We start from the raw sequence: 85919 nt of genomic DNA on the forward strand, positions 1-85919 counted from the left end.
CCCGTCCGGCAGCTGCCGGCGCCGGCGGTCCGCGCCCCGGTTCACCCCGTCCGGGCATGATGCCCAACAGGACCGAACGTCCCGCAGCCCCCGGCCGCGGAAACGACCGTCCCGGCGGAGCAGGCAGGGGCCGTCCGGGTGCCCCCGGCGCAACGCCGGGTGCCGCACCAGGCGGCGCTCCCGCCGGAGGAGGCTTTGGCAAGGGCGGCCGCGGCCGCGGCGGCACCCAGGGTGCCTTTGGCAAGGGCGGCGCAGGCCGTGGCAAGCAGCGCAAGTCGAAGCGTGCCAAGCGCCAGGAACTGGAGCAGATGAGCGCTCCATCGCTCGGCGGCGTCAGCGTACCCCGCGGCGACGGCAACACCGTTGTCCGGTTGCGCCGCGGCTCCTCCATCACGGACTTTGCCGACAAGATTGAGGCAAACCCGGCAGCACTGGTGACCGTGCTCTTCCACCTGGGCGAAATGGCCACAGCCACGCAGTCCCTGGATGAGGACACCTTTGCCCTGCTGGGAGCCGAACTTGGCTACAAGGTCCAGGTTGTCTCCCCCGAAGACGAAGAGCGCGAGCTGCTCAGCAGCTTCGACATCGACTTTGAGGCTGAGCTTGAGGCTGAAGGCGACGAGGACCTCGAGGTCCGCCCGCCCGTCGTCACTGTCATGGGCCACGTTGACCACGGTAAAACCCGCCTGCTGGACGCCATCCGCAAGTCGGATGTCGTGGCAGACGAGCACGGCGGCATCACGCAGCACATCGGTGCCTACCAGATCGTGCATGAGCACGAAGGCAACGAACGCCGCATCACCTTCATTGACACCCCCGGCCACGAGGCGTTCACCGCCATGCGTGCCCGTGGTGCCAAGGTCACCGACATCGCCATCCTGGTGGTTGCGGCCGACGACGGCGTCATGCCCCAGACTGTTGAGGCGCTCAACCACGCCCAGGCAGCCAACGTGCCGATCGTCGTCGCGGTCAACAAGATTGACAAGGACTCGGCAAACCCGGAGAAGATCCGCGGCCAGCTGACCGAATACGGCCTGGTGCCCGAAGAATACGGTGGCGACACCATGTTCGTGGACGTCTCTGCACGCAACGGCATCAACATCGAGGAACTTCTCGAAGCGGTGCTGCTGACGGCCGACGCCGCCCTGGACATGCGCGCCAACCCGAACAAGGACGCCCGCGGCATCGCCATCGAGGCGAACCTGGACAAGGGCCGCGGTTCCGTGGCCACCGTTCTGGTTCAGTCGGGCACCCTGCATGTCGGTGACACGATCGTTGCCGGTACCGCCCACGGCCGCGTCCGTGCCATGTTCGATGAGAATGGCGACATCATCAACGAGGCCGGCCCGTCGCGTCCGGTCCAGGTGCTGGGCTTGTCCAACGTGCCCCGCGCCGGTGACACCTTCTTTGTCACGGGAGATGAGCGCACGGCCCGCCAGATCGCTGAAAAGCGTGAAGCTGCGGACCGCAATGCCGCCCTGGCCAAGCGACGCAAGCGCATCAGCCTGGAAGACTTCGACCAGGCCGTTGCCGACGGGAAGGTTGACACCCTCAACCTCATCCTCAAGGGTGACGTGTCCGGTGCCGTCGAGGCCCTGGAAGACTCGCTGCTCAAGATCGACGTCGGCGAAGGCGTGCAGCTGCGCGTCATCCACCGCGGCGTCGGTGCCATCACGCAGAATGACGTCAACCTGGCCACGGTGGACAACGCCATCATCATCGGGTTCAACGTCAAGCCGGCCGAACGCGTTGCCGAACTGGCTGACCGCGAGGGTGTCGACATGCGCTTCTACTCGGTCATCTATGGCGCCATCGATGACATTGAGCTGGCCCTGAAGGGCATGCTCAAGCCCGAGTACGAGGAAGTCCAGCTGGGCACCGCTGAAATCCGCGAAGTGTTCCGCTCCTCGAAGTTCGGCAACATTGCCGGCTCGATCGTCCGCTCCGGCATCATCCGCCGCAACACGAAGGCCCGAGTCCTTCGCGGCGGCAAGGTGATTGGCGACAACCTCACGGTTGACTCGCTCAAGCGCTTCAAGGATGACGCCACCGAAGTCCGCACCGACTTCGAGTGTGGCATCGGCCTGGGCTCGTTCAACGACCTGCAGGTCGAGGACATCATCGAGACGTTCGAGATGCGCGAGAAGCCCCGCGTCTAACGCTCCACGGCCGGCCGGGCGCCCCTCACGGGCGCCCGGTCGGCTTTGCATTCCCATTAAGCTTCCCCAAAGGAGATCATCATGGCTGATTCAGCCCGCGCCGCCAAGCTGGCCCAGCGCATCAAGGTTGTGGTGGCCGAGGGCCTCCGCAGCCGGGTCAAGGACCCGCGCGTCGAAGGCATTACCGTCACCGACGCCCGTGTCACCAACGACCTTCAGCACGCCACCGTCTACTACACCGTCTTCGGCGACGAGACGGCCCAGTCGGAGGCCAAGACCGGCCTGGAACGCGCCAAGGGCGTGCTCCGCGCCGAGGTTGGCAGGAACATCACCGTCCGCCTGACCCCGACCCTGGAGTTCGTGGCGGATGAAGTTCCCGTCAATGCCTCCAACCTTGAGGCGCTGCTCCGCGTGGCCAAGGAACGCGACGCCAAGCTGGCCGAGCTGTCCGCCAATGCCGAGTTCGCCGGCGATGCCGACCCGTACAAGAAGGACGAAGAGGACGCGGACGGGGCGTAATCTCCGCTTGTCGAATCACCTCAGTTGAGGGACGACGTCGGCCGGTCACCTGTGGTTCACAGGTGACCGGCCGCTGTTGCTACTTCAGGCCCATCGTGACCAGGCTGCCCCCGTTCATCTCATCAAGGGCGTTCGTCAGCGCCACGAGGGAATTGCCGCTGACGGCAACGTGGGAGGCCATCATCGCGGGCAGCACCGTGGTGGTGGTGCCGTTCTTGACGGTGCTGACGCCGTCGCCCATGAGATGGGCAACGTAGACGGTGTTGTCCTGCCCCACGGCAACTCCCGTGGGGGCGCCCAGGCCCTCGGCCAGCAGCTGTGTCACGCCGCTTTGCAGCTGGGTCCGGTAGACCTTGCCAATGCCCAGGAGTTCACCCGGCACGCCCGGCAGCACGGTGTAGTACAGCCACTGCCCCTTGACCGCAATGTCGGTCGGAACTGCCTGGGCGTAGTAGGTGTGTCCGAGCATGCACTCCGGCACGTCCATATTCATTTCCTGGGCAACGGCCGCCACCACGGCGGCATCGATCAGGACCGGTTCCGGTGCCAGTGCCTTGACAAGGCTGACCATGCCGTCGTTGGCGACAAACAGGATGTCATTGGCTCCGGCATCACCCACATACACGCCCCCTGCCACGGGGGCTGAGGAATACGGGTGCGAAAACACCTCGCCTGGGGTGGGCCCCATCCAAGGGGCCTCGGCAAGGCATTCCGCCGTCGCGTCACGAACCCCGTAGACGGTGGCACTGTCAGGGTTGTTGGCGGCTTCGAAGTCGCCCAGATCGGCCTGCTGGCGGCTGGTCCCGCTGCCGTCCATGGCCATGAGCCGGGCCGGGAGCAGTTCGGCACCCGGCTCCGGCCCGGATCCCATGTCGTTGTTGAAGTAGTACGTGGTGCCATTTAGATGGGACACGCCGGCAATTTCCTGCCCCGGCTCATTGACCAGGGTGGTCCTTGCGCCGGTGCTGGAGATGCTGGTCAGCATGCCGGCAAAGGATTCGGCGACCAGGAAGCTGCCGTTCGGCCCGAAGGCGACCTTGAGCGGGCTGATCAAATGGGCGGCAACTTCAGTGGCCGGGGCGGGTTGGGGCTTGTTGCCGGGATTGGCGGCTTGGGCCGTTGGGGCGAGGGCGAGGGCCATGGCAAGTGCGCAGGCAGCGCCGATGGCCTTGGGAGCGATTCTCATAAGGGTTTCCTTGGAACGGTGCCCGGTGATGACGGGCTGCGATCAATGGAGGTGGCCCGAAATTGGATACCGCACCTTGTGCACCAGCGACGGACCAGACACCCAAAAGGGTGAACTGGAAATCGCCCCCAGTACATGATTTCCACAGTTAATCGCCGCAGACGCGGCAATTCCAGCCAGCCTATGAGAGATGCATCACACCGTCAAGGGTGAGGCCTGCCGCGGACGGCGGGAACGGGCGCCCATGGGGCGCCGCGGGGTGAGGATATACTTCAAGACGTGCTTTCCGGACTGGTAATCGTTGACAAACCGCAGGGATGGACCAGCCATGACGTGGTGGGCCGAATGCGAAGGCTTGCAGGGACCCGAAAAGTGGGCCATGCCGGCACGCTGGACCCCATGGCGACGGGGGTTTTGGTGGTGGGCGTCAACAAGGCCACCCGTTTGCTCACCTACATTGTGGGAACATCCAAAAGCTACGACGCGACCATCAGGCTCGGCGCCACGTCCATAACCGACGACGCCGAAGGTGAGATCACCCACACCGCCACCACGGCGGCTGTCACGGAAGAGGCCGTCCGGGCAGGGGTGGCCCTGCTCACCGGCCCCATCAGCCAGGTGCCCAGCAGCGTCAGCGCCATCAAGGTCAACGGTGAACGGGCCTACGCGCGTGTCCGTGCCGGCGAAGACGTCCAGCTTGCCGCCCGCCCTGTCACGATCCATTCCTTTGACATCCACGGCATGCGCCGCATCGAAGGGGCCGGGGTGGAGCAATTGGACGTTGACGTCACCGTGGTGTGCTCCTCCGGCACCTACATCCGTGCGCTGGCCCGCGACCTCGGGGCCGGGCTGGGCGTTGGCGGACACCTGACGGCCCTGCGCCGCACCAGCGTGGGGCCGTACACGCTGGCGCAGGCACGCACCCTGGAAGCGCTGGCCGAAAACCTGGAAATGCTTGACATCGCCGAGGCCGCCCGCGCCCTGATGCCCGTCCGTGAGCTGACGGCTGCTGAAGCCGTGGAGCTGTCCTTTGGCCGCCGCATCGCTGCCAGCGCGGACGGGGGCCACACGGCCGACAAGCCTGCCGCGGCCTTTGCGCCGGACGGCGCCCTGGTGGCCCTCCTCGCCGACGCCGGAAAGTACGCCAAGCCCGTGCTCGTGTTCCCGCCTGACCCGGCACCCAAGGGGAGCAACCCCGGTGCCACGGCCGCTGCCCCCGGGGAGGGCGGCCGATGACCATTGACGGATGGTTCATTGCAGGAGCCATCATCGGGCTCGCCTCAACCATCACCTGCGCCGTCGCTGCGGTGATGAAGAAGAAACCCAACGACATCACCCTGCTGGCGCTGGCCGCCGTCGAACTTTTCATTCTGGCCTACGCCGCGGCCTCCGTGGTGCGCCTCGCGAACGGCGGGCACATTGCCGGCCAGCCGTGGGAGTTTTGGGGGTACATCGCCACGGCGGCGGCCCTGCCCGTCGGCGGGTTTTACTGGGCCATGATGGAGCGGACGTTCTGGTCCAACTACGTCATGGGCGCCGTCGGCGTCACCGTGGTGGTCATGATGGCCCGCATGGCCCAGATTTGGTACGGCATCAGCACGCCCGCCTAGCACTTTCAACACAAACTACCCGGAATTGGACCATGAAGAACACCCCCTCCACGCCCGCCGATGACGTGGTGCCCTCCCGCACCACGGGCGCCGGCCGGCTCCTGATCACCGTTTACGGCGTTTTCGCCATCTCCGCCAGCGCCCGCGCCGGTTACCAGATCGCCACGCAATTTGGCGACGCCCCCGTTGCCTACCTGCTCTCCGCCTTTGCCGCCGTCGTGTACATCGCCGCCACCATTTCCCTGGCCAAGCCGGGCCACAAATGGGCCGTGGCCGCGACCGCCGCCATCTGCATTGAACTGCTCGGCGTGCTGGTGGTTGGCGTCCTGAGCCTTCTTGACGCCAAGGCCTTCCCGCACGCCACGGTCTGGAGCATGTTCGGGCAGGGCTACGGCTATGTGCCCCTGGTCCTGCCGCTGATCGGGCTGTGGTGGCTGTACCGGCACCGCGCCGCGGCGTCCCGCTGATGGCCGCCCCAGCCATGGAAGCTGCCCGCCCTGAAATCACGACGCCGGGTCCCCGGCTCAGCGACGGCGCCACCGTGCTGCGCCGGTTCAGTGCGGCCGACGCCGCCGCCTACGCGGCGATTCACCGGGATCCGCTGAACGTACAGTGGGCTGGTTCAGACCCGTCCATGACCGCCGAATCGGCGGCCGTTGCCATTCGGGACCACATCGACACGGGGTGGGACGACGGGCGCTCCCTGCGGTTTGCCGTGGAGGAACTGGTGGACGGAAATGCGGCCGTGGTTGGCACGGTCAGTGTCCACGATGTGCTCCGCACGGCCAGCGGTGGCTCGGCTTCCGTGGGGATCAAGATGCTGCCCGCCGGGCGAGGGCAGGGGAGTGCGGCCCGGGCCATCCGCCTGCTGTGCGGATATGCCTTTGGCACCCTGGGGCTGGACGCCCTGCATTGGCGCGCCACGGTGGGAAACCTCCCCAGCCGGCGGCTTGCAGAACGGTGCGGTTTTGTGCTGGCCGCTGAGATCCCGGGCTACGGCCACGTGGACGGCGGCATCGCCGCAGGCTGGGTGTTCGTGCTGACGGCGGCGCAGTGGCTCGGGGGCCCCTCTGGTGCGGGCCGGTCTGACGCTGGCCGGTCTCATGCGGACCCGGGCGAGGCGGGGCTGCCGGTTCGGGGGCTGGAGCTTGAGCCCGTGGTGCCGCGCCTTTCGGACGGTTCCGTGGTGCTGCGCGCGCTGGCCGACCGCGACGCCCCGCAACTGGTGGAGAACTGCACCGACCCTGACGCCGTCCGCTGGACCACCGTGCCGCTGGGTTACACCAGCGCGCACGCCGCGCACTTCATCGGAACCATCACCCCGGACGGCTGGCGCAGCGGCAAGGTGCTCACCTTCGCCGTTGCCAGCGCGGAAAGCGATGAGTTTTACGGCACCGTGGACCTGCAGTGCAACGATCCGGGCACGGCTTCCATCGGCATTCTGATGGGCACACACGCCCGCGGCACCGGCGCGGCGGAGCAAGCTGTCCGGCTGCTGGCCGGCTATGCCTTCGACCAGCTGAACCTGGGCTACCTGCACTGGCACGCCCTGGTGCCGAACTGGGGAAGTCGGAAGCTCGCGTGGAAACTTGGCTTCCGCCTCGAAGCGGAAGTTCGCGGCGGCTACAACGACCGTGGCACGCCGGGGGACCGGTGGACGCTGTCCCTGGCGGCAGGGGACCCGCGCACGCCGCAGGAACCGTGGACGGGCCCGGACCCGCTGACGCGATAACCTAGGAAGTGCTTCCGCCGGGAAGCAGGTCATGTACGGAATGGGCGAAGGAACAGCAGTGCACATTTGGAACTCCCTGGAGCAGGTTCCGCGCGGTTTTGGGCCCTGCGTGGTCACCCTGGGCAACTTCGACGGGCTGCACCGGGGGCACCAGGAGGTGCTGGAGCAGGTCAAGGCAGTGGCGCGTGAGCGCGGTGCCCTGGCCGTGGCCCTGACCTTTGACCCGCACCCCGCCAGGGTGCACCGGCCGGAGACGGCCCCCGCCCAGATCATGGGGCTGGCGGACAAGCTGGCCGCCATGGAGCAGCTGGGCCTGGACGGCGTCCTGGTGGTGCCCTACACGCTGGAATTCGCCCAGCAGACGCCGGAGGAATTTGTCCGCAGCGTCTTCGTCGACACCCTCGGTGCCTGCACGGTGGTGGTGGGCCATGACGTCCGCTTCGGCAAGGGCAACACCGGGGACCTGGCAACCATGGTGGGGCTGGGCGCCCAACTGGGGTTCGACGTCGTCGTGGTGGACGATGAAGGCCACGACAGGCGCTGGTCCTCGACCTGGGTGCGCGAGGTCCTGGAAAAGGGGGACGTTGACACGGCCGCGCAGGTTTTGGGGCGCTGGCACAGCATGAGCGGGGAAGTGGTGCACGGGGCGGCCCGCGGCAGGGTCCTGGGATTCCCCACGGCCAACCTTTCCCCCGACGCCTGCGGGATCATCCCGGCCGACGGCATTTATGCCGGCTGGCTCACGGATGAACACGGCAAATTGTGGCCGGCCGCCGTGTCGGTGGGCTCCAACCCCACCTTTGCCGGCGTCAGCAGGCAGGTGGAGGCATTTGTCATCGACCGCCCCGAGGAGCCCGTTGAGGCGTTCGACCTCTACGGGCAGCATGTGGTGGTGGCGTTCGTGAAGCGGCTGCGCGGCATGGTGGCCTACACCGGGCCGGAGGCGCTCATCGAACAGATGCACCACGACGTCGCGGAGGCGCGGGACATCCTGGCCCCGGCGCCGCGCTGAGGCGCACCCCACATGCGCCGCTTCGACTTAACGCGCCCTCCTGCCGTAAACTGGGGGACGGGTCCGGCTGCAGTCCGTGGTGGCTGGATTCAACTGTGTTTGGGGACTGCCGGCGTGCCGGCGGGTCCAGATGTGGTTCCACCACGTTCACGGCACCTATGAGGAGTTACCTGTGGCACTTGAAGCCGCTGTAAAGCAAGAAATCATGCAGGCATATGCAACCAGCGAAGGTGACACTGGTTCGCCTGAGGTTCAGATCGCGATGCTCTCACGACGCATCTCGGACCTGACTGAGCACTTGAAGATGCACAAGCACGACCACCACACCCGCCGCGGCCTGATGGCCCTGGTTGGTCGCCGTCGTCGCCTGCTCAGCTACCTGAAGGACACCGACATCACGCGCTACCGTACGCTCATCGAGCGTCTCGGCCTGCGCCGCTAGCATGACCGTGAGGCGGTCTCTCCCAGCCGGGGGAGGCCGCCTTTCACAGCAATGACCCAAGGCAGCAGTGCCTTGTGCCGGTGCGCGTCCGCGCCCGGCGCACCACTTGAGCCAAGCGACTTGCCGCCATCGCGCATTCGCGGTCCTCGGTAGTGGTCTCCGGGAACGGCCTCGCAGCCGGAGCCCGTGGGCCTCGATCGAAGACCGGGTGCTGTACAGGCCCACCAGCAATTTCGGTGGGAGCCTGGGCTGATGGTCCGCCAAGTTCCTTGGAGCAGGGGTATTTGAACACCTACAAGGAAATGGAGGTGACTCTCTATGGAGGGTCCCGAGATTCAGTACGCAGAGGCCGTCATTGACAACGGCCGCTTTGGCAAGCGCGTGGTCCGCTTTGAGACCGGCCGCCTTGCCCAGCAGGCAGCGGGCTCCGCGATGGTCTACATCGACGAAGACACCGTCATGCTGTCCGCCACCACGGCCGGCAAGCACCCGCGTGAAGGCTTTGACTTCTTCCCGCTGACAGTCGATGTGGAAGAGCGCATGTACGCCGCCGGCCGCATCCCCGGCAGCTTCTTCCGCCGCGAAGGCCGCCCGTCCACGGACGCCATCCTGGCCTGCCGCCTCATGGACCGCCCCCTGCGCCCCGCCTTCAAGAAGGGCCTGCGCAACGAGGTCCAGATTGTGGTCACCATCCTGGCGATCAACCCGGACGTGCTTTACGACGTGGTTGCGATCAACGCCTCCTCGATGTCCACCCAGCTGTCCGGCCTGCCGTTCTCCGGCCCGATCGGCGGCGTGCGCGTGGCCCTGGTTGAAGACGGAAACGGCCCCCAGTGGGTTGCCTTCCCGAAGCACTCCGAATTGCAGAATGCAGTGTTCAACATGGTGGTGGCCGGCCGCATTGCCGGCGACGACGTTGCCATCATGATGGTGGAAGCCGAAGCCACGGACAACTCCTGGAACCTCATCAAGGAAGAGGGCCACCAGGCCCCCACCGAGGAGGTCGTGGCCGAGGGCCTCGAGGCTGCAAAGCCCTTCATCAAGGCCCTATGCGACGCCCAGGCCGACCTGGCCGCCCGCGCTGCCAAGCCCACGGTTGAATTCCCCGTCTTCCTGGACTACGAGGACGACGCATACGACGCCGTCAGCGCAGCGTCCGCCGAGAAGCTCGCCGCAGTGTTCTCCATCGCCGACAAGCAGGAGCGCGACGCCGCCTCCGACGCCTTGAAGGACGAGACGGTTGCCGCCCTGGCCGGGGCCTTCGAAGGCCGCGAGAAGGAACTCTCCGCAGCCTTCCGCGCCGTCACCAAGCACGTCATCCGCCAGCGCATCCTCACCGAGCAGATCCGCATCGACGGCCGCGGCCTGACGGACATCCGCCAGCTCACGGCCGAGGTTGAGGTACTGCCCCGCGTGCATGGCTCCGCCATCTTCGAACGCGGCGAAACCCAGATCATGGGTGTCACCACCTTGAACATGCTCAAGATGGAGCAGCAGATTGACTCGCTCTCGCCTGTGACGCGCAAGCGCTACATGCACAACTACAACTTCCCGCCGTACTCCACCGGTGAAACCGGCCGCGTGGGCTCACCCAAGCGCCGCGAAATCGGTCACGGTGCCTTGGCTGAGCGCGCCCTGGTGCCCGTGCTGCCGTCCCGCGAGGAGTTCCCCTACGCCATCCGCCAGGTCTCCGAGGCGCTGGGCTCCAACGGCTCAACGTCCATGGGCTCCGTTTGTGCATCGACCCTGTCGCTGCTCAATGCCGGTGTGCCCCTGAAGGCCCCCGTTGCCGGCATCGCCATGGGCCTGGTCTCCGACCAGGTTGACGGCCAGACCCGCTACGCCGCACTGACGGACATCCTGGGCGCCGAAGATGCTTTCGGCGACATGGACTTCAAGGTTGCCGGTACGTCCGAGTTCGTCACGGCCATCCAGCTGGACACGAAGCTCGACGGCATTCCGGCGTCGGTCCTGGCCGCCGCCCTGAAGCAGGCCCGCGAAGCCCGCCTCCACATCCTCAGCGTGCTCAACGCCGCCATTGACGTCCCGGACGAGCTCTCCGAGTTCGCGCCCCGCGTCATCGCGGTCAAGATCCCCGTTGACAAGATCGGCGAGGTCATTGGGCCCAAGGGCAAGATGATCAACCAGATCCAGGAAGACACCGGCGCCGACATCTCCATCGAAGATGACGGCACGGTCTACATCGGTGCAACGAACGGACCCTCTGCCGAGGCCGCACGTTCAGCGATCAACGCCATCGCGAACCCGCAGGTTCCCGAAATTGGCGAACGCTACCTGGGCACCGTCGTCAAGACCACCACGTTTGGCGCGTTCATCTCGCTCACGCCCGGCAAGGACGGACTGCTGCACATCTCGGAACTGCGCAAGCTCTCCGGCGGCAAGCGCGTTGACAATGTCGAGGACGTGGTATCCGTCGGCCAGAAGATCCAGGTGGAAATCACCAAGATCGACGACCGCGGCAAGCTGTCCCTCTCCCCGGTGGTTGCCGAGGAAGAAACCGCTGACGAGGCTGTTTCCGAAGGCGCTGCTGAGTAATTCATGGCAATCACCCTTTTGCCGCTGACTTCCGCCGCGGACGGTTCGGCACAGCCCGACTCCACACTGATCTCGGGGAAGGCCGGAGGCGCCGCCGTGCGCCGCTCCGTCCTCCCCGGGGGTGTCCGGGTCCTGACCGAGTCCATGCCGGGGCAGCGAAGCGCGACAATTGGGTTTTGGGTCGGTGTTGGCTCCCGGGATGAAACCGAGGGCCAACACGGCTCGACCCATTTCCTTGAACACCTGCTGTTCAAGGGCACCCTGCGCCGGACCGCGTTGGAGATCGCCTCCGCCTTTGACGAGGTGGGCGGGGAATCCAACGCGGCCACGGCCAAGGAAAGCACCTGCTACTACGCACGGGTACTGGACACCGACCTGCCCATGGCCATCGATGTCATCGCCGACATGGTCACCTCCGCCGTGCTTGACCCGGCCGAGCTGGAGCAGGAACGCGACGTCATCCTGGAAGAAATTGCCATGGACAGCGATGACCCCACGGATGTCGCCCACGAAAAGTTTGTGGCCGCCGTCATGGGCAGCCACCCCCTGGGGCGCCCCATTGGCGGCACCCCGGATGCCATCAAGGCCGTGCCGCGGGACTCCGTCTGGGCCCACTACCAAAAGCACTACCGCCCTGACACGCTGGTCATCACGGCAGCCGGTGGCCTGGACCACGACGATGTCTGCGCCCACGTGCTTTCCGCACTGCGCACGGCCGGCTGGTCCCTCGACGACGGCGTCGCCCCTGCACCGCGGCGCAGTTCCGCCCGGGCATCAATCACCGGCACCGCTGGGTTGCACGTCCACAACCGGCAGGTGGAACAGGCCAACATCATCCTGGGCTGCCCCTCGCTGAGCGCAACCGATTCCCGCCGCTACGTCATGAGCGTGCTCAACTCCATCCTCGGCGGCGGAATGTCCTCCCGCCTGTTCCAGGAGATCCGCGAAAAGCGGGGTCTAGTCTACTCCACCTACTCCTTCGCTTCCTCCTACGCCGACGCCGGCTACTTCGGCATGTACGCCGGCTGCTCCCCCCAAAAGGTGGGCCAGGTCATCGGCCTGCTCACGGCTGAGCTCGAAAAGCTGGCGTCCGACGGCGTCACCGAGGCCGAGCTGGCCAAGGCATTGGGCCAAATGTCGGGCGGCATCGTGCTGGCCCTTGAAGACACCGGTTCCCGCATGTCCCGCCTGGGCCGCGCCGAACTGGTCTCCGGCGAGTTTGTCGACATCGATGAAACCCTGGACCGCATCCGCGCGGTCACCACCGACCAGGTCCAGGAGCTGGCCCGCGAGCTCGCCGAAGCACCCCGGACGATCACCGTCGTCGGCCCCTTCAAGGAAACCGAAACCTTCGGCCTGTAGCCGCTCCGCTGGTCGAGCCTGCGGGGTGCCCGGCAACGCGGACTCCCTCGCGGGCAGTAAGATTTCCTCGGCCGCGGGCGGCCTCCGAAATCCATGCCCGCTCCGGAAGCCCGTGTTGCCGCGCCTGCCACGGCCGCCGGAGCCGGCATTTTTTGTAGGCGACGTAAAGGAGACCCGCAGGCCGCCCGCGGCCGAGGAGTCGGATAGTCGCCGGAAAAATGCCGGGCCGGCGGCTAGCCACCCGCGAACGGGGGGAGGACGTCCACTATGTCGCCGGGCGCAAGTTCTGTGGCCAGGTCCCTCTGGGAGACCTCGTTGACCAGGAAGCTGCATCGGGTGAGCAGCTCGGACAACGGCGGCGTGCTGGCGGAGGCGGACGCCGGGAACGTGGTTATCAGCAGTTTTGACAGCTCTGCGAGCGTGAATGGACCGGGCTCCAAACCCAGATCCACCTGCTGCTCCTCGACGCCGGTGGCGGCTGCTGCGGCGGCAAAAAATCGTACGTCCATTCTCATCCTCCGATGGCACTCATGCTGCGGTCGGGCTGGACAAAGTCGGCATCGCCCAACCCGGGGTGGCCCATGCCGTGGGCGCGGGGCTTCGCCCACATGGCGTCCTGCCAGCGCTCGGCAACGGCGTCGTCGTCGGCCGGCGAGGAACCGGCACGGAGCAGGGCCAGCAGGTCGACTTCCGTCCTGGAAAAGAGGCAGCTCATCACCTTCCCCTCGGCCGTGATGCGGGTGCGCCGGCAGTCGGCGCAAAAAGGCTCCGTCACGGAGGCGATGATGCCCACCGTGCCCAACAGCGTGGGCGAGCCGTGACGACGGACCTCAAAGCGTTCTGCCGGGGCGCCGTCGCGGGCGCGCGGATCCGGGACCAGCTCGAAGCTGGCGGCGAGGAGCTCCCTGATTTCTGCGGCGGTGATCATGCCGTCCCGGGTCCAGCCGTGATCGGCATCCAGTGGCATTTGCTCAATGAAGCGCAGCTCGTAGCCCCGCTCAAGGCACCAGCCCAGCAGTTCCGCGGCATGGCCCTCATTGACGCCGCGCAACAGCACCGCATTGACCTTGATGGGGCGCAGCCCCGCGGCATCGGCAGCCTCGATCCCGGCCAGGACCTGGTCCAGGAACGGCCGGCGCGTCAGCTGCAGGAAGGCGTCGTGGTGCAGGGTGTCCATGGAAACATTCAGGCGCGACAGCCCGGCGTCGGCCAGGGCCTGTGCCTTTCCGGCCAGCCCCACGCCGTTGGTGGTCAGCGAAATGGGCAGGGACGGGTGGTTGCGCCGCAGGGCTGCGATGATCTCCACCAGGTCCGCCCGGACCAGCGGCTCCCCGCCTGTCAGCCGGAGCTCGCGCACGCCCAACCGGTCCACGCCCAGGCCCACCAGGCGTACGATTTCCGCCGCCGTCAGCAGTTTGGCCTTGGCCAGCCAGGCCAGGCCCTCGGCGGGCATGCAGTAGCTGCAGCGCAGGTTGCATTTGTCCGTCAGCGACAGGCGCATGTCCGTGGCCACGCGGCCAAATTGGTCCACGAGCCCGGATCCAGGGGCGCCGGGCCGTGGTGCAGCGCCGGGCCGCGGCGCAGCGTCGTCCGCCGGGCCTCCAACCATGCCCGGCGCGCCGGGTGGGGCGGCCGGCATGCCGAGTGAAACGCGTTCCGTGTTCATGCCACCACGCTAGCCCATTGCCGCGGTTTGGGCGCCTGGGGCGCTTTGTGGTCCACGCAAAACTAGAATTGTGACACGGGCTGCCGGACAGGGGCCCGAATGGAGAGGTTGCCATGGAATTGCGTCGTTACTGGGGATTGGCCGGGGTGGTCTGCGTGGGCGTGGGCGTAGCGGCCGGCGAATTGCTGGCTGCGCTGCTCAGCCCGTCGGACTCGCCCGTCACCGCCGTGGGCCAGGTGGTCATTGGAATGCTGCCCGGCGGCACGAAGGAATGGGCCATCCACCTGTTCGGCACCTGGGACAAGACGGTTTTCCTGACCACCATGGTGGTGCTCATGGCGCTGCTGGCAGCCGCCGCAGGGCTGCTGGAGCGCCGGTTCAGGGGCGCCGGCCTGGTCCTTGTGGGTTTGTTTGGTGTGGCGGGCATCGCCGCCGTGGCGAGCCGGCCCGACACCACGCCGCCTGCCTACTTCGCACCGGTGCTTGCCGCCGGGGCGGCGATGGGACTGCTGGCCTGGGTGCGTGGACGTTTTCTCAACAATGGCCCAGCGGGCGCCCGGCCGCCGCGGCGTGGTGGCCTGCCGGCCGCCCAGGCCCGGCCAACAAGCCGCCGCACCTTCCTGGCGTATATGGGTGGCGGTGCCGTGATCGCTGTCCTGGCCGGCGGCGCTTCGACCCTGTTCCGCCAGGCCGCCGTGGCCGTCGCGGATGTTCGCGCCAAGGTCCGCCTGCCCCTGCCGGCCAAGGCCGCCCCGCCCATCCCTGCCGGTGCCCGGCTTGACGTTCCCGGCATTTCGGCACTGGTCACCGATCCCAACAACTTTTACCGGATCGACACGGCCCTGGTGGTTCCCGCGGTGAACTCGGACAGCTGGACCCTGAAGGTGACGGGCATGGTGGAGCGTGAAGTCACGATGACTTTCGCCGAGCTGCTGGCCAAGCCCATGGTTGAGATGTACGTGACCATCGGCTGCGTGTCCAACGATGTCGGCGGGGGGTTGGTGGGCAATGCCCGCTGGCTGGGCTGGCCCGTCCGCGAACTCCTGGCCGAGGCAGGCGTCAAGCCGGGGGCCGACATGGTCCTGTCGACCAGCACCGACGGGTTCACCGCCGGCACGCCGCTGGAGGCCATGACGGACGGGCGCAGCGCCATGATCGCCGTGGGCATGGACGGTGCGCCGCTCCCGCTGGTCCACGGCTACCCCGCCAGGCTGGTGGTCCCCGGGCTCTATGGCTATGTGTCCGCCACGAAATGGCTGGCGGAGCTGAAGGTGACCACCTTTGCGGCCGACCAGGGCTACTGGACGCCCCTGGGCTGGAGCGCGCTGGGGCCCATGAAGACGGCGTCGCGCATTGACACGCCCCGCAACCAGGGCCGGCCGGCAGCCGGTCCACTCACGGCAGCCGGGGTGGCGTGGTCCCCAACGCGCGGCATCTCCGCCGTGCAGGTCCAGCTCGACGGCGGCCCGTGGCAGACGGCCACCCTCGCCGAGGCGCTCAACAAGGACACGTGGGTGCAGTGGAAGGCGCCGCTGGTGGCCGGTGCGGGGCACCATGAGCTCAAGGTCCGCGCCGTTGACGGCTCCGGAACCGTGCAGACGGCGGACATTGCCCCGCCCGCCCCCAACGGGGCCACCGGCTACCACACGGTGCAGTTCACGGCCGCGTAAACCGGTCCGCCGCACTTTCCCGCAGCCGCTCACCTAGGATGGGAAGAGGACCACATCCACGCGCAGGGCCGGGAGGAAACGCTGATGAGAAGGACTGTCGCCGAACACCACAAGGCCGTCCGGGAGCTGCTTGCCGGAGCCTGGCTGGACCCGGATTCCACGCTGAAGAACGACGCCGGCACCCGGGTGCCGCTGATGGAGTCGCTGGGGCGGGTGCTGGCAGCGGAGCTGGTTGCCCCGGTTGACCTGCCGCCCTTTGCCAACTCGCAAATGGACGGCTTTGCCATTTGGGCCGACCCTGCCGACGATCAACCTGGAAACGTTGTTTCCGGGAAATCAACCACTTACCTAACGGCCGCCACCATCCCGGCAGGCTTTGTGCCGGACAGCCTCGCGCCCGGCCGGGCCGCCCCCATCATGACGGGAGCCATGATGCCCCAGGGGGCCAACGCCGTCGTGCCCGTGGAACAGGCGGTGCCCGCCCGCTTCCCGGGACCGGGGGAAAAGGTTGGGCTGCCGGCCACGGTGCCCGGCGCCTTTGTCCGGCAGCAGGGCAGCGACCTGCCCGCCGGCAGCGTGGCCATCCCGGCGGGGACGTTGCTGAACGCCGCCCACCTGGGGCTTGCGTCGGCGCTGGGCTGCACGGGGCTGGTGGTGCGCCGGCGGATGCGCGTGCTGCTGGTGACCACGGGGGATGAGGTGCTGCTGCCCGGTGACCCCCGTGCCGCCGGCGGGCTGCCGGCAGGCAAAATCTTTGACGCCAACATGGCGCTGCTGCGGGCCAAGCTGCTCGAGGCGGGCGTGGAGGTGGTCCTGGCCCCCGTGGTGGAGGACAAGCCGCACGCGCTGCTGGAGGCCCTGGACCAGTTCGTGGAACCGGGCGGCGAGTCACGGCGCGACCGGGTCGACCTGATCCTGTCGACCGGCGGCATCAGCGCGGGCGCCTTCGAAGTGGTGAAACAAGCCCTGGACGGATTCGACGTCGAATTTGTCCAGCTGGCGCTCCAGCCCGGTGGACCGCAGGCCATCGGCAGCTACAAGGGCGTGCCGTTCCTTGGTTTTCCCGGCAATCCGGTCAGTGGCGTGGTGTCCTTTGAACTGTTCCTGCGCCCCGTGCTCAGCGAACTGCTGGGAGCGCCCGTGCTGCGCCGCCGCGTGCTGGCCACCCTGGCCCACCCGATGTCCTCGCCCGCGGGAAAGCACCAGGTGCGGCGCGGCATTTACGAGGGACCGGAATTCGAGTCCGCCGCGTCCGTCCGCGAGGTTGGCGGGCCGTCCTCCCACCTGCTGGGTGCCCTCGCCCAGGCAAACGCGCTCATCCAGGTGCCTGCCGGTGTCACGGAACTACACGCCGGTGCAAAAGTGGAAGTATGGCTGTTGTGAATGAATCCCAGACCCCGGAATTGACCCACCTGCGAAGCGACGGCACGGCCCAGATGGTGGACGTGTCCGCCAAGCCGGTCACCGTGCGCGAGGCCACGGCAACCGGCACCGTCCACACCACCACGCAGGTCATGGAACTGCTGGGCGCCGGCCGTCTGCCCAAGGGCGACGCCCTGGCCGTGGCGCGGGTGGCCGGCATCATGGGCGCCAAAAAGACTTCTGAACTTATTCCCCTGTGCCACCCGCTGCCCATCTCCAAGGTCACAGTGGATTTTGTCCTTGGAGCCTCCGCCGTGACTGTGTCGGCAACGGTCAAGACGCGCGGCGTCACCGGCGTCGAAATGGAAGCCCTGACCGCCGTGTCCGTTGCCGCCCTGAGCGTGTACGACATGGTCAAGGCCGTGGACAAGCACGCCGTCATTTCCGGCATCCAGGTCCTGGCCAAGAGCGGCGGCAAAAGCGGGGACTGGTCCGTGGCCGGTGCCGCGGGCGAAACCGGCCCCTTGGCCGGAAGCCACCCGGGGCCCCTGGCCGGTCCGGACGTGCGGGCATGACTGCCTGCGAACCCGGCACCGGGCCAGGCACGGCGGGCGTGGTGATTGCCTCCACCCGGGCAGCCTTGGGCGTGTATGGGGACAAGACCGGCCCCGTCATCGTTGACTGGCTCCGAGAGCACGGCTTCGAGGTCTCGGAACCGATTGTGGTACCGGACGGCCCTCCCGTGGGCGCGGCGCTGCGGGCACTGCTCACGCAGGGCCCCGCCGTCGTACTGACCAGCGGCGGCACCGGACTCAGTCCCACCGACCAGACGCCGGAGATGACCCTGCCGCTGCTGGAGCGGGAGGTGCCCGGCATCATGGAGGCCATCCGGGCGGCCGGACTGGCCAAGACCCCGATGGCCGCCCTGAGCCGCGGGCATGCCGGCACGGCCGGGCGCACGCTGATCGTCAACCTGCCCGGCTCGCCCAAGGGCGTCATGGACGGGCTGGCAGTGCTGTCCCCGATCATTGGGCACATTTGCGAACAAATAGGCGGCGGCCATGGGCATTAATGCGCAGGTTGTTTACGCCGGATTGAGCGCCGAACCCATTTCCGTGGACAGGGCGATTGCGGCTGTGGAATCAGACACAGCCGGGGCCGTGGTCAGCTTCAGCGGCGTGGTCCGCAACCACGACGGCGGCAAGGACGTGCTGCGGCTGGCTTACAGCGCCCACCCCCTCGCCAAAAGCGTGCTGCGCGAACTGGTGGCGTCCCTCGTGGAAGGGGCGGCCGATCCTGACGGCCATCCCGTGCGGATCTGGGTGGCCCACCGCGTGGGGCCGCTGGGGATTGGCGAACCCGCACTGGTGTGCGCCGTGGCCTCCTCGCACCGGGCCGAGGCCTTTGAGCTGTGCTCGGCCCTGGTGGAGCGGGTCAAGGCCGAGGTGCCGATCTGGAAGGAACAGTTCTACGCCGACGGCACCGTTGAGTGGGTGGGCGCCGGCGCCCTGCCCGGCGCTGCGCCTGACGCGCCTGCCACGTCTGCCGCACCGGCCGGGCAGCCGGAGAAACACGCACCCGAAAGCCAGTAAAGTTGAACGCATGAGTGAATTGCTGAAAGTGGCCGTGCTGGGCGCCAAGGGACGAATGGGAACGGCGGCCGTGGAGGCGCTCGGTGCCGCCGCGGACATGGAGCTGGTGGCAGCCCTGGGCCGGACCGACCCCCTGGACACGCTGGTTGACGCCGGGGCCGAGGTGGTCGTTGACCTGACAGTCCCCGGCTCGACGGAAGCCAACGTCCGCTTTGCCGTGGAACACGGCATCCACGCCGTGGTGGGCACCACCGGCTGGGACGCCGGCCGCCTGGCCGCACTGAAGGCGCTGTTGGCCAAGCACCCCGCAACGGGCGTGCTCATCGCCCCGAACTTTGCCCTGGGCTCCGTGCTGGCAACCCACTTTGCCGCCCAGGCAGCAAAGTACTTTGACTCCGTGGAGATCATCGAGCTGCACCATCCGCGCAAGGTGGATGCGCCGTCGGGCACGGCCTTGCGCACGGCGCAGCTGATATCCGCAGCCCGGGCCGGCCTCCCGGCTGCCCCGGATGCCACGGAAACCGCGCTCGACGGCGCGCGCGGCGCCTCCGTCCACGGCGTCCCCGTCCACAGCGTCCGGCTCGCAGGCCTGGTGGCACACCAGGAGGTGCTCCTGGGCAGCCCCGGCGAACAGCTGACCATCCGGCACGATTCGTTCAACCATGCCTCGTTCATGCCCGGCGTGCTGCTGGGCGTGCGCACCGTGGGCACACGCCCCGGCCTGACCGTGGGCCTGGACGGCTACCTTGACCTCGAAGGCTGAACCCATGCCAAAGCTGCGCATCTCCAAGACCAAAATCTGGGTCACCCTGATCTGCCTGCTGCTGGTTTTCTACCTCGTGGTCATGGTCCAGCGTTCCTTTACCCTGATGTTTGTTTCGCCCGAATGGCAGGCCAAGCTGATGGGCGCCGCCTACTTCCTCATCCCGTTCGTGGCTGCCTGGGCGCTCATCAGCGAGGTGCTGTTCGGTGCCCGCACCGAGAAGTTGGCCCGGATCCTGGAGTCCGAGGGCGGGCTGCCCGAAGACAATCTGCCCCGCACGCCGGGCGGGCGGATCGTCCGGGCCGCGGCGGATGCCGAATTTGAAAAGTACAAGGACGAAGCCGAAATGGCGCCGGGGGACTGGCGCTCCTGGTTCCGGCTCTCCTGCGCCTATGATGCCTCTGGGGACCGCAAGAGGGCCCGGAAGGCCATGCGCGACGCCGTCGCCATGTACCGCGCGGGCTGACACCCCAAATCTGTGTCTCACTAATTGCATCCAGAAACCGTTTTCTGGCCGAAAATACTGCAACAACTGGAACACAGATTCCAGGGACGGGGACCCCATGGCGAGCAGCACCTTCAACCCGCGCGACGGCGTCGAACTTTCCTACGATGAAACCGGGGAGGGCGAACCCATCCTGCTGGTCCACGGCAGCGCCCTCAGCCGGGCCATCTGGAGGGGGTTCGGGTACACCCGCGCCTTGAGCCAGCGCCACCGCGTCATAACGATGGACCTGCGCGGACACGGGCGCAGCGGCAAACCGTACACGCAGGGCTCCTACGCCATGGACGTGCTGGTGGCTGACGCGCTGGCCGTCCTCGACGCCGCCGGCGCGCCCCGGGCACACTTTGGCGGCTACTCCGTGGGCGCCCGCGTCGGATTCTCGCTCGCCGTGGCCTCCCCTGAGCGGCTGCTGTCGCTGACCACCCTGGGCGGCACGTTCCGGATCCAGCCCGGCAGCGTCGGCCAGCTGTTCTTCCCCGAGTACGACGACGCCCTCGGCTCGGGCGGGATGCCCGGCTTTGTGGCCGGCTGGGAAGGGCGGATGGGCCGCCCCCTGGACCCCCAGACCAGGGCAGCCTTCCTGGCCAACGACGCCGCAGCCCTGCGGGCCTATTTCCGCCAGACCGAGGCCGAACCGGCCATTGCGGAGGATCGTGTTGCCGCGATCAGTGTGCCGGCGCTGCTGCTTGCAGGGACGCGGGACACGGCCAGGCTGGAGGATTCCCGCCGCGCCGCGGAACTCATGCCGGATGCCCGCGTGGTGGAACTGCCGGGCCGCGACCACGGCACCACGCTGTTCCCCGCCCAGCCCGTCCTCGACGAATGGCTGCCTTTCCTGGGGCGTTAGTCGGCGGGGTCCTGCGGGGCTGGCCCGGGGAGCCGCCCCGACTGGACTTCGCGGGCCTCGAACTCGCCGTACGCAGCCACAACGGCCGGGACCAGCGCCCCCGCCGCCCTGCGGTAGCCCAGGCTGGAGGGGTGGAAGCCGTCAATGGCAAACATGTCGTGGGGCTCCACCAGGAAGATTTGCCGCACCGCCCTGCCCAGCAGCACAGGGTGGGCGCCGGCCGCCTTGGCCGCCTTGAACTGCGCCCCGGCCAGCCGCCGTGACAGCTGGCCGCCCACCTCGCGCAGCGGCGACGGAAGCGAGGGCAGGGTGTCAAAGTCGGGGCAGGTGCCCACCACCACCTCACCGCCCATGGCACGCAGCCGGGCCACGACGTCCTTCAGCGCCTTGATGGAATCGGCCAGGGGGACGTGGTTGGTCAGGTCGTTGCCACCCACAATTATCACCGTGATGTCCGGTCTGAAAGTGCCGGCCAGCGTGTCCAGCTGACTGTCCAGGGTTGCAGTCTGGGCGCCGACCGTGGCAACCGTGCGCAGTTCCACCGCCCGGTGTGCATGGTCTGACAGCGCCACGGCCAGGTTGGCACCCAGGGTTGCGGCCGCCGTCGTCGCCCCCAGGCTGTCCGCCACCGAGTCCCCGGCCATCACCAGGCGCACCGGACGGCCCCAATCGCCGCGATACACGCCGTCGGCGTCCGGGCCGTGGTCCCCAAGCCGGTGGCCAACAGCTTCCTGGGCCATGCGGCCCTCCGTGCGGAACACCACGGCCAGAGCACCCACGGTTGCCGCCACGCTGGCCGCAACAATGGCACCGGCCAGGGACGCCTTGCGAAGCTGCGGCAGGTCCATGCTGGAAGTATAGGCGCAGGCCGGAGCGGGGGGTGTCCGGAGTGCGGCACGCGTTGAACGAAATGGTGCCGGAGCAGGTAACGTTTTATGCATGCCCGTCATTGATACAGCCCTGCGCCCCTTCGGAACCCTCATGCCCGCCATGGTCACCCCCTTCACCGCAGACGGGGCAGTGGACTACAAGCAGGCAGCGGCGCTGGCCAACAAACTGGTCGACGACGGCTGCGACGGCATCCTGGTCACCGGCACCACCGGCGAAACCTCCACCCTGACGGACGAAGAGAACCTCGGCATGTTCCAGGCAGTCCTTGAGGCTGTTGGGGGGCGTGCCCGGGTCATTGCCGGCACCGGCACCAACGACACCCGGCATTCCATCAGCCTGTCACAGCGGGCGGCGGCCCTGGGCGTCCACGGCCTGCTGATCGTCACCCCGTACTACAACAAGCCCAGCCAGGCCGGCATCCAGGCCCACTTCGAGGCCATCGCCGACTCCACCGAACTGCCCGTCATGCTCTACGACATCCCTGGCCGCGCCGGTGTTCCCATCGAAACTGAAACCATTATCAAGCTGGCCGGGCACCCGCGCATCACGGCCCTCAAGGACGCCAAGGCCGACTTCACGGCCACTTCCCGCGTGCTGGCCAACACGGACCTTGACGTGTACTCGGGCGACGACGGCCTGACTCTGCCGCTGATGGCAGCCGGCGCCGTCGGGCTGGTGTCCGTCAGCGCCCACGTGGCCCCGCAGCAGTTCCGCGCGCTCATTGACGCGGCTGCGGCCGGGGACTTCGCCACGGCCCGGAAGATCCACTTTGCGCTGGACCCGGTGATCCGCGCCACCATGGGCCACGTGCAGGGTGCGGTGGCCGTGAAGCAAATTCTTAAGTGGCAGGGAATCCTGTCCAACTCGGTGGTCCGGCTTCCCCTCGTGGAACCGGGCGAGGCCGAGATCGCCATGATCAAGGCTGACCTTGCGGAAGCTGGAATGGATTTGTAAACATGACCCAAATGACTGAGCCCGGACTGCGCACCCCGCCGGCCCTGGCCGACGGAACGCTGCGCATTGTTCCCCTGGGCGGCATTGGTGAGATTGGCCGCAACATGACGGTCTTTGAGATCGGCGGCAAGCTGCTCATTGTGGACTGCGGCGTCCTGTTCCCGGAAGAAGACCAGCCCGGCGTGGACGTGATCCTTCCCGATTTCTCCTACATCAAGGACCGCCTCGAGGACGTGGTTGGCGTGGTCCTCACGCACGGCCACGAGGACCACATTGGCGCCGTTCCGTACCTGCTGCGCCTGCGCGATGACATCCCCCTCATTGGCTCGCAGCTGACGCTGGCCTTCGTCGAGGCCAAACTTGCCGAACACCGCATCAAGCCGTGGACGCTGACGGTGAAAGAGGGCCAGGTGGAGCAGCTGGGCCCGTTCCAGTGCGAATTCGTGGCCGTCAACCACTCCATCCCGGACGCCCTGGCGGTGTTCATCCGCACAGCGGGCGGCACCGTGCTGCACACGGGCGACTTCAAGATGGACCAGCTGCCCCTGGACGGGCGCCGCACGGACTTGCGCCACTTTGCCCGCCTGGGCGAGGAAGGGGTGGACCTGTTCCTGGTGGACTCCACCAACGCCGACGTCCCGGGCTTCACCACCAGCGAGGCTGAAATCGGCCCCACGCTGGAGGCGCTGTTTGGCAAGGCCGACAAGCGCATCATCGTGGCCAGCTTTTCCTCCCACGTGCACCGCGTCCAGCAGGTCCTCAATGCCGCCGTGCTGCATGGCCGCAAGGTGGCGTTTGTGGGCCGTTCCATGGTCCGCAACATGGCCATCGCCGCCAAGCTGGGCTACCTGAACGTTCCCGCCGACGTGCTGGTGGAACTGAAAAACGTGGACAGCCTGCCGGACAACAAGGTGGTCCTCATGTCCACCGGGTCCCAGGGCGAACCCATGGCTGCGCTGTCGCGGATGGCCAACGGCGACCACAAGATTTCCGTGGGCGTCGGCGACACCGTAATCCTGGCCTCCTCGCTGATCCCCGGCAATGAGAATGCCGTCTACCGGATCATCAACGGCCTGCTCAAGCTCGGCGCCGACGTGATCCACAAGGGAACGGCCAAGGTCCACGTGTCAGGCCATGCCGCCGCGGGGGAGTTGCTCTACTGCTACAACATCCTCCAGCCCAAAAACGTGATGCCGGTGCACGGGGAAACCCGGCACCTGATCGCCAATGGCAAGATCGCACAGCAGTCCGGCGTGCCGGCGTCGAACGTGCTGTTGACCAGCGACGGCGCAGTCATTGACCTGGCCGGCGGCACGGCGCGAATCGTGGGCCAGGTTGAGTGCGGCTTTGTCTACGTGGACGGCCACAGCGTCGGTGAAATCACCGACGAGGACCTGAAGGACCGCCGCATCCTGGGCGACGAGGGCTTCATCTCCATCATCACGGTGGTGAACCGTTCCACCGGCAAGATTGTCTCCGGACCGGACATCCATGCCCGCGGCGTGGCCGAGGACGACTCCGTCTTCGACGACATCAAGCCCAAGATCGCCGCGGCCCTGGAAGAAGCGGTCACGGCCAGCACCGACCACACCACCCACCAGCTCCAGCAGGTGGTGCGGCGGGTCATCGGCACCTGGGTCAACAGGAAGCTGCGCCGGCGCCCCATGATCATCCCGGTGGTTCTGGAGGCCTGAGCCACCGAACCCCCGCGCCAGCGGGCAGTTAACGTGGATGTTGGGCGAAAACATCCACGTTAAGTGCCCGTTCGGCGTTCCGGCGACGGGCCGGAGGCAGGCAAATTCGCCGGAATTCAGGCCGCTGCGGGTACCTTTAGAAGCATGGCGACTCGTTCTTCCCCCGCTCGCGCGTCCGCCGGCAAGCAAGGCGGCGCTTCCGCGCGCCCTGCGAAGACCGCGAAAATGCCGAGCACCCGCAGCAGGCAACCCGCACCCGAACCCGAGCAGCAGCTGATCTGGCCGCTTCGCCTGGTCATTGGCACGTGGCAGGGCCTGGGACACCTCATTGGCGGCGCTGTCCGCCGCATGGGCACCGATGTCAGTGCGCTGCCGGCCGAGGAACGGCGCGACGGCAGCGGGCTGTTTTTCATCCTGCTGGCGGCGTTCATCGCGACCTTTGAATGGTGGGGCCTTGCGGGCGGTTTCGCGGACGCCGTCCACGGCGTCTTTCAGGGCACCTTTGGCTGGTTTGCCGCCATGCTCCCGCCCATGCTCTTGATTTTCTCCATCCTCGTGTTCCGCCAGCCGGCGAACATCCGCAGCAACAACCGCGTGGCCATCGGCTTTTCCGTCATGATCATTTCCGGCTGTGCCCTGGCCCATGTGGCCGGCGGACAGCCGAGTGCGGCCGCGGGCTTTGCCTCCGTCAGCGCCGCCGGCGGCATGGTCGGCATGATCGCCGGCGGCCTGGTCGCGGCAGCCAGCCCCATACTGGCCATTGCCCTGTATTCCGTCCTGGCGTTCTTCAGCATCCTGGTCCTCACTGCCACCCCGGTGCGCCACATTCCCTCACGCCTGCGCGGCCTCTACGAGCAACTGGTCGGAGCTGCCCCCCAGCGCGAACTGGATCCCAACGGGCACGACCAAAGCTACCTCTACGACCGTGACGCGCTCCCCGCCCCCGCGAAGCGGCAGCGCGGCCTGCGCGGGCGCAAGAAGGCTGCCGCGGACGCCGCCGCCCTTGACTACGACGGTGAGGGCGCCTTCGAGACCGCGCTGGTGGACGCGGACGACGACGCAGCCCGCCCGGCGCCGTCGGCCGCGCCTTCCCTGCCGCCCGGGGTCCGCCGCCCCACCCGCGACGAGCTGGCCGCGGACAGGATCAAGGCCAGCCAGGGGCTGCCCACCAGCTCGCCGCAGCCCCACTTTCCGGGTTCCGCCGAGAATGTGGACACCGAGGCCATCGCCATTGTGGGGGCGGGATCACCCGCGGCTGCGGCTGCCTACGACCCGGCCACCCGGGCCATCCCCAAACCGCCGGCCAGCCTCCCCACGCCCATCCCCGCCCGCTCGGAACAGCTCCAGCTCTCCGGCGACGTCACCTACACCCTGCCGGAATCGGACTTCCTGCCGTCCGGGCCGCCCGCCAAGGAAGCCACGGAGGCCAATGACTCCGTTGTGGCTGCGCTGACGGACACGCTGAACCAGTTCAACGTCGATGCAGCCGTCACCGGCTTCAGCCGCGGGCCCACCGTCACCCGCTATGAGATCGAGCTGGCACCGGGCACCAAGGTGGAGCGTGTCACGGCACTGAGCAAGAACATCTCCTACGCCGTGGCGTCCTCCGATGTGCGCATCCTCAGCCCCATCCCCGGCAAGAGCGCCATCGGCATTGAAATTCCCAACGCCGACAAGGAAATCGTGGTTTTGGGCGACGTGCTGCGCTCAGCCAACGCCCGGCGCACCGACCACCCCATGGTCATGGGGGTGGGCAAGGACGTGGAGGGCGGCTTTGTGGTTGCCAACCTGGCCAAGATGCCCCACCTGCTGGTGGCCGGTGCCACGGGTGCGGGCAAGTCGTCCTTTGTGAACTCCATGATCGTCTCCATCCTGATGCGTTCCACGCCCGACGAGGTGCGCATGGTCATGGTGGACCCCAAGCGCGTTGAACTGACGGCCTATGAAGGCGTGCCGCACCTGATCACCCCCATCATCACCAACCCGAAGAAGGCAGCCGAGGCACTGCAGTGGGTGGTCCGGGAAATGGACCAGCGCTACGACGACCTCGCCAACTACGGCTTCAAGCACATTGATGAATTCAACAAGGCGGTCAAGGCCGGCAAGGTCCACCCTCCCGTGGACTCCAAGCGCGTGATCCGGCCCTACCCGTACCTGCTGGTGATCGTGGACGAGCTCGCGGACCTGATGATGGTGGCCCCCCGCGACGTGGAAGATTCCATCGTCCGCATCACGCAGCTGGCCCGCGCAGCAGGCATCCACCTGGTCCTGGCCACCCAGCGCCCGTCCGTGGACGTGGTCACGGGCCTGATCAAGGCCAACGTGCCCTCGCGCATGGCGTTCGCCACCTCCTCCGTAACCGACTCCCGCGTGGTCCTGGACCAGCCGGGCGCCGAGAAACTCCTGGGCCAAGGTGACGCGCTCTTCCTGCCCATGGGCAAGTCCAAGCCGATCCGCGTGCAGGGCGCCTGGGTCACCGAGGCCGAAATCAAGCGCGTGGTGGAGCACGTCAAGGGCCAGCTGAAGGTGCACTACCGCGACGACGTGGCCGTGGAGGCGCCCAAGAAGCAGATCGAGGACGACATTGGCGACGACCTGGACCTGCTGCTGCAGGCCACCGAACTGGTCGTCACCACGCAGTTCGGCTCCACCTCCATGCTCCAGCGCAAGCTGCGCGTCGGCTTCGCCAAGGCGGGCCGGCTCATGGACCTGCTGGAATCCCGCGGCGTGGTGGGCCCGTCCGAAGGCTCGAAGGCCCGCGACGTCCTCGTCAAGCCGGACGACCTGGCCGCCACCCTGGCCGCGATCCGCAGCGGCGGCTCCGGGGACGGCCACGGGGACGGCCACGGGGACGGGCAGCCCGGGGGCGCCGGCGTCGAACCCGGCACAGACCCCCAGCCGCCCGCGGATCCCATGGCAGCCGCCCTCGCCGACAACGCCAACGCGAACCACGGCTGGGGCACCGACCTGGTGGCCGAGGACCTGGCCAACCGCACGGAAGCCGTGGAGTACTACGACGGCGACGACGAAGACGGCGGGGAGGACGCCTGGTCCCTGACCGGGCGCTGACCGGCGTTATCCCGCTGGCGGCCGAATGACGATAGCCTTGAAGCGTGACTGAAGCCGCCGCACCAACTCCGTCCCAGCCGGTTCCCTCCAACTGGAACCTGCCCAACGCCCTGACCATGCTTCGCATCGTCCTGGTGCCGTTCTTCATCTGGTTCTTCCTGGCCGACGGCGGCGCCTACAGCTGGTGGCGCTGGGCGGCAGTGCTCCTCTTTCTCGTGGCGATCTACACTGACAAGCTCGACGGCGACATTGCCCGGTCCCGCGGCCTTATCACCAGCTTTGGAAAGATTGCCGACCCCATCGCGGACAAGCTGCTGATTGGCTCCGCGCTCATCATGCTCTCCGCAGTGGGGGAGCTGTGGTGGTGGGTCACGATTGTGATGCTGGTGCGTGAATTTGGCATCACCCTGCTGCGCTTTGTGGTGATCCGCTACGGTGTCATGGCCGCCTCCAAAGGCGGAAAGCTGAAGACAGTCCTGCAAACCATTGCCATCTTCCTCTACCTCCTGCCAGTGACGCCCGCCGTGCCGTGGCTGTCCGTGGTGGCCCTGGTAATCATGCTGGCCGCCCTGGCCGTCACCGTGGTTACGGGCGTGGACTATGTGGTCAAGGCCGTGCAGCTGCGAAACAGCGGCCGAAGCAGCCGGACCAACGGGGCGGGATAAGGCTGCAATGTCACTGACCCGGGATGAATTGGCGGAGCTGGTTGCGGCCGCAACGGCTGCCGGGCTGACCGTTGCCACGGCGGAATCACTGACCGGCGGCATGCTCGCCGCGACGATCGTTGACATTCCGGGTGCCTCCGGGATGCTCCAGGGGGGCGTCATTGCCTACCAAAACGAGGTCAAGGTCCGTGCCTTGGGAGTTCCGGCCGCGCTGCTGGCCGAAAACGGGGCCGTTGACCCTGGCGTGGCGCAGGCCATGGCGCTCGGGGCATGCAGCGTGACCGGGGCCAGGGTGGGGTTGTCCACAACCGGCGTGGCGGGACCCGAGCCGCACCAAGGCAAGGACGTGGGACACGTGTACATTGGTATTTCGGTGGACGGGCGTGCCAGCGCGCACGAATTCCACTTTGCCGGCGGGCGTGCGGCCATCAGGGCCCAAGCCACTGGCGAAGCACTGTTGCTGCTGCGGGAACTGGTCCGCGGGCATGTCAAGGGCACCGGGGAACAAAAGTTGTAACCAGATAGTTAGTCATAGTGAACGCACTGGGCAGGGTTCCCCTTTAGTATGGGAACACCAAGTGGGCGTAGCCTTTTTGGAACAGCCAAAAAGGTGTACCAACGAACAAGGAGCAAGGCGATACCGATGGTGAAACAACCCGTATCCGTAAACGGCGTGGTGCGCTGGCGGGATGTGGGTTTGGCAGAGGCGACAAAGCATCCGGCAAAGGAGCGCAAAATGGTGGTACTACGCCATGAAATTGGAGACGTTCTGCGGGATGTCCGTCAGCGTCAAGGCCGCACACTCCGTGAAGTCTCACACAATGCACGCGTCTCACTCGGTTACCTGAGTGAAGTGGAGCGAGGTCAGAAGGAAGCTTCCTCCGAGCTGCTTGCCTCGATCTGCTCCGCACTCGACGTGCCGCTCTCACTCATGCTTCGAGAAGTGAGTGATCGTTTGGCCATTGCCGAAGGCGTGGCTGTCCCGGATACTGTTCCCCAGGAATTTGCGGTGCGTTATGGCCGTGACCTGAACCAGGAACTCTCCGACGAACTCAACAAGGGCTTGATCTCCAGCGCCTACTAGGCCTTTCGTTGACCACATCCGCCGGAACTGTTGGCACGGTACCGGCCCAATTTCATCCATGGCTGGCCCTGCATCCAATGCGGGGCCAGCTTTTTGTTGTGCCTGCCGTGACCGATCCAGCGGATGTGGCTAGCTGCGGGATCCGGGGCTGTTCGGTGAGTCGCCGTCCGTGGCCGCGTCGTCAAGGGTGCCGCCGTCGAGCCCGGCCGCGTTTAGCTTGCCGATCAATGCGGCCAGCGTAGCCAGGTCCCCGGTGTCCCAGTGGGACAGCATCCGGTGGAAGGCCGCCTGCCGGCCCGCGTTGACGGCCTGCATCTTGGCCAGGCCCTCCGGCGTCAGATTGATCAGCTGCGCCCGTCCGTCCAGGGGGTCGTGGACCTTTTGCACCAGCCCCAGCCCTTCCAGGAAGCTGATCTGGCGGCTCACCGACGGCTTGCCAACCCCAATGCTGCGGGCCAGTTCAGTGAGGCGCATTCCGCCCTGGTGCACCAGCACGGAGAGCAGTCCGTAGGCGGACGGCTCCAGGTCCGGGTGCACGCTGCGCGCCAAGGTGAGGCCCATGGCCCGCCCGCGGCGCCACAGCAGGCTCAATTCAATCTCCAGTGATTCAATGGCAGCTGTGGCCAGGGCGGAGTCCGCAGTGGTCGGGGGCGTTCCGGTGTGGCTCATGGCTCCAGTCTATGGCTGATGGGGCAGGCCGCGGCGTGCGACAATGAGGGGGTGCGAGTAAGCGAATTTTGGCGATTGATGGACGACGAATTCACCCCCGGCTATTCCCGTGTTCTGGCCAGGGAGCTGGTCCTGGCCGGCGTGGGCGGCAACACCGCCGAAGAAGCCCTGCGCGCCGGCTTTGACCCGCGCGAGGTGTGGCTTGAAGTGTGTGAGGTCCAGGACGTCCCCGCCTCCCGCCGCCTGGGCCGCGACATCCCCGTAAAGAAGTAACCGCGTCCGCGACACGCCAGCAATGGTATCGAATACCTGTTCTAACAGGGCTAGAATTAAGCATGCGCGGCTTGGGGCTGGATGCCCGCGTGAACGGACACTCTGGAGGGACGTCGAAAGTTTTCCACAATTTTCGGGCTTTGGCGCCACTGGCACAGACAATGTCGGAGCCTTGAACTAGCGTCTTAAGCATGGAGGAAGATCCTTCGGGCGCTTCATCCTGAATCCACAGCACGAACCACAGACCGCAACAGACCACATCAATTCGCAGCACTCGCCGTGCTGTTGGACTGGCCGGCAATACGGCACATAGGAAAGACCGAGGTGAATCATGGCCGCTCCCGCAGACCGTGAAAAGGCGCTGGCCGCAGCATTGGCCCAGATTGACAAACAATTTGGCAAGGGCTCGGTGATGCGCCTGGGTGACGATGTCCGTGCACCCATTGAAGTAATCCCCACCGGCTCCATCGCCCTGGACGTGGCCCTGGGCATTGGCGGCCTGCCACGCGGGCGCGTGGTGGAGATCTATGGACCGGAGTCTTCCGGTAAGACCACACTTGCCCTCCACGCCGTTGCGAGTGCGCAGAAGCTCGGCGGCATAGCCGCATTCATTGATGCCGAACACGCGCTGGACCCTGACTATGCAGGGAAGCTTGGTGTCGACGTCGACGCCCTCCTGGTCTCCCAGCCCGACACGGGCGAGCAGGCGCTGGAGATCATGGACATGTTGATCGGATCGGGCTCCCTGGATGTCATTGTCATTGACTCCGTGGCCGCCTTGGTGCCGCGTGCGGAAATTGAAGGCGACATGGGTGACAGCCATGTCGGTTTGCAGGCCCGCTTGATGAGCCAGGCGCTGCGCAAGATCACAGGGCGGCTGAGCCAGACTAAGACCACCGCCATCTTCATCAACCAGCTGCGTGAAAAGATCGGTGTGTTCTTCGGCAGCCCGGAAACCACCACGGGTGGCAAGGCGCTGAAGTTCTATGCGTCCGTCCGCATCGACGTGCGCCGCATCCAGACCCTGAAGGAAGGCGCCGACGCGGTCGGAAACCGCACCAAGGCCAAAGTCGTGAAAAACAAGATGGCCCCGCCGTTCAAGATTGCCGAGTTCGACATCATCTATGGCGTCGGAATTTCGCGCGAAGGCGGCATCATTGACATGGGTGTGGAACACGGCATCATCAAGAAGTCCGGATCCTGGTACACCTACGACGGCGACCAGCTGGGCCAGGGCATGGAAAACTCCCGCCGCTTCCTCAAGGACAACCCCGAACTCGCCGACGAGCTGGAGCGCCTGATCAAGGCCAAGCTCGGCGTGGGCGTCCTGCCCGAAGGCGAACAGGAGCAGGCGCCCAAGCTCAAGGCCGTCGACGGGTTCTAAGCCGCCGCCATGACTGCGAAGAGACCTGCTCCGGAACTGGACCCCGACGCCAATCCGGCGTCGGTGGCCCGGGCCATCATTCTCCGGCAACTGACCAATTCGCCCAAGAGCCGGCACCAGCTGGCCCAAAAGCTGGCCGAACGCAACGTCCCCGATGATGTGGCGGAGGCCGTTCTGGACCGCTTCGAGGACGTCAAGCTCATTGACGACGCCGAGTTTGCCCAGCTCTGGGTGCGCAGCCGGGCACAGAATCGATCCCTGGCCCGGGGGGCGCTCAAGCGTGAACTTGCAGAGAAGGGCATAGCCCCTGATTTGGCCGAAGCGGCGCTGGCCCAGGTCACCGATGAGGACGAGGCAGCAGGCGCCGAATCCCTGGTGCGGCGGAAGCTGCGGGGGTCAATCAACTTCAGCGACCGTGCCGAACGCGACAAATACACGAGGCGGTGGGTGGCGATGCTGGCCCGCAAGGGGTACAACCCGTCGGCGGCATTTGCCGTCGTGGCGCGGGTCATTGAGGAAACTCTTGAGGGCGAAACCCCGCACTATGGGCCTCCGGGCGATTATGCTAACGACATATGAGTAGCTTTTCCCGCCGATTCCTGCGCACCCTGGCCGCCACAACCGTCGCCGGGGTGCTCGCTCTGTCCGGCGTTGCAGCAAACCCCGTGGTGGCTGACGACGGCCCGCCCACCGGCTTTCCCACATGGGCCGATGTGCAGGCGGCCAAGGGCAACGTTGCTGCAACGCAGGCCGAGGCCACCAAGATTTCGGGACTGCTGGACAACTTGCAAACCCAGGCCGGCGTCCTGGGCCTGGCAGCGGTCAAGGCCGGGGCCGACGCCGCCGTGGCCAGGCAAAACCTGGACAGGGTGACCCAGCAGGTCCAGGTGCTCGACGCGGAATCGCAGAAAGCGGCCGCAACGGGTGCCAAGTACCGCCAGGAGGCGGTTGCCGTGGCCGTCCAGAGCTACAAGACCGGCGGCACCTCGCTCGGCCTGATTGCCACCCTTTCGTCATTAAGCTCGCAAGGCTCCTTGGAAGGGCTAGACACGCTGCACCGGGTCGGCGAAGAGGCTGCCGCCAAACAGACGCTTGCCCAGAATTCCGCCCAAGTGGCCACCTCTCTCTCCGACAGCAAGAAGGCCGCGGAGGCTGAACGTGCCAGGCTGGCAGGGCTGGCCAAGACCGCCCTGGATGCGGCCGTTGCCGCCCAGGCAGCGGTGGAAGCGCAGGTGGCGTCCACAAAGACGCAAAGCCAAACACTTGTGGCACAGCTGGCGTCCCTGAAAAACACCACGGCCGCAGTTGAACAAAAGTACCGGGCGGGCCAGGAGGCCCTAGCGGCCTACAACGCGGCCCAGGAGGCCAAGCGCAAGGCCGCAGCCGAACAGGCTGCCAGGGAACAGGCCGCCCGGGACCAGGCCGCAGCCAACCAGGCTGCGGCGAACCGAGCTGCAGCGAACCAGGCCGCGGCCAACCAGCCGGCCCCCGATCCAGGCAACGGCTGGATTCCCCCGGAAGTCCTGCTGCCCAACATTCCCGGCGGCGCTGTCAATGATCCCGGCGGGGCGCAGGCTTACGCCTCCTCGCAATTGGCATCCTTTGGCTGGGGCCAGGGACAGTTCCAGTACCTGCTGCTGCTCTGGAACCAGGAATCAAGCTGGTTGACCAACGCCACGAATCCCTCCAGCGGCGCCTACGGCATTGCCCAGTCGCTGCCGCCGGACAAGTACTCGTCCGCCGGAAGCGACTGGCTGACCAACTACCGGACCCAGATCAACTGGGGCCTGGGCTACATACGCGCCACCTACGGTTCCCCGCAGGGGGCCTGGGCCCACGAAGTCGCGTTCAACTGGTACTGAGCCGCGGTTTAGCGTCAATCCGCCGCAGGTCTTAAGCTTGGTGGGTGAGCCTGACCCTGAACGGCGTTGACCCTTCCGCCATTGCAACCCCCGCGCGCCCCCGCACCTACCAGGTGCGCACGTACGGCTGCCAAATGAACGTCCACGATTCCGAGCGCATGGCCGGCCTGCTCGAAGCTGCCGGGATGGTTGCCTTCGACGACGGCGGCGCCACGGCAGAGCTGGACACGCACGGCCAGCCTGTCGGCCCCTGCGCCGACGTGGTCGTCTTCAACACCTGCGCCGTGCGTGAAAACGCCGACAACAAGCTCTACGGCAACCTCGGCATGCTTGCGCACGTCAAGGAGTCCAACCCCGGCATGCAGATCGCCGTGGGCGGCTGCCTGGCCCAGAAGGACCGCGACACGATCCAAAAGCGCGCCCCGTGGGTCGACGTCGTCTTTGGCACGCACAACGTCGGTGCCCTGCCCGTCCTGCTGGAACGCGCCCGCCACAACGCCGACGCCCAAATGGAAATCCTCGAATCCCTCGACGTCTTCCCCTCCACGCTGCCCACCAAGCGCGATTCGGTCTACTCGGGGTGGGTCTCCATCTCCGTGGGCTGCAACAACACCTGCACGTTCTGCATCGTGCCCTCCCTGCGCGGCAAGGAACGCGACCGCCGCCCCGGCGAGATCCTCGCCGAAATACAGGCACTGGTCGACGACGGCGCCATCGAGGTCACGCTGCTGGGCCAGAACGTCAATTCCTACGGCGTGGAGTTCGGCGACCGGCTGGCCTTTGGCAAATTGCTGCGTGCCTGCGGCGAGATCCAGGGCCTGGAACGCGTGCGCTTCACCAGCCCGCACCCTGCCGCCTTCACCGATGACGTCATCGCCGCCATGGCCGAAACCCCCAACGTCATGCCGCAACTGCACATGCCGCTGCAGTCCGGCTCCGACAAGGTCCTCAAGGACATGCGCCGCTCCTACCGCTCCGCCAAGTTCCTCGGCATCCTGGACAAGGTCCGCGAGCAGATGCCGCACGCCGCCATCTCCACCGACATCATCGTCGGCTTCCCCGGGGAAACCGAGGAGGACTTCCAGGCCACGCTCGACGTCGTCGAAAAGTCCCGCTTTGCCACCGCCTTCACCTTCCAGTACTCAAAGCGGCCCGGAACGCCCGCGACGGACCTGCCGGACCAGCTGCCCAAGGAAGTGGTCCAGGAACGCTTCCTGCGCCTGACCGCATTGCAGGACCGCATCGCTGCGGAAGAAAATGCCAAGCAGGTGGGACGCCGCTTGGAGGTCATGGTCACGGCCCAGTCCGGCCGCAAGGCAGCGCAGACCCACCGCCTCTCCGGCCGGTCCCAGGACCAGCGGCTGGTGCATTTCAGCGTCCCCGATGGCGCTGAAACCCCGCGACCCGGCGACCTGGTCACCGTGACGATTACCGAAGCTGCCGCATTCCACCTGGTGGCCGACCCGTCAGTGGCCGACTACGCCCTGCGCCGTTCCCGTGCGGGCGACGCCTGGGACCGGGCCCAGGCCGAATCCTGCGGGGTGCCGGCAGCCGGCGCAGCAGCCGGCGGGAAAAAGGCCGTGTCCCTGGGCATGCCCACGCTGCCCGTCCGCACCGCGTGAGCACAGCCGGCCACGCCGCCGTCCGCCGGTTCCCGGGCGGCACGGAGCGGGCAGCGCTGCCGGTTGTCGCCGTCGTCGGGCCCACGGGGTCCGGCAAGTCCGAGCTGGCGCTGGAACTGGCCGAACGTTTCAACGGCGAGGCCGTCAACGCCGACTCCATGCAGTTTTACCGGGGGATGGACATCGGCACCGCCAAGCTGCCACTGGAACAGCGGCGCGGCATTCCACACCATCTCATGGACTTCTTGACCGTCCGTGAGGACACCACGGTGGCCGCCTTCCAGTCGATGGCGCGCGCCGCCATTGCCGGCATCCAGTCCCGCGGCAGGCTCCCCATCCTGGTGGGCGGCTCCGGGCTTTATGTCCGGGCGGCACTAGACGTCCTCGAGTTTCCCGGCACCGACGCCGCCATCCGCGCCCGCCTCGAAGCCGAGCTCGACGCCGGCGGGCTGGCCCCGCTGGCTGCCCGGCTGGCACTGGTGGACCCCGTGTCCGCGGCCCGCGTCGGCGACGGCAAACGTGTGGTCAGGGCCTTGGAGGTCCACGAGCTGACAGGGCGCCCCTTTAGTTCCTTCATGCCCGAGCGCAGCTACGTCCAGCCGACGGTCCAGATCGGCCTCAACGGCGACCGCGCCCAGCTTCACGCCCGTCTGGAGGCCCGCGTCCACGGCATGGTGGAGGCAGGGCTGCAGGCTGAAGTGGCAGCGCTACTCCCGCAGGGCCTGCGCGAGGGGCGCACGGCACGAAAGGCGCTGGGCTACCAGCAGTTTCTGCGTGTCATTGACGGGGAATCCACAGTGCCGGCCGCTGCGGCGGAAACCATCACGGCCACCCGGCAGTTCGCCCGCCGCCAAATCACGTGGTTCCGGGCCGACCCCAGGGTCCACTGGCTGGACTGGGCGCAGCCCGACCTTGGGAGTGCCGCTGCGGCCTTGGTCCGCCGTGCCCAAGGCGGGGCTCAAGCGTAAGCCGCAGTCCGGCGTCGGCCGTGGCGTGCCTTAGTCTTAATTCATGACTTTTGACCTCGCACCCCTGTCCGGCCTGCGATTTTCCAAGGGACACGGCACGGGCAATGATTTTGTGCTGGTGGCCGATCCGGACGGGGACCACGACATCGCCCCCGCAGCCGTGGCGCTGCTGTGCGACCGGCACCGCGGCATTGGCGGCGACGGGCTGATCCGCGCCGTCCGCTCCCGCCAATTGCCCGAGGGCGCGGCGCTGCTGGAGACCAACTCCGAAGCTGAGTGGTTCATGGACTACCGCAACGGCGACGGTTCACTGTCTGAGATGTGCGGCAACGGCGTGCGTGTTTTCGTGCATTTCCTCATCGAGCAGGGCCTGGTGGTGCTGGAACCCGGTGGGGAACTGACCATTGGCACCCGTGGCGGCGTCAAGGTGGTGGCCCGAACCGCTGACGGCTATCGCGTTGACATGGGCCCGTGGGAGTTCATCTTCCCGTCCCAGGCGAAGGACCGGGGCATGGACTCGCTGGTGAAGGCCGCCGGACTGGACGTGGACCGGCCCGCCCTGTCCGTGAGCATGGGCAACCCGCACTCCGTGGTGGCACTGGCGGATGAAGCAGAGCTGGCAGGCACCAACCTTACGGCGGCCCCTGTCGTGTCCCCCCAGCCGCCGCATGGGACGAATGTGGAATTTGCCGTTCCGGCGGAGCCCCTCGTGACGGACGGCGTCGGGCATATCAGCATGCGGGTGCACGAACGCGGCGTGGGGGAGACGCTTTCCTGCGGAACCGGCGCCTGCGCGGCGGCCGTGGCCACCCGCTTTTGGGCCGGGGACGACGCCCCGGACACCTGGCAGGTCAAGGTGCCCGGCGGCGTCGTCGGCGTGCGCTTCTTTCCCGGCACGGACGGGCTGGAACACGTGGAACTAAGCGGCCCCGCCGTGATTGTGGCCACGGGGGTCCTGGACTGATGCCGGCCTGATGCCTGTCAGGTGCCTGTTAGTCGGCGGTGCGGGTCACCCGCAGCACGCGGAAGGTCTTGGCCGTGGTCTCCCGGGACACTGTGAAGCCCGCCGCGGGGAAGCGCTGCAGCAGTTCGGCGGCAAGCCAACGTTGCAGCGAGTCGGCACCCAGGTTTTTTTGCACCACCAGGTAGGCGTTTCCGTCCTTGGCCAGGCGCGGGAGCCAGGTCAGCAAAATGTTGTGCAGTTCCTCCTTGCCCACCCGGATTGGCGGATTGGACCAGATGGTGGCGAAGCGCAGGGCGGGGTCGACGGCGTCGGGCGTGGAAGCATGCACATTGGCCAGGCCCAGGGCCTTCGCATTGTCATTCGTCAAGTCAATGGACCGGACGTTCACGTCCACGGCATAGACGGCGGCCCCTGGCGAGCGCAGGGCCAGCGTGAGCGCCACCGGGCCCCAGCCGCAGCCAATGTCGAGCAGGTTTCCCGCTGCGGCGGGCGGGGGAGCCTCCGAAAGCAGCACGGCCGTGCCCTTGTCCACCCCGTCCGGATTGAAAATGCCGCCAGCCGTTTGAAGCTGCCGCTCGGCCCCGGCCAGGACCACCGTGAGCGGCCGGCGCTTCAGCGGAGTTGACGGCTGTGAACTGAAGTAGTGATCTGCGCCCTGAGTACCCATAGTTCTGCCAGATTAGTGCGAAAACGGGGCCACCGGTATCTAGGCACGCCTAATGAGGTTGACCGGGCCTGTGTGTTTATCCACAGACATGGGCGGCCAAAGGTGTGTGCGTCGGTGCCCGGGACTACGATTGAAGACAACCCCATAAGGAGAACATGACCAACGCATCTGCACCCCTCGGTTCCGCCGACCGGAACGTGCCCCCGAGCGAATCGGGTGCCCACGGTTCCGGTTCAGCGGCGGACGGTTCGGGCACCGCCACCTCCAGCACGGCGGACAAGGCAGCCGGAACCGGCTCCGGACAGGACCTTTCCGTGGCCGAGATCGAGGCCGTCATCGACCGCATCCTGGCCAAGGATGCAGCTGTCGGCCGTGCCGTCCGCGAGGAGGCACGGTTGGACGCCGAGGACCCCCAATCCGCGGCCAGCAGCCACCCCGCACTGGGGCGGGCCCAGGCGGTCTCGGACTTGGCCTTTGAACACAGCAGGTTCGACGGCGACCAGTCCGAACTTGAAGAACGCAACGCCCTGCGCCGCAAGGCCGGGCTGTCCACCGAGCTGGAGGACGTCACCGAGGTTGAATACCGCCAGCTGCGCCTGGAACGCGTGGTCCTGGCAGGGCTGTGGTCCAACGGCACCATGGCTGATGCGGAAAATTCGCTGCGTGAATTGGCGGCGCTGGCGGAGACCGCCGGCTCGGAGGTGCTGGACGGGCTGGTGCAGCGCCGTGCCAAGCCGGACCCTGCCACCTACCTGGGCCAGGGCAAGGCCCAGGAACTGAAGGACATCGTGCACGCCACGGGTGCTGACACCGTGATCATTGACGGTGACCTGGCCCCCTCCCAGCGCCGCACCCTTGAGGAGGTGGTCAAGGTCAAGGTCATCGACCGGACCGCCCTGATCCTGGATATTTTTGCCCAGCATGCGCAGTCACGCGAAGGCCGCGCCCAGGTGGAATTGGCGCAGATGGAGTACCTGCTGCCGCGCCTGCGTGGCTGGGGCGAATCCATGTCCCGCCAGGCCGGCGGGCGGGTCGGCACAGCCGGTGGCGGCATCGGCTCCCGCGGCCCCGGTGAAACCAAGATGGAACTTGACCGCCGGAAGATTCGCACCCGCATGGCCAAGCTGCGCCGTGAGATTGCGGCCATGAAGCCTGCCCGCGAAACGAAGCGGGCCAACCGCAAGCGCAATGCGGTTCCCTCCGTGGCCATCGCCGGTTACACCAACGCCGGAAAGTCCTCACTGCTCAACCGGCTCACCGACGCCGGCGTCCTGGTGGAAAACGCCTTGTTTGCCACGCTGGACCCCACCGTCAGGAAGACCGAGACCTCGGACGGGCTGGGCTACACCCTGGTTGACACTGTCGGATTCGTCCGCTCCCTGCCCACCCAGCTGGTGGAGGCCTTCCGTTCAACCCTGGAGGAAGTGGCGGACGCTGACCTCATCCTGCACATTGTCGATGCTTCCCACCCGGACCCTGAGGGGCAGATCGCGGCCGTGCGCAGCGTATTCGCGGAAGTCGGTGCCCTGAAAATTCCGGAAATCATCATTCTGAACAAAGCCGACATTGCCGACCCCTTTGTGGTGGAAAGGCTCCGCCAGCACGAACCCCGCACCGTGGTGGTCTCCGCCCGGACCGGGCAGGGCATTGATGAACTGTTGGAAGCCATCAGTGAATCCATCCCGCGGCCCAGCGTTGACCTGACCCTGTTGATCCCGTATGACAGGGGGGATGTTTTGAACAGGCTGCACCGCAGTGATGCCGAAATCATCAGCCTGGAGCACGGTGAACACGGCACCATGGCACATGTGCACGTTCGTGAAGACTTGGCCTCCGAGGTTGAGCCCTTTGTCCAGCATGGGTGATACGGCAACCGCCACCGGCGCAACCGGCCCGAACAGTTCCGCCGGCGAGAAGGCACGGGCTGCACAGGCGCTGGAGCTGCTGGACTGCGCCGTGACCGCCATGGGCGGGCAGCTCCGCGAAGGCCAGCATGAGATGGTCCGCCGCGTGGTTGACTCCATCGAAACAGGCAACCACCTGCTGGTCCAGGCCGGCACGGGCACAGGAAAGTCACTGGCGTACCTCATTCCCTTGATCGTGCACGCCCTCGACAGCGGAAAGCCGTCCGTCGTGGCCACCGCCACCCTGGCGCTGCAGGCCCAGATTGTGGGACGGGACGTGCCCAGGCTGCTGGCCGCCCTCGAACCGCTGCTGCCCCGGCCCATCGACGTGGCGCTCGTGAAGGGCCGCAGCAACTATGTTTGCCGGCACAAACTCGGGGGAGGCTTCCCCTCAGAGGATTCCTCCGAGGGCGCTTTGTTCAGCCTGGGGGAGGACTCGAGCGTGGCGCACTTGCCCGGCGCCACCACGGGACCCACCTCGCCGCTGGGGCGTGAGGTGGTGCGCCTGCGCGAGTGGGCAGAGGAAACCGAAACAGGCGACCGCGACGAACTGCTCCCCGGTGTCACGGACAAGGCCTGGCGCCAGGTGTCAGTGACGTCCATGGAATGTCTGGGCGCCCAAAAGTGCCCGCTGGCCGAGACCTGCTTCTCCGAATTGGCCCGGGCCAAGGGTGCCGAGGCCGACATCGTGGTGACCAACCACGCCATGCTTGCCATCAGCGCCTTTGAAGGCATTGCTGTGCTGCCGGACTACGACGTGGTGGTGGTGGACGAGGCCCATGAGCTGCAGGACCGGGTCACCGGCGCCGTCACCGGCCAGCTCTCCGTGCAGATGGTCCAGGCGGCGGCGTCCAGCACTCGCAAGCACACCGGAATCTCGGTGGATGCCCTGCATGCCGCCGCCGCCGCACTGGACCTGGCGTTCGCGGGAACGCCGACAGGACTGCTGCCCAATGGACTCAGTGAGTCCCACACGTCCGCCGTCGAACAGTTGCGGGACGCAGCCCGGGCGGCACTGTCCGATTCGAAGCCGGAAGGCAGTGCCGCAGCTGATGGCGGCCGCTCCATTGCCCGGGCCCGGCTGAACCTCATCTTTGACCTGTGCGAAAGGCTGCTGGCCGCCGGCGATTCCCGGGAGGTGGTGTGGGCCTCGCGCCCAGGCACGTTCAAGCCGGGGCAGGGCTATCAAAAGGCCGACGACGGCGAACCGCCTGTCGTCAACATCGCGCCCCTCAGCGTGGCCGGCAAGCTGCGCGAGGGACTCTTCGCGGACCACACCGTCATCCTGACGTCCGCCACGCTGGCCATTGGCGAGTCCTTCCAGGCAACGGCCGGGGGACTGGGGCTGCTGGGCGCCGGTGCACCCGACTGGACCGGGGCGGACGTCGGGTCACCTTTCGACTATCCCAAGCAGGGGATGCTGTACGTGGCGGCGCACCTGGCCAAGCCAGGCTTTGGCAACTCGCCCGAGCAGCTCGCCGAACTGGAGGCACTCATCACGGCCGCGGGCGGCGGCACCCTTGCCTTGTTCTCCTCGCGGCGGGCCGCGGAAGACGCCGCGGAGAAGCTCCGGAAGAAGCTCAAGGTGAAAATCCTCTGCCAGGGGGACTCCTCCATGGCGGGGCTCATCAAGCAGTTTGCCGACGAACCGGACACATGCCTGTTTGGCACCATGTCCCTCTGGCAGGGTGTGGACGTCCAGGGCGCCTCCTGCCGGCTCGTGGTCATTGACAGGATTCCGTTCCCGCGCCCGGACGATCCCCTCGTCACGGCCAGGGCCCGCGCCGTGGCCCAAAGCGGCGGCGATGGGTTCATTGCCATCTCCGCGACCCATGCGGCCATCAGGCTCGCGCAAGGGGTGGGGCGGCTGATCCGCTCCAGCAGCGACCGCGGTGTTGTCGCAGTCCTTGACTCCCGCCTCGCAAATGCCAGCTACGGCGGGTTCCTGCGCGCCGCGCTCCCGCCGTTCTGGTCCACCAAGGACCGTACGGTGGCCCTCTCAGCACTCCAGAGACTGTCCGGCAAGTAGGGCCGGCCCGGTGGGCGGGCCGGCTGCCCAGCCGGCTGCATCGCCAGCTGGGCAGCCTGCCCGCAGACCCCTCCCGGTCCTGCTGCGGGCCTGCCTACAGGCTGCGCAGGACTGAAACCACTTTGCCCATGATCGTGGCAGTGTCGCCGAGGATTGGCTCGTAGCGGGTGTTCTGCGGCAGCAGCCACGTGTGGCCGTCGCGCTGGCGGAAAGTCTTGACTGTGGCCTCGTCCTCAAGGAGGGCGGCCACGATTTCTCCATTGTTGGCCGTGTTTTGGCGCCGCACAACAACCCAATCGCCGTCGCAGATGGCCGCGTCGACCATGGAGTCGCCGGCAACCTTGAGCATGAAGAGTTCCCCGCTGCCCACAATCTGGCGCGGCAGCGGCATGATGTCATCCACGACCTGGTCGGCGAGGATGGGCCCGCCGGCTGCAATGCGGCCGACAAGCGGCACAAATGCCGTGTCGGAGGAGCTGCTGAGCTCGGCGAAGTTCAGGCCGTTGGAGCTGCGGATGCGGTTGGGGGCCTCAACTCCCTCGATTTCCACCATGCCGTCGTCCAGGACCAGGGGGATCAGCACTTCCATGGCGCGAGGGCGCTTGGGGTCCCGGCGGAGGTAGCCGTGCCGTTCCAGCTGGGTCAACTGGTGCGTGACGCTGGACAGGCTGGCCAGGCCGACGTCGTCGCCAATCTCGCGCATGGACGGCGGGTAGCCCTTGTCGGCAATGGAGCGCTGGATGCATTCCAGGATCTTTTTCTGCCGCACGGTCAGGCCCTTCATGCCCGCCCTGCTGGGGGCCTGCGGGATGCGGTGCGGAGGTTCCGGTAGCGCCATGGTCCTTCGGTCCTTTCGTGGCCTGCAGCCATCTGCCTGCATCCACTCTGTCTGCCTGTAGGGGCCCGCCTGTGCGGGTGGCCCATAAATGTCAGTGCCTGCTGGTGGACTGCCATTAGCAGCTAGTCCTTGACTTCAAGATTAAGCCAGAATCGGGCGAATTTCAAACATTTGTTCTATCGAGTCTTGGCAACAGTCGTCAATAGATGCTAAAACTGTAGTACATCGGTTAGAACATACGTTCTAGCAATGAAAATGTGTATGGAAGTTGGCTCCTGCGGAACCGCTGCGGCACCTGCCCTGGGCAGGAAACGCACAGGATGAACCTCCATGGTGTGAAAGGAACTTCGATCATGAGTGCTTTGGTGTTTTCCCAGGCGGGACCCCATATTCCAGCCCGGCCACTGACGCTGACCCGGCGTGGGCGCGTGCTGTTGCTGGGCATCCCCTCCATCCTTGTCGCGTCGGCCCTGGTTTTCACCCTGTTGGCGGTGCTGCTCGGGGCCATTGCAAGCCCGGCAAATGCCGCCACCACCCACAGCTCGGTGGACATGGCTGACTACGCGGGCACCGTGACTGTCCTGCAGGGCCAGAGCCTCTGGTCGATAGCAGCCGCCAGCGACCCCACCCGCGACATCCGGGACGTTGTCTCCGATATCGTGGCGCTCAACGGCCTGACCACGGGCGTCCTGCAGGCCGGGCAGCAGCTTTACGTACCCCGCGCCAAGTGACCACATGGTGGGACGCCCGCCGTCACGAGTTCGTAAAGCTGCTCCGGTTCACCTTAAACTGGTCCCATGGACCAGTTTGAACGCCTCAGCCAGCTTCCGCTACGCGACGATCTGCGCGGGCGCCATCCCTATGGGGCACCGCAGCTGGACGTTCCCATCCTGCTCAACGTCAATGAAAACACCTTCGGGGTTCCGCTGGATGCCAAGGAAGCAATCCTGAAAGCTGTGGCGGACGAGCTCGACGGCCTCAACAGGTACCCTGACCGGGAATTTACCGAATTGCGCCGTGCGTTGGCCGCCTATTTGGGACACGGCCTGACCGAGGAAAACATCTGGGCCGCCAACGGATCCAACGAGGTGCTGCAGCAACTGCTCCAGGCCTTCGGGGGCCCGGGCCGCAGTGTCATGGGGTTTCCCCCCACATATTCGATGTACCCGCTGCTGGCCAGCGGCACCGGCACGGACTATGTGGCCGGGACCCGGGATGGCGACTTCGGCCTGTCCGCCGGGTCGGCCGCAGCCCAGGTGCGCCGGCAGGCCCCCAATGTTGTCCTCCTGTGCTCGCCAAACAATCCCACGGGCACCGCGCTGGGGCTTAACGTCGTGGAGGCGGTGTATGAAGCAGGCGAGGCGTCGAAGGCCATTGTCATAGTCGATGAGGCCTATGCGGAGTTCTCCCACACCGGCACCCCCAGTGCATTGACGCTGCAGGAGGGCCGGCCGCGGCTGGTGGTCTCGCGGACCATGAGCAAGGCGTTTGCCCTCGCCGGCGCCCGGGTCGGGTATCTGGCGTCTGCACCCGAAGTCGCCGACGCCATCCGCCTGGTCCGCCTGCCGTACCACCTGTCTGCCATCACCCAGGCCACGGCCGTGGCTGCCCTGCGCAATTCGGATTCCCTGTTGGCGAATGTCGAAGCCATCAAGGTCCAGCGGGACCGCATTGTCACTGAACTTGAAGCGCTTGGGCTGACCCCGGCGCCGTCTGACTCCAACTTCGTGTTCTTTGGCGGACTCCAAAGTCCACAGGCCGTGTGGGAGGGGCTGCTGGCCGCTGGCGTGCTCGTCCGGGACGTGGGAATCCCCGGGCACCTTCGGGTGACAGCAGGCACTGAAGCCGAAACCACCGCCTTCCTTGACGGGCTGCGCACCATCCTGGCCCGTTAGCCGCCCCACCCGAGAGCGGGGGCGGCCCCGTCGCCGCTCCCATGCCGCCCAACGGGGTCCCACGCCGCCAACAGGGGCCCGGCCCGGTTGGGCGGATGGGCATCCGCCCTCCTAAACTGTTAGTACACCAAGCGCGCGGCCGCCGCCCATTGTGCCCATCGGAAGGCGGGCGGCAGCCAACAATCCAAAGGACCTCCTGACAATGACTGAGAACAGCCCGCAGCCCGCCCAGGGACGAACGGCACGGCTGGAACGTGCCACGAGCGAATCCAGCGTGCTGGTCGAGATCAACTTGGACGGCACGGGCAAGTCGACCATTGACACGTCGGTGCCGTTTTACGACCACATGCTGACTGCGCTCTCCAAGCACTCACTCATTGACATGACCGTCAAAGCCACCGGCGACACCCACATCGATGTCCACCACACCGTGGAGGACGTGGCCATCTCCCTGGGTGAGGTGCTGCGGGTGGCCCTCGGCAACAAGGCGGGCATCCGGCGCTTTGGCGAGGCCACCGTCCCCCTCGACGAGGCCCTCGCCAACGCGGTGGTGGATGTCTCGGGCCGCCCCTACCTGGTGCACGGCGGAGAGCCTGCGGGCCAGGAGTACCATCTGATCGGCGGGCACTTCACCGGCTCCCTCACGCGCCACGTGTTCGAGGCCATTACCTTGCATGCGCAAATCTGCCTGCACATGACGGTCATTGCCGGCCGCGATCCCCACCACATCGTGGAGGCCCAATTCAAGGCGTTTGCCCGCGCACTGCGTGCCGCCGTCGAGCCGGACCCCCGGGTCACCGGCATTCCGTCCACGAAGGGACTGCTGTGAGTACCGACTCCGTCGAAACTGGCACTACGGCCAGGCCGACAGTCACCGTCCTCGACTACGGTTCGGGGAATGTCCGCTCAGCCGTCCGGGCCCTTGAACGCGCCGGCGCGATTGTCACGCTGAGCGCCAAGCCCGACGACGTCATGTCCGCGGACGGACTGGTGGTGCCCGGCGTGGGCGCCTTTGGCTCCGTCATGGCGGAGCTGAAGGCCGTGGACGGCTTGCGCATGATCGGGCGGCGGGTGGCCGGAGGCAGGCCGGTCCTGGGCATTTGCGTGGGCCTGCAGGTGCTTTTTGACGCCGGGGTGGAGCACGGTGAGCGCGTGGACGGCATGGGCGAATGGCCAGGCACCGTCGAATTGCTGCCCGCCGACGTGGTCCCGCACATGGGGTGGAACACGGTCAAGGTTGCCGAGGGCTCCCGCCTGTTTTCCGGTGTTGAGTCGGAACGCTTTTACTTTGTCCACTCCTACGGGGTCCAGACCTGGAACTTTGACGTGGTCCAGCCCAAGATGAAGGCGCCCATGGTCACGTGGTCCGAACACGGTGCTCCGTTTATTGCGGCCGTGGAGAACGGTCCCTTGTGCGCCACGCAATTCCACCCCGAAAAGTCCGGCGACGCCGGGGCCCGGCTGCTGAGGAACTGGGTGCAGTCCCTGCGAAAGGGCGCCGCCTAGTGTGGTCCCTGCTCTTGATGGCGCTTGCCGGGATGCTTATTGGCGGCGCCTACACGTTTTACCAGCAAAAGACACCGCGCTGGATACCCATCTGTTTTGCCATTTTGGCCATGATGTCACTGCTGGCGGCCTACCTGTTTACCCTGGGCGGCTGAGTCCATGCCCGCCCCAACCCCGAAGAATGAAAACGCCGAGGACCCCATGACCACCAATGCCCCCATCCTGGAACTGCTGCCCGCCGTTGACGTTGCCGACGGCCAGGCCGTGCGCCTTGTCCAAGGCGAGGCCGGCTCGGAAACCAGCTACGGCTCCCCGCTGGAAGCTGCCCTGACATGGCAGAATGACGGCGCCGAATGGGTGCATCTGGTGGACCTGGACGCCGCCTTTGGGCGCGGCAGCAACCAGTCCCTGTTGCGCGAGGTGGTGGCAGCACTGGACGTCAAGGTTGAGCTGTCGGGCGGCATCCGAGACGATGCCTCCCTGGAGGGCGCCCTGGAGCTCGGTGCGGCCCGCGTCAACCTTGGCACCGCGGCGCTGGAAAATCCGGCGTGGACGGCGAAAGTCATTGAGCGATTTGGTGACCGGATCGCCGTCGGGCTTGATGTACGCGGCACCACATTGGCAGGCCGCGGCTGGACCCGGGAGGGTGGCGACCTCTGGGAGGTCCTGGCCCGCCTGGAGGACGCCGGCTGCGCCCGTTACGTGGTAACCGATGTCACCAAGGACGGCACCCTGCAGGGGCCGAACGTGGAATTGCTGCGCGAAATGTGTGCCCGCACCGCCAAGCCCGTGGTCGCCTCGGGCGGCATTTCCAGCCTGGAGGACCTGCGCGTGCTGCGCACCCTGGTGGGCGACGGCGTCGAGGGGGCCATCGTGGGCAAGGCGCTGTACGCCGGCCAGTTCACGCTCCCGCAGGCCCTGGACGTGGCCGGACGCCGATAGTCCCATGCCAGAGATGCCTCCCACGCACAAAAGACACTTGCCCGGCCATATCGCCGCTGCCCTGGCCGGCGCCGGCGGGGCCACTGACTCCGCCGGGCAGCCGTGGGCCGGGCGTGCCCTTCCGGAGGGGGAAAGCTACCACAACTTTGATGCGGACGACGGCGCTGCGGACGTGCGCTACGAGGCTGCGGTGGGTCAGTTGCTGGGGGGAACAGGCTCCGAGGCGGCGGTGGTGGCGTCCCTCGCGCAGGCGCGCGTGTTCATCCCCATAGTGGCCCAGCTGGCCGCGCAGGCTGTGGGGGAGCAGGGGCTGGCCGCGGACAAGGAATCGGACATGGCACTCGTGACGGTCCAGGCCCCCGACGGGCGGCGTGCGCTTCCAGCCTTTACCCACGCGGCGGCACTGTCCGCCTGGCATCCGGAGGCGCGGCCGGTGGCTGTCTACACCGCCCGGGCCGCACTGTCCGCCGTCGCCGAGGACGCGCAGCTGCTGGTGCTGGACCCTGGCTCGGACCGGCCCTTTGTGGTGCGCCGCCCGGCCATGTGGGCCCTTGCGCAGCAGCGGGAGTGGCTGCCGGCATACAGCGACCCGGCCGTGCTTGCGGTGCTTCGGGAGTCCGTTGACGCAGCCGCCAATCCGGCCGTGGTGGGCATTTCCGCCAGCCCCGGGAAGGGCATAGAATCCCTGTGGGACAAAAATACTGAACCGTCTGGACGGTTAGTCCCCGGCGGGGGCTCCGGACCGGAACTACTTGTCACCATCACCCTCCAGCCCGGGCTCGACCAGCCTGCGGTGGAGGCCCTGCTTCGTTCCTTGCAGGAATTCTGGGCCGGCAGCGATCATTTCGCCGAGTCCGTTGATTCTGTTCAAATACGATTGCGCCATTCCGGCACCACACCATAACCCCATTGCAATGAGCAACTGACGCTCTCTTGCGATGCATCGCGAGAGAGAAGACTTTACGTGAATTTTGCCGGCTACCGGGCCCTGCTTCGGATAGCGCCCGTGCGGCGGCTGCTGCTGATAGCCATGGTCGCGCGAATTCCGCATGCCGCAGCCGGGGTGCTCCTGACGCTGCATGTGGTGGAAACGCTGCACATGAGCTACGCGGCCGCCGGGGGAGTGGCAGCGGCCATCACGGTCGGCATGGCTGTCGGCGCCCCCTGGCGCGGCCGCCAGGTGGACATCCGCGGGCTGCGCCGGGCACTAGTGCCCTCTGTCATCGCCGAAGTGGCCGTCTGGTCCACGGCACCTTTCCTGAACTATGAACTACTGCTGGTGGCGGCCGTCGTCGGCGGATTGTTTGCCGTGCCCATCTTCTCGGTGGTGCGGCAGTCCTTGGGGGTCATGGTGCCGCAGCACCAACGGCGCACCGCCTACGCACTGGACTCGATGGGGGCCGAAATCACGTTCATGGTCGGCCCGGCTGCCGGCGTCATGCTGGCCACCACCACCCACACCGTGGTGGGACTTGTCATCATCGGGGTTTCCTCGGCCCTGGCTGGATTGTTGCTCATGCTGGCCAATCCGCCTACCCGCACAGGACAAAAGGGCGCCTGCCTGGAACCCGCCGCGACGGGTGTCGACATTGCAGTCGATGCCCCGACGGCGCTGATTGCCGGCGACGCCAGCCGGCCGGTGACGGGGCAGCCGCGGACAAGGTTCCGCCGGTTCTGGGGTGCGGCCCGCGGCAACCTGTCCTGGGTCAATCTGGCCGTGCTCGCGGTCCTTGGAGCATCGCTCGGGGCCGGGCTGGTGCTGTCCGGCACCGACGTCGGCATGGTGGCGGTGCTGCGCCACAACGGTCAGGTGGGCGAGCTCGGCATCGTGTTCTTTTTCTGGTGCGGTGCGTCGCTGCTGGGCGGCCTGATCTACGGTTCGCTGCGGCGCTCCATCAACCCGCTCTGGCTGCTCGGGGCCATGGCCCTGCTGACGATTCCCATGGGCTTTGCCACCGACGCGTGGACGCTGGGGTTGCTTTCCATCCTGCCGGGCCTGCTGTGCGCACCCGTGCTGACCTCAAGTGCCGAGCACATTGCCGACCTGGTGGAGGAGCGCCGGCGCGGCGAGGCCATGGGCTGGTATGGCTCGTCCATGACGATCGGCAGCGCTTTGGGTGCGCCTTTTGCGGGCGCCATGATCGACGCCGTCGGGCCGTGGTCCGGGTTTGTGGTCATCGGCGCGTTGGCAGGCATCCTCGCGGCAGCAGGCCTGATCGCACAAGGGGCCCGGCGCGGCCGCCTCGGTGTGAGCGCCGACGGCGGCAACGCCCGGCCGGGGGCGCCTGACCGGGGCGAGCCGGCCAAGGCGCAAATTGACGAGCTGGTGGACGAGCCCGACGCCGTCTAGGGCCCGGAGCTGACGCGCCGGGAGCAGGTCAATTAATTGACGGCGCCGGTGAACTTCTCGCCCGGCCCCTTGCCCGGGGCGTCCGGGAACGGCGACGCTTCGCGGAAGGCCAGCTGGAGGGAACGCAGCCCGTCGCGCAAGGGGCCGGCATGCTGGCTGCCAATCTCCGGGGCCGCGGCCGTGATGAATCCGGCCAGCGCGGTGATGAGCTTGCGGGCCTCGTCGAGGTCCTTCAGCGCCTCGGCGTCGGGGCCGGCGGCGAGCCCGCACTTGACGGCTGCCGCGCTCATGAGGTGAACGGCTGCGGTTGTGATGACCTCAACGGCGGGAACTTCGGCAATGTCACGCACTGCGCTGGCTGCGTCGACACTGCCGGCAGCCTCCTCGGAAGTGGAGTCAAAGCTGTGCCGGGTGTGTGAATTATTATCTGGGGTGTTCATACTGCTAAGCTTGTCACAGACCGGTTGGGTGTCATGACCGACGCGGGGTTCAAACCCGTGATCTGGCACGCACTCAGCTTGCAAGTGGAGTCCTCTCCCACCTTTCGACCCAGCAATGGCGTTGTCTGGTTCAGGTTGGAGCCTTTCATGTGAAGGCAGTCCGCACCCCAGGAAACGACGGTGGCGTGCACCCATCCTTATCGAGGCCTCCGATTGCATCAGCAGCGGGGGCCTTCTTCGTTGCTGATGGCAAACACATTTCTTTATGTCATCAGGAGTTACACATTAGCGAGCCACGCATCAATGATCGTATCCGCGTCCCTGAGGTGCGGTTGGTTGGACCGGCAGGTGAACAAGTAGGGATCGTCCGCATTGAGGACGCCCTCCGTTTGGCTGCCGAGTCGGACTTGGATCTGGTTGAGGTAGCACCGACGGCCAAGCCGCCGGTTTGCAAACTGATGGACTTCGGTAAGTACAAGTACGAGGCCGCCGTCAAGGCGCGTGAAGCCCGGAAGAACCAGACGAACACTGTTCTGAAGGAAATCCGCTTCCGCCTCAAGATTGACAAGCACGACTATGAGACCAAGCGCGGCCATGCACTGCGCTTCCTCGGAGCCGGCGACAAGGTCAAGGCCATGATCCAGTTCCGCGGCCGCGAACAGCAGCGACCCGAGATGGGCATCCGCCTGCTCCAAAAGTTCGCCACCGACGTTGCGGAGGTGGGCGCCATCGAGTCCAGCCCCCGCATTGACGGGCGCAACATGGTCATGGTGATCGGCCCGCTGAAGAACAAGGCTGAAGCCAAGGCGGAAGCACGGCGCAACCAGCAGCGTGCCGATGCCAAGGCCCACAACGAGGCCGTGGCCAATGGCACGGCCCGCGTGGACGTGGACCGTGACAACAAGGCCCCCATGACCCAGTCCCTGGCAGACCTGCTGCCATCGGGCCTGCACCTGGGCGAGGACGCAGCACCCGCTGCGGCAACCCCGGTTGCTGAAGCACCGGCCGCCGAGGCACCCGCTGCGGCAGCACCCTCTGTCAAGGAGGAATCGGCAAAGGTGGACGCATCCGCCGCGCCGGCTGCCGCCGTCGAGCCTGTCCCGGCAGCTGCGGCGCCCGCAGCTGCAAAGGCGCCTGCCAAGGCACCGGCTGCAAAGGTCGCTGCAGCACCGGCCGCGAAGGCCCCGGCCCCCGCGGCCAAGGCTGCAGTCAAGCCGGCGGCAGCACCGGCGGCAGCCAAGCCGGCCGCCATGCCCAGGCCCATCCCGATGCCCAAGCCCATGGCAAAGCCCGTAGCGGCAAAGCCCGCGGCCAAGGCGTCACCCAAGTCCGCAACAAAGCCCGCTGCCAAGGCCGCGCCTGCAAAGAGCCCGGCGGCAGCGGAATCCAAGAACTCAGCTGAGTAAGGCTTTCAGCCTTTCCAGCGGTGAATATACACCCCGACAGTGACCCAACCAGTCGCTGCAAGAGAACCACAGGCAGCGCCGGTGGAAACGTAAGGAGACAGGTCCTCATGCCTAAAATGAAGACACACAGTGGTGCAAAGAAGCGATTCAAGCTGACCGGTTCCGGCAAGCTTCGTCGCCAGCAGGCCAATCGCCGCCACTACCTGGAGCACAAGCCCTCCAGCCTGAAGCGCCGCCTCAAGGGCGACCTCACCGTCGCCAAGGCAGATGTCCGCAACATCAAGAAGATGCTCGGCATCTAGTTTCGCAAGTCAATCGGTGCTGGCCCCTCGAAGGGGACGCGCCATTTCATCAGGGCCTTCCCTGGCTTGATTGGCTTGGGATAACAAAAATTTGAAGGAGTACGCACGTGGCACGTGTGAAGCGGGCGGTAAACGCCCACAAAAAGCGTCGGGTTGTTCTTGAGCGGGCAAAGGGTTACCGCGGACAGCGTTCGCGCCTGTACCGCAAGGCCAAGGAGCAGCTGCTGCACTCGTTCGTGTACAGCTACGGCGACCGCCGCAAGCGCAAGGGCGACTTCCGCCGCCTGTGGATCCAGCGCATCAACGCTGCATCCCGCGCCAACGGCCTGACCTACAACCGCCTGATCCAGGGCCTGAAGGCTGCCGAGGTTGAAGTTGACCGCCGCATGCTTGCAGACCTGGCCGTGAACGACGCCGGTGCCTTCGCCGCACTGGTCAAGATCGCCAAGGCCGCATTGCCTGCAGACACCTCCGCACCGGCGGCAAAGTAGCGCAAAACGGACGGAACCCCCAGTTCCATTTTCATCGCGGCCGACTGCTAAAGTCCTAAGCATGAATGAACCCGGGCGCCCGCCAGCAGATGCAATGACCAATCCTCGAGCAGATCGAGTGAGGGACGTTGCAAAGCTGGCCGGGCGCTCGGGCCGTTTAAAGCGCCGCCAATTCTTCGTGGAGGGCCCCCAGGCAGTACGGGAGGCACTGCAGGCCCACCGGGACTGCTTGGACGCCGGCGGCACGGCCGTCGTCGAGGCCGTGTACGCCACCGTGGAGTGCCTCAAGCGCCATCCGGAGCTTTTCGAACTGGCCTCACCGAAGGGCTCGCAGCTGCAGGTCCGCATTGCCAGCGACTTGGTCCTGTCCGCGATGACGGACACCGTGACGCCCCAGGGCGTGGTTGCCGTCTGCAATTTTGTCGATGTGCCGCTGGAGGAGGTACTGGCCGCCAAGCCCAAGCTGATCGCCATGCTGTGCCGCGTTCAGGATCCCGGCAACGCAGGAACGGTGCTGCGGGCGGCGGATGCGGCCGGGGCGGACGCCGTCATCTTCTCCAACTCCAGCGTGGACATCTACAACCCGAAGGCCGTCCGTTCCACGGCCGGCTCCCTGTTCCACCTTCCCGTGGTCCGCGGAGTCGAGCTGGCCGAGGTGGTCAGTGCGGCCAAGGCCGCTGGCGTGGGCGTGCTGGCAGCAGACGGTTACGGCCAGCTGAACCTGGACCTGCTCCAGGATGAAAGTGCCGCACGGGCCTTTGAACAGCAGATCCCTGATTCACAGTATGCCCTCGAGGAACCAACCCTGTGGCTCTTCGGCAACGAGGCCCAGGGCCTCGCAGGCGAGGAAAAGGCGCTGGCGGACCACCGCGTGGCCGTCCCCGTCTACGGCGAGGCGGAATCGCTGAACCTTGGCACGGCAGCCACCGTCTGCCTGTACGCCAGCGCCAGGGCACAGCGCCGCGCCGACTGAAAGCAACCGGCACCGCATGATGCGGGGCACCACTCCTTGAAGGGGAACAATCATGGCCCATGGTGGCGGCAGCAAAGCCATTGTCGCGGCACTGGCAGCAAATCTGGCCATTGCGGTGCTGAAGTTTCTTGCCTACCTGCTCACGCTTTCCTCGTCCATGCTGGCCGAGTCCATCCACTCGCTGGCGGACTCCGGCAACCAGCTCTTGCTGCTGCTCGGCGGCAAGCGGGCCAAGCGGCAGGCCAGCGCTGAGCACCCCTTCGGGTATGGCCGCGAACGCTACGTGTACGCCTTTCTGGTGTCCATCATCTTGTTCAGCGTGGGCGGAGTCTTTGCCCTGTATGAGGCATATTCAAAGTGGCAGCATCCGCACGCCATGGATGCGCAGTGGGCGTGGGTCCCGCTGGCGGTGCTGGTGGGCTCGATCCTCCTGGAGGGCAACTCCTTCCGCACGGCCATCAAGGAATCCAACCACACCCGCGGTTCGAAGAGTTGGGCCCAGTTCATTAGGACGGCCAAGGCGCCCGAGCTGCCGGCCGTGCTGCTTGAAGACTCGGCCGCCCTGCTGGGCCTGATTTTTGCACTATTCGGCGTCAGCATGACCATTGCAACAGGCAACGGACACTGGGACGCCGTCGGCACGGCGCTCATCGGCGTGCTGCTGGTATGCGTGGCCGTCATCCTGGCCGTGGAGACCAAGTCCCTGCTGCTCGGTGAATCCGCCACGGAAGAGGACGTCCGCGCCATTGAACAAGCCCTGCTCGGGCCCGGCGTGAGCCGCATCATCCACCTGAAGACCCTGCACCTGGGACCCGAGGAACTGCTCGTGGCGGCGAAGATCGCCGTGGACAAGTCAGAGACCGGCGCCCAGATTGCAGCCGCCATTGACGACGCCGAGAAGCGCGTCCGCGCGGCCGTCCCCATTGCCCGGGTCATCTACCTGGAACCGGACATCTACTCCGCCACCGCGGACATCCAGCCGTAGTACTTGACGGCGCCGGGCGTGCGGTGGCACCTCGGACGACGGCGGCGCCGGGCCTGCGGTGGGACCTCGGACGACGGCGGCGCCGGGCCTAAGCGGCGCCGGGCCTACGGCGCCGTGGCCGCCGCAGCAGTCGCGCGGGTGCGGTTGGTGCGCTCCAACATTCCGCTGGCCCCGGCAATGGCCAGTCCCAACACCGCAAGCACCGCGCCGACCAGTGCCGGGGCCGTGAAGCCCCAGCCCCAGGTGATGACCAGCCCGCCAACAAAGGCGCCCAGGGCGTTGGCCATGTTCAGCGCCGAGTGGTTCAGGGACGATGCGAGGGTCGGTGCACCGGGGGAGACATCCAGCAGACGCGTCTGCAGCGACGGGATCAACATGGACCCCGACGCGCCAATGACGAAGGTCATGAGCAGCGCCGCCCACTGGATGTGGACTGTCAGGGCATAAACCACCAGCACCGCGGCGATGCAGGCCATCATGAGGTAGATGCTCCCCATGACTGACCAGTCAGCCAGCTTGCCACCCACAAAACTACCGGCCACCATGCCCAGCCCGTACAGGCCCACGATGACCGGCAGGAACCCTGCACTGAATCCGGCGACGTCGGTCATGGTGTTGGCTATATAGGTGTACACAGCGAAGAAGCCGCCAAAGCCCACCACGCCGATGAGCAGGGTCAGCCAGACCTGGCTCCGCTTGAGGGCGCTGAGTTCACGGCGCAGGCTGGCATCCGGATGTGCCTTCTGGGCCGGGATGGCCTTCGCAATGGCTGCGAGCGTCACCAGCCCCACGAAGGCCACCAGCACAAACATCAGGCGCCAGCCGAACTGTTGGCCCACCAGCGTGGCAAGCGGCACGCCCACCACGTTGGCAACGGACAGGCCCATCATGACCATGGCAATGGCCCGCCCCCGCTTGGTGGGCGCCACCAGGGATGCGGCCAGGACCGCCGCCACGCCAAAATAGGCGCCGTGGGGCAGGCCCGCCACGAAGCGGGTCACCATCAAGGTGACGTAGTCCTGCGCAAAAACGGAGGACAGGTTGCCCAGCGTGAACAGGGCCATGAGCGCCAGCGCCAAGGTCTTGCGCGGCCACTTGGCACTCAAGGCCACCAAAAGTGGCGCGCCCACCACCACGCCGAGGGCATAGGCGGAGATGACATGGCCTGCTTCGGGCACCGTGACGTGGACGCCTTCCGCCACATTGGGCAGCAGTCCCATCATGGCAAATTCGGTGGTGCCAATGCCGAAACCGCCGATGGCGAGGGCAAAAATGGCCCAGGCGGCAGAGTTCGCCGAACCGCGCCGCGTGCCGGACAAGGTGGTCGAGGTGCTCATGAAGTGTGCTCTCACTGATGGAAGTTGTCGTCACCGCACTGTTGCAATGCGCGCGCCGGCTGCCGGAATGCTGGATCGATGCCGGGAATCAAGGCCCTGCCAAGATGAAGGTGCCCCGGTCCATTCTAGTTTCCCTTAGGCTGGGCCATGTGACCCTTTCCCATGACACCAAGCCCGCGCCGATCCCCCGGCAGATAGTGGGAGGTGCGCTGGTGGACTCCCTGCTCCGCCCGACACGCCTCTTGGCAGCACGGCGCACGGCGCCCCCCGAGTTTGCCGGCATGTGGGAGTTCCCCGGCGGCAAGGTTGAAGCCGGGGAGACTGCGCCGCAGGCCCTCCACCGGGAACTGGCCGAGGAATTGGGTGTGACGGTCCGGCTGGGCGCGGAACTGGCGGGCCCGACGCCGGACGGCTGGCCCCTCAGCATCAAGGCCTCCATGCGGGTGTGGCTGGCGGAGCTGACTGGGGGCTCGCCCGAACCGCTGGAGGACCATGACGTGTTGCGCTGGGTGGACCTGGCAGGAGACGAAGTGCTGGCGCTGCCATGGATACCGGCGGACATGCCCATCGTCCACGCCCTGCTCGCCCTGAACACGGCAAACTGAAGGTGTTGAATTCTGGCCGCCCTGTGCCAGACTGGGGGTTACCCAAGCGCAAGGAGGTTGTGCAGTGACATCGTCCGAGAACCACAACGACGCAGCGCCGGCCAGCGCCGGTGCCAGTGACGAAATGAAGGAAAAGTTCCGCCAGGCACTGGAAAACAAGAAGAACCAGCGCCATGGAAGTGTGGAAGCAGCCAACGGCGCCAAGATCAATTCACAGCACGGAGCTGCCTCGCACAAGCGTGAATTCCGGCGCAAGAGCGGATAGGGAGGCGCACATCCGCCGGCATGGTTGCTAAAACAGGGCCAGTTGCCCGTCGGATGCGCCGTCGTGGCCGGAAAGGCCAGGACCGGCAGGGACAAGGGCGGGGGCATGCACGGCAGCCCCCGCCTTTCTGTGTCCGTCACCCCTGTGTCCGTCACCCCTGTGCCCGCCACCGTGGCCCGGCACGTCCATGGGCAGGCTGCCGCTCGGGTAGCTGGCCTCCTCCCGGCGTGGATCGTGGATAAAGCCGGCCTGCCCGGCAAAGCCGTGGCGGAGTTTGGCCTCGTTGACCCGTGCTGCCAGCCACTGGCGGTAGTCCTTGGGCGCGTAGGCCCCCTGACCGTAGAGTCGCTGGTAGCGCCCAACCAGGGCAGGGTGTTCGCGTGCCAGCCACTTCATGAACCATTCCCGGGTGCCGGGGCGCAAGTACAAGGCACCGGCGGTCACACCGGTGGCCCCCGCAGCAGACAACGCAGCGAACAAAGCATCCAGGGACTCCTCGGAATCCGTCAACCAGGGCAGGATCGGCATGGCCATGACCCCGCACGGCAGGCCGGCGTCCCGCAATTTTTCGATCAGCGCCAGCCTCGCCTTGGGCGAAGGGGTGCCAGGTTCGACGGCGGCGGCCAGCGTGGCATCCAGGAGGGCCAGTGAAATGCCCATGCCCACACTGACTTGTCGGCCTGCCGCCTGCAGAAGCGGAATGTCCCGGGCCAGCAGCGTCCCCTTCGTCAGGATGGAAAACGGCGTGCCGGAATCGGCCAGGGCGGAAATGATTCCGGGCATGAGCCGGTAGCGGCCCTCGGCCCGCTGGTAGGGATCCGTGTTGGTGCCCAGGGCCACGTGGGGATGCTGCCACGAGGGCTTGAAAAGCTCCTTCCGCAGCACCTGCGCCACGTTGACCTTCACCACCACTTGGGAGTCGAAATCGGCGCCCGAGTCAAAGTCGAGGTAAGTGTGGCTTTTGCGCGCGAAGCAGTAGACGCAGGCATGCGAGCAGCCGCGGTAGGGGTTCACTGTCCATTCAAAAGGCATGGTGGAGGTGGCCGGGACTTTGTTGAGGGCGCTTTTGGCAAGCACCTCATGGAAAGTCACCCCCGCGAACTCCGGAGTATGCACGGTTTTGACCAGTCCGGCCAGCGGGAGCAGCGGCGTGTCCCGCGGCTGTTTGAGTTCCTGTGCGTTCCACCTCATAAAACTAATTCGAACATATATTCTAAGATTAGTCAATGGACTTTTCCTGCATGCTTGTCCGGACTGGGCGGCGGGTGCAGTTACCGACTGGTACCAATATGGCCCAGATCACACCGGCGGGCGCTAGGCTGAAGGCATGGGGCCGGCGTTCATCCCCATTTCTTAGTAGATTCCGTCCGCAAAGAGGAGCTGTCATGACAAACCTGGCCACCATCGTGGGCACGTCCGCACACAACAATCCGGCGGGCGTGGCCATCAAGATGGACGACATTGAAATAACCTTCGGAGCACTGGAGGTGCTCAGTGCCAAGGTTGCCGCCCTGCTGGCTTCCCGAGGCATCAGGCCGGGGGACAGGGTGGCGCTGATCTCACCCAACCTGCCGCAAATGCCGCCCATCTACTACGGAATCCTGCGCTACGGGGCCATTGTGGTGCCCTTGAACCCGCTGCTGAAATCGCGGGAGGTGGCCTACCACCTGTTGGACTCCGGCGCCGTGCTTGCCTTTGCCTGGGAGGGCGTCATGGGGGAGGTGGCGGCGGGCGCCGCCGACACGGGTACGGCGATCATCCCCATCGACGCTGCGTTCATGGGCCTGCTGGCCCCATTGGAGCCCCTTTCCGAGGTGGCCGCAGCCGGAAAGGACGACACCGCCGTCATCCTTTACACCTCGGGCACTACGGGGAAGCCGAAGGGCGCCGAGCTCACCCACGAAAACCTGCGCAGCAATGCCGAGGTCTCGGTCAGCCTGTTCAGCAGCAGGAACGGGGACGTCATCTTCGGCGGCCTGCCGTTCTTCCACATCTTCGGGCAGACCTGCGCACTCAACTCTGCCGTCCTGGCCGGCGCCACCGTCACCATCCTGCCCAAATTCGACCCGGTCAAGGCGCTGGAAATCATCCAGCGGGACAAGGTCACCATTTTCGAGGGTGTGCCCACCATGTACATTGCGCTGCTGCGCACGCCCGGGCGGGAAAACTATGATCTCTCCAGCCTGCGCCTGGCCGCATCCGGTGGCTCCCCGCTGCCACTGGAAGTCCTGCATGAATTTGAAAACACCTTTGGCGCCACCATGCTCGAAGGCTACGGCCTGTCCGAAACCTCTCCTGTGGTCTCCTTCAACCAGATGGACGGCATCCGCAAGCCCGGCTCCGTGGGCACCGCGGTGGCCGGCGCGCAGCTGAGGGTGGTCGACGACGCCGGGAACGACGTCGAACCCGGTGCCGTGGGGGAAATTGCCGTGGCGGGGCCGTACGTCATGAAGGGGTACTGGAACAACCCGGAAGCCACGGCGGCTGCCATACCCGACGGGTGGTTCCGCACGGGGGACCTGGGCCGCAAAGACGCCGACGGGGTCTTCTTCATCGTGGACCGCAAAAAGGACATGATCCTGCGGGGCGGCTACAACGTCTACCCCCGCGAGGTTGAGGAAGTCCTCTATGAACACCCTGCGGTGGCCGAGGCTGCGGTGGTGGGCCGTCCCGATGACATCCACGGCGAGGAAGTTTATGCGGCCGTGGCGCTCAAGGCAGGCGCCGAGGGAGCCGACGATCCCGAGGCCCTCGCCGCCGACATCCGCGACTTCGTCAAGGAGAGGGTGGCCGCCTACAAGTTCCCCCGCCGGGTCATCATCATGGACACCCTACCCAAGGGGCCGACGGGCAAGATCCTGAAGCGGGAAATCACCATCTAGCCGACGTTATCGAAGGGCGCACGATGGCGGCCGGGCACCTGTGGTGTACGGCCGCCCGTGCAGCGCGGATTCCTAGATCAAATTCCAGGTCACCTCGACGGTGGCGGTGATGCTGCTTTGGCCTGGCTCCATCGGCAGCGCCATGATTCCTGCATCGGCGCCCGTTGACATTGCCCGGGCCATCGGAATCATTCCCTGGTCGACCATCTCGGTGATGGCCGTTGCGGTGCCCAAGGTCCGTCCGGCCAGGGCCGCGTACATGTCGGCGGCATGAACGGCGTCGGCCCAAGCCACGGCGCGGGCAGCGTCCTTCGCGGCAGAGAGATCGGACACAGCCGGGCGGAGTCCGTGGATCCGCACGGCGTCACCGCCGACGTCGACCACTGCGGCGATGACATCCGCCGCAGCCTCGTCATAGCTAAGTATGACGTTCAGGCTGGAGGTGACGATGTAGCCAACGATGGCACGGGTCTTCCCCTCCAGCCATTGCTCGTCAGCATGCACATTCAGCGCCTCAGTTCCCACCACATCGCGGGCGAGGGATAGCTCGAGCAGGCGTTGCTGGATGGCCGTTATGGCGTTGGCTGCCGCGGCGTAGGCTTCCTTGACGGTGTTTCGACGAGCCTCGATGCCAACGCTGATATGAAAGTAGTCGGGCTGGGCGCTGACAGAACCCTTCCCGGTGACCGTGATCGCATTGGCGGTGCGGGTGATTTCACTCATGGGTGGGACCTTTCCTTCGGGGAGTGGTGCCTGTTACCTGGGATAACGTGAAGCTTCGTAAAGAGTTGCGCAAGGCCGGCAGGCGGGTGAGGGTGGGCAGTTCCCGGTAGCCGCCCAGGGCAAGGCCGGCGCTGCGTTCAAAGAAATTCCTGCTGCCCGGGTCCCCTGTCCGCCACCACGAATAGGCGGCGCAGGCTGCGTAGAGGGGAAGGAATGGCAGGCCCAGACACCAGGCGTATTGGGTGGAATGGGCTGCCTCGTGTTTAAGCAGGTCTGGGCGGGAGTCGATGAAGGCGCGGTCTGCCCGGTAGAAGATCACGTTGCCAACCGTGAACGCGCCGGCCAAGGGCAGTTTGGGTCGGTATTCGGTGCCGAAAAGCAGACCGTCCGGGCCAGGTTCCACGGGAGTCCGGCTCAGGGCCGCAAGCAGCAGGCCGGCGGCCGTGGACAGGTTCAGCGCGTTCGCCAGCTGGCGGCACCGCAGGGCAGCCCTCACGGGGCGCTGACGGTGGGGGCCGGCGTGGCCGCCGGGGCTACCTTGGCCCCCGGAACCGGTTGCAGCACGGCCTTCAAGACCGTGGTTTCCACAACGTGCAGTTGCGCCAGCGCTTCCTTGATTCCGGGCTGGGACTTGTGGCAGGCGGTCAACGGCCACTTCACATGGATGGCCCGGCCCGTTGCGTCCAGCAGCCAGAGGTCCGGGGTGATTTCGAGGGAAGCCTCGCACACCAGCTTTCCCACCGCCTTGTCGCTGGGCGTGTGAAGGAACTTGACCAGGGGCACCAAGTCTCCCGAGAGCCGCTTCTGGGTGATGGTCCGCCAGGTGCCCCGAGCGTCGGTGACGTTGTCGCCGAAGGCGGTGCATTCCACCACCGAGACGGGCTGGAACCCTTCGGGAATGCCGCCCATGTCCTTTGCAGAGGGATCGGCCAGGCCGTTGCCCTCATACCAGTGGGCGGTGGTCAGGCAGTTGGCGCCGGCCAGGATCCGCGCCGGCGGCGGCGTGACGGGCACCACGGCGTCGGCCGGCCTGAAGTCGATGGACTTTGACGACGTAGGCTTCAGGGCCGCCAAGGCCTGCCGGACGCCCGGCTTGGTGAGGCCGCAGGAGTCACGCGGCCATTGGATGTGGACCGCCCTGCCAGCCGCATCCACCAGCCAAAGGTCCGGGATTGTCTCTCCCACGGATAAACAACTTCCGCCGCCCTGCCGGTCGCTTTGTTGTGCCAGCGCCGCCAGCAGGGGCGAATAGTTCCCGGAGTAGTGCTGTTCCAGGATTGAGGCCCAGGCCGGCTCCGTGCTTACCTGCCGGAAGATGCGTGGCCCCGGGGAGCAGGTGACCACGTCCTCCGGCACAAAGTCCTGCGGCACGCTCCCCATCTTGTCCGCTACGGCAGCGGGAGCAGTCATGAGGGGTTCATTCCAATACGTGGTGGCAAGGCAGTCGGCCTTGGCCTGCAGGGCGGCGGGGGCCGGCGTGGAGTGTGTGATGCCAGGTGCAGAAGCGTTGCACCCGGACAGGCACAGGGCCAGGGCGGCCATCAGGGAAACGGTCCACGCAGCCAGGCGCCAGTGCGCCCGGCCGAAAGCAGGCTCTGGTCCGTTCATGGAGCCACCTGCACTTCAAGCGGTTTCGCGGACACAGTCTTCAGCCCCGCCAGCGCCTTTGCCGTGTCCGGTTTGCCGCGGGTCTTGCCGCACGCGTCCACCGGCCACGTCACGTGCACGGCCTTTCCCGCGGCGTTGACCAGCCACAGGGACGGAACTATTTCACCATCAGCCGTGCAGGCAATGCCGTCCTGCCTGTCGCTGGGCTGCGCCAGTGCCGCCAGCAGCGGAGCAAAGTCTCCGGACAGGTGGCGCTCCACCATCCTGGGCGGGCCCGGGGTGGCGGTACGGGCCGGCACGGAAAAGTCGAAGGTGCACTCCACTGCATCCACCGGAACGAAGCCTGGAGGAACGCTTCCCATCAGCTGCGCCGCGGAGGCCGTGGGGCCGTAGCCGGGCCGCCACTCGGACGGAACCGTGCAGTCGACCTTGTCCTGAAGTGCCGCCGGATCAGGCGTGTAGTGGGTTACCCGGCCCGGGAGCAGGACATTGCAACCCGCCAGTCCCCCTGCCAGCAGCCCCAGCGCAAGGCAGCCCGGCAGCGCGCGGCCGGCAGCCGCCGTCGTACGCCTCAAAGCCAGCGGTGCAAGGTAGCCCATGCCTTGAGCGTAGCAACGTCTGCACGGGAAGGGGATGGCAAAAGGGTAAAGACTGTGTACCGTTTGGCCGGCGGGAGGACCCGTGGCAATTCAAGAACCATGGGGCGGTCCCCTAGACTGGGTGAGGCGGCCCGAGCTACGCCGCCGCTTACTCGCACACGAGCTTAGGTAAAAACTGTAGATGTCTGACATTCCCCAGAAGACGGCCCCAGCGCCGCAATCTTCCACCGAACCCGCCGCAGCGCCGGACCCCCGGGATGAAGCCGCCATCGGCGCCGCCGTCGAGGCTGCGCTCGCAGCCATCGCCGCTGCGTCCACCCTGGACGAGCTCAAGACCGCCCGCTTGGCGCACACCGGCGAAAAGTCGCCCCTGAGCCTGGCCAACCGCGAGATTGGCGCCCTCTCCAAGGAATTCAAGGCTGCCGCCGGCAAGCTCATGGGTGCTTCGCGCGGCCGTGTCGCCAAGGCGCTCGCAGCCCGCACCGAGGTGCTCGAGGCCGAGGATGCCGCCCGCATCCTGGTGGAGGAAACCGTCGACGTCACGGCCGCCCCGCGCCGCCGCCGGGCAGGTGCCCGCCACCCGCTCTCGACGCTGCAGGACCGCGTCAGCGACATCTTTGTGGGCATGGGCTGGGAAATTGCCGAAGGCCCGGAGCTGGAGTCCGAGTGGTTCAACTTTGATGCCCTCAACTTCAAGCCGGACCACCCCGCCCGGGAAATGCAGGACACCTTCTTCGTGGAGCCGCCCGAGGCCCACCTGCTGCTGCGCACCCACACCTCGCCCGTGCAGGTCCGCTCCCTCCTGGAACGCGAACTGCCCGTGTACGTGCTGTGCCCCGGCAAGGTGTTCCGCACCGACGAACTCGACGCCACGCACACGCCCGTGTTCCACCAGTTTGAGGGCTTGGCCATTGACAAAGGCTTGTCCATGGCGGATTTGCGCGGCACGCTGGAGCACTTTGCCCGGCAAATGTTTGGCGGCGAAGCCAGCATCCGCCTGCGTCCCAATTACTTCCCGTTCACCGAGCCGTCCGCCGAGCTGGACATCTGGCACCCGGGCGCCAAGGGCGGCCCCCGCTGGATTGAGTGGGGCGGCTGCGGCATGGTGAATCCAAACGTGCTCCGCGCGGCCGGCATTGACCCGGACCAGTATTCAGGATTTGCCTTCGGCATGGGAATTGAGCGGACCTTGATGTTCCGCAACGAGGTGTCCGACATGCACGACATGATCGAGGGCGACGTACGATTCAGCGAACACTTTGGGATGGAGATCTAAGCGGTGCGTATTCCACTGACTTGGCTGCGCGAGTATGCGCAGGTGCCGGCAGGAGCAACTGCCGAAGACGTCATGACCGAGCTGGTCAAGGTTGGCTTTGAGGAAGAAGCCGTCCACCGCCCGCTGGATTCAATCAGCGGACCCATTGTGGTGGGCCAGGTGCTTTCCATGAGCCCCGAACCGCAGACCAACGGTAAGACCATCAACTGGTGCTCGGTCCGCGTGGTTCCCGAAGGTGCCGTGCAGCCCCATGAGGGGGAGGGCATTGAGCCTTCGGGCATCCAGGAGGTTGTGTGCGGGGCGCACAATTTCACCGTGGGCGACAAGGTGGTTGTCACCCTGCCCGGGGCAGTGCTGCCCGGGGACTTCCGCATTTCCCCGCGCAAGACCTATGGCCATGTCTCCGCCGGCATGATCGCCTCCGTCCGCGAGCTGGGGATAGGCGAGGACCACGACGGCATCCTGGTGCTCTCCACCCTGGGCCTGGACCCGGAACTGGGCAGCGATGCGCTGGACCTGTTGGGCCTGACTGACGAAGCCGCCGAGATCAACGTGACCCCGGACCGCGGCTACGTGTTCAGCATCCGCGGCGCCGCCCGCGAGTACGCCCACGCCACCGGCACCCCGTTTACCGACCCGGCGGCCCTGGTCTCCGTCACCGCTGCCACGGGGCCGGGCTACCCTGTCCGCCTCGAGGACCAGGCGCCCATCTATGGGCTCTCCGGCTGCGACCGCTTCGTGGCCCGCACCGTGCGTGGAATTAACCCGGCTGCGCCAACTCCCACCTGGATGTCCTCCCGCCTGCGCCTGGCCGGAATCCGCTCCATCTCGCTGCCTGTGGATATCTCCAACTATGTGATGCTGGAGCTGGGCCAGCCCCTGCACTTCTACGACGCCGACAAGCTCGACGGCGACATTGTGGTGCGCCGTGCCGCCGCGGGGGAGACCTTGCGGACCCTCGACGGCAAGGTCCGCAAGCTGGACGTGGAGGACCTGCTGATCACCGATTCATCCGGTCCCATCGGCGTGGCGGGTGTCATGGGCGGCGCGTCCACCGAGGTCACCTCCTCGACCACACGGGTGCTGGTTGAGGCGGCCCACTTTGAGGAAGTGTCCATTGCCCGTTCGCGGCGCCGCCACAAGCTGCCGTCCGAGGCATCCAAGCGCTTTGAGCGCGGCGTGGATTGGGAAGTTGCCGACGAGGCCGCCCAGCGTGCCGTGAACCTGCTCGTTGAGCTGGCCGGCGGCACCGAGGACACCACCGTCACCGACGTCGGCACCCCGCCGGCAGCCGTCACCGTTTTCCTGCCGGCAGGATTCGCCTCGGCCCGCATCGGCATCGACTTCACACCGGAGCAGATCCAGGGCACGCTGACAGACCTGGGTGCCCTGGTTGAGGCGGCCGACGGCGGCTGGTCCGTCACAGCCCCGAGCTGGCGCCATGACCTGGCCACCCCCGAGGACCTGACCGAAGAAGTGGCCAGGCTGGTGGGCTACGACCTGATACCCGCCACCCTGCCCACCGCCCCTCCCGGCCGCGGGTACTCGCGGACGCAGCAGCAGCGCCGCCGCGCAGTCCAGGCACTGGCCGATTCCGGCCTGACGGAGATCCTGGCGTATCCTTTTGTGTCCAAGGCGGCCAACGATTCCTTCGGCGTGGCCGAAGCCGGCGCCCCGCGGGAAGCCGTGAAGCTGGCCAACCCGCTCAGCGAGGAATTCGGGTACCTGCGCACCTCCGTGCTGCCGGGCCTGATCGAAACGGCGAAGCGGAACCACTCGCGAGGCTTCCACGACCTCGCCCTGTTCGAGTCCGGACTGGTGTTCCTGCCATCGGGCACCATGGGCACTGCCTCCATCCCGCCGCTGGGAGCCAAGCCGTCTGATGCCGTCCTGGACGCGCTTGACGACGGCATCCCCTACCAGCCGCTCACCATTGGCGCACTGTTCACAGGCAAGGACACCCCGGCCGCACCGGGCCACACGCCGCGTTCCTGGGACTGGGCCGACGCCGTCGACGCCGCGCGCCTCGTGGCTGACGTGACCGGCGTGGACCTCGTGGTGGAGCAGGGCTCGCACCAGGCGTTTCACCCCGGCCGGGCGGCAGTGTTGAAGCTGCGCTCCGGCGAGGTGGTGGGCTACGCCGGTGAACTGCACCCGAAGCTGCTGGCCGAGGAGCACCTGCCGGCGCGCACCGTGGCGATGGAACTCAACGCCAGCAAGGTCTTTGACGCCGCGGCCGACGTCATTGTTGCCAAGCCGATCTCCACCTTCCCGGTGGCCACACAGGACGTTGCCCTGGTGGTTCCGGCAGAGATTCCCGCGGCAGCAGTGCTGGAAACCTTGCGTGAAGGTGCCGGGGAGTTGCTGGAGGATGTTGCCTTGTTCGACGAGTATGAGGGAGCCGGAATTCCGGCCGGGAGCAAGTCGCTGGCATTCGGGCTGAGGTTCCGCGCGGCCGACCGCACACTCACTGCCGACGAAGCATCAGCGGCCCGTGCGGCCGCCGTCGAACTGGCCGCGGAACGCTTTGGCGCCACCCAACGCTAAGCACGGGCCGGGCCGCAGCCCTGACCATTTCCCCGCAAGCCGGGCACGGAATGGTTGGGGCTGTGGCCCGGTTAACTCGCGACTTCCGACAGATGCGCCATGAGCTGACGGAGACTGCTAAGGGACGCTGGCCGGCAGGCCGGGGCTTTTGAGCGGCACCGGGAACTCTGTCCAAGCTGCCCCGTACTGGCGCAAATACGTTGCAAATATCTTGTCGAGTTCAACGCCTGTACCCGGGCAGGGGAGCCCTGCGCCGTTCCTTAAATGAAGACCTGCCGTTGAGAAAACGGTCGTAATGGGCCTGTTCGATCTCGAACCGTTGCTGGGCGAGAATGGAATCCCCACCATAGTCCAATTGGTGGCGAGGAGGAGGCGAGCAGTCCATGACGAGCCCGGCACTGCAGGAATGGCCGCCAAGCCACAACGGGTACCGCCGTTCCGAAGTGTCCGCCGTGGTGGGTTGGGGCGATGCGGCCTGGGAACGCGCAGCCAGGGACGTGCTGCGCTGGAAGGTGAAAACGGCCAGCGGGTTTACCGTGGACCAGCCGGGCAGGGTGTCACCGGGTGACCGTGTGGCTGTCACGGCGCACTTCCTCGGCATGGCGGTCGTGGAACCAGTGGAGGTTGCAGAGGTCGTAGACGAACCGCACCGCGCCGGCTTCTCCTACCGGACCCTTCCGGGCCACCCCGTCAGCGGGGAGGAAGCCTTCATAGTGCACCGCCACGGCGGCGAGGTGCGCCTGACCATTCGATCCCTCACCAGGGCCGCGCCGCAACAACCCTGGCGGGCCCTGTTCCCGGTGCTGCTGGTAGTGCAAAGTATCGTGCGAAGGCGCTATGTGAAGGCCCTCCTGGACTGAGGGCTCTGCTCGACTCAGGGCTCAGCGCTGCACGGGCCTGCCGTGGCCGGGACAAAACCACGTGGCGTTCAGGTCTTGAAGGACCGCCGTCGAAGCCAGTGCCTGGGCCTTGTCCGTGATCAGCAGCCGGGGAAATTGCTTCAAGGTGCCGTCGGCGCGGACCATGGCGGCGTCGCCTGAGAACACCGTCTGGTTCCAGACCAGGGAAAAGTGCCCGGGCGTGTGCCCCGGGGTCGGCAATGCAGTGATTTCCGGTGGGAAACCCACGGACTCGCCCAGAAAGTTCACCGTTTCCGGCAACTTCGGCCGCCCCACCGATGACATGACCCGGCGCGCGAGAGTTCCCGGGGACCGGGTCCCGGCCAGGATTTCCGAGTCCGCCTTTCCTATCCACACGCGCGCCCCGGCAGCCGCAGCGACTGCCCGTGCCGCGCCGGCATGGTCGACGTCGTAGTGCGTCAGCAGTATGTGCCTGACTGCACCGGCAAAGCCGGCCTCCGCCAATTCTGAAATGACGGCCCGCGCGCCCGACTTCATGCCGGGATCGACCACGGCGAACCCGTCTCCCAGCGGGATCACATAGCCGTTGGCGCCGCGGGACCTGTTCAATTTGAACGCGCCGTTGGGAAGTTCGTGCATGGCCGGTGTCCTCCGTTCTCGGGTGGCAGGAAGCGGATCCGCCGTGTTGCAAGGTCCGCGCCCGTCTTAGGGAAAGGTTACCTGCCATGACAATCGGAAGCTGGGCAGATGGGCGGCCGGACAGCTCAGGACCAGTGGCAGCGTCGAAGTGGTCGGCGTCGTCGGGCTGGCAGTCGCCGTGGGCTGGTTCCTTTTCCTCTGAGCCTGACGAAGCCCCCGGCCAATCCGTGGCCGGGGGCTTCGTGCTGCCGGGTTGGCTGCTGCGGAAGGAGCAACTACGGCACCAGGATGACCTTGCCGGTGGTCTTGCGTCCCTGCAGCGCGGAGTGCGCAGCGCCGGCTTCCGCCAGCGGGAAACGTGCGCCGATGCGGGCAGTGAGCCTGCCCTCGGCGACGGCGTTGAACACCTCCGTGGCCCGCCAGCGGCGCTCCTGGGGGTTGAGCAGGTAGCTGCCCAGCGTGGGCCGGGTGACAAACAGTGAGCCCCCCGTGTTGAGCCGCTGCAGGTCCAGCGGCGGCACCTGGCCGGAGGCCCCGCCAAACAGCACCAGCATTCCCCTGGTGCGCAGCGACGCAAGGGAACCGTCGAACGTGTCCTTCCCAACGCCGTCGTATGCCACATCGACACCCACGCCATCGGTGAGCTCGCGCACCGCCGCGGCAAACCCTGCGTACCGCAGCACCTCGTCGGCGCCGGCCACACGCGACAGCTCTTCCTTTTCATCCGTGGACACGGTGGTGATGACGCGGGCCCCGCGTTCCTTGAGCATCTGGGTCAGCAGCAGGCCCACACCGCCGGCGCCGGCATGCAGCAGCACGGTCTGGCCGGGCTCCACATGGTAGGTCGAGTTCATCAGGTAGTGCGCGGTCATTGCCTGCAGGGGCAGGGCGGCTGCAATGTCCAGCGGCACCGCGGACGGCACGGGCAGCGCCTTGTCCTGGTCAACAATGGCGTACTCGGCGTAGCAGCCCCGGCCCTCTGCCGTGGCAATGTGGTCGCCCACGGCAAAATCCTCCACGCCTTCACCGACGGCAACCACCGTCCCAGCCGCCTCGGAGCCAGGGGTAAAGGGGAACAGCACGGTGTAGGTGCCGTCGCGCTGGTACGTCTCGATAAAGTTCACCCCGACGGCGGCCACCTGGAACAGCAGCTGGCCCGGGCCGGGAGTGGGAACGGGAACCTCGCGCAGGCCCAGGACTTCGGGTCCGCCGGAGGCATCTGCGACGATGGCACGGCACTGTTGGGTCATGGTGTTCTCCACTTCATCTTGGCTGCGTCTTGAGCTCTGCGAGCTGCGTGCTTTCCCCGGGAGGCCAGGCACGCGCCCGCCCGTGACTCCATCATAGGACCGCGTCGGAGACCGCCGCAGACAAAACGTGGATAAATATCGACATGAATGCATAACTCTGCTGTATAGTCGATGTATGACGATTTCAGTTGCCGTTTCCGGCGCGAGCGGATATGCCGGGGGAGAAGTGCTGCGCCTGCTGGCCAGCCACCCGGATGTGACCATCGGGGCCATCACGGCCCACAGCAATGCCGGGGCGCGCCTGGGCGAGCTCCAGCCGCACTTGCACTCACTGGCGGACCGCATCCTGGTGGACACCACGGTGGAGAACCTGGCCGGACATGACGTGGTGTTCCTGGCGCTTCCGCACGGCAAGTCCGCCGCAGTGGCTGCACAGCTGCCCGCCGACACCCTGGTGATCGACGCCGGCGCCGACCACCGCCTGCAGGACTCCGCCGCCTGGGAGAAGTTCTACGGCTCCCCACACGCGGGCACCTGGCCCTACGGGCTGCCGGAACTGCCCGGCACACGGGAAAAACTGCGCGGTGCCAGGCGCATCGCCGTCCCCGGCTGCTACCCCACCAGTTCCCTGCTGGCCCTGCTGCCGGGTTTCAGTTCCGGGGCGCTGCTGCCGGACGACGTGGTCATCGTTGCCGCCTCCGGCACATCGGGGGCGGGGAAGTCAGCCAAGATCAACCTGATCGGCGCCGAGGTCATGGGTTCCATGAACCCCTACGGCGTGGGCGGCGGACACCGCCACACGCCCGAAATCCAGCAGGGCCTCTCGAATGCCTCCGGCCTGGACGTCAAGGTGTCCTTCACACCCACGCTGGCGCCAATGAGCCGCGGAATCCTCACCACCGCCACCGCCAAGGTGGCCCCGGAATTTGCCGCCAGGCACGGCGGCGGCGCGGCGCTGGCAGCGGCACTGCGCCAAGTCTGGGTTGACGCGTACGCGGACGAACACTTTGTCAATGTCCTCCCCGAGGGCCAGTGGCCGACCACCAAGTCAGTCCAGGGCTCCAACTACGCTTCCCTGCAAATCACCTACGATCCCAACGTCAACCGAGTGATTGCCTGCGCTGCCATCGACAACCTCACCAAGGGCACGGCAGGCGGCGCGGTACAGTCAATGAACATTGCCCTCGGCCTGGCGGAATCCACCGGCCTGTCCTTCCAAGGAGTAGCACCATGAGCGTGACATCTGCACAGGGATTCCGGGCCGCCGGCGTGACGGCCGGCCTGAAAAAGTCCGGCAACCCAGACCTGGCACTGGTGGTCAACGACGGCCCGCAGCGCAGCGCAGCCGCCGTCTTCACCACCAACCGGGTCGCTGCGGCGCCGGTCCACTGGTCGCGGCAAGTGGTGGGCGACGGCCGGGTTGACGCCGTGGTGCTCAACTCCGGCGGCGCCAACGCCTGCACCGGCCCCGAGGGCTTCCAAAACACCCACACCACCGCCGAAAAGGTGGCCGACGTGCTGGGCATTTCCGCCAGCGACGTGGCCGTCTGTTCCACCGGCCTCATCGGCGAGCAGCTCCCCATGGAGAAGATCCTGCCGGGCATTGAGGCTGTGGCTGCGGCCCTGGCGGCCGACGGCGGGGCTGCCGCCGCCTCAGCGATCATGACCACCGACACTGTCCCCAAGCAGGCGGCCTGGACATCCGCCCCCAATGCCGACGGGGCCACGTACACCATTGGCGGCATGGCCAAAGGGGCCGGCATGCTGGCCCCGGGCCTGGCAACCATGCTGGTGGTCATCACCACAGACGCCGAGGTGGAAGCCGAAGGGCTCGACGCCGCGCTCCGCGACGCCGTCCGCGTCACCTTTAACCGTGCCGACTCCGACGGTTGCATGTCCACCAACGACACAGTGATCCTCATGGGGTCCGGCGCGTCCACGGTGTTCCCCGACATGGACCAGTTCACAACCGGCCTGACCGAGGTGTGCGCCACCCTTGCGCGGGCACTGATTGCCGACGCCGAAGGCGCCAACCACGACATCGCCATCACCACCGTCAACGCGGACAGCGAACGCGACGCCGAGATTGTCTCCCGCGCCGTGGCCCGCTCCAACCTGTTCAAGTGCGCCATCTTCGGCAACGACCCCAACTGGGGCCGTGTGCTCTCCTCCGTGGGCACCACCGACGCCGTCTTTGACCCCAACGAGATCAACGTCAGCATCAACGGCGTCCAGATCTGCCGCAAGGGCGGGATCGGCGACTCCCGCGACCTCGTGGACCTGACAGCCCGCCAAGTCACCGTCGAGATCGACCTACGGGCCGGTGACGCCTCCGCCACCATCTGGACCAACGACCTCACGCATGCGTATGTCGAAGAAAACAGCGCCTACTCCTCGTAGCACCACCCCGCTGGTCGAGCCTGTCGAGACCCGGCGGCCGATTCACCTCCGGTGGCGGCCCGACATTTTTCCGGCGACTATCCGACCGACGGCCGCGGGCGGCCTTACGGTCTCCTTTACGTCGCCTACAAAAAATGCCGGCTCCACCACCTCCGTGTTCGGGTCGCCTTGCGTGCCACAACAGTTGGGCAAGCAGGACGGCGGAGGAGCCGGGGTTTCCGTAGGCCGCGTAAAGGAGACCCCGCAGGCCGCCCGCGGCCGAGGAGTCGGATAGCGGCCGAGGGAATCCCGGTCCGCAGCCGGGAGGCGGCCCAACGAACGAATTTGCACAAGTTAGGAACAGAAGATGAATTCGGTGGAAACCGCGCAGGTCAAGGCAGCGTCGCTGATTGAGGCGCTGCCGTGGATCCAGCAATTTGCCAACACCGTGGTGGTGGTGAAGTACGGCGGCAACGCCATGATCAATGACGAGCTGCGGCGGGCCTTTGCCGAAGACATCGTGTTCATGCACCATGTCGGCATCAAGCCGGTGGTGGTGCACGGCGGCGGGCCGCAGATCAACGCCATGCTCCAGCGCCTGGACATCAAGAGTGAGTTCAAGGGCGGGCTGCGGGTGACCACCCCGGAAGCCATGGATGTGGTCCGCATGGTGCTTACGGGCCAGGTTGGCCGTGAGCTGGTGGGCCTGATCAACTCCCACGGAGCATACGCCGTTGGCCTGTCGGGCGAGGACGGGGCACTCCTGCAGGCGGAGCGAACGGGAACCGTGGTGGACGGGCTGCCCGTGGACCTGGGCCTGGTGGGCGAGGTGGTCGGCGTGAATCCAGGGGCCATCCTGGACCTGCTCGAAGCCGGCCGGATCCCCGTCATCTCCACGGTGGCACCCGAGGTGGGGGACGCATCCACCGTTCTGAACGTCAACGCGGACACGGCCGCCGCAGCCCTGGCCGTGGCACTGGAGGCGTCGCGCCTGGTCATCCTGACCGACGTCGAGGGCCTCTACGCGAACTGGCCGGACAAGTCATCCCTGCTTTCTTCCCTGAGCGCCAACGAACTGCGCGAGATGCTGCCGCAGCTTGAGTCCGGCATGATCCCCAAGATGGGTGCGTGCCTGGCCGCGGTCGACGGCGGCGTCTCGCGTGCCGCCGTCGTGGACGGGCGAAGTGCACACTCCATGCTCCTGGAGCTGATGACCGTGGACGGCAACGGCACCCAAATTTATCCTGACGAAGAGGACCACTCATGAACACCACATCCCCGGAAGCCATGCCTGCCAAGGCGGGCTCCGCCGAGCTGAGCGGGGCGAACGCCGCCGCGGTCACGGGAACAGGCACCAGCGCCCAGTGGCTGGCCCGCTACAGCGAATCACTCATGGGCGTGTTCGGCAGCCCGCAACGGGTGTTGGTGCGCGGCGCGGGATCCCTGGTGTGGGACGCCGACGGCAAGGAGTACCTTGACCTCCTCGGCGGGATCGCCGTCAACGCGCTGGGGCATGCGCACCCCTTCGTCACCTCCGTCATTTCCAGCCAGCTCGCCACTTTGGGCCACGTTTCCAATTTCTTCACCAGCCCCACCCAGATCGCGCTGGCGGAAAAGCTGCTGGAACTAAGCCATGCACCCTTGGGCTCCCGGGTGTTCTTTGCCAATTCCGGCACCGAGGCAAACGAGGCAGCCTTCAAGTTGGCCCGGCGCCACGGCAAGGCCAACAGCCCCGCGGGAGGGCCGGTCCGCGGCACCATCCTGGCCCTTGAAGGCGCCTTCCACGGTCGCAGCATGGGGGCCCTGGCGCTCACTGCCAAGCAGGCCTACCGTGAACCCTTTGAACCGATGCCCGCCGGAGTGCGCCACATCGCGTTCAATGACATCGATGCGCTGCGGGACGCCATGGATGAGACAGTTGCGGCACTGGTCCTTGAGCCCATTCAAGGCGAGGCCGGTGTACGTCCGCTGTCTGCCGAGTACCTCCAGGCTGCCCGCGAGCTCACCACCCGAGCTGGTGCCCTGCTGATCGTCGACGAGGTCCAGACGGGCATTGGCCGCACCGGCGCCTGGTTTGCGGGCATTGCCGCCGGCATCACCCCTGACGCGATGACCCTGGCGAAGGGCCTTGGCGGCGGCTTCCCCATCGGGGCCATGGTCACCTTCGGCGAGGCGCCGTCCCAACTGCTCCACGCCGGCCAGCACGGCACCACCTTTGGCGGGAACCCCGTGGCCACTGCCGCGGCCCTCGCCACCTTGCACGTGCTGGAGTCCCAGGGCGTGCTGGCCAACGTCCGCGCCATCAGCCAGCTGCTGGCCGAAGGCCTTGCCAAGACCGGCGGCGTCACGGAGGTCCGCGCCCACGGCCTGCTGGTGGGCTTCGACCTGGCCGAGCCGGTGGCCCACGGCGTGGTGGCTGCAGGACTGGAGGCGGGGTTCATTGTCAACGCCCCCGGCCCCAGCACCATCCGCCTCGCACCACCGCTGAACCTGAGTGCCGACCACGCCAACTCATTTCTGGCGGCACTGCCGGCCCTGATCACAACCGCCATCGCGGCCCACGTTGCTGAAGGAGCATCCTGATGACCCGCCACTTCCTCGTTGACACGGACCTGAGCCCCGCCGAACAAGCCGAAGTCCTGGCCCTGGCGGCGGAGCTGAAGAAGTCCCCCTACTCGAAAAGCACCTTTGCAGGCGAGGGGGCCGGGCGGAAAACCGTGGCCGTCATTTTTGACAAGACCTCCACCCGCACGCGCGTATCGTTTGCCACCGGCATCGCGGACCTGGGCGGAAACGCACTGGTCATCAATCCGGGCGAGGCACAGATCGGCCACAAGGAATCAGTCTCAGACACCGCCAAGGTGCTCGAGCGCATGGTTTCCACCATCGTGTGGCGCACCTACGGGCAGGCAGGGCTCGAGGAGATGGCCGCCAACTCCAGCGTGCCCGTCATCAACGCGCTTTCCGACGACTACCACCCCTGCCAGCTGCTGGCCGACCTGCTGACCATTCAGGAGCACAAGGGGGAACTGGCCGGGCTGACCATGACCTACATGGGGGACAGCGCCAACAACATGGCCAACTCCTACCTGCTGGCCGGCGTCACCGCGGGAATGCATGTTCGCATCACCGGTCCGGACGGCTATCTGCCCGCAGCCGCCGTGGTCGCCGCAGCCGAGGACCGGGCCGCCCTCACAGGGGGTTCCGTGCTCGTCACCACCGACGCCGACGCCGCCGTGCTGGGGGCCGACGTCCTGGTCACCGACACTTGGGTTTCCATGGGCCAGGAGGAGGAAAAGGAGCAGCGCCTGGAGCTTTTCAGGAATTACGCGCTCGACGACGAGGCCCTCGCCAAGGCGGACAAGGACGCCGTGGTGCTCCACTGCCTGCCTGCCTACCGGGGCTACGAAATTTCCGCCTCCGTCATCGACGGGCCGCAGTCCGTGGTCTGGGATGAAGCCGAGAACCGGCTGCACGCCCAAAAGGCGCTGATGGTGTGGCTCGTGGAAAAGTCTGCTGCCGGGAATGCCGGGAATGCCGGGAATTCGGCGACGGCGGCCGGCGCCTGACCATGTCCAAGAATCCAGGGGCATCAATCCCCACCACCAAGACGGCACGGCAGGCACGCGTGACGGCACTGTTGACCAGCCGTGCCGTGCGCTCCCAGGCGGAGCTGGCCACGCTGCTGGCCGACGACGGCCTGGTGGTGGGGCAGGCCACACTGTCCCGGGACCTGGTGGAATTGCGGGCCGTGCGCGTCCGCGGTGAAGACGGCGGGCTCATCTACGCCGTGCCCCGGGAAGGCGGGGATCGCAGCGTGCACTCCGTGTCGTCCCAGGAACTGCTGGATACCCGCCTGGTGCGCCTGTGCGGGGAACTGCTGGTCACCGCGGAGGCGTCCGGAAACATCGTGGTGTTGCGCACCCCGCCCGGCGCTGCGAACTTCCTGGCCTTGGCCATCGACCATTCGGTCATGCCCAGCATCCTGGGCACCTTAGCCGGCGACGACACGGTCATGATCATTACCCGTGATTCCCTGGGCGGGGCGGCGGTGGCCGAGCGTTTCCTGCAGTTTGCCGCCGAATCCGGCGCCGGCGGATAATCACCTTTCAAACCACATAACCTAGAGCTAACAAACCCCTTTCCACCCGTGCTGCATTGGCCGGGGGAAACAGCACATGAGGAGAAAAGAACGTGACTGACCGCATTGTATTGGCCTACTCCGGTGGCCTTGACACTTCCGTAGCCATCGGCTGGATCGGTGAAGCTACCGGCGCCGAGGTCATTGCCGTGGCGGTTGACGTTGGACAAGGCGGGGAATCGCTGGAGGATGTCCGCCAGCGCGCGCTGGCCTGCGGCGCCGTCGAAGCCTACGTGGCCGATGCCCGGGACGAGTTTGCCAACGACTACGCCATGCCAACCTTGAAGGCGAACGCCCTCTACCAGGGCCATTACCCGCTGGTTTCGGCCATCTCCCGCCCCGTGATCGTCAAGCACCTGGTGAAGGCCGCCCGCGAATTTGGCGCCACCACCGTGGCCCACGGCTGCACGGGCAAGGGCAACGACCAGGTCCGCTTTGAGGTCGGCATCCAGACCCTCGGCCCGGACCTGAAGTGCATCGCCCCCGTTCGCGACCTGGCCCTGACCCGGGACAAGGCCATCGCCTTCGCCGAGGACAAGGGCCTGCCGATCGAGACCACCAAAAAGAACCCGTACTCCATTGACCAGAACGTCTGGGGCCGTGCCGTCGAAACCGGCTACCTTGAAGACATCTGGAACGCCCCCACCAAGGACATCTACGACTACACGGCCACCCCGGAGTTCCCGCCGGCTCCGGACGAGGTCATCATCTCCTTCAAGCAGGGGGTCCCCGTCGCCATCGACGGCCACGCCGTGACCCCCCTGCAGGCCATCCAGGAGCTGAACCGCCGCGCGGGCGCCCAGGGTGTCGGCCGCATCGACGTCGTCGAGGACCGCCTGGTTGGCATCAAGAGCCGCGAGATCTACGAGGCCCCCGGGGCCATGGCGCTGATTACCGCCCACAAGCACCTCGAGGACATCACCATCGAGCGCGAGCAGGCCCGCTTCAAGGCAACCGTGGGACAGCGCTGGTCTGAACTGGTCTATGACGGCCAGTGGTTCTCCCCGCTCAAGCGCTCCCTGGACGCCTTCATCGAAGACACCCAGAAGTACGTTTCCGGCGACATCCGGATGACTCTCCACGGCGGTGCGGCCATCGTGAACGGCCGCCGCTCCGAGACCTCGCTGTACGACTTTGACCTGGCCACCTATGACACCGGCGACACGTTCGACCAGTCCCAGGCCAAGGGCTTCATTGAGCTGTGGGGCATGTCCTCCAAGGTGGCCTCCACCCGCGACCAGCGCCTCGCAGGCAGCTAACCATGACCCACGGTACCAACGAGGGCGCGCTCTGGGGCGGGCGCTTCCAGGGCGCGCCTGCAGACGCCCTCGCCGCGCTGAGCAAGTCCACTCACTTTGACTGGCGCCTGGCGCTGTACGACATTGCCGGGTCAAAGGCGCACGCCCGCGTGCTCCACTCGGCCGGACTGCTCGACGACGGCGAACTGAAGGGCATGCTGGCCGCGCTGACGACACTGGAAGCGGACGTCAAGTCGGGTGCTTATGGCCCGGCCGAGACCGACGAGGATGTGCACGGCTCACTGGAACGCGGCCTGATTGAGCGCGCCGGCACGGCCTTGGGCGGCAAGCTGCGCGCAGGCCGCTCGCGCAACGACCAGATCGCCACACTGGGACGCATGTACCTCCGTGACCATGCCCGAATCGTTGCCCGCGGGGTGCTCTCCGTGGTTGACGCGCTGGTGGAGCAGGCCAAGGCGAACCATGGCGTGGCCATGCCGGGACGGACGCACCTGCAACATGCCCAGCCGGTCCTGCTCAGCCACCACCTGCTGGCCCACGCGTGGGCACTGCTGCGCGATGTGCAGCGCCTGGTGGACTGGGACAAGCGCGCAGCGGTTTCGCCCTACGGCTCCGGGGCCCTGGCAGGCTCCTCGCTGGGGCTGGACCCCAACGCCGTGGCCGCAGACCTGGGCTTTGACTCGGCCGTGTGGAACTCGATTGACGGCACGGCCTCCCGTGACGTCTTCGCTGAGTTCGCCTGGGTGTCCGCCATGATCGGAGTGGACTTGTCCCGCGTGTCCGAAGAAGTCATCCTGTGGGCCACGAAGGAGTTTTCCTTCGTCAAGCTCCATGATTCCTACTCCACAGGCTCATCGATCATGCCGCAGAAGAAGAACCCCGACGTGGCTGAACTGGCCCGTGGCAAGGCCGGGCGCCTCATTGGCGACCTGACTGGGTTGCTGGCTACGCTGAAGGGCCTGCCGCTGGCGTACAACAGGGATCTCCAGGAGGACAAGGAGCCCGTCTTTGACGCCGCCGACACCCTGGAACTGCTTCTCCCTGCTGTTTCCGGCATGATCGCGACGCTGGTGTTCAACACTGACCGCATGGAGTCACTGGCACCTCAGGGCTTTGCCCTGGCCACGGACATTGCCGAATGGCTGGTCCGCCAGGGCGTGCCGTTCCGCGACGCCCACGAGCTCTCCGGCGCGGCCGTCAAGGTTGCCGAGGGCCGCGGCGTGGAGCTGTGGGACCTCAGCGATGAGGAATATGCAGGCATATCAGAGCACCTGACGCCGGAGGTGCGCAGCGTCCTGACCACCAACGGATCGTTGAACAGCCGCAACGCCCAAGGCGGTACGGCTCCCTCTGCCGTGCTGGAGCAACTTGCCGCCCTTGAGGGGCAGCTGGGCGAGGTGCGAGCCTTCGCCGGCTGACCGGCGTCGTGCCTGAATGGTGAAAATGCCCCCGCCCGCCCAGGGTGGGGGCATTTTTGTCCCCTCGGCCGCTATCGCACAGCGCCCTCCCGCCGCTCGCACGTCCCCAGCCGCTCCCACGCCTCGCAAGCTCGGCGCGGGTCCCTCGCGGCTGTGGGCCCCCGCAGCGGGCCCCTCGGCCGCTATGCTTGGGCCATGACTGAGATTTCAACTGAACAGCTGATGGACCGCCTCGGTGCTGCGGCGGACGCGCTGAGCCGGAAAGTGGCCACCATGGGCGACGACGACATCCGCACCGCCACCGAACTGCCCGGCTGGACCCGCGGGCACGTCCTGGCACATGTGAGCAATGTGGCCGGTGCCGTGGGCCGCCAAGCCGAATACGCCCTGCGCGGGGAAACCATTGAGTTTTACGACGGCGGCCAGGGCGGGCGGACGCAGGCCATTGAAATGGCGGCCGGCCACTCTGCGGCCGAACACAAGGCCAACCTCGAAGCCGGGCTGCAGCGTGTGCTTCCCGTGCTGGCCGGGCTGTCCGACGAGCAGTGGAAGCTGCCGATCAGCTACCGTGACGGTGACATTTATGGTGGCGGCCTGGCGCTGTGGCGCGAACTCGTGATCCACCTGGCCGACCTCAACGTGGGCCGCGGCCCGGAAACCTGGTCCAAGGAATTTTGCCTGTACCTGATCAGCTTTCTCGCGGACCGGGTACCCGCTGACACCCGCCTGAAGCTGCTGCCGCTGGGACTTGAGCCCATGACGCTGGGCGTCGGCGAAAACACCGTTTCCGTCCAGGGCATGTTGACCGACATGGCCGCCTGGCTTGCGGGGCGCACACCCACCATGGGCAGCCTGCGCGCTGAGGCGGCGGCGGACTCCGTGGAACTGCCCACACTGCTGCCCTGGCCGTCGGCGCTACCAAAGTAGCCGCCCTTGGGGGCCTGTGACTGTTATTGCCCGTGCCCCTATTTCTCCCCGGAAACCCGCCAGAAATGCAAGGTGGCGTAGGAGCGCCAAGGCCGCAGTGGTTCTGCCATCCTGGCCAACACAGGTGACTTGATGGTGCGGGCCTGGGCCAAGGTGTCTCCCCGAAGAACCCCATAGCCATTGCGCACGGCGGCATCCGTGGGCAGGAACACATCACTGTTGGCCAGCACCCGCATGCTGACGTAGCCCACCGTCCACGGGCCAATCCCCGGAAGCGGCAACAGTTTTTCGGCCAGCGTTTCTGGTGTGTCAGAGGCATCGATGCGCAAGCCGCCGCCGGCCAGCATGCCTGCAACGGCAAGGATGCTGTCGATCCGCCGCTGGGGCCCCCGCAGTATGAGGCGCCCGCCCATGGCGAGCTGTGCCGGCGTCGGAAAGAAACGGGTCAGGGTCCCCTGGGGGAGCCGGCTGGATGTGCCGAGAACTGCCAGCTGCCGCAGTGCCGTGGTCGCAGCAGCCACTGTGATTTGCTGGCCCACCATGGCCCGGAGCAGGATTTCCGCGGGGTCAACACAACCGGGCAGCCGGATGCCCGGCAGCTTGGCAATCCGCTCCGCAAGCAGGGGATCTTTCGCCAGGGCAGCGTCAGCGGCGGCCGGATCATGGTCCAGGTTGAACAAATGGCGCACGCGCGACACCAGGGCCGGCACGTCCGCAACATCCTCCACCTCGTGCTCGAGCAGCAACCGCGAACCGTCCCACACCAGCTTGAACCACCCATGGCCGCCAGGGAGGGACAATGTCCGGGCATAGCTGGTGGACGTTGCTTCCTCGACACCAGCCACGGCGCGGGCTGACAAAAAATCAAAGATGCCGGGCTCAAAGGGGGGACGGAATTCCAAAGCAACTGCCATGTCATCATCCTGCCATGCGTGCGCGCGGCCGGATGGTTGCCCGAACGCCACCCCTCACCTAGTCTGGCTGCATGGCTGACATCATGGACATTCTTCTCAGCACCACCCGACTGGTCACGACAACCCAACTCAACCATCAGGAGGCCACCACAGTGGTTCTCCACCAGGAACTCTCCTCACCTGCGCACGACGTCTGGGCTGCATGCACCGAGCCCGGGCGCATTCAAGAGTGGTTCCTGCCCATTTCGGGGGACCTCGCCATTGGCGGGCACTACTCACTGGAGGGCAACGCCTCGGGCGAAGTGCTGGAATGCAATCCCGGTCGGAGCTTCCGCGTTTCGTGGGTTATGGGTGCCGGCCCCGACTCCGAGCTTGTCTTCACGGTGACGCCCACCAATACCGACCATGCCCTGGTGGAGTTGCGGCACACGGCCACGGTTGATCCCGACTTGATGGGCACCTACGGGCCGGGAGCCGTTGGCGTGGGGTGGGATGCCACCTTGCTGGGCCTTTACCAGTACTTGCGGGGCATCCCCACCGGCCCGTCGAACCCGCTGCCAACCCATGCCATGCAATCTTTCTTTGAGGCCAGCAGCGACGCCTGGGCCACTGCGGCAATTGCCCATGGTGCCGAGGCGGACGGTGCCCGTGCCGCGGCTGTCCGCACCACTGCCTTCTACACCGGAACGGACAGCTCCGGCGCGTCCTGAGGTCCGTGGTCCCGGCCCATCGGCACAAAAAACGCCGGCTCGAAGTTGCAGCTGACAGTCCTGCTAACGTGGAAATATGGCCTCGTCAATTGACATATTGGAACTTTTGCAGCGTCCTGCCACGGAAGTGGCCCCATTCCTGCTGGGCGCACTGGTGAGGCATGAAAGTCCGGAAGGTCCCGTCGTCGTACGCCTGACGGAGGTGGAGGCCTACCTGGGACCCAAAGATTCACAGGATCCGGATCCCGGCGCCCACACCTACAGGGGGAAGACCGAGCGCAATTCCGTCATGTTCGGTCCGCCCGGCCACCTGTACGTCTATTTCAGCTACGGCATGCACTTCAGTGCCAACCTGGTGTGCCGGCCGGAAGGGACGTCGTCCGGATGCCTCATGAGGGCGGGGGAGATCGTGGAGGGGCTTGATTTGGCACGCCTGCGCCGCCCCACCGCCAAACGCGACAGCGAACTGGCGCAAGGACCGGCCAGGCTGGCCAAGGCGATGGGCTTCGGCCGCGAGCACAACGGCATCGCCGCGCTGGGCGGGGAAGTGACGGTGACCCTGCCTGAAAGGCCGGCGACGGCGGTCATGGCCGGCCCGCGGGTTGGCATCAGCGGGGCGGGTGGCACCGAAGAGTACCCCTGGCGGTTCTGGATTGGCGGGGACCCCACGGTGTCAAAGTTCAAGCCGGGAGTGGTGCGCCCCCCGCGTCGGCGCGCACCAGCTGTTCAGAAAACTCAATAATCTCCGTCACCTCCGGCAGCAGGTCTGCCGGGGTGAGGCGCTGGACCAGGGAGGACCGGGACTGGGGCCATTCGTGCTCCAGGATGGAGTACAGTCCGGTGTCCACGCGGGTCCCGTCATGCCCGCGGCGGTAGCCGCGCAGCACGCCCTCAAACGTGGCGCCGAGCTTGACGATGGCGGCTGCGCTGCGTGAATTGCGCATGTCGCAGCGCAGGGTCACCCGGTGCACCAGGAGTTCCTCGAAGGCAAATCCCAAAAGCGCTAATTTCGAGGCGGCATTGACGTTGCGGCCCCAATAGTTTCGGCCAAAAAATGTCATGCCAAGTTCCACCCGAGACTGCTCCGGCACGTAGTCGTACAGGCTGGTGGTGCCGGCAACTGTGCCGGTTTCCTCATCGATCACGGCAAAGGCAATGATCGCCGGATCGGCGATGCGTGAGGCGAACAAGCGGTCCAGGGCACGTTTGGAGGACGGCTGTTCCGAGGCCATGCCGGCCCACATGTCAGCATCGATGTAGGGGAACAGATCTGCCGCGTGGCGACGCCTCAGCGGCACAAGCCGGACACCATGCCCGGGGAGTGAAATGTTGTGTTGCACGGAGAATATATAAGCACCTTTTTGGGCCAAGGAAAACCCCACTTTTGGCAGTGGGTGGCGTGGAGGGCTGGAAGACACTTTGGGCACCCCGCCAGGGCGTGTCCAGGGGCGTTCCGCGACCCTCGAAATTCCGCCAGTTTCCGCGGTTTATGGCCGGTATGGGGCTGCCCTCCCCGGCCACCCGTCCGGACGAACTGTTTTCAAAGAATTCACCTCCGTTCTTGCCGGCTGAACGGCACTGCGCGGGGAAGGCAATTCACGCGTGCCGCCCGGCGCCGGGATGCGGGATGGCGAAGCCGCCACCGGTGGCACACTGGAAGCCGGGACGGGCACTTTTGGTTGGTCCCTTGTGGCGTGCCCGGACCCCTTGCCCGACTGGCGGGTATAGAATAGACGGTCCGCCTTTTGGTGGTTCGCCTTATGTAACAGGAGCCTTTGCATGTATGACGCCGAGCTGGCCAATGAACGTTCCTACGTTGAGGGCCTGTACGCCCGCCTGGATGAACTTCGCGCTGAGAAAATCGAGCAACTCGGGGAGGTTCGCCGGACCAAGTCCATGGGCACGCACCAGAACCGTTCCGAGCGGGACGCCTTTGCCTCGCTGTACGAGAACCGCCTGGCGCAACTGAACGCCGTGGACGACAAACTGGCGTTTGGCCGCCTGGACCTGGACTCCGGGGAGCTTCGCTACATTGGCCGGATCGGCTTGTCCACGGATGACCTCCGCCAGCTGATGGTGGACTGGCGGGCCCCGGAGGCCGGCACCTTTTACCAGGCCACGGCCTTTGAACGGTTGGGCGTCCGGCGCCGGCGCCACCTGATCCTGCAAGGGCGCACCGTGAAGTCCATCGAGGATGACGTCCTGGACCACACCATGCTGGTGGACGGCGAACACCTCCAAGGGGAGGGGGCGCTCCTTGCCGCGCTCAATTCCAAGCGCACCGGGCGCATGAGCGACATCGTCGGCACAATTCAGGCCGAACAGGACCGCATCATCCGCTCGCCATTGAGCGGCGCGCTGGTGGTCCAGGGCGGCCCCGGCACCGGCAAGACCGCCGTGGCGCTGCACCGGGCCGCCTACCTGCTGTACACCCACCGCGAACGCCTCCAATCGGCCGGCGTGCTCCTGGTGGGGCCGTCCAGCGCTTTCATGAAGTACATCGAGCGCGTGCTGCCGTCCCTCGGCGAGACCGGCGTCGTGATGGCCAGTGTGGGGCACCTCCTGCCCGGCATCAGCGCCACGGCCGTCGAATCACCGGAGGCGGCCCGCCTCAAGGGCAGGATCGACATGGCCCAGGTGATGGCCAACGCCGTCGCCAACCGCCAGCGCCTGCCGCGCGGGGATGTCAGGCTCGACGTCGAAGGCACCCGGCTGGTGCTCACGGTCCGGCAGGTGCGCCGTGCCCGGGAGAAGGCCCGGGCCACGGGCAAGCCCCACAACGAGGCCCGGGTGACGTTCGTGAAGATCCTGCTGCGGGAGCTGACTGAACAGCTTCGCGAGCACATCGAGGCCAACGGCGCGGGCAACACTGCCGACAGGTCCTACCTGGCCGACGACGTGCGCGGCTCGCGTGATGTCCGCGTCATGCTAAATCTGTGCTGGATGCCCCTGAGCGCCCAGAAGCTGGTCAGCGACATGTTCAGCAAGCCGGAAATCCTGGCGGCGGTGGCACCGCAGTTCACCGATGCGGAGCGCGCCATGCTGCTGCGCCCCGCCGATGCTCCGTGGACCGAATCCGACGTCCCTCTCCTGGATGAAGCGGCGGAGCTGCTGGGCGAAATGGACGTCACGGGAGGCCGGGCCGAGGCTGCCCGGGAAGCCCAGCGCAACCGTGACCTTGCGAATGCGGAGAAGGCGATCTCCAACATGAACCAGCAGTTGGAGGACTCCGGCGTCGACGGGATTTTGACGGCGGAACAGCTCGCCGATTTCAACATTGTGGAGGGGGAGTCCCTGAGCAATGCGGAAAGGGCCCTCACCGACCGTACCTGGGCGTACGGGCACGTGGTGGTTGACGAGGCCCAGGAACTCTCGCCGATGCAGTGGCGCCTGCTGGTCCGCCGCTGCCCCGTCAAGTCGTTCACCATTGTGGGCGACATCGCCCAGACAAGCTCCGCCGCGGGCGCCTCTTCATGGCGCCAGGCGCTGGCCCCGTTCATGGGGGAGCGCTGGTCGCTTGAGGAACTGACCGTCAACTACCGCACCCCCACCCAGATAGCGGAGGCGGCGGTACGCATGGCCAATGCGGCCGGCCAGGTGGTCTCGGCACCCAAGGCAGTGCGCGACGGCGAATGGGAGCCTTTGGTGGACAAGGTCGCACCGGGCGCCCTGGTGCGCCGGGTGGTGGAGGTCATGGAGGAGGAAACAACCGCTGTTGCCGGCGGACTGGTTGCCGTGATTGCTCCTCCCGCCATGGTCCCGGAAACGGCCGCTGCACTGCGTGCCGTGTACGGCCACCGGGTGGGCCACGGCGCCGGTTCCGTGGAACAGGACATCGTGGTGCTGGACCCGCACGAGGCCAAGGGGCTCGAATTTGACGGAGTGGTGATTGTGGAACCGGCCGCGTTGCTGGCGGGGGCCGGCGGCCGGGTGGGGGACCTTTACGTTGCCATGACCCGCCCCACCCAGCGGCTGCGCCTCATCGCCTCCCAGCCACTCCCCGAAGGAATCGAGGCCTGAGGGCTGCCCTTGGCCCGCTGTCCGGGCCACAGCGGACCGCAACGGGCACGCAAAGCGGGGGAAACGGCGTCGTGCTGGTAATTTTGTGGTGTGTCTTTGCAAACTGAACTCCACGCCCCCGAGAACGATCCAAGCTTCGCCAATGTCTGGCAGGAGCTCAAGTGGCGGGGCCTGGTGCAGGTCTCCACCGACGAGGCAGCCCTGGAAGAGCTGCTGGCCGGCGAGCCAATCACTTATTACTGCGGCTTCGACCCCACCGCCCCCAGCCTGCACCTGGGCAACCTGGTCCAGCTGCTGACCATGCGCCGCATGCAGTTGGCCGGCCACAAGCCGCTGGGCCTGGTGGGGGGCTCCACCGGGCTGGTGGGGGACCCGCGCCCCACGGCGGAGCGCACCATGAACTCCAAGGAGACGGTTTCGGAGTGGGTTGGCTACCTTCAGGGCCAGGTGCAGCGCTTCCTGTCGTTCGAAGGCGACAACGCCGCCCGCATGGTCAACAACCTGGACTGGACGGCGCCCATGAGCGCCATCGACTTCCTGCGCGACATTGGAAAGTACTTTCGGGTCGGGACCATGATCAAGAAGGACATTGTGGCCTCGCGCCTGAACTCGGACGAGGGCATCAGCTACGCCGAGTTCAGCTACCAGATCCTGCAGGGCATGGATTTCCTGGAGCTCTTCCGCCAGTACGGCTGTGTGCTGCAGCAGGGCGGCTCCGACCAATGGGGCAACCTGACCAGCGGCACCGACCTGATCCGCAAGGTCGAGGGTGCCTCCGTCCATGCCCTGGGGACGCCGCTGATCACCAACTCCGACGGCACCAAGTTCGGCAAGAGCGAAGGCAATGCCATCTGGCTCGACGCCGCCATGTGCAGCCCCTTCGACATGTACCAGTTCTGGCTGAACACGGCCGACGACGACGTGGTGGACCGCCTGAAGGTGTTCACCTTCCTGTCCCGTGAGCAAATTGAGGCCATTGCTGTTTCCGTGGCCGAGAAGCCGCAGGCCCGTGAAGGCCAGCGGACTCTGGCGTTCCAGGTGACGTCGCTGGTGCATGGCGTGGATGCCACATTGAAGGTCATCGCGGCCTCCGGAGCCTTGTTTGGCCAGGGTGATCTCGCTGAATTGGATGAGGCCACGCTGGAGTCGGCAACAAGGGAACTGCCCCGCACCTCGGCACCGGCCTCCGGCGTTGGCATTGTTGAACTGCTGGTCGCTGCAGGACTCTCCAAGAGCAACTCCGACGCACGGCGCACGGTGGGGGAAGGCGGCGCCTACGTGAACAACACCAAGGTGGCCGATCTTGATGCCGTTCTTGGTGCCGGCGACGCCCTTCACGGCAAATACCTGTTGGTCCGCCGCGGCAAGCGCACCCTGGCGATGGTGGAGTTGACTGCCTGACACCGCCCAATGCCGGCCGTTCCCGGTGAACGCGCGTGTTCTGCCCGCCCCCGATTTGCATTGGGGGCGGGCAGCTGTGTATTGTCTTATCTGTTGCTTGCACAAGGTTGAGCCGCTTCGAAACGAAGCATTCGCTCCCAATTTGCAGGAAGCCAAACCAACAATTCCAAGTCCATATAGCCGTCCATTGATTCGGCCGTAAATACTTGAATAATTGGTTTGAGGAATTCGCCGAGTGACCAGCCACACACAATGTGGATTGGACAAAGTGAATTCCGATGAAATAAAGTATGAACATCGCAACGACGAAAACTAAATGAAATAAACATTTAGCAATTACTCGAATGCA

82 protein-coding genes and 1 pseudogene are annotated in these 85919 nt (G+C 66.4%); 65 read left to right on the top strand and 18 right to left on the bottom strand.

Features of this window, described 5'->3' with window-relative positions; all coding sequences use genetic code 11:
* Positions 1 to 2159 (top strand): translation initiation factor IF-2 (gene infB, locus LPN03_RS03505; RefSeq protein ID WP_262453150.1); only part of this gene is annotated, 2159 nt, incomplete at its 5' end.
* A gap of 81 nt (positions 2160 to 2240) precedes the next feature.
* Complete coding sequence (rbfA, locus tag LPN03_RS03510) at positions 2241 to 2678, top strand: 30S ribosome-binding factor RbfA (RefSeq protein ID WP_165180028.1); 438 nt, start codon at positions 2241 to 2243, stop codon at positions 2676 to 2678.
* 79 nt (positions 2679 to 2757) lie between these two features.
* Here the strand turns inward: rbfA and LPN03_RS03515 are convergent, their stop codons facing one another.
* A complete protein-coding gene (locus LPN03_RS03515; protein ID WP_262453151.1) occupies positions 2758 to 3864 on the bottom strand; it encodes a ScyD/ScyE family protein in 1107 nt (368 codons plus the stop codon).
* 279 nt (positions 3865 to 4143) lie between these two features.
* Here LPN03_RS03515 and truB point away from each other — a divergent pair, with 279 nt between their 5' ends.
* The 8 genes from truB (at position 4144) to LPN03_RS03555 (ending at position 12578) form a co-directional block, all read left to right on the top strand.
* Complete coding sequence (gene truB / locus LPN03_RS03520) at positions 4144 to 5100, top strand: tRNA pseudouridine(55) synthase TruB (protein WP_262453152.1); 957 nt, start codon at positions 4144 to 4146, stop codon at positions 5098 to 5100.
* Entirely contained in the window at positions 5097 to 5474 is a 378-nt protein-coding gene (locus LPN03_RS03525; protein ID WP_262453153.1) for a hypothetical protein, read from the top strand. The genes truB and LPN03_RS03525 overlap by 4 nt, the downstream gene beginning before the upstream one ends.
* 32 nt (positions 5475 to 5506) lie before the next feature.
* Complete coding sequence (locus LPN03_RS03530) at positions 5507 to 5941, top strand: hypothetical protein (protein WP_165180024.1); 435 nt, start codon at positions 5507 to 5509, stop codon at positions 5939 to 5941.
* Positions 5941 to 7206: a GNAT family N-acetyltransferase gene (locus LPN03_RS03535; protein ID WP_262453154.1), complete on the top strand. Its 1266-nt coding sequence runs from the start codon at positions 5941 to 5943 to the stop codon at positions 7204 to 7206. Before LPN03_RS03530 ends, LPN03_RS03535 begins: the two co-directional genes overlap by 1 nt.
* Before the next feature lie 58 nt (positions 7207 to 7264).
* Positions 7265 to 8218, top strand: a complete 954-nt coding sequence (locus LPN03_RS03540; protein ID WP_262453155.1) for a bifunctional riboflavin kinase/FAD synthetase — start codon at positions 7265 to 7267, stop codon at positions 8216 to 8218.
* Between the two features lie 172 nt (positions 8219 to 8390).
* Positions 8391 to 8660: a 30S ribosomal protein S15 gene (gene rpsO, locus LPN03_RS03545; protein ID WP_165180022.1), complete on the top strand. Its 270-nt coding sequence runs from the start codon at positions 8391 to 8393 to the stop codon at positions 8658 to 8660.
* A gap of 318 nt (positions 8661 to 8978) precedes the next feature.
* The gene (locus tag LPN03_RS03550; protein WP_262453156.1) at positions 8979 to 11216 is read left to right on the top strand and encodes a polyribonucleotide nucleotidyltransferase; all 2238 of its coding nucleotides are present in this window, start codon (positions 8979 to 8981) and stop codon (positions 11214 to 11216) included.
* A gap of 3 nt (positions 11217 to 11219) precedes the next feature.
* A complete protein-coding gene (locus LPN03_RS03555; RefSeq protein ID WP_262453157.1) occupies positions 11220 to 12578 on the top strand; it encodes a M16 family metallopeptidase in 1359 nt (452 codons plus the stop codon).
* A 233-nt stretch (positions 12579 to 12811) separates the two neighbouring features.
* Here LPN03_RS03555 and LPN03_RS03560 read toward each other — a convergent pair whose 3' ends face one another.
* Both LPN03_RS03560 and moaA read right to left on the bottom strand, forming a co-directional pair.
* Positions 12812 to 13087 (bottom strand): MoaD/ThiS family protein, encoded by a 276-nt coding sequence (locus tag LPN03_RS03560; protein ID WP_262453158.1) that lies wholly within the window; start codon positions 13085 to 13087, stop codon positions 12812 to 12814.
* Positions 13088 to 13089: 2 nt separating this feature from the next.
* Positions 13090 to 14187, bottom strand: a complete 1098-nt coding sequence (gene moaA, locus LPN03_RS03565; protein ID WP_410468554.1) for a GTP 3',8-cyclase MoaA — start codon at positions 14185 to 14187, stop codon at positions 13090 to 13092.
* A gap of 170 nt (positions 14188 to 14357) precedes the next feature.
* On the opposite strand from moaA, the gene LPN03_RS03570 reads away from it, so the two are divergent.
* From LPN03_RS03570 to LPN03_RS03605, 8 genes and pseudogenes are all read left to right on the top strand, one after another.
* Complete coding sequence (locus LPN03_RS03570; RefSeq protein WP_262453160.1) at positions 14358 to 15914, top strand: molybdopterin-dependent oxidoreductase; 1557 nt, start codon at positions 14358 to 14360, stop codon at positions 15912 to 15914.
* A gap of 84 nt (positions 15915 to 15998) precedes the next feature.
* Positions 15999 to 17297, top strand: coding sequence for a gephyrin-like molybdotransferase Glp (glp, locus tag LPN03_RS03575; protein ID WP_262453161.1), 1299 nt, complete (start codon positions 15999 to 16001; stop codon positions 17295 to 17297).
* Entirely contained in the window at positions 17285 to 17851 is a 567-nt protein-coding gene (gene moaC, locus LPN03_RS03580) for a cyclic pyranopterin monophosphate synthase MoaC (RefSeq protein ID WP_262453162.1), read from the top strand. Before glp ends, moaC begins: the two co-directional genes overlap by 13 nt.
* Complete coding sequence (locus tag LPN03_RS03585) at positions 17848 to 18348, top strand: molybdenum cofactor biosynthesis protein B (RefSeq protein WP_262453163.1); 501 nt, start codon at positions 17848 to 17850, stop codon at positions 18346 to 18348. Before moaC ends, LPN03_RS03585 begins: the two co-directional genes overlap by 4 nt.
* Positions 18338 to 18784 (top strand): annotated as a pseudogene (locus tag LPN03_RS03590) (molybdenum cofactor biosynthesis protein MoaE); the annotation flags it as partial. The gene LPN03_RS03585 and the pseudogene LPN03_RS03590, both read left to right, overlap by 11 nt.
* Positions 18785 to 18878: 94 nt before the next feature.
* The gene (dapB, locus tag LPN03_RS03595) at positions 18879 to 19631 is read left to right on the top strand and encodes a 4-hydroxy-tetrahydrodipicolinate reductase (protein WP_262453164.1); all 753 of its coding nucleotides are present in this window, start codon (positions 18879 to 18881) and stop codon (positions 19629 to 19631) included.
* Between the two features lie 4 nt (positions 19632 to 19635).
* Positions 19636 to 20097: a hypothetical protein gene (locus tag LPN03_RS03600; RefSeq protein ID WP_262453165.1), complete on the top strand. Its 462-nt coding sequence runs from the start codon at positions 19636 to 19638 to the stop codon at positions 20095 to 20097.
* Between the two features lie 97 nt (positions 20098 to 20194).
* Positions 20195 to 20983: an alpha/beta fold hydrolase gene (locus tag LPN03_RS03605; protein WP_262453166.1), complete on the top strand. Its 789-nt coding sequence runs from the start codon at positions 20195 to 20197 to the stop codon at positions 20981 to 20983.
* Here LPN03_RS03605 and LPN03_RS03610 read toward each other — a convergent pair.
* Positions 20980 to 21831 (bottom strand): SGNH/GDSL hydrolase family protein, encoded by an 852-nt coding sequence (locus tag LPN03_RS03610; RefSeq protein WP_262453167.1) that lies wholly within the window; start codon positions 21829 to 21831, stop codon positions 20980 to 20982. The two genes, LPN03_RS03605 and LPN03_RS03610, sit on opposite strands and share 4 nt — an antisense overlap.
* Positions 21832 to 21922: 91 nt before the next feature.
* Between LPN03_RS03610 and dapA the strand changes: the two genes are divergently transcribed.
* From dapA to LPN03_RS03640, 6 genes are all read left to right on the top strand, one after another.
* On the top strand, positions 21923 to 22828 hold the full coding sequence (gene dapA, locus LPN03_RS03615) for a 4-hydroxy-tetrahydrodipicolinate synthase (protein WP_262453168.1): 906 nt from the start codon (positions 21923 to 21925) through the stop codon (positions 22826 to 22828).
* Between the two features lie 2 nt (positions 22829 to 22830).
* The gene (locus LPN03_RS03620) at positions 22831 to 24522 is read left to right on the top strand and encodes a ribonuclease J (RefSeq protein ID WP_262453169.1); all 1692 of its coding nucleotides are present in this window, start codon (positions 22831 to 22833) and stop codon (positions 24520 to 24522) included.
* Between the two features lie 144 nt (positions 24523 to 24666).
* Complete coding sequence (locus LPN03_RS03625) at positions 24667 to 27591, top strand: FtsK/SpoIIIE family DNA translocase (RefSeq protein WP_262453170.1); 2925 nt, start codon at positions 24667 to 24669, stop codon at positions 27589 to 27591.
* A gap of 44 nt (positions 27592 to 27635) precedes the next feature.
* Entirely contained in the window at positions 27636 to 28256 is a 621-nt protein-coding gene (gene pgsA, locus LPN03_RS03630) for a CDP-diacylglycerol--glycerol-3-phosphate 3-phosphatidyltransferase (protein WP_262453171.1), read from the top strand.
* A 7-nt stretch (positions 28257 to 28263) separates the two neighbouring features.
* Positions 28264 to 28773, top strand: coding sequence for a CinA family protein (locus tag LPN03_RS03635; RefSeq protein ID WP_165180005.1), 510 nt, complete (start codon positions 28264 to 28266; stop codon positions 28771 to 28773).
* Between the two features lie 126 nt (positions 28774 to 28899).
* Complete coding sequence (locus LPN03_RS03640; protein WP_165180004.1) at positions 28900 to 29340, top strand: helix-turn-helix domain-containing protein; 441 nt, start codon at positions 28900 to 28902, stop codon at positions 29338 to 29340.
* A gap of 129 nt (positions 29341 to 29469) precedes the next feature.
* Here the strand turns inward: LPN03_RS03640 and LPN03_RS03645 are convergent, their stop codons facing one another.
* Positions 29470 to 30009 (bottom strand): MarR family winged helix-turn-helix transcriptional regulator, encoded by a 540-nt coding sequence (locus tag LPN03_RS03645; protein ID WP_262453172.1) that lies wholly within the window; start codon positions 30007 to 30009, stop codon positions 29470 to 29472.
* Positions 30010 to 30060: 51 nt separating this feature from the next.
* Between LPN03_RS03645 and LPN03_RS03650 the strand changes: the two genes are divergently transcribed.
* The 7 genes from LPN03_RS03650 (at position 30061) to dapF (ending at position 37082) form a co-directional block, all read left to right on the top strand.
* Positions 30061 to 30282: a DUF3046 domain-containing protein gene (locus LPN03_RS03650; RefSeq protein WP_165180002.1), complete on the top strand. Its 222-nt coding sequence runs from the start codon at positions 30061 to 30063 to the stop codon at positions 30280 to 30282.
* A 331-nt stretch (positions 30283 to 30613) separates the two neighbouring features.
* On the top strand, positions 30614 to 31666 hold the full coding sequence (gene recA / locus LPN03_RS03655; RefSeq protein ID WP_165180001.1) for a recombinase RecA: 1053 nt from the start codon (positions 30614 to 30616) through the stop codon (positions 31664 to 31666).
* A gap of 9 nt (positions 31667 to 31675) precedes the next feature.
* Complete coding sequence (locus LPN03_RS03660; RefSeq protein ID WP_165180000.1) at positions 31676 to 32245, top strand: regulatory protein RecX; 570 nt, start codon at positions 31676 to 31678, stop codon at positions 32243 to 32245.
* A complete protein-coding gene (locus LPN03_RS03665) occupies positions 32242 to 33528 on the top strand; it encodes a hypothetical protein (protein WP_262453173.1) in 1287 nt (428 codons plus the stop codon). Before LPN03_RS03660 ends, LPN03_RS03665 begins: the two co-directional genes overlap by 4 nt.
* Positions 33529 to 33572: 44 nt before the next feature.
* The gene (miaB, locus tag LPN03_RS03670) at positions 33573 to 35150 is read left to right on the top strand and encodes a tRNA (N6-isopentenyl adenosine(37)-C2)-methylthiotransferase MiaB (protein ID WP_262453174.1); all 1578 of its coding nucleotides are present in this window, start codon (positions 33573 to 33575) and stop codon (positions 35148 to 35150) included.
* On the top strand, positions 35147 to 36118 hold the full coding sequence (gene miaA / locus LPN03_RS03675) for a tRNA (adenosine(37)-N6)-dimethylallyltransferase MiaA (protein ID WP_370875246.1): 972 nt from the start codon (positions 35147 to 35149) through the stop codon (positions 36116 to 36118). Before miaB ends, miaA begins: the two co-directional genes overlap by 4 nt.
* Positions 36119 to 36161: 43 nt before the next feature.
* Positions 36162 to 37082 (top strand): diaminopimelate epimerase, encoded by a 921-nt coding sequence (dapF, locus tag LPN03_RS03680; protein ID WP_165179997.1) that lies wholly within the window; start codon positions 36162 to 36164, stop codon positions 37080 to 37082.
* Positions 37083 to 37110: 28 nt separating this feature from the next.
* Here dapF and LPN03_RS03685 read toward each other — a convergent pair whose 3' ends face one another.
* Positions 37111 to 37749 carry a class I SAM-dependent methyltransferase gene (locus LPN03_RS03685; RefSeq protein WP_165179996.1) on the bottom strand — a complete coding sequence of 213 codons (639 nt, stop codon included), beginning with the start codon at positions 37747 to 37749 and terminating at the stop codon, positions 37111 to 37113.
* Positions 37750 to 37904: 155 nt separating this feature from the next.
* Between LPN03_RS03685 and hflX the strand changes: the two genes are divergently transcribed.
* Positions 37905 to 39614 carry a GTPase HflX gene (gene hflX, locus LPN03_RS03690; RefSeq protein WP_165179995.1) on the top strand — a complete coding sequence of 570 codons (1710 nt, stop codon included), beginning with the start codon at positions 37905 to 37907 and terminating at the stop codon, positions 39612 to 39614.
* Entirely contained in the window at positions 39607 to 41682 is a 2076-nt protein-coding gene (locus LPN03_RS03695) for an ATP-dependent DNA helicase (protein WP_165179994.1), read from the top strand. Before hflX ends, LPN03_RS03695 begins: the two co-directional genes overlap by 8 nt.
* A gap of 94 nt (positions 41683 to 41776) precedes the next feature.
* On the opposite strand, the gene lexA is transcribed toward LPN03_RS03695, so the two are convergent.
* The gene (gene lexA, locus LPN03_RS03700; RefSeq protein WP_370875247.1) at positions 41777 to 42520 is read right to left on the bottom strand and encodes a transcriptional repressor LexA; all 744 of its coding nucleotides are present in this window, start codon (positions 42518 to 42520) and stop codon (positions 41777 to 41779) included.
* Positions 42521 to 42873: 353 nt separating this feature from the next.
* Here lexA and LPN03_RS03705 point away from each other — a divergent pair, with 353 nt between their 5' ends.
* The 8 genes from LPN03_RS03705 to LPN03_RS03740 all read left to right on the top strand — a co-directional run bounded on the left by LPN03_RS03705 (position 42874) and on the right by LPN03_RS03740 (position 49213).
* A complete protein-coding gene (locus LPN03_RS03705; RefSeq protein ID WP_165179993.1) occupies positions 42874 to 43251 on the top strand; it encodes a LysM peptidoglycan-binding domain-containing protein in 378 nt (125 codons plus the stop codon).
* A 66-nt stretch (positions 43252 to 43317) separates the two neighbouring features.
* Positions 43318 to 44415 (top strand): histidinol-phosphate transaminase, encoded by a 1098-nt coding sequence (locus LPN03_RS03710; protein ID WP_262453175.1) that lies wholly within the window; start codon positions 43318 to 43320, stop codon positions 44413 to 44415.
* A gap of 202 nt (positions 44416 to 44617) precedes the next feature.
* Positions 44618 to 45244, top strand: coding sequence for an imidazoleglycerol-phosphate dehydratase HisB (hisB, locus tag LPN03_RS03715; RefSeq protein WP_165179991.1), 627 nt, complete (start codon positions 44618 to 44620; stop codon positions 45242 to 45244).
* Positions 45241 to 45921 (top strand): imidazole glycerol phosphate synthase subunit HisH, encoded by a 681-nt coding sequence (gene hisH, locus LPN03_RS03720; protein ID WP_262453176.1) that lies wholly within the window; start codon positions 45241 to 45243, stop codon positions 45919 to 45921. The genes hisB and hisH overlap by 4 nt, the downstream gene beginning before the upstream one ends.
* The gene (locus LPN03_RS03725; protein WP_262453177.1) at positions 45921 to 46076 is read left to right on the top strand and encodes a hypothetical protein; all 156 of its coding nucleotides are present in this window, start codon (positions 45921 to 45923) and stop codon (positions 46074 to 46076) included. Before hisH ends, LPN03_RS03725 begins: the two co-directional genes overlap by 1 nt.
* A gap of 46 nt (positions 46077 to 46122) precedes the next feature.
* The gene (gene priA, locus LPN03_RS03730; RefSeq protein WP_165180201.1) at positions 46123 to 46863 is read left to right on the top strand and encodes a bifunctional 1-(5-phosphoribosyl)-5-((5-phosphoribosylamino)methylideneamino)imidazole-4-carboxamide isomerase/phosphoribosylanthranilate isomerase PriA; all 741 of its coding nucleotides are present in this window, start codon (positions 46123 to 46125) and stop codon (positions 46861 to 46863) included.
* 4 nt (positions 46864 to 46867) lie between these two features.
* On the top strand, positions 46868 to 47767 hold the full coding sequence (locus LPN03_RS03735) for an SseB family protein (protein WP_165179989.1): 900 nt from the start codon (positions 46868 to 46870) through the stop codon (positions 47765 to 47767).
* A gap of 60 nt (positions 47768 to 47827) precedes the next feature.
* Positions 47828 to 49213 carry an MFS transporter gene (locus LPN03_RS03740; protein ID WP_262453178.1) on the top strand — a complete coding sequence of 462 codons (1386 nt, stop codon included), beginning with the start codon at positions 47828 to 47830 and terminating at the stop codon, positions 49211 to 49213.
* Between the two features lie 32 nt (positions 49214 to 49245).
* Here LPN03_RS03740 and LPN03_RS03745 read toward each other — a convergent pair whose 3' ends face one another.
* Positions 49246 to 49653, bottom strand: coding sequence for a DUF1844 domain-containing protein (locus LPN03_RS03745; protein WP_165179987.1), 408 nt, complete (start codon positions 49651 to 49653; stop codon positions 49246 to 49248).
* A 185-nt stretch (positions 49654 to 49838) separates the two neighbouring features.
* Between LPN03_RS03745 and infC the strand changes: the two genes are divergently transcribed.
* The 5 genes from infC (at position 49839) to LPN03_RS03770 (ending at position 53810) form a co-directional block, all read left to right on the top strand.
* Positions 49839 to 51059 (top strand): translation initiation factor IF-3, encoded by a 1221-nt coding sequence (infC, locus tag LPN03_RS03750; protein ID WP_410468553.1) that lies wholly within the window; start codon positions 49839 to 49841, stop codon positions 51057 to 51059.
* A gap of 107 nt (positions 51060 to 51166) precedes the next feature.
* Entirely contained in the window at positions 51167 to 51361 is a 195-nt protein-coding gene (gene rpmI / locus LPN03_RS03755; RefSeq protein WP_054010474.1) for a 50S ribosomal protein L35, read from the top strand.
* A 107-nt stretch (positions 51362 to 51468) separates the two neighbouring features.
* Positions 51469 to 51852 carry a 50S ribosomal protein L20 gene (rplT, locus tag LPN03_RS03760; RefSeq protein ID WP_165179986.1) on the top strand — a complete coding sequence of 128 codons (384 nt, stop codon included), beginning with the start codon at positions 51469 to 51471 and terminating at the stop codon, positions 51850 to 51852.
* A 61-nt stretch (positions 51853 to 51913) separates the two neighbouring features.
* Positions 51914 to 52825: a TrmH family RNA methyltransferase gene (locus LPN03_RS03765; protein WP_165179985.1), complete on the top strand. Its 912-nt coding sequence runs from the start codon at positions 51914 to 51916 to the stop codon at positions 52823 to 52825.
* A 52-nt stretch (positions 52826 to 52877) separates the two neighbouring features.
* The gene (locus tag LPN03_RS03770) at positions 52878 to 53810 is read left to right on the top strand and encodes a cation diffusion facilitator family transporter (RefSeq protein ID WP_262453179.1); all 933 of its coding nucleotides are present in this window, start codon (positions 52878 to 52880) and stop codon (positions 53808 to 53810) included.
* Positions 53811 to 53914: 104 nt separating this feature from the next.
* On the opposite strand, the gene LPN03_RS03775 is transcribed toward LPN03_RS03770, so the two are convergent.
* A complete protein-coding gene (locus LPN03_RS03775; RefSeq protein WP_262453180.1) occupies positions 53915 to 55147 on the bottom strand; it encodes an MFS transporter in 1233 nt (410 codons plus the stop codon).
* 197 nt (positions 55148 to 55344) lie between these two features.
* On the opposite strand from LPN03_RS03775, the gene LPN03_RS03780 reads away from it, so the two are divergent.
* Together LPN03_RS03780 and LPN03_RS03785 are read left to right on the top strand one after the other, a co-directional pair.
* Entirely contained in the window at positions 55345 to 55752 is a 408-nt protein-coding gene (locus LPN03_RS03780) for a (deoxy)nucleoside triphosphate pyrophosphohydrolase (protein WP_262453194.1), read from the top strand.
* Positions 55753 to 55816: 64 nt separating this feature from the next.
* Complete coding sequence (locus LPN03_RS03785; RefSeq protein ID WP_262453181.1) at positions 55817 to 56017, top strand: DUF5302 domain-containing protein; 201 nt, start codon at positions 55817 to 55819, stop codon at positions 56015 to 56017.
* A gap of 27 nt (positions 56018 to 56044) precedes the next feature.
* On the opposite strand, the gene LPN03_RS03790 is transcribed toward LPN03_RS03785, so the two are convergent.
* The gene (locus LPN03_RS03790; RefSeq protein ID WP_262453182.1) at positions 56045 to 57208 is read right to left on the bottom strand and encodes an Rv2578c family radical SAM protein; all 1164 of its coding nucleotides are present in this window, start codon (positions 57206 to 57208) and stop codon (positions 56045 to 56047) included.
* 194 nt (positions 57209 to 57402) lie between these two features.
* Between LPN03_RS03790 and LPN03_RS03795 the strand changes: the two genes are divergently transcribed.
* Positions 57403 to 58899, top strand: coding sequence for a long-chain-fatty-acid--CoA ligase (locus LPN03_RS03795; RefSeq protein ID WP_165179979.1), 1497 nt, complete (start codon positions 57403 to 57405; stop codon positions 58897 to 58899).
* 72 nt (positions 58900 to 58971) lie between these two features.
* Here LPN03_RS03795 and LPN03_RS03800 read toward each other — a convergent pair whose 3' ends face one another.
* From LPN03_RS03800 to LPN03_RS03815, 4 genes are read right to left on the bottom strand one after another with little or no spacing between them, the layout of a single operon-like run.
* Positions 58972 to 59622: an SIMPL domain-containing protein gene (locus tag LPN03_RS03800; RefSeq protein WP_262453183.1), complete on the bottom strand. Its 651-nt coding sequence runs from the start codon at positions 59620 to 59622 to the stop codon at positions 58972 to 58974.
* Positions 59615 to 60118, bottom strand: coding sequence for a hypothetical protein (locus LPN03_RS03805; protein WP_262453184.1), 504 nt, complete (start codon positions 60116 to 60118; stop codon positions 59615 to 59617). Before LPN03_RS03805 ends, LPN03_RS03800 begins: the two co-directional genes overlap by 8 nt.
* On the bottom strand, positions 60115 to 61230 hold the full coding sequence (locus LPN03_RS03810) for a hypothetical protein (protein ID WP_262453185.1): 1116 nt from the start codon (positions 61228 to 61230) through the stop codon (positions 60115 to 60117). Before LPN03_RS03810 ends, LPN03_RS03805 begins: the two co-directional genes overlap by 4 nt.
* On the bottom strand, positions 61227 to 61829 hold the full coding sequence (locus LPN03_RS03815) for a hypothetical protein (RefSeq protein WP_165179973.1): 603 nt from the start codon (positions 61827 to 61829) through the stop codon (positions 61227 to 61229). The genes LPN03_RS03810 and LPN03_RS03815 overlap by 4 nt, the downstream gene beginning before the upstream one ends.
* A gap of 181 nt (positions 61830 to 62010) precedes the next feature.
* On the opposite strand from LPN03_RS03815, the gene pheS reads away from it, so the two are divergent.
* From pheS to LPN03_RS03830, 3 genes are all read left to right on the top strand, one after another.
* Entirely contained in the window at positions 62011 to 63105 is a 1095-nt protein-coding gene (gene pheS, locus LPN03_RS03820; RefSeq protein WP_165179971.1) for a phenylalanine--tRNA ligase subunit alpha, read from the top strand.
* Positions 63106 to 63108: 3 nt separating this feature from the next.
* Positions 63109 to 65652 (top strand): phenylalanine--tRNA ligase subunit beta, encoded by a 2544-nt coding sequence (pheT, locus tag LPN03_RS03825; RefSeq protein WP_262453186.1) that lies wholly within the window; start codon positions 63109 to 63111, stop codon positions 65650 to 65652.
* Positions 65653 to 66035: 383 nt separating this feature from the next.
* On the top strand, positions 66036 to 66512 hold the full coding sequence (locus LPN03_RS03830; RefSeq protein ID WP_262453187.1) for a DUF1990 domain-containing protein: 477 nt from the start codon (positions 66036 to 66038) through the stop codon (positions 66510 to 66512).
* 21 nt (positions 66513 to 66533) lie between these two features.
* Here the strand turns inward: LPN03_RS03830 and LPN03_RS03835 are convergent, their stop codons facing one another.
* Together LPN03_RS03835 and LPN03_RS03840 are read right to left on the bottom strand one after the other, a co-directional pair.
* Complete coding sequence (locus tag LPN03_RS03835) at positions 66534 to 67151, bottom strand: MBL fold metallo-hydrolase (RefSeq protein WP_262453188.1); 618 nt, start codon at positions 67149 to 67151, stop codon at positions 66534 to 66536.
* Between the two features lie 275 nt (positions 67152 to 67426).
* On the bottom strand, positions 67427 to 68401 hold the full coding sequence (locus tag LPN03_RS03840) for a quinone oxidoreductase family protein (protein WP_262453189.1): 975 nt from the start codon (positions 68399 to 68401) through the stop codon (positions 67427 to 67429).
* 175 nt (positions 68402 to 68576) lie between these two features.
* Here LPN03_RS03840 and argC point away from each other — a divergent pair, with 175 nt between their 5' ends.
* The 9 genes from argC to LPN03_RS03885 all read left to right on the top strand — a co-directional run bounded on the left by argC (position 68577) and on the right by LPN03_RS03885 (position 78525).
* On the top strand, positions 68577 to 69635 hold the full coding sequence (argC, locus tag LPN03_RS03845) for an N-acetyl-gamma-glutamyl-phosphate reductase (RefSeq protein WP_262453190.1): 1059 nt from the start codon (positions 68577 to 68579) through the stop codon (positions 69633 to 69635).
* Positions 69632 to 70801, top strand: coding sequence for a bifunctional glutamate N-acetyltransferase/amino-acid acetyltransferase ArgJ (gene argJ / locus LPN03_RS03850; RefSeq protein WP_262453191.1), 1170 nt, complete (start codon positions 69632 to 69634; stop codon positions 70799 to 70801). Before argC ends, argJ begins: the two co-directional genes overlap by 4 nt.
* A 346-nt stretch (positions 70802 to 71147) precedes the next feature.
* Positions 71148 to 72047 (top strand): acetylglutamate kinase, encoded by a 900-nt coding sequence (argB, locus tag LPN03_RS03855; RefSeq protein ID WP_165179957.1) that lies wholly within the window; start codon positions 71148 to 71150, stop codon positions 72045 to 72047.
* A complete protein-coding gene (locus LPN03_RS03860; RefSeq protein WP_165179955.1) occupies positions 72044 to 73363 on the top strand; it encodes an acetylornithine transaminase in 1320 nt (439 codons plus the stop codon). The genes argB and LPN03_RS03860 overlap by 4 nt, the downstream gene beginning before the upstream one ends.
* Positions 73363 to 74349: an ornithine carbamoyltransferase gene (gene argF / locus LPN03_RS03865; RefSeq protein ID WP_165179953.1), complete on the top strand. Its 987-nt coding sequence runs from the start codon at positions 73363 to 73365 to the stop codon at positions 74347 to 74349. The genes LPN03_RS03860 and argF overlap by 1 nt, the downstream gene beginning before the upstream one ends.
* Positions 74350 to 74351: 2 nt before the next feature.
* Positions 74352 to 74882 carry an arginine repressor gene (locus LPN03_RS03870; protein WP_165179951.1) on the top strand — a complete coding sequence of 177 codons (531 nt, stop codon included), beginning with the start codon at positions 74352 to 74354 and terminating at the stop codon, positions 74880 to 74882.
* Positions 74883 to 74974: 92 nt separating this feature from the next.
* Positions 74975 to 76180 carry an argininosuccinate synthase gene (locus tag LPN03_RS03875; RefSeq protein WP_165179949.1) on the top strand — a complete coding sequence of 402 codons (1206 nt, stop codon included), beginning with the start codon at positions 74975 to 74977 and terminating at the stop codon, positions 76178 to 76180.
* Positions 76181 to 76182: 2 nt separating this feature from the next.
* Complete coding sequence (gene argH, locus LPN03_RS03880) at positions 76183 to 77598, top strand: argininosuccinate lyase (protein ID WP_165179947.1); 1416 nt, start codon at positions 76183 to 76185, stop codon at positions 77596 to 77598.
* A gap of 195 nt (positions 77599 to 77793) precedes the next feature.
* Complete coding sequence (locus LPN03_RS03885; RefSeq protein ID WP_165179945.1) at positions 77794 to 78525, top strand: maleylpyruvate isomerase family mycothiol-dependent enzyme; 732 nt, start codon at positions 77794 to 77796, stop codon at positions 78523 to 78525.
* 38 nt (positions 78526 to 78563) lie between these two features.
* Here LPN03_RS03885 and LPN03_RS03890 read toward each other — a convergent pair whose 3' ends face one another.
* Positions 78564 to 79439, bottom strand: a complete 876-nt coding sequence (locus LPN03_RS03890) for a DNA-3-methyladenine glycosylase family protein (RefSeq protein ID WP_165179943.1) — start codon at positions 79437 to 79439, stop codon at positions 78564 to 78566.
* Positions 79440 to 79510: 71 nt separating this feature from the next.
* Here LPN03_RS03890 and LPN03_RS03895 point away from each other — a divergent pair, with 71 nt between their 5' ends.
* Positions 79511 to 80149: an SRPBCC domain-containing protein gene (locus LPN03_RS03895; protein ID WP_165179941.1), complete on the top strand. Its 639-nt coding sequence runs from the start codon at positions 79511 to 79513 to the stop codon at positions 80147 to 80149.
* Positions 80150 to 80225: 76 nt separating this feature from the next.
* Positions 80226 to 80891 carry a DNA-3-methyladenine glycosylase gene (locus tag LPN03_RS03900; RefSeq protein WP_165179939.1) on the top strand — a complete coding sequence of 222 codons (666 nt, stop codon included), beginning with the start codon at positions 80226 to 80228 and terminating at the stop codon, positions 80889 to 80891.
* Here LPN03_RS03900 and LPN03_RS03905 read toward each other — a convergent pair.
* The gene (locus LPN03_RS03905; RefSeq protein WP_262453192.1) at positions 80830 to 81489 is read right to left on the bottom strand and encodes a GNAT family N-acetyltransferase; all 660 of its coding nucleotides are present in this window, start codon (positions 81487 to 81489) and stop codon (positions 80830 to 80832) included. The genes LPN03_RS03900 and LPN03_RS03905 overlap by 62 nt on opposite strands.
* Positions 81490 to 81928: 439 nt before the next feature.
* Here LPN03_RS03905 and LPN03_RS03910 point away from each other — a divergent pair, with 439 nt between their 5' ends.
* Positions 81929 to 84169: a HelD family protein gene (locus tag LPN03_RS03910; protein WP_165179935.1), complete on the top strand. Its 2241-nt coding sequence runs from the start codon at positions 81929 to 81931 to the stop codon at positions 84167 to 84169.
* A gap of 90 nt (positions 84170 to 84259) precedes the next feature.
* Entirely contained in the window at positions 84260 to 85570 is a 1311-nt protein-coding gene (gene tyrS / locus LPN03_RS03915) for a tyrosine--tRNA ligase (RefSeq protein ID WP_165179933.1), read from the top strand.
* The last annotated feature ends 349 nt before the right edge of the window (positions 85571 to 85919 follow it).

This window comes from Arthrobacter sp. A2-55, assembly GCF_025548615.1.
In the GTDB taxonomy this organism is placed as follows: Bacteria; Actinomycetota; Actinomycetes; order Actinomycetales; family Micrococcaceae; genus Specibacter; species Specibacter silviterrae.

What these genes read in the sequence shown, in the direction of transcription:
- rbfA (WP_165180028.1), top strand. Translation starts at nt 2,241, where the DNA reads ATGGCTGATTCAGCCCGCGCCGCCAAGCTGGCCCAGCGCATCAAGGTT.
- LPN03_RS03515 (WP_262453151.1), bottom strand. Translation starts at nt 3,864, where the DNA reads ATGAGAATCGCTCCCAAGGCCATCGGCGCTGCCTGCGCACTTGCCATG.
- LPN03_RS03525 (WP_262453153.1), top strand. Translation starts at nt 5,097, where the DNA reads ATGACCATTGACGGATGGTTCATTGCAGGAGCCATCATCGGGCTCGCC.
- LPN03_RS03530 (WP_165180024.1), top strand. Translation starts at nt 5,507, where the DNA reads ATGAAGAACACCCCCTCCACGCCCGCCGATGACGTGGTGCCCTCCCGC.
- LPN03_RS03535 (WP_262453154.1), top strand. Translation starts at nt 5,941, where the DNA reads ATGGCCGCCCCAGCCATGGAAGCTGCCCGCCCTGAAATCACGACGCCG.
- LPN03_RS03550 (WP_262453156.1), top strand. Translation starts at nt 8,979, where the DNA reads ATGGAGGGTCCCGAGATTCAGTACGCAGAGGCCGTCATTGACAACGGC.
- LPN03_RS03555 (WP_262453157.1), top strand. Translation starts at nt 11,220, where the DNA reads ATGGCAATCACCCTTTTGCCGCTGACTTCCGCCGCGGACGGTTCGGCA.
- LPN03_RS03560 (WP_262453158.1), bottom strand. Translation starts at nt 13,087, where the DNA reads ATGGACGTACGATTTTTTGCCGCCGCAGCAGCCGCCACCGGCGTCGAG.
- moaA (WP_410468554.1), bottom strand. Translation starts at nt 14,187, where the DNA reads ATGGTTGGAGGCCCGGCGGACGACGCTGCGCCGCGGCCCGGCGCTGCA.
- LPN03_RS03570 (WP_262453160.1), top strand. Translation starts at nt 14,358, where the DNA reads ATGGAATTGCGTCGTTACTGGGGATTGGCCGGGGTGGTCTGCGTGGGC.
- glp (WP_262453161.1), top strand. Translation starts at nt 15,999, where the DNA reads ATGAGAAGGACTGTCGCCGAACACCACAAGGCCGTCCGGGAGCTGCTT.
- moaC (WP_262453162.1), top strand. Translation starts at nt 17,285, where the DNA reads ATGGCTGTTGTGAATGAATCCCAGACCCCGGAATTGACCCACCTGCGA.
- LPN03_RS03585 (WP_262453163.1), top strand. Translation starts at nt 17,848, where the DNA reads ATGACTGCCTGCGAACCCGGCACCGGGCCAGGCACGGCGGGCGTGGTG.
- dapB (WP_262453164.1), top strand. Translation starts at nt 18,879, where the DNA reads ATGAGTGAATTGCTGAAAGTGGCCGTGCTGGGCGCCAAGGGACGAATG.
- LPN03_RS03600 (WP_262453165.1), top strand. Translation starts at nt 19,636, where the DNA reads ATGCCAAAGCTGCGCATCTCCAAGACCAAAATCTGGGTCACCCTGATC.
- LPN03_RS03605 (WP_262453166.1), top strand. Translation starts at nt 20,195, where the DNA reads ATGGCGAGCAGCACCTTCAACCCGCGCGACGGCGTCGAACTTTCCTAC.
- LPN03_RS03610 (WP_262453167.1), bottom strand. Translation starts at nt 21,831, where the DNA reads ATGGACCTGCCGCAGCTTCGCAAGGCGTCCCTGGCCGGTGCCATTGTT.
- dapA (WP_262453168.1), top strand. Translation starts at nt 21,923, where the DNA reads ATGCCCGTCATTGATACAGCCCTGCGCCCCTTCGGAACCCTCATGCCC.
- LPN03_RS03620 (WP_262453169.1), top strand. Translation starts at nt 22,831, where the DNA reads ATGACCCAAATGACTGAGCCCGGACTGCGCACCCCGCCGGCCCTGGCC.
- LPN03_RS03625 (WP_262453170.1), top strand. Translation starts at nt 24,667, where the DNA reads ATGGCGACTCGTTCTTCCCCCGCTCGCGCGTCCGCCGGCAAGCAAGGC.
- LPN03_RS03635 (WP_165180005.1), top strand. Translation starts at nt 28,264, where the DNA reads ATGTCACTGACCCGGGATGAATTGGCGGAGCTGGTTGCGGCCGCAACG.
- LPN03_RS03640 (WP_165180004.1), top strand. Translation starts at nt 28,900, where the DNA reads ATGGTGAAACAACCCGTATCCGTAAACGGCGTGGTGCGCTGGCGGGAT.
- LPN03_RS03645 (WP_262453172.1), bottom strand. Translation starts at nt 30,009, where the DNA reads ATGAGCCACACCGGAACGCCCCCGACCACTGCGGACTCCGCCCTGGCC.
- recA (WP_165180001.1), top strand. Translation starts at nt 30,614, where the DNA reads ATGGCCGCTCCCGCAGACCGTGAAAAGGCGCTGGCCGCAGCATTGGCC.
- LPN03_RS03660 (WP_165180000.1), top strand. Translation starts at nt 31,676, where the DNA reads ATGACTGCGAAGAGACCTGCTCCGGAACTGGACCCCGACGCCAATCCG.
- LPN03_RS03665 (WP_262453173.1), top strand. Translation starts at nt 32,242, where the DNA reads ATGAGTAGCTTTTCCCGCCGATTCCTGCGCACCCTGGCCGCCACAACC.
- dapF (WP_165179997.1), top strand. Translation starts at nt 36,162, where the DNA reads ATGACTTTTGACCTCGCACCCCTGTCCGGCCTGCGATTTTCCAAGGGA.
- LPN03_RS03685 (WP_165179996.1), bottom strand. Translation starts at nt 37,749, where the DNA reads ATGGGTACTCAGGGCGCAGATCACTACTTCAGTTCACAGCCGTCAACT.
- hflX (WP_165179995.1), top strand. Translation starts at nt 37,905, where the DNA reads ATGACCAACGCATCTGCACCCCTCGGTTCCGCCGACCGGAACGTGCCC.
- LPN03_RS03695 (WP_165179994.1), top strand. Translation starts at nt 39,607, where the DNA reads ATGGGTGATACGGCAACCGCCACCGGCGCAACCGGCCCGAACAGTTCC.
- lexA (WP_370875247.1), bottom strand. Translation starts at nt 42,520, where the DNA reads ATGGCGCTACCGGAACCTCCGCACCGCATCCCGCAGGCCCCCAGCAGG.
- LPN03_RS03705 (WP_165179993.1), top strand. Translation starts at nt 42,874, where the DNA reads ATGAGTGCTTTGGTGTTTTCCCAGGCGGGACCCCATATTCCAGCCCGG.
- LPN03_RS03710 (WP_262453175.1), top strand. Translation starts at nt 43,318, where the DNA reads ATGGACCAGTTTGAACGCCTCAGCCAGCTTCCGCTACGCGACGATCTG.
- hisB (WP_165179991.1), top strand. Translation starts at nt 44,618, where the DNA reads ATGACTGAGAACAGCCCGCAGCCCGCCCAGGGACGAACGGCACGGCTG.
- priA (WP_165180201.1), top strand. Translation starts at nt 46,123, where the DNA reads ATGACCACCAATGCCCCCATCCTGGAACTGCTGCCCGCCGTTGACGTT.
- LPN03_RS03735 (WP_165179989.1), top strand. Translation starts at nt 46,868, where the DNA reads ATGCCAGAGATGCCTCCCACGCACAAAAGACACTTGCCCGGCCATATC.
- LPN03_RS03745 (WP_165179987.1), bottom strand. Translation starts at nt 49,653, where the DNA reads ATGAACACCCCAGATAATAATTCACACACCCGGCACAGCTTTGACTCC.
- rpmI (WP_054010474.1), top strand. Translation starts at nt 51,167, where the DNA reads ATGCCTAAAATGAAGACACACAGTGGTGCAAAGAAGCGATTCAAGCTG.
- LPN03_RS03765 (WP_165179985.1), top strand. Translation starts at nt 51,914, where the DNA reads ATGAATGAACCCGGGCGCCCGCCAGCAGATGCAATGACCAATCCTCGA.
- LPN03_RS03770 (WP_262453179.1), top strand. Translation starts at nt 52,878, where the DNA reads ATGGCCCATGGTGGCGGCAGCAAAGCCATTGTCGCGGCACTGGCAGCA.
- LPN03_RS03775 (WP_262453180.1), bottom strand. Translation starts at nt 55,147, where the DNA reads ATGAGCACCTCGACCACCTTGTCCGGCACGCGGCGCGGTTCGGCGAAC.
- LPN03_RS03790 (WP_262453182.1), bottom strand. Translation starts at nt 57,208, where the DNA reads ATGAGGTGGAACGCACAGGAACTCAAACAGCCGCGGGACACGCCGCTG.
- LPN03_RS03795 (WP_165179979.1), top strand. Translation starts at nt 57,403, where the DNA reads ATGACAAACCTGGCCACCATCGTGGGCACGTCCGCACACAACAATCCG.
- LPN03_RS03800 (WP_262453183.1), bottom strand. Translation starts at nt 59,622, where the DNA reads ATGAGTGAAATCACCCGCACCGCCAATGCGATCACGGTCACCGGGAAG.
- LPN03_RS03810 (WP_262453185.1), bottom strand. Translation starts at nt 61,230, where the DNA reads ATGAACGGACCAGAGCCTGCTTTCGGCCGGGCGCACTGGCGCCTGGCT.
- LPN03_RS03815 (WP_165179973.1), bottom strand. Translation starts at nt 61,829, where the DNA reads ATGGGCTACCTTGCACCGCTGGCTTTGAGGCGTACGACGGCGGCTGCC.
- pheS (WP_165179971.1), top strand. Translation starts at nt 62,011, where the DNA reads ATGTCTGACATTCCCCAGAAGACGGCCCCAGCGCCGCAATCTTCCACC.
- LPN03_RS03830 (WP_262453187.1), top strand. Translation starts at nt 66,036, where the DNA reads ATGACGAGCCCGGCACTGCAGGAATGGCCGCCAAGCCACAACGGGTAC.
- LPN03_RS03835 (WP_262453188.1), bottom strand. Translation starts at nt 67,151, where the DNA reads ATGCACGAACTTCCCAACGGCGCGTTCAAATTGAACAGGTCCCGCGGC.
- LPN03_RS03840 (WP_262453189.1), bottom strand. Translation starts at nt 68,401, where the DNA reads ATGACCCAACAGTGCCGTGCCATCGTCGCAGATGCCTCCGGCGGACCC.
- argC (WP_262453190.1), top strand. Translation starts at nt 68,577, where the DNA reads ATGACGATTTCAGTTGCCGTTTCCGGCGCGAGCGGATATGCCGGGGGA.
- argJ (WP_262453191.1), top strand. Translation starts at nt 69,632, where the DNA reads ATGAGCGTGACATCTGCACAGGGATTCCGGGCCGCCGGCGTGACGGCC.
- argB (WP_165179957.1), top strand. Translation starts at nt 71,148, where the DNA reads ATGAATTCGGTGGAAACCGCGCAGGTCAAGGCAGCGTCGCTGATTGAG.
- LPN03_RS03860 (WP_165179955.1), top strand. Translation starts at nt 72,044, where the DNA reads ATGAACACCACATCCCCGGAAGCCATGCCTGCCAAGGCGGGCTCCGCC.
- argF (WP_165179953.1), top strand. Translation starts at nt 73,363, where the DNA reads ATGACCCGCCACTTCCTCGTTGACACGGACCTGAGCCCCGCCGAACAA.
- LPN03_RS03870 (WP_165179951.1), top strand. Translation starts at nt 74,352, where the DNA reads ATGTCCAAGAATCCAGGGGCATCAATCCCCACCACCAAGACGGCACGG.
- argH (WP_165179947.1), top strand. Translation starts at nt 76,183, where the DNA reads ATGACCCACGGTACCAACGAGGGCGCGCTCTGGGGCGGGCGCTTCCAG.
- LPN03_RS03885 (WP_165179945.1), top strand. Translation starts at nt 77,794, where the DNA reads ATGACTGAGATTTCAACTGAACAGCTGATGGACCGCCTCGGTGCTGCG.
- LPN03_RS03890 (WP_165179943.1), bottom strand. Translation starts at nt 79,439, where the DNA reads ATGGCAGTTGCTTTGGAATTCCGTCCCCCCTTTGAGCCCGGCATCTTT.
- LPN03_RS03895 (WP_165179941.1), top strand. Translation starts at nt 79,511, where the DNA reads ATGGCTGACATCATGGACATTCTTCTCAGCACCACCCGACTGGTCACG.
- LPN03_RS03900 (WP_165179939.1), top strand. Translation starts at nt 80,226, where the DNA reads ATGGCCTCGTCAATTGACATATTGGAACTTTTGCAGCGTCCTGCCACG.
- LPN03_RS03910 (WP_165179935.1), top strand. Translation starts at nt 81,929, where the DNA reads ATGTATGACGCCGAGCTGGCCAATGAACGTTCCTACGTTGAGGGCCTG.